Genomic DNA, 92,918 nt, shown 5'->3' with positions numbered 1-92,918 from the left:
TTGAGAAAGCAGATGCCATAGATTTATCAGAACTTTTTCCTACATTTTTGTCAACGGACAAATTGTCACAGTTTGGTGAAGCATATCGACACGAAGGACGCCTATAAATTAAGGGTAGGATTTTGAATCTACAACCTTCAGGTTATTAGTTACACTATCTGGATTATCATGAGATTGAACAAGCGTACCATTGGCAGCCTTTTGGTGAAAGAAAAATACTATTTCGTCTGGGATGAAACTCTCCCCGGTTATGGTTTGCGGGTTCTGCCTTTCGGACGCAAGACATTCTTTATTCGGTGTCTTGCTGGCGGCGGGTGCATGCGTATCGAGTGAATTGGCGAGATTGCTGAAGGGAACACCTTCTTAGTTTCTTGTATTGATTGATATGGTTCCGATTGGATACGTTACGTATAGGGAAATCATTTCCCCGTAACAGGCTCAACCAGAATAGAACTCGCTTCCAATGGTCGGTTTGAATTTCAGCCTTAAACTGCACGGCCCTCAATGGAGCCATCGTCAGGAACAGGCCAAGCGCCAGATCGGAGATGAGCGAGAGGCTGAGAGTGATGTACTTTTCGAAGGTACACGCGATACCGCCGCGTCAGGAACGCCGCGATCGGTCCGCCAGTCATGTTGCTGACGCTCTACGCGCCGCTTTGATGAACACACAACCGCGCTTTGCCATTCAATCCGGCGGAAGACGTGTTCGCGGTAATCTCTGGGTCGCCAGCAAGCAGACTCCCACCGCGCTGTCGGATCACCGCATCTGTCAAATACCGCCAGACGAGCGGGAAAACCGATAGCCTAATCGTAAACTATTGAAGAAAAATATTTAGTAATTTGAAATGAGATGTATCGCGGTCGTCATCATCTTTCCCGCTGCGGTTTCGTGAACTGTGGCCATCACGTCAGCGCTCAATGGATAAAGCAATATCTCACATAACGCGAGAGCATTGATGCACCGCGTAAAACGCTTATGTGCTGAACGTGCTTCATCAAACTACTGTCTTACTTTACCAAACAATTCTATCAGTTCAGCGAACTTTTGCGCTGGCTCGCTGGACTGCTTTAGGGCGCTCGCAAAATGACGATGGAACATTTTTTACCAACTGGTGTTGGTAGTGGCAAGAGTCGTCATTCTGATTTTGGTGAGACTGTTGGGACAGCTGTTTGATGCTAATCCCAATTCTCAGTAATATACTTGGAGGAATTGAAGATGAGCTACGCTCGCTTTGCGGCAATGATCCTGACCTCAACGGTCATCATGTACGGCCTCATGTATCTTAACACCTACGAAATGGGTCATGTGTACTTCAGCGAAACACGGTTTTGGATGGCCCTTTACATGGGCGCAATGATGGCCGTCATCATGCTCGCTTTTATGTTGGGCATGTATAAGAAAACCAAAATCAATATCGCCATATTTGTCGGCGCGGTCGTGCTCTTCGCAGGCTCGCTCTATCTGCTGCGCAGTCAGGATACGATTGCCGACACCGCATATATGAAGGGTATGATTCCGCATCACTCAATTGCTATCCTTACGAGCGAGCGTGCGAATATCGAAGATGTGCGCGTGCGCGAATTAGCCGATGATATTATTCTCGCCCAGCGGCGCGAGATCGATGAAATGAAATGGTTAATTGATGATATCGACAAAAATGGCCGGGCAACGACTGACGCCGAAGCCGCCAACCGTCCGGTTCCTGATTTTGAAGCCAGCCTAAATTCGACGTCTCAATGATAAGGAGAGTTTCTGACTATGACAGATCATACAGCGCATGCACATCACGGCCATAGCTCCGGTCCGTGGATTACTTCACCGCAAACCACGTTACATGGTCTGACGGGCTGCATTATTGGCAAAGTTGCTGACTTAGTAGATGAGGTGTATGCAGGCAGGCAGCATCAGGCGCAGCCAGTTCTGGCTAGGCATTGCGGTCACTGCCCTTGTAGGCCTTCTCGTCGCTTGGCCTGTCAATCGGTGGCTGCTATACCGTAACCTGAAAAAATGTCATTGAGGGTAAACTCATGAAATCCAAATATGCTGAACTCTATCGCATGGTAATGCCAGATCATCTTTGTCCCTACGGACTCAAATCCAAACACTTGCTTGAAAGTGAAGGTTTTAAAGTCGAAGATCATCATTTGGAAACCCGCACTGAAACCGATGACTTCAAAGAAAAGCATGGCGTTGAAACGACACCGCAGACTTTTATCGGCGGTGAGCGAGTCGGAGGTTACGACGATCTGCGCGTATATCTTGGCAAGGACAAACCGAAAGAAGAGCGCAGCAATACAAGCTATCAGCCAGTACTAACATTGTTTGCGACGACATTGCTGATGGCAATAGGCGCGGCGTTTGTTGCGACGGGCGAATGGTTCAGCCTGCGGTTGATTGAATGGTTTATCGCTTTTTCGATGTGCGGCCTCGCTTATTTGAAGCTGCGCGATGTCGAGAACTTTTCGATTATGTTCCTGAATTACGACCTTTTGGCACGACGCTGGGTGCCTTATGCCTATGTTTATCCGTTCGGAGAGGCTTTTGCGGGGATCCTGATGATCCCCGGCGGTGCATTGGGATTGATTGCGGCGCCGGTTGCGCTATTCATCGGCACAGTTGGCGCTATCAGTGTTTTCAAAGCCGTTTACATCGATAAACGCGAACTCAAATGCGCCTGCGTCGGTGGCGACAGTAGCGTGCCACTTGGATTTATCTCGCTTACCGAGAACCTCTTCATGATTAGTATGGGAATCTGGATGCTCGTCAAGACTTCGATGTAAAGCATACATCAGGGCAATCAGAAAATCGGCCAACGGCCATAGATTGCTTAGCCAGGCACCTTTGTGCGCGGCTGACAATTCTGAAACCGGAATTTACTGGCCAAGCGCTTACTCGCGTGGCTGATTTGGGGAGTGAGTCGGACGTCTCCAACGCGGACTCAGGTTTTTTCGACTGCTTTTTCGAACACCCATTAATGATGTGTCGGTCATATCTTCGAGATGTGCAGCGCCCGATCCCCCGACCCCGTTATTTCAGGGCTCGCAGTGCAGGGTGGTTGATCGACAGTACGAAAGCAACAATGAACTACAATCTCTGACTTGAGAGATAAAACTAAAACCGTGTTTTCTTCATTACAATTGAATTTCATACATGTGATTGTTATATAAGTCGAAAGTGTATAGCCGAAAGGTGGATTTTGGCAAGAAAGCAACAAAAAATGAACTGGTGCAGAAAAAGCGTGAGCCTTTTCATGGCAATTGCCATTGCGCTTAATGTTTTTGCGATTATACCGACTGCCGAAAGTCATCAAGCGATTGAGAGCGCTACTCATTTCATGGTTTCAGCGGCAGATGATTTGTCCAAAAGCCACGAAACCGACCGGCATAATCATATTGAAAAATGCGGCATGACTTCTTGTGCCATCAGTTTACCTGCAAATTTTCAGGTAACACCGACAGCATTCGGAACAAAAACTTCGTTTGATGCCTTTGCTGTGCAAGTGGCATCCTTGGCCTCTGCACCACCCGAGCAACCCCCAAAAAATTAGTTCCTATCTACAGGCCATTTCCCAAGGCTATCCCTGATTGCTGCGATTGTGGATATGCGCCTTTTTCAAACTTCGAATATTTACATTTGAATCTGCCTCCCGGCCGGGCTGCATCTCGCTCAGCTAAAAGCGGAGGCCGGAATAGGAACTGATAATATGAAGATTAAGCGTACATTTTTGTCCGGCGTTGCCGGTGTCACCCTGACGGCGGTTTTAGCCGTCACTTCTGCAGTTGCTTTCGCGTCGGGCAGCCACGATGGCGGCCACGGCGGGAAATCGGAGATTGGTATCCCCGGCAACGCAGCGGACGTCAGTCGAACCATCGAGATCAAGATGGGAGATAATTTTTACGAGCCGGAAGAGATTTCCATCAAGAAAGGTGAAACGGTTCGCTTCAAGGTCATCAATACCGGAGAATTCGTTCATGAATTCAATATCGGGACAGCCGCCATGCATGCCGCACATCAGGAAGAAATGATGATGATGATGGAGCATGGCGTGTTGGAAGCCGACAAGATCAACCGGGATATGATGAAAATGGATATGGGAAATGGTAAGACCATGGAACATAACGATCCGAACAGTGTGTTGCTGGAGCCGAAGGAAACGGCGGAAGTTATCTGGAAATTTTCGGATGATGCCGAACTGGAATTCGCCTGCAATGTTCCCGGTCATTATGCCTCCGGCATGATGGGTGAAGTGCATTTTGAGTAGATGCGTTGCGCAGCCCTTTGCGGCTGCGCATTCCAATTTTTTACAAAATTAAGGAACAGCAGAATGAGAAAATTAATGATGCAGGCCCTGCGGATCAGCGTATTTGCGGCTGCGGGCGTTATTATTCTACCGGGGTTGAGCTTGGCCGGTACCTATGACCTGACAGTCGACAGGGTTACCATTGATACTGGGGACTTCCAAAAGGAAGGCATCGGTTACAACGGAAAATCTCCCGGCCCGGTCCTCCGGTTCAAGGAAGGGGAAGATGTCACGATCAATGTAACAAATAACCTTGATGAATCCACTTCTATCCACTGGCATGGAATTATCCTTCCCTTCCAGATGGATGGGGTACCGAAAATCAGTTATCCTGGAATAGCACCCGGCGAGACCTTTATCTATAATTTCAAGATCGAGCAATCCGGAACCTACTGGTTTCACAGCCACTCGGGCTTTCAGGAGCCGGACGGGGCCTATGGCGCGATTGTAATCGAACCGGAAAAACGGGACCCGTTTCGCTTCGATAAAGATTACGTCGTTCAGTTCACTGATACCCACCCTCATTCCGGTAAGCGGATTTTGCGAAACCTGAAAATGTCAGCGGACTATTACAATCGCCAGCAACAAACGATCGGTGATTTCTTTGCGGACGTCAGCAAGAATGGGCTCGCTGCAACCGTTAATGACAGGATGGCCTGGGGCGATATGCGGATGATGAAGACAGACATTGAGGATGTGCAGGGTTTTACACCGCTTATCAATGGCAAAGGACCTGATCAAAACTGGACCGGGTTGTTCGAGCCGAAAGAGCGTGTTCGCCTACGTTTCATTAATTCCTCTGCCATGACCTATTTTGATGTCCGCATACCGGGCTTGAAGATGACGGTGGTTGCGGCGGACGGGAACAATGTGCAGCCTGTTACGGTCGATGAACTTCGTTTGGGCGTTGCCGAGACGTATGACGTTATCGTCCGGCCAATGGACGATAAGGCCTACACGATTTTCGGCGCAAGCATGGGCAGAACGGCTTATGCAAGGGCTACTCTCGCTCCGCGCGACGGCATGGTTGCAGAAATCCCGGATATGGCAGAAAGCCCCCTTCTCACGATGGCCGATATGGGAATGGATCATGGCAACATGGCCGGTATGGATCACTCGAATATGAAGGGGATGGATGAATCATCAATGAAAAATATGGACCATTCCAACATGAAGGGAATGGATCATTCGAATATGAAGGGGATGGACCACTCGAACATGAAGGGCATGGAACAAGACAAGGATAGCTTCTATGCAAATGGCAGCGGGCTTGTCCCAACTGCGGCAAATGGCGGCAAGTTCCTTTCCTACGCGGATTTGAAGGCACAGAAACCACTCTATGAGGACCGGGAAGCCACGCGGGAAATCGAGCTGCGCCTGACCGGGAATATGGAGCGTTATATCTGGTCGATCAACGGTGTTAAATATGAGGATGCAGATCCGATTGTCCTTCAGTATGGAGAGCGTGTCCGGTTCAAGTTCGTCAATGAAACCATGATGACCCACCCCATGCATCTGCACGGTATGTGGAGTATTCTGGATGTCAATGCGGGCAAATGGGACCCGGCCAAGCACACAATCAGCGTTGCGCCCGGAACGACCGTCTATTCCGAAACAGAGGTTGATGCGGCCGGCCAATGGGCGTTCCATTGTCATTTGTCCTACCATATGGACGCCGGCATGTTCCGGAAGGTTGTTGTTGAAGGCGGCCCCAAATCCGCGAGTATCGGCCAAGATGAAAATGGAGAGCTGCAATGACTGAATTAAAGAAATCTCTCTTAACAGTATCCTTCATCTTATCTGTTTTGACACCTGCAATCGGCCATTCGGCAGAAACGTCGAACGTCTACTATGGTGTTCAAATGGAGGAGCTTGAATATCGTTTCGGTGCTGATGGGAACGATACTTTTGTCTATGACGGAGATGCCTTTATAGGTACGGATGAATTGAAACTTCGCTGGCAAGGGGATGGAGAACTGGATTTGGATGTCAACCGCTTCGAGTCTCTGTCCAACCAGCTTGTTCTGCAAACCCCGGTGTCTGACTTTTGGGACATTAAGGGCGGCGTTAGATATACCAGCCCGCAGGGGCCCGATCGTTGGTATGCGGTTGTAGGATTTAGCGGTCTCGCGCCGCAGTGGATCGAAGTCGATACGGATCTGTATTTAAGTGATGAAGGCAATGTTTCTGCATCGCTGGACCTGGAATATGAAACTTTGTTCACCAACTACCTGATCTTGACATCCTCTTTCAATATCGACGGTGCGTTTTCCAGTGATCGCGAGATTGGCGTCGGTTCCGGCATTAATGGTATCGAAGCAGGCCTTCGGCTCAGTTACGATGTTTGGGATCGTGTGCTTTCTCCCTATGTTGGTGTTGTCTATGAGCGAAAGTTTGGCCAGACCGCCAACTTTCTAACGAATGAGGGGGAAGAACCTGATGCCTGGAATTTCGTTATCGGCACCAAATTGATGTTCTAGACCCGCGGTCAAATACACAACAACAAGTTCATCTGGAGGGAATCTTTGGTTCTCTCCAGATACACATATCTTCATTCTGGAAACATCATGCATAAATTATATATTCGCTCAATTATTCTGGTCTTTATTTTGGCGCTCGGGTCAAACGCCCTTGCCGATGATACGAGCGCCAATTTTCAATCCGCCGAGATAGAAAATGCCGTGCTGACGCTTTCAGATGATGGGGCTTACGGTGATCTGCGGCTCCGTATTGTCAATAACTGTTCCGACAAACTGACGATACTGGGCGTCATGGGTGCGGGGAATGGACAGTCGTTCATCATGGCGAGGCTCGACGATATAAATTACGCAAACCTCGGATCAATTACACTACTGAGCGAAGAAAGTCTCGATCTGACAACCTCACATATGTTTATACGGCTTTCTGATTTCGAGGAACCCTTGAAGGTTAGTCAAAACATCGATTTGAGACTTATTCTCTCAAACGGAGAATTACCGTTTTCAGCTCATGTAAAACGCTAGCGTCAAGTGTGTAAAAATAAATCTGCGCGAAAAATACAAACTCGGAAGGCAGAACCATGGAAACCCAACATGATGACAAACGCACAGCGCAATATAAGGAAAACAGTCTGAGTCTCATTGGTGCCGTCTCTATGAGGGCCCTCGGGAATAGCCGATTACATGCAGTCGCCCTCCGTTAGCTCTATCGCTTCTCGCGCAGCTTCAAATGAGTGTCCTAGAAGGTTTTTACCGCGATTGCCTGTTCAACCCTTTGCGTCTATCCATCTGCTTCCAATCAACAAAAAACGTTATGAGAATTTCTGTCTAAGTCATTGTTATTGTTGGTTGAAAGGTTAGGGTTTGAACATGCGTCCTTCAGGTTGTGAGGCAATTAGTTGCTAATTTATAGGTCTAGTTAAAAGGTGGTCTAATCGGTGGTCTGTATTTTTTATTTTTTAAAAAATATAATAAAATCAATATATTAAATAAAAATATGGTGCCCGCACCCGGACTTGAACCGGGAAGCCCTTACGGGCGGCAGATTTTAAGTCTACTGTGTTTACCAATTTCACCATGCGGGCGGCGCAAAGCAACCTAAACAAAGCAGCGTTGTGAAACAAGGAGATAATGGCGCGCGGGGCGATTTTTTGCGCGGCATTAATGCCCGGCGTCAGGTGGTCTCGATCGCCGTCGCGCCGAGCGCCGTAATGGCCGTCATCAGCTCGTCAAATGCCCGGTTGAGCGCTGTCTCATCGGTCGAGCGGAGCACCAGGTTGGTCCCCACCTCCCCCTGCCGGAAATAGGGATAGGAGCCCATGGACACGTCGGGATAGCGGGACTGCAGCTCGCCCAGTGCATCGGCGACCTTTCCTTCGGGCAAACCGGCGCCGATGGTCCGGCTCTGCATTTTCGCACCGCCATGGAGTGTCGGGGCAATTTCCTCGAACATTGCCTGCATGATGGTCGGCACCCCGGCCATCACATAGACATTTTCAAGCCGGAAGCCCGGCGCCTTGCTGACCGGGTTGTCGATCAGGCTGGCACCGTCGGGAATGCGGGCCATCCGCTTGCGGGCGGTGTTGAACTCGATCCCGCTGGTCTCGTAATGGCGGGTGAGAATGGCCATTGCCTCGGGATGATAGTCAATGCCGACCCCGAAGGCCGCCGCCATGGAATCGGCGGTAATATCGTCATGTGTCGGACCGATGCCGCCGGTGGTGAAGATATAGTCGAATTTCGCCCGGAGCGCATTGACGGCGGCAACGATCTCCGCTTCGATATCCGGGACCACCCGCACTTCGCGGAGCTGCACGCCGATCTCGTTCAGCCGTCCCGCCATCCAGGCCATGTTCTTGTCCTGCGTCCGCCCGGACAGGATTTCATCGCCGATCAGAAGAATGGCGGCGGTCACGGTTTTTGATGGGCTACTTGTCGGCTCGGACATGGGGTGCACCTGTTAATTCTGGACTCGGGCTTGCCGTCATCATAGCAAACGGATTACAAAGGGCATCTGCTATTTTCAGTCCCCATCAATATTATTCGACGATCAGACATGAAATTTCCCTCCCCCCTCATCAGGGGACGCCTGATGAAACGCTATAAACGCTTCCTCGCCGATGTCGAGCTGGAAAGCGGCGAGTTCATTACTGCCCATGTCGCCAATCCCGGCTCGATGATGGGGCTGAAGGACGCCGGCATGACGGTGTGGCTCTCGCCCGCCAACAACCCAAAGCGGAAACTGCAATATAGCTGGGAACTGGTCGCGGCGGACGGAGCCCTTGTCGGGATCAATACCGCGCATCCCAACGGCATTGTCGCCGAGGCGATAGAGAATGGCAAGGTCGCGGCGCTTGCCGGTTATGACACCCTCACCCGGGAGGTGAAATACGGCGCAAACTCACGTATCGATATGCTGCTGAGTGGCGGCGGGAAGCCCGACTGTTATGTCGAGGTCAAGAATGTCACCCTGATGCGCGACGGCAGCGTAGCGGAATTTCCGGATTCCGTGACCGCGCGGGGCACCAAGCATTTGCAGGAACTTCAGAACATGGTCGCGGAGGGCAATCGCGCCGTGATGTTCTATCTGGTGCAGAGAACCGACTGCACGGCCTTTCGGCTGGCGGCGGATATCGACCCCGCCTACGCCGCCGCCTTCCGCCTCGCCGAGGACGCGGGCGTTGAAATTCTCTGCTATGACTGCCATATATCGACCAGCGAAATACGGCTGGGTTCACCCATTCCGATTAATCCCTAGCTTTTTTTTCGAAGGCAGATAGGGTATTATTCCAGAAAACTGAAGAGCGTTTTGATGAGATATGAGACAAGTATAGCCGCGCCGAACCGCAATACCGGCGTCATAAAACTTCATGGACCGGAAGGTTTTGAAGGCATGAGGGTGGCCGGGCGGCTGGCGGCGGAAACGCTGGATATGATCGCGGAACATGTGGTGCCGGGCGTCACGACCGACGAATTGAACACGCTCTGTGCGGATTTTATCGCCGAGCGTGGCGGTATTTCGGCGCCGCTCAACTATCGCGGCTTTCCCAAATCCATCTGTACTTCCATCAACCATGTGGTCTGCCACGGCATTCCGGGCCCGAAGAAGCTGAAGGACGGCGATATCGTCAATATCGACGTGACGCCGACCGTCAATGGCTGGCACGGGGACAGTAGCCGCATGTTTGTGGCGGGCAAGCCGAGCGTGAAGGCCGCGCGCCTGATCGACATCACCTATGAATCGCTGATGCGTGGGATCGAGGTGGTGAAACCCGGCGCAACGACCGGCGATATCGGCTATGCCATCCAGAACTTCGCCGAAGGCAAGCGCTGTTCCGTTGTCCGCGATTTCTGCGGCCATGGCCTCGGGCAGGTGTTCCATGACGTGCCGAACATTGTCCATTACGGCACGCCCGGCGAAGGGGTGGAACTGAAGGCGGGCATGATCTTCACGATCGAGCCGATGATCAATCTCGGCACCTGGCAGGTAAAGGTGCTGGAGGATGGCTGGACCGCGGTAACCAAGGACCGCTCCCTCTCCGCCCAGTTCGAGCATTCCCTTGGCGTGACCGACACGGGATATGAGATATTTACCCTGTCCCCCAGGGGGCTGGACAAACCGCCGTATGACGTCTGAGGCAAAAAAACCGACGAAGAAGCCTGTGCTGCATGAACTGGAGGCACCGGATTTCGGTTTTGAAGACAGCCCACCCAAAACGACTGCGAAAAACGATCACCGCCTCGGCCACCGTGAAAGAATGCGCGAGCGGGTCCTGAACGCCGGTGCGCGCAGCCTTGCGGATTACCAGATACTCGAGATGCTTCTCTTTGCCGCCTCCCCGCGCGGCGATACGAAACCGCTCGCGAAGAACCTGCTTGCCACCTTTGGAAGCCTGGCCAGGGTTCTGAAGGCGGAGCCGGAAGCGCTCCGCAAGGTGCCGAAGGTTGGAGAGGCGGCGATCGCCACGATAAAGGTGGCGGAAACCCTCGGCGAAAAACTGCTCCGCTCGGAGGTTGAGAAGAAGAATGTGCTCGGCTCCTGGCAGGCTCTCCTCGAATATTGCCAGGGCACGATGAGTGATCGGGGGATCGAGCATTTCCGTATCCTGTTCCTGAACAACAAGAATCACCTGATCTCTGATGAGGTGCAGCAGACCGGTACCGTCAACCACACGGCCGTCTATCCGCGCGAAGTGGTGAAGCGCGCGCTGGAGCTTGGGGCGACGGCAATTATCCTCGTGCATAACCATCCCTCAGGTGATGTGACGCCATCCAAGGCCGATATCGATATGACCCATGAAATCATGTCCGCAGCCAGTGCGCTTGGCATCAAGATTCATGATCATCTTATCGTCGGCAATGGGGACAGCGCCAGTTTCCGGTCTCTGGGACTGATGTAAAGTCCCGGCGCCTGTCGGAAGTGGTTGAGCTTTTCCGTTATCTCTGCTAGTCACCCCTTCTTCCGATAACTGTTTCAGAAAGTAAGACCCGCCATGATTCCCCGCTATGCCCGAGAAGAAATGACCGCCATCTGGGAGCCGGAAAGCAAGTTCCGCATCTGGTTCGAGATCGAGGCCCATGCCTGCGATGCACAAGCCAAGCTGGGCGTCATTCCGGAAGCGGCGGCCAAGGCGGTCTGGGAACGCGGGCAGTTCGATATCGACCGGATTGATGAGATCGAGCGGGAAACCAAGCATGACGTGATCGCCTTCCTGACCAACCTTGCCGAATATGTCGGCGATGAGGCCCGCTTCGTGCATCAGGGCATGACGTCATCGGATGTGCTGGATACCTGCCTCTCCGTTCAACTCACCAAGGCATGCGATATCCTGATCGCCGATATGGATAAGCTGCTGGAGGTTCTCAAAGCCAAGGCCTATGCCCATAAGGACGATGTCTGCGTCGGTCGCTCCCACGGTATCCATGCGGAACCGGTGACCTTCGGCCTCAAGATGGCGCAGGCTTATGCGGAGTTTGACCGGGGCCGCGAACGGCTCCTGAATGCGCGCAAGGATATCGCGACATGTGCGATTTCGGGCGCTGTCGGCACCTTCGCCAATATCGATCCCTTCGTTGAGGAGCATGTGGCGAAATCTCTCGGCCTCACGCCGGAGCCTGCCTCCACCCAAGTGATCCCCCGCGACCGCCATGCCATGTTTTTCGCGACCCTTGGCGTAATCGCGAGTTCCATTGAGCGCCTCGCCGTTGAAATCCGGCATTTGCAGCGCACGGAAGTCCTGGAAGCGGAGGAATATTTCTCCCCGGGTCAGAAAGGCTCCTCCGCCATGCCTCACAAGCGCAATCCGGTGCTGACCGAGAATCTGACCGGCCTTGCAAGGCTTGTCCGCATGGCGACGATCCCGGCGATGGAGAATGTCGCCCTCTGGCATGAGCGGGACATCTCCCATTCCTCCGTCGAGCGCGGCATCGGCCCGGATGCGACCATCACCCTTGATTTTGCGCTCGTCCGCCTGACTGGCGTGATCGAAAAGCTGGTGGTTTATCCGGAAAACATGATCAACAACATGAACAAGCTGGGCGGCCTGATCCATTCGCAGCGTGTCCTGCTGGCGCTCACCCAGGCCGGGGTCAGCCGTGAAGATTCCTACCGCCTTGTGCAGCGGAATGCGATGCGCGTCTGGCGGGAAGGCGCCGATTTCCTGGAGCTCCTGAAAGCCGATGAGGATGTGACAAAAGCCTTGTCAGACAAGGAGATCGAGAGTGTCTTTGATCTTGAATATCATACAAAGCATGTCGATACGATCTTCAAGCGGGTCTTTGGCGAAGGTTAAAAGCGGCTGGTTCCGGGTCAGGCGGATATCGCCTGAACCCTGTCGGCAGAGCGTTGCCTCTGCCGTGCGGTCACGCCCGGAAAGAAATGATGGCGCTCTCTCCGGGCGGTTGGGTCAGTTTCCTGCGGCGATCTGTTCGCGCGCGGAGGCCAGCAGTTCTTCCATCTGGCGGCGGATACGGTGATCGGACATTTCGACATTCGCGGCATCGAGATCGCCGCGCACTTTGCGGAAGACGTCTTCATCGCCCTTCTCTTCCATGTCCGAAATGATGACTTCCTTCGCATAGGCCTCTGCGTCAGCGCCGGTCTTGCCGAGGAGTTCCGCGACCCAGATGCCTAGCAGTTTATTCCGGCGCACCATGACCTTGAATTCCATTTCCTGATCATGTGCGAATTTGCCTTCCTGACCTCTTTTCCGATCGTCGAATCCTGCCATTTTCGTTTCCCGTCCCTAAACCTTGTTTCAAAACACTAAATTACACTATGGTATGGCGTTATACCCAAGATGGTGTGCGTCGCCTAGCCCTGCAAGTGAATTTCTATGGAATTTACAACTTTTCCCTGTCAGGAATTGTTGTGTTTACGGGAATTCTGGATTATGTTCCGCTTGCTTTTGGCGGCGACGCTTTGGCGACGGAACCAGGTGGCTCTCAGCGAATTCCTGAAGGGGGCGGCCTTAACGATTTTTTCCATGGCGCATGACCGCCTTTTCAATAAGTTGGAGTTTATCCATGACCCGACGTAGACGTGTCTACGAAGGCAAGGCAAAAGTTCTCTTTGAAGGCCCGGAACCGGGCACGCTGGTGCAGTATTTCAAGGATGACGCCACCGCATTCAATGGCGAGAAGAAAGCAACGGTGACGGGCAAGGGTGTCCTGAACAACCGTATTTCCGAGCATCTGATGACAAAGCTGGCCGAAATCGGGATCCAGAACCATTTTATCCGCCGCCTGAACATGCGTGAACAGCTGATCAAGGAGGTTGAGATTATTCCGGTCGAGGTGATCATCCGCAATATTGCCGCGGGATCGATCTGCAAGCGCCTCGGGATTGCTGAGGGCACGCCTCTGCCCCGGCCGATTATCGAATATTGCTTCAAGTCCGACGAACTGAACGATCCGCTCGTCTCCGAAGAGCATATCACCGCCTTTGGCTGGGCCAACCCGCTGGAGCTGGACGACATCATGAGTCAGTCACTGCGGGTGAACGACTTCCTGCTTGGTCTGTTCGCCGGGATTGGCATCCGGCTGGTGGATTTCAAGCTGGAGTTCGGCCGCTTCTATGAGGGGGATGAGATGCAGATCATCCTCGCCGATGAAATCAGCCCCGATAACTGCCGCCTGTGGGATGCCGTGACGAACAAGAAGCTGGACAAGGACCGCTTCCGCCGTGACCTCGGCGGTGTCGAGGATGCCTATCAGGAAGTCGCGCGGCGATTGGGAATTATTCCCGAGGGTGGCCCCGGTGACCTGCAAGGGACAACTGCAATCCAGTAAAGGCGCGATAAAAGCGCCTTTTTTAATCAGATGAGGGTTAAATGAAAGCACGTGTCTATGTTTCCTTGAAGAACGGTGTTCTGGATCCGCAGGGAAAGGCGATTTCCCATTCCCTGCAGGGTCTCGGGTTTGACAAGGTTCTCGATGTCCGCCAGGGCAAGACGATCGATCTCGACCTCGCCGATATGGATCGCGAGAGCGCCGAGGCGGAAGTCGAGAAGATGTGCCAGCAGCTTCTCGCCAATACGGTGATTGAAAATTATTCCATCGAATTGCTTGATTGACCGAACAGGGAGTTTTCGACGATGAAGGCCGCCGTTATCGTATTTCCCGGATCAAACTGTGACCGCGACCTGAAAGTCGCCCTCGCCCAGTCCATGGGGCGGGAGCCGGAGATGGTCTGGCATGGAAACAGCGAATTGCCCGATACCGACCTGATCGCCATTCCAGGCGGATTTTCCTATGGGGACTATCTCCGCTCGGGCGCCATGGCTGCCAATTCCCCGATCATGCGCGAGGTTGTGAAGCGGGCCGAGCGCGGAACCCCCGTTCTTGCCATCTGCAACGGATTTCAGGTCGCTACGGAGACCGGCATGCTGCCCGGCGCGCTCTTGCGCAATGCGGGGCAGAAATTCGTCTGCCGCGACGTCGACCTGCAAGTTGCCGCCCAAAACGAGCGTTTCGTCGGCGGGTTCGAGCAGGGCGAGGTTGTCCGCTTCCCCGTCGCCCATCACGACGGCAATTTCTACGCGGATGAGGACAAGCTGAACGAACTGGAATCTGAAGGCCAGATCGCCTTTCGCTATGTCACGCCCGAGGGGGAGCCGACGGCGGAGGCCAATCCCAACGGCTCGCTCAACAATATCGCCGGGATCTATAACAAGGCGGGCAATGTTCTCGGCCTGATGCCGCATCCGGAGCGGCTGATCTCCAAGGAGCTGGGCGGCACCGACGGCAAACGATTTTTTGATCACCTCGTAAATTCCATCGGTTAAAAGAAGACATGACTGAAATTACCAAAGAAATAGTGGCGGAACACGGCCTGACCGAGGGCGAGTATGACGAGGTCCTGAAAATTCTGGGCCGCACGCCGAACCTGACGGAACTGGGCATTTTCTCGGTGATGTGGAGCGAGCATTGCTCTTATAAATCCTCCAAGAAATGGCTGAAGACCCTGCCGACCGAGGCGCCCTGGGTGATCTGTGGGCCCGGCGAGAATGCGGGCGTCATCGATATCGGCGACGGCCAGGCTGCCATCTTCAAGATGGAAAGCCATAACCATCCGTCCTTTATCGAGCCCTATCAGGGCGCGGCGACCGGCGTTGGCGGCATCATGCGCGATGTCTTCACCATGGGCGCGCGTCCCATCGCCAACATGAATGCGCTGCGTTTCGGCCGTCCCGATCATCCCAAGACCGGACATCTGGTTTCCGGCGTTGTCGCCGGGATTGCCGGGTATGGCAACTGCATGGGCGTGCCGACGGTAGGCGGCGAAACCAATTTCCATAGCTCCTACGACGGAAATATCCTCGTCAATGCGATGACGGTTGGTCTCGCCGAGACGGATAACATCTTTTATTCCGCCGCGGCCGGTGTCGGCAACCCAGTGGTCTATGTCGGATCGAAAACCGGGCGGGACGGCATTCATGGCGCGACCATGGCCTCCGCCGAATTCGATGACGATAGCGAGGAAAAACGCCCGACCGTTCAGGTCGGTGATCCGTTCACGGAAAAACTCCTGCTCGAAGCCTGCCTCGAGTTGATGGCGACCGATGCGATTGTTGCCATTCAGGACATGGGCGCGGCCGGCCTCACCTCTTCTTCGTTTGAAATGGCGGACAAGGGCGGCGTCGGGATCGAGCTGAACCTCGATCATGTGCCGATGCGCGAGGAAGGCATGACGCCGTATGAAATCATGCTCTCGGAAAGTCAGGAACGCATGCTGATGGTCCTGAAACCGGGCCGCGAAGAGGAAGCGCGCCGGATATTCGAGAAATGGGAGCTGGATTTCTCCGTCATTGGCAAGGTGACCGATACGGGCCGGATGATTCTCACCATGAATGGTGAGGTGGCTGCCGATCTGCCCGTGGCCCCGCTTGCCGATGCGGCGCCGGAATATGACCGGCCGTGGACGAAAACGGAACCCCCGGCCGTGATCCGGGGCGAGGATGTTGCCGCGCCGAACGATCTTGGCGAGGTACTCCTGACGCTCATGGGCTCCTCCGAGATCGCCAGCCGCCGCTGGATCTGGGAACAGTATGACCATATGGTCATGGGCGACACGATCCAGCGTCCGGGCGGCGATGCTGCCGTCGTCCGCGTCCATGGGACGCAGAAGGCCCTCGCGATTACAACGGATTGCACGCCGCGCTATTGCTACGCCGATCCCGAGACGGGCGGTGCGCAGGCCGTCGCCGAAGCCTGGCGCAATATCACCGCGACGGGCGGTCAGCCGCTCGCCATCACCGATTGCATGAATTTTGGCAACCCGCAGCGCCCTGAGATCATGGGGCAGTTCGTCGGCTGCATTGACGGCATGCGCGCGGCCTGCACGGCCCTCGATTTTCCGGTGATTTCCGGCAATGTCTCCCTCTATAACGAAACCAACGGCACCGGCATCTATCCGACCCCGGCCATCGGCGGCGTCGGGCTGCTCACGGACTATGCGAAGATGACCACCCTCGCCTTCAAGGAGGCGGAGGATGTGGTGGTTCTCATTGGCGATCTGACCGGGGAGATGGGACAATCGCTGTATCTCGCCGAGATCGAGGGACGCGAGGAAGGTGCCCCGCCCGCCGTTGACCTTGAAAAAGAGCGTAAACATGGCGATTATGTCCGGGAAATGATCGAAAAAGGACTTGTGACCGCTGCCCATGACATTTCCGATGGCGGCCTTGGCGTTGCCCTTGCCGAAATGGCGATTGCGGGCAATATCGGCGCCGAGATAACGCTCGAGACGCCGCTGCCGCTCCATGCGGCGCTGTTTGCGGAGGACCAGGCCTGTTATGTACTGACCGTGAAGCCCGATGATGTCGAGATGCTGCGCGGCTTTGCGCTTGCCGAAGATATTCCCCTACACATTATTGGAACGATCGGTCATACTGATTTGAAAATTGACGGTGCGCTTACCATATCCGTGAGTAGGCTAAAGGAAGTTCATGCGAAGTGGCTGCCCGCCCTTATGTCCCGTCCGGGCAGCGAATAGGAGTTTTTTCCATGGCAATGGATGCGAGTGAAATTGAACGGCTGATAAAGGAAGGCATTCCCGATGCAAAGGTGGAAATCACCGATCTGCGCGGGGATGGCGATCATTATGCGGCCATGGTCGTTTCAGCGAGCTTTGCCGGCCTGCCCCGGGTCCGTCAGCACCAGATGGTTTATGAGGCGCTTCAGGGCAATATGGGCGAGGCGCTGCATGCGCTTGCCCTGCAAACCTCCGTGCCCGAGAGCCAGTAAACAGACTTATAGTTAGGAAGGATCGAAACATGCTTGATCAAGTGACGAAAGACCGAATCTCCCAGGAAGTTTCCGGCAATGATGTCGTGCTTTTCATGAAAGGCTCGGCTGTCTTCCCGCAATGCGGCTTCTCCGCGACGGCGGTGCAGATTCTCTCTCACCTCGATATCAAGTTCAAGGGCGTCGACGTCCTGAGCGATCCCGCCATTCGCGAGGGTATCAAGGAATACAGCCAGTGGCCGACAATTCCGCAGCTCTACGTGAAGGGCGAGTTTGTTGGCGGCTGCGATATCATGCGTGAAATGTTCGAAACCGGTGAACTCCAGGATATTTTCGAAGCAAAACAGGTCGCCCGCGCCTCTGCGTAAATGCCGTTGCCGGTAAGATCAGCGGCGGGCCTGCGGTAACATGATGGAACGGGTGATCCTGAAAACGATCGGCCTGCTGCCTGAATCCTTTTTTAGCCTCTGCTACGGCTTTAAACCGGTGGTCATCGACGGCCAGCGGCTCGACAGCAAGGCCCGTCTTCTCTGCGATATTGACCGCAAGAATGCGACGCCCGTCCGGGATACGCCCCTGGAGACAACCCGCGCCAATCTCGAGCGGCTCTCCAGCGCGCTGTCCGGGCCAAGGCCGAAGTTGAGCCGTATCGAAGACATTGACATCCCGACGGAAAACGGCCACCTGCCCGCGCGATTATACAAGCCGACGACCGATCCCTCTCTTCCCGTTCTGGTTTTCTATCATGGCGGCGGTTATATCCGCGGCTCCCTCGACAGTCATGACGGCCTCTGTGCGCGGCTTGCGAAATATGGCGGCTTTGCCGTTCTGTCCGTAGGCTACAGGCTTGCCCCCGAAGCGCGCTTTCCGGCGGCGGTTGAGGATGCGATCACCGCCTTCAACTGGGCGGTCCGTCATGGCGCGGAATACGGTCTTGATCCGCAAAGAGTAGCCGTCGGGGGCGATAGTTCGGGCGGATGCCTTGCGGCGGCGGTGGCTCAGCAGATGAGCGCTACGGGCGAGACCGCCCCGGTCTTTCAGATGCTGCTCTATCCGACGCTCGATGCCCATCTCTCCGCCGCCAGCTATAAGCTGTTCGAGGATGGCTTTTTCCTGACCTATGACCGTATCCGCGATTATCGGGATATGTATCTGAATACCGCGGCGGAGCGGGATGATGTCCGTGCCTCCCCCATTCTGAATACCGATCTTGCCGGGCTTCCCCCGGCGCTGATCGTCACGGCGGGTTTCGATCCGTTGCGCGATGAGGCGGAAAGCTATGGCAAGGCGCTGCAGGCCGCCGGGGTCAATGTCGGGATCGTCCGTTTTCCCTCCATGGTGCATGGCTTTATGTCGATGACGGCGATCCTGCCGCAGGCGACGCGGGCTGTCCGCCAGGCGGCGGAAGCCCTCGGTCATGTATTCCGCGGTGAGGACGCTTAAGCGGCGTCTTCCTCACCACCGATTTTCTGGGCCAGCGCCGCGGCGAGATAATCGTCGAGGTCGCCATCCAGCACCCCTTGCGCGTTCCCCTTCTCCACCCCCGTGCGGAGGTCCTTGACCATCTGGTAGGGATGCAGCACATAGGAGCGGATCTGGTGTCCCCAGCCGATATCGGTCTGGCCGTCGCGGGTTTCCTGGGCTTCCGCCTCGCGCTTTTGCATCTCCAGTTCATAGAGCCGTGATTTCAGCATCTTCATGGCTGCCGCCTTGTTCTTGTGCTGAGAGCGGTCATTCTGGCACTGGACAACAACATTCGTTGGAATGTGAGTGATACGAACGGCTGATTCCGTCCGGTTCACATGCTGCCCGCCCGCACCGGATGCCCGGTAAACATCGATGCGCAGGTCCTTGTCGTCAATCTCGATATCGATGTCGTCATCGATCACCGGATACACCCCGACGGAGCTGAAGCTGGTATGACGGCGCGCGTTGGAATCGAAGGGCGATATCCGCACGAGGCGATGAACGCCGCTCTCGGTCTTCAGCCAGCCATAGGCATTCTCGCCGGAAACCTCGATGGTGACGGATTTGAGGCCCGCTTCTTCACCGGCGCTTTCCTCGAGCACCTTGACCTTGTGGCCATGCTGGTCGGCCCAGCGCATATACATCCGGAGCAGCATCTGCGTCCAGTCCTGGGATTCGGTGCCGCCCGCGCCGGAATGGATTTCCACATAGCAGTCGTTGGCATCCACCTCGCCGGACAACATGCTCTCCAGCCGCCGCCGGTTGACATCAGCCAGCAGCGTTTTCAGCCCGTTTTCCGCTTCGGTGACGGTTTCCTCGTCCTCTTCCTCTTCGGCAAGGGCGATCAGCTCGACATTGTCCTCAAGCTCCTGCTCGATCCGCTTGTAGCCGTTCAGCGCATTCTCAAGCGTTGTGCGCTCGCGCATCAGGTTTTGGGCCTTGCTCGCGTCGTTCCAGAGATCGGGGTCCTCAACGAGGGAGTTCAGTTCCTCAAGACGGCGGGTTGCGTTTTCCCAGTCAAAGATACCTCCTCAGCAAGGCCATGCCCTGCTTGATCTCATCGACTAATGACTGGTGTTCTGCACGCATTCTTCACTCCAACGGTAACGGAAAATTTCAGGCGGAAGGTAATCCGAATTTGCGGATCAGTAAAGCCCACCCGTGCCCGAGCGGACAGCCTTTTCCGGAACCGTGCCCGTGGACACCGGAGAGAAGCCGGAATCGGAGCCATCGAGGACGCCGCTGCTGGTCAACCGGCTGCTGCTGGTCTTGAAGGCTTCAAGAATAACGTTCTTGTCGCCCTGCTGCGCCAGTTCCCCGGTTTCTCCGTTTATCCGGACAAGGCGGATGCCCTCGGGCACGCGGAACGGGGTGGCGGGCTTGTCTTTCAGGGCCGCGGCCATGAAGTCGCGAAATATCGGCGCGGCGACGGAGGAGCCGGTTTCCTTCTTGCCAAGGCTTTGCGGCGTATCGAAACCGACATAGACACCGACCACAAGGTCCGGCGAGAAGCCCATGAACCAGGTATCCTGACTTTCATTCGTGGTGCCGGTCTTGCCGCCGAGCGGCTTGCCGATCACGCTGATGGAGCGGCCCGTTCCCCGGTCGATCACCCCTTCCAGCATCGAGGTGACCTGATAGGCGGTGGTGGCGGGCAGGATCTGCTCGCGCAGATCGGGCAGTTCCGGTTCGTCCTGGTCATTCCACACCTCGACATTGCAGCCCTCGCAGGGCCGTTTGTCATGACGGTAGATTGTTATGCCGCGACGGTCCTGGATGCGGTCGATCATGGTCGGGGTAATCTTCTTGCCGCCATTGACAAGCTCGCCATAGGCCGTCGTCAGTTTCAGCAAGGTCGTCTCCCCGGCGCCAAGCGCCATGGACAGCGACGGCATCAGGTTGTCGGTGATGCCAAAACGCCGCGCATAATCGACAACCTCCTCCATACCGATGGCGCGGGCCAGCCGTACCGTCATCAGGTTACGAGATTTCTCGATCCCGAGACGCAGGGTGCTTGGCCCGTAAAAGCGGTTCGAATAGTTGGACGGTTTCCAGCGGTCCCCGTTCGGCTGAGTCAGCACAAAGGGGCCGTCCATGATTTTGTCGGCGGGGGTAAAGCCGTTATCGAGCGCCGCCGCATAGACGAAAGGCTTGAAGGCCGAGCCCGGCTGACGATAGGCTTGTACGGCGCGGTTGAACTGGGACGATTCCGAACTCCAGCCACCAACAATGGCATGGACACGGCCGGTATGCGGGTCCATCGCAACCAGACCGCCGGAGACTTCCGGGATTTGTTCCAGACTGAACAGCCTGTCCTTTGGCTCGCTCTCCGCTTTAGGTGTAACAGGGATGATGTCTCCTACCTTCAGGACATCGGACGGCTTCTCGATGGCCGGGCCTTTTTTGTCGACTTCGACATATTTACGGGCCCAGGTCATGTCTTCGAGCAGGATTTCGCCCGTCGTGGTATCGGAGAAACCAATGGAGGCGCCCTCGCCGTCAAGCTCCAGTACGACGGCCAGATGCCAGTCTTCCAGACCTTTCGGGCGTGGGAACTTGATCAGCCGGACAGCCCAGTCCTCGCCGACCTCGATGGTGGAGAGCGGGCCGCGCCAGCCGTGACGGCGGTCATAGGTGCGAAGCCCCTCGCGCAGAATGCGCTCCCCCGTCTGCTGGAGGGAGGTATCCATGGTAGTCCGTACGGAGAGGCCACCGTCATAGAGCGCCTTCTCGCCATAGATGTCATAGAGTTCCCGGCGAACCTGTTCGACGAACCATTCGGCCTGGATCACCTGCGCATCGCCACCCTTGCGTGCCAGCAGCGGCATGGCAATCGCCTCATCCGCCTGTTCCGGCGTAATATACTGATCTTCCAGCATGCGGCCGATCACATAGTTCCGCCGGGTGACCGCGCGTTCGGGATTGCGGAACGGATTGTAATTGTTGGGGGCCTTCGGCAACGCGCCAAGATAGGCGGCTTCGGCAATGGTCAACTGATCGAGCGGCTTGTCGAAATAGTAGAGTGCCGCTGCGGCGACGCCATAGGCCCGATGGCCGAGATAAATCTCGTTCAGATACAGCTCCAGTACCTGATCCTTGGAAAGTGCGCGGTTGATGCGCAGCGCGAGAATGGCCTCCTTCGCCTTGCGTTCATAGGAGACCTCATTCGTCAGCAGCATATTCTTCGCCACCTGCTGGGTGATGGTCGAGGCGCCGACCAGCCGTCGCCCTTGCCCGAGGTTCTTGACATTTGTCGTCATCGCCCGCGCGATACCGAGGAAATCTACCCCCGGATGCTCGTAATAATTCTGGTCCTCCGCCGCAATAAAGGCCTGCTTGACGAATTCGGGAATGGTTTCGATCGGCACAAACAGGCGGCGCTGATGCGCATATTCCGCAATCAGGCTGCCATCGGCGGCATGGACGCGGGTCATGACCGGCGGCTCATACTGGGTGAGTTGGTCATACTCAGGCAGGCCCTTGCCGAAATGATAGAGCCCGTAACCGATCGCTCCCGCGCCGATAACGCCGAAAAAAATCAGCAGGCTGAAACAGAGAAACAGAAATTTTGCGAAACGCGACATGGGTTAACTAATCTCAAAATACATAATCATTTTGTAAATATAGAACAGATTTGGTTTTTTTCAGGCAGAAATAACCGTTTTCCCGAAAATCTGTCGTTTAATCGATTTTATCTTACGGATCGATTGTTTCAAAATACTTATCGACCGCGTTGGCAATGGCCTGGGCGAGCCGCTGCTGACCCGTATTCGATTTCAGGATTCGTTCATCCTCGCGGTTGGAGAGATATCCGAGCTCCACCAGAACCGACGGGACATCGGGCGCCTTCAGGACCCGGAAGCCCGCGAAGCGATGCGAGCGGCCCCGTGTCTTCATGCCGGACTTGGCAATTTCCGGGGTCACCATCTCGGCGAACCGGACCGAGAAATTCATGGTTTCGCGCTGCGCCAGATCGATCAGGATGCCCTGCACCGTATCGTCCTGGACGCTGAGATCGACCCCGGCGATGAGATCGGACTTGTTCTCGCTTTTGGCGAGTTCCGCCGCCTCGTCATCCGAGGCGTTCTCCGACAGGGTATAGACCGCAGCGCCCCGGAAATTGGGGCGGCCGATGGAGTCCGCGTGAATCGAGATAAAAAGATCCGCCTTTGCCTGCCGTCCGAATGTTACCCGCTCGCGCAGGCTCAGGAAGGTGTCGTCATCACGGGTCAGGATGGGATTGTATTTGCTGTTTTTTGAGAGAACCTCGTGAATTTTCTTGGCGACCGCAAGAGTGATCTTTTTCTCATAGACCCCGCTTTTGCCGATGGCGCCGGGATCGATGCCGCCATGGCCCGCGTCGATGACGATGGTGTATTTCCGGCTGGGCGCCGGTGGTTCAGGGGCGACCAGTGCAATGCTCCTCTCGGAGAGGTTGCTGCGCCGTTCCGCGAGTTCCTTCTGGAAAGTCGCCTCGTCGGTTTTCTGGATATCGATGAAGAAACGATACGGCTTGCCCGACGCGGGTGGCAGAACCACGGTGCGCAAAATCCTGACCGGCCCGTCGACATCGAGCACGACGCGCGACGTATCCTTCTTGAAAAGACCGAATCGATAGTTCTGGACAATCCCCTTCTGGCGGCCCGCGGTCTCGTCCGCGCGCCAGTCAAGCTCGGGCAGATCGATGACGATGCGATAGGGATCGGCGAGGAGGAAGACGTCATATTTCGGCTCGGCGCTCATTTCCATGACAAAGCGCGTCTTGTCTTCATGCAGGCCCAGACGGACGGAGGAGACATCAATCGCCGGCGCCGCAACGGCCAGTCCGGCGAGAGTATTTCCTGCGATGATCAGGAGGGCCGTCAAGGCGAAGCGGAAAAAGCGATTAAACATATCCATATCCGGGCTACAAACTCTTTTGCGCAAGGGCGCTGCCCCGCCCCGCACGGTGATCGAACTGACCTAAATTAGCGACTCCCGACGCCGTAATCAATGCATGCGGTTTCTTTATTGAGATTAAATTCATCTGCTGGTCATTATTCACTTGGTTTGTCAGACATTATGGCGCTATTATGACAGGGTGAGTTCCTGTGGTCAGTTCCATACTCATATATATGAGACAGGGCGGCGCCGCTTTCGACAGCTTTTGCAGGCATTGAGTATTTTCAATCCCCGGAGCGTCTGGATGCAGCGCTTAAGACAATGCAGTGAAAAAAGTTGAAACAGAAATCGTATCTGACCTTCAATGTCGAAGGCGGATTCCGGCAGCAGAAATTCAAACCGATTTTACGCCGGTTTGAGAAGTGTTTTATCAATTAAAACGAGAAGCGCCGACCGATTTCCACAGAAATAGGTTGATATCCTTTTACTCATAGGAAGGATAGCCAGCCACGGAGCTAATAGTATGGCTACGCGTATGCTAATCGACGCGTCTCATGAAGAAGAGACACGCGTCGTTATCGTTAAAGGTACCCGTCTGGAAGAATTCGATTACGAGACGGCAACCAGAAAACAACTCAAAGGCAACATTTATCTTGCGAAAGTAACCCGGGTCGAACCGTCTCTTCAGGCGGCCTTTGTGGAATATGGCGGTAATCGTCATGGCTTTCTCCCCTTCAATGAAATTCATCCCGACTATTACCAGGTGCCGATCTCGGACCGGGAAGTCCTGATCGAGCAGGAAGCCGCCGCCGAGCGCGAAGCGAGCGACCTGGAAGAGGCGGAGATCGATGAAAAGACGGTAGCGGAAGCGAAGGCCTCGTCCGAAAAGAGTGATGATGAGCCCGAGGTCATGACAGACTCTAAAATCTCATCTGAGGAGGATGAGGACGACGGGGTTATTGATGATGCGGACGACACCATCGGCGGCCTGGAGGTTGTCCACAGTGGTGAAGACGACATCGTCGAAAATCTCGGTGGCGAAGATGATGTTGACGACCGTCGCGCCTCTCCGCCCCGGCGTAACTATAAAATCCAGGAAGTCATCAAGCGGCGGCAGATCCTGCTGGTGCAGGTGGTCAAGGAGGAGCGCGGCAACAAGGGCGCGGCGCTGACAACCTATATCTCGCTGCCGGGCCGCTACAGCGTGCTGATGCCGAACACCGGCCGCGGTGGTGGAATCAGCCGCAAGATCAGCAATCCGGCCGACCGCAAGCGCCTCAAGAAGATCGCGAACGAGCTGGAGGTGCCGGAAGGTATCGGCGTGATCATCCGCACGGCGGGTCTCAGCCGCACCAAGGTCGAAATCAAGCGCGACTATGAATTCCTGATGCGGCTTTGGGACGATATCCGCGAGCTGACGCTCAAATCCATCGCTCCCTACTGCGTCTATGAAGAGGCGAACCTCATCAAGCGCTGCATCCGCGATCTCTATAACAAGGAGGTGAGCGAGGTTCTGGTCGAGGGCGACAACGGCTACAAGGTGGCGAAGGACTTCATGCGCAAGCTGATGCCGAGCCATGCGAAGAAGGTACAGCCCTACAAGGACAAGATCCCCCTCTTCCACCGCTTCCAGGTCGAGCAGCAGTTCGCCTCGATGTATAATCCGGAAGTTCAGCTTAAATCCGGCGGCTATATCGTGATCAACCCGACCGAGGCGCTCGTCTCCATCGACGTCAACTCCGGCAAGGCGACGCGGGAGCGGAATGTCGAGGATACGGCGACCAAAACCAATCTTGAGGCGGCGGAGGAAATCGCCCGCCAGCTTCGCCTGCGCGATCTGGCCGGGCTGATCGTCATCGACTTCATCGATATGGATGACAACCGCAACAACCGCGCGGTGGAACGGCGGATGAAGGATTGCCTGAAATCCGACCGGGCGCGCATCCAGGTCGGGCGGATCAGTCCGTTCGGTCTGATGGAAATGTCGCGTCAGCGCCTGCGGCCGAGCTTCCTGGAGACCAGCACCAATATCTGCCATACCTGTGGCGGATCAGGCTTTGTCCGCTCCATTGAATCAACCGCGCTGCTGATTATCCGCACGCTGGAAGAGGAAGGCGTGCGCGAGCGCGTCGCCAAGGTCACCGTGAAGGTGCATACGGATGTGGCGATCTATCTGCTCAACCAGAAACGTGCGGTCATTCAGGAACTGGAAAATCTCTATGGCATGAGCATCCTGATCCTCGCCGATCCGGCCATCAACCTCAATGATCACGAGATCGAGCGGGAAAAAGGAAAGCCCGGCGACCTGACGCCGATTACGCGGGATGTGACCTCCGCCTATATACCCGATGTGGAGGAAGAGGACGACAATAAGTCCGTCGCACAGGATGACGAGGACGAGGATGGCAATACGACCAAGCGCCGTCGGCGGCGGCGGCGGCGGAAACCGCGCGATGAAAGCGCGAGGCAGCAGGACGCCGGGTCCGAGGATCAGCCCCAGGAAACCCGCTCTTCCGACGGGGAAGATGACAAGGACGGCGACGAGCAGCCCAAACGGCGTCGGCGCGGCAAGCGCGGTGGGCGTCGGCGCTCCCGCAATGCGGCGCAGGACGATCAGCAGCAGTCGAATGATAACGAGTCCGGCGAAAACGAGAGTGGTGAGAAAACCGATGCCGTCGTGATCCCGATTACGGTGACCGGCGATGATGCCGATACGCCGACGGCGGTCGCCGAAAAGGTCGATGTCGTCGAAAAGGTCGCGGAGAAGAAGCCGCGCCGGTCCCGCCGCAAGCCGAAGGCGGAAGAGGCCGAGAAGACGGACGCGGCCGAAGCGGATGCCCCTGCGGAGGCGGAAGCGGAAGAAAAGCCGAAGCGCCGCCGCCGGTCCCCGAAAAAGGCCGAAGAGGTCGCGGAAACCCCTGCCCCGGCAGAAACCGCCGAGGAGACAAAGACGGAAGCCCCAACTGCTCCAACAGCAGAGGAAGTGCCTGCCACAGCAGAGCCGCAGACGGCTGAAACGGTCGAGGTGGCGGACAAGCCTGTCTCGGTGACCGTGGTGACGGACGATGCCGAGGAAGTCGTGGTGGAAAAGAAGCCGAAGCGCAGCGGCTGGTGGCGGCGCGGCTGATCCTCTTTACGGATTAAACGAAAAGGGAGCTTAACGGCTCCCTTTTTTTAGGCTCGGCCAGCTTTTCAGCTGCTCGATCGCGGCTTCGATGGTGGCGGTCGACCCGGCGAAGGAAAAGCGGACATAACCATTGCCCCGGTGCGGATCGAAATCAAGGCCGGGGGTCGCGGCGACGCCCGTCTCCGCCAGCATCCGGGTGCAGAAATCGACCGCATCATTGGTGAAATCGCGCACATCCGCATAGAGATAAAAGGCGCCGTCCGCCGACGCCAGCCGGTCGAGGCCGATCTTCGGAAGTTCACTCAGCAGAAGTTCGCGGTTGCGCGCATAGACCTTCACATTCGCGTCCATCTCCGCCATATCATCGAAGGCGGCAATGGCCGCATACTGGCTGAGGGCGGGCGGCGAGATAAAGAGATTCTGGGCGATTTTCTCGATCAGACCGATCATCTTTTCCGGCACCACCATCCAGCCGAGCCGCCATCCGGTCATGCAGAAGAATTTCGAGAAGGAGTTGATGACAATCGCATCATCCGTCAGTTTCAGGGCCGTCGTCGCCGGTTCATTATAGCAGATGCCGTGATAGATCTCGTCCGAGATGAACTGCATCCCGCGATCCCGGCAATAATCGATCAGCGCCGCCAATTCACCCCGCTTGATCATGGTGCCGGTCGGGTTTGACGGGCTGGCGACCAGCAGGCCGTCCAGCGGCCCGTCCAGTGTTGCCAGAAGCTCCGGCGTCGGCTGGAAATTTGTCTCGGCATGACAGGGCAAGCCCACCGCGTCAAGATCGAGGGAAGAGAGGATGTTGCGGTATGCCGGATAGCCCGGTTCGGCGAGGACGATGCGCGCGCCCTTTTTAAACGCGGCGAGGAAGGTCAGCAGGAAGCCGCCCGACGAGCCGGTAGTGACGACAACCCGCGACGGCGAGACCTCCACCCCGTAGAAATCGTGGTAATGCCGGGCGATGGCCGCGCGGAGCGGCGGAATGCCGAGCGCGTCCGTATAGCCGATCTGCTGGGTGTCGAGCGCCGCCTTTGCCGCCGCAATCACCTTCTTCGGCGCCGGTGTGCCGGGCTGGCCGACTTCCATGTGAAAGACCGGATCGCCCGCCTGCTCCCGCTGGTTCGCGGCCTTCAGGACTTCCATGGCGATAAAGGGGCTGATCTCGCGGCCCGATGGATTGGTCATGATATTCCTCCGGCAGGCGGTCAGTTTTCGATCAGGGAGAGGCCGTAGCCGCGCGGATCATGGCGGGAAACGCAGTTGGGCACCTTGCCGGCCCGGCAGTAAATCGCATTGACGGACGCGAGGCGGTCGACCTCGACCATCACGGGGAAATCACCGCTCAGGTTATTGACGGTCTCCGCCTCCATGGAGGATTCATAGAGCAATGGCAGGTTCTGTCCCATGGTGAACAGCCTTGGCGCATCCATCGCCGGATCGAGATTGTTTCCCTTGGCGAAGATATTGAGCGCCGTCGTCACCGAGGCAACGGTCGCCGCCGCACCGCCGGTGGCCGCGCTCGCATAGTAGAAATCCTTGTTCGGGATATTGACGACCAGCATCGGGGAGGTCAGGAACTCCCGCTGCTGCGGCGGCAGGTTGCCCGCCATCACCATGCCGGTGATCTCGCCCATCTGGCCGGAGCCGAACGGAAAGCCGAGCCCGACAACGCAGGCGACGGCGTTGCCCTGATTATCGGCGGTAACGAAAGAGGTCGCGCCGTGGCTGATAAAGGGTGAGATATTGCTTGTCTCTGCGAATACGCTTGCCGTGGCGGCGGCGATCTCGGCCTGCGGGATGGCGACATCGACGCCAAGGATGCCCTTGCCGTCATAAAGCGCGCTCCAGAGCTTGCGGTACAGATCGCCGGAGGCGGTGGTGGAGACGCCCACCATATTGTTATCGACGCGGAAGCTGGTGGCATCCTGCCAGACGGGTTTGTAATTGATCATGTCGGACAAGACGATCTTGCCACCCGCGTTGTTGGCATCCTCGATGAAGGTGCGGGCCCAGGTGCCGCTGTAGAAGACGGCGCCACCCTCGGAACGAAGGGTCGAGAGCAGGCTGGCGAGCCGGATCTGGCGGATTTTTGTCCCCTCCGCCACAAACTCACCTTGTTTATCCTTGAAAATGCTCTGGATGTTATAGTCGAGGATCAGCTGATCCTCGTTCAGGACCATCGCCATATGCTGCGCGCGCGACAGCGGTTCGCCGAAATTGGCGATCTGTTCGGCAGGCGTCAGCAGCGAGGACCATGGCAGGCGGCCATAGCGGGCCTGAAGAGCGGCCATGCCGCGCATATTGCCCGGAACGGCGATGGCACCGCCCACTGCAGGAGCTTTGTTGAAAAATTGCAGATTCTCGAGTTTATTGGTTTCGTTGTCATAGACGATGCATTCCCCTCCCCCGCCGAGGGAGGCGGCGACCGGATAAGTCACCGCGAGGGTGAAGTAGAGAGCCGTTGCGGCATCCGCCGCCGTGCCGCCCGACGAGAGAACATCCTCCGCCACCAGGGTTGCGCGCGGCTCGTCCGAGGCGGCACCGCCCAGCGAGCCTTCCACATTGCCGACTTCGCCGAGCGGAACACTGGGCCCGCCGCAGGCCGTGAGGGTGAGCGGAAGAACGGCGCAAAGCGATATCAGTCGAACCATCCATTGACGGGAGCGCAACGAGTTCCTAGTTTTATGTATTGAAAAAAGGATGTTTTTCTTGATCAAACGCATATTAACGCCGGTTTCCATATCTCTGGTCCTGTTACTGTCCCTGCAAGGGGTATTTGCCAAACAGACGGCCCCTTCGTTCATTCGTGACGCCGAAATTGAACATACCCTTCGCGCTTACGCAAGGCCTCTGTTCAAGGCGGCGGGGCTCAATAGCGGCGATGTGGAGATTTATATCATCAATAGCAACGATCTGAACGCTTTTGTCGCCAACGGGCAGAGAATGTTTGTGTTCCGCGGTTTGCTGGAACGGGTGGAGACGCCGGGGCAGCTGAAAGGTGTGATCGCCCATGAAACGGGCCATATCGCCGGGGGTCATCTTGCACGAACCCATGATGCCATCGCCAATGCGAATATCAAGAGCATCGTCGGCATGCTGCTGGGCGTTGTCGCGGCGGCCGCGGGCGGAGGCGGGGCCGGTGCAGCGGTGGCCATCGGATCGCAGGATGCGGCGACCAAATCCTTCCTGCAATACAGCCGAACGCAGGAATCCTCTGCCGATCAGGCGGCCATCACCTATCTCGACCGCACGGGCCAGTCCGGCCGCGGCATGGCCGAGTTTCTGGAAATTATCGGCAAGGGCGAGTATCAACCGCAAAGCACCATTGCCTCCTACTACCGGAGCCATCCGGTCAGCAGTGAACGTGTCTCCGCGCTCAGCCAGAGGATTGCCAAATCGCCCTACAAGGACGTTCCGGAGTCAGAGGAAGATGTGATTGCGCTCAAGCGGATGCAGGCGAAGCTGTTCGGCTTTACCCGCCCGCTCCCCAAAACGCTCGCCAAATATCCGCTGAGCGATACCAGCCTTGAGGCGCGCTATGCCCGGGCGATCGGCTATTTCCGCTATCCCGACCTCGACAAGGCGCTTGGCGAGATTGACAGCCTGATCGCGGAACATCCGACGGACCCCTATTTCCATGAATTGAAGGGACAGGCGCTTTATGAGAATGGCAATATCTTTGAGGCCCTGCCCTCCCTTGAGACGGCGGTGGGTCTTGCCCCGTCGGAGCCGTTGTTGCTGACCTTCTACGGCACGATCCTGAATGCGACCGGTGATCCGCTCAATTCGGAAAAGGCGATCGCCATCCTGAATGACAGCCTGGGTTATGATCCGAACAACGGGACTACCTGGGATCAGCTCGCCATCGCCTACAGCCGGACGGGCGATACGGGCATGCTGTCGCTGGCAAGTGCGGAACGCTCCCTCCTGGAAGGGGACTTCCAGAAGGCGATTTTCCATGCGGAGCGGGCGCAGGACTTTTTCAAAGTCGGCAGCCCGTCCTATCTCCGGCTGGAGGATATCATCACGCTGGCCAGCCGGGCGGGCAAGCAGAACTAGCGCCCGGCCGGACCGGGTTATTTTTGGCTTTTCAGCAGGTCGCGGATTTCCTCAAGCAAGACTTCCTCGCGCGGTGGTGCGGGGGGCGCTGCGGGCTTTTCATCTTCCTTCTTAACAAGACGGTTGATCTGCTTGATCAGAAGGAACACGGCAAAGGCGACGATAAGGAAGCTGATCACCGTATTGATGAAGGCGCCATAGTTCAGCGTGACGGCGCCGGCCTCTTTCGCGGCGGCCAGCGTGTCGTAGGTGCCGCCAGAAAGAGTAATGAAAAAGTCCGTGAAATCGACACCGCCCAGCAACAGGCCGATCGGCGGCATGATGACGTCATCCACCAGAGATTTGACAATAGTGCCGAATGCCGCACCAATGATGATACCGACGGCCATGTCGACAACATTGCCGCGCATGGCAAAATCCTTGAATTCCTTAAACATCCTCTACCCCTCAACTATTTTTTTACACGAAGATGCGCCTCTTTGCATTCTGTTGACGGGCCAAAGCGCAGAGAACCCGCATTTTAACTATAAATAGCTTCTGAAAATTGCACAATGCGCATTCTTCTGCGCCTTAAGGACCGGTTCACAGAATTGTTTGTTTAATTTTTCAGGCCCCTGACGCATAATCCCCTAAATCAATCTACTGAAAGAATAAAATGGCCAAGACCCGAAAGCTCAGCACCCTCAGCATCGTTTCCCTCTGTGTCCTTGTCGGGCTGATCGTCTTCGGCGTCTCGCAATATCTGGTGAGCAAACCGCAGATGACCGAGGAAGCCTTCGGGGAGCGGGTGCGCGCCTATCTCCTCTCCAATCCCGAGGTATTGCACGAGGTCATTGCCGAGCTGAAAAAGCAGGAGGAAATCGCCACCGCCGAACAGCAGAAAGAGCTTATGACAACGCTCGCGGCGGATATCCAGAATGACGGATACAGCTATGTGGCGGGCAATCCGGAGGGCGATGTCACCATTGTCGAATTTTTCGATTACCGCTGCGGCTATTGCAAGAGAAGCTTTCCCGATCTGATGAAAACGGTTGAGGAAGATGGCAATATCCGTCTGGTTTTAAAGGAATTTCCCATTCTGGGACCGGAATCCATCCTGGCGGCCCAGGCGGCAATTGCGGCCATGGAGCAGGACAAATATATGGAACTTCATACCGCGCTGATGAACACCCGCGGCGGAATTTCCATTGACCGCATCCGGACACTGGCGACGGATGTCGGGATCGATGTCGAGAAGCTGGAAGCGGACATGCAGAAGGCCGAAGTCCGTGAAATCGTCGAGAAAAACTACCGGCTTGCCAAGCAGCTCGGAATCGACGGCACCCCGGCTTTCATTATCAATGAGGAATTCGTCCCCGGCCTGATCTCGGGCGAGGAGATGAAGCAGATCGTCGCCGACGTGCGCGACAAGGCAAAAGCCCCCGCCGACAGCGAATCCTGAGCGGCCCGCGCGGCGCTAGATGACGCCGCGGCGGATCTGGTCCAGCTCGATCGATTCGAACAGCGCCTGGAAATTCCCCTCGCCGAAGCCTTCATTGCCCTTTCGCTGGATAATCTCGAAGAAGATCGGGCCGATGACATTCTGCGTAAAAATCTGCAGCAGAAGCCCCTGCCCCTCCGTCGGCGCGCCGTCGATCAGGATTTGCAGCTCCTTAAGCCGCGCGACATCCTCCCCATGCTCCTTCACCCGCTCGTCCACCTGTTCGAAATAGGTGTCCGGCGTGCTCTGGAACAGGGTTCCCGTCTTGCGCATCGCCTTGACCGTCCCGTAAATATCGTTTGTGCCGAGCGCGATATGCTGGATCCCCTCGCCATGATAGGCGTTGAGATATTCCTGGATTTGTGACTTGTCGTCGGAACTTTCATTGATGGGGATGCGGATCTTGCCGCAGGGGCTGGTCATGGCCTTGCTTTTCAGGCCGGTCAGCTTGCCCTCGATATCGAAATAGCGGATTTCCTGAAAATTGAACAGCCGCTCGTAAAATTCCGCCCATTCCGCCATGCGGCCGCGATGCACATTATGGGTCAGATGGTCGATATAGGTAAGGCCGGTGCCTTCGGGATGCCGCTCCTCCCCCTCGATGGGCAGGAAATCCACATCATAGATCGAACCCTTGTCGCCATAGCGATCCACCAGATAGATCAGCGAATCCCCGATCCCCTTGATCGCCGGGATGTTGAGTTCCATCGGCCCCGCATCGGACGGCACGACCCAGGCGCCGAGCTCCTCCGCCCGTTTGATGGCCTTTGCCGCATCCTTCACCCGGAAGGCCATGGCGCAGGCACAGGGGCCGTGAATGCGGGCGAAAGACTGGGCGAAGCTGTTCGGCTCCGCATTGACGATGAAATTCACATCGCCCTGCCGGTACAGCGTCACATCCTTGGAGCGGTGCTTCGCCACCGGGCGAAATCCCATGGAGGTGAAAAGCGCGCCCAGTGCTTCCGGGTCCGGCGCGGCATATTCGACAAATTCGAAGCCGTCGGTCGCCATCGGGTTATCCCATAAATCCGCCATCTTTCTCCCTCCTGAAAAAAGTAGTTTCATTTGAAACTTTATCCGATAAAATGGAGCCAGTCATGAATAAAGTCAAGGCCGCATCCGTGAATGAATTAAAACACATCCTGTACCTGCCGCGCTTCCTGCCCTATCGCCTGACCAAGCTGTCGGGAACGGTCAGTCGTGATCTCGCCGCGCAATATTCGGCGGCGTTCGATCTGACGATCCCGGAATGGCGGATTGTTGCGTTGCTTGGTTCCCATCCCGGGCTTACCGCGCGGGAAATTGCGCCGCTCGCCTCCCTCGACAAGGTGAGCATCAGCCGCGCGGTGGAGCGTCTGGTCAAGGCAGAGCGGGTTGAGAAGCGCACGCTGGATGGGGACCGGCGCTCGGCCGCGCTTTACCTCACCGAGGCGGGCAAGACCTGCCTTGGCGAGATTATCCCGATTGCGCAGCATTATGAGGATCAGTTGCTGGAAAGCTTCACACCGGAGGAGATCGAGCAGCTCGATGGTTTTCTCAATCGGCTGGATGCGAAAGCGGAGGCGTTGAAGGAGGGCGACTAGGGCGTCTGTCTCTCGAACATCTCCAGCCGGCCGAAGCCCGGCACCTTGAGTGCAACATCATCGAGATCGAATCCGAGGGTAAAGCCCAGCAGATGCAGCTCAAACCCTTCCACCGGGCTGACAGCGAAACCGCCGAGCCCGAGCAGGGAAAACTGCATGCCGCGCCCGCTCACGGCGCTGCCCAGCATATTGCTGCCGGAGATGAAATCCTTGCCGATGGCCGTCGGTGGCAGGTCGAGTTCGAGGTCCGGGATTTCACGGCCGATATGGGCGATGAAGCTGTTGGAGTTGGGACCCGGCCAGACCTTGTATTCATATTTGTGCGGATACTCCTCGATCACCTTCTCGATCCGGTTGATCAGGGTTTCCGCGCCCGGCCCTTCATATTGCGCAAGGATTTCGGGCTTGTTGCCGAACCAGTGGTTATCCGGCGCGCCGCGGCTGCTGACCAGCGCATTGCCGCCGTTCCGCGCGCGCCAGCCGATGACCTCATAGCGTTCGTAATTCGCGGCGTTCTCCCGCTTCATGGAAATCCAGGTATGGATGGCGAAATTGCCGCGCCAGCCCCAGGTGCGCGCGCCGAAGACCTGGATGATGGCCGCCGGATGGGTATCGGGCGACGGCGAGAGGCCGGTTGCATCCCGCCGCGCGGAGGACCAGCTCTGCCCCTCCGCCGCCATGCCGATCGCCACCGACAGCAATTGCGGCAGCGCAAACAGCACCACCGCACATAAAATTACCAGAAAACCTCTCCGAACCGCCGCCATGCCACCCCTATATCCCGCACTGCACAATGCCAGAGTATAAGGGTAAGGTTGATTTCCACAAAATCAATCCTGCGTGTGCATATTTTCCGATTAGAGACGCAAACAAGAGATAGAACACATAGATCGACTAATTTTCACAACTGCTTTAAACTTGGGGAAGACTTCTGTATAAGGGGGCAGTTTGGCGGGCGGCGGTGCCGCGGGCGTTTTGGGGAGTGTTGCGGGGACATGTATGGGTAAGTCAGTTATCATCATCAACGGGCCTAATCTGAATATGCTCGGCCGCCGCGAGCCGGAAATCTACGGAAGCACCACGCTTGCCGATATCGAGGCGCTCACCCGCGCCCATGGCGAGACGCTGGGGATGGAGATTGATTTTCTCCAGAGCAATAACGAGGGTGAGCTGGTCAGTGCCATTCAGGGCGCGGCGGAGCGTCACGGCGGCATTATCCTGAACGCCGCTGCCTATACCCATACCTCCATCGCGTTGCAGGATGCGATCAAGGCGTCCGGGGTGCCGACCATCGAGGTGCACCTCTCGAACGTTTTTTCACGTGAAGAATTCCGCCATCACAGCTATATATCCGCTGTTGCTGCTGGCGTTATCTGCGGATTTGGGGCAAAAGGCTATGTGCTGGCCCTTGATGCGCTTGCCGACATTATTGATTAAGTAACCGAGACCTGGACATTATGAATAAACTCAACATTGACAAGAAGGCGATCCGCGAACTGGCCGAGATCATGAACGAGACCGGCCTGGGCGAGATCGAGATTGAAACCGGTGACCATCGCCTGCGCGTCTCGCGCGGCTCCTCGGCGAGTGCCGGGCCTGACCTGGTGCAGGCGGTTGTTCCCGCCGCGGCCCCTGCCCCGGTACCCGCCGCCGCCCCTGCCGTCGCAGCGGATGCGAGCAGCCATCCGGGCGCGGTCAAATCACCGATGGTCGGCACGGCCTATCTGTCGCCGGAACCCGGCGCGGCGCCGTTCGTGAGGGTCGGCGATGTGGTCAACGAAGGGCAGACGCTGGTCATTGTCGAGGCCATGAAAACCATGAACCCGATTGCGGCGCCGAGAGCCGGCAAGGTGGTCGAGGTGCTGGTCGCGAATGAAGAACCGGTCGAATACGGCCAGCCGCTCGTCATTGTTGAATAAACGATAGCAGGTTCGATGTTTGAAAAAATCCTGATTGCCAACCGCGGTGAAATCGCGCTCCGTATCCATCGCGCCTGCCGTGAGATGGGCATCAAGACGGTTGCCGTCCATTCCTCCGCCGATGCGAATGCCATGCATGTACGCCTCGCCGATGAGAGTGTCTGTATCGGTCCGCCAAGTTCGGCCCTGAGCTACCTCAATATCCCGTCCATCATCGCGGCGGCGGAGGTGACCAATGCCGACGCCATCCATCCGGGCTACGGGTTTCTCTCGGAAAATGCGAAGTTCGTCGATATCGTCACGGCGCATGGCATCAAGTTCATCGGTCCGTCCGCCGATCATATCCGCATGATGGGCGACAAGATCACGGCCAAGGAAACCATGCGCAAGCTGGGCGTGCCCTGCGTGCCGGGATCAGAGGGGGAAGTGCATACCCTCGCCGAGGCCGAGACCGAAGCCGAGAAAATGGGCTATCCCGTGATCATCAAGGCCTCCGCCGGCGGCGGCGGCCGCGGCATGAAGGTGGCGACGAGCAAGGCGGCGCTGTCCGAGGCCTTTTCCTCGGCCCGCTCTGAAGCCAAGCTCGCCTTCGGTGATGATGCGGTCTATATGGAGAAATACCTGAGCGGCCCGCGCCATATCGAGGTGCAGATCCTCGCCGACGGCAAGGGCAATGTGGTCCATCTGGGCGAGCGTGACTGCTCGCTTCAGCGGCGGCACCAGAAGGCGGTCGAGGAAAGCCCCTCACCCGCCATCACGCCCGAGTTGCGGGCGCAGATCGGCAAGACGGTGACCGATGCCATTCGCGACATGAAATATGAAGGTGTCGGCACCATCGAGTTCCTGTTTGAGAACGGTGAGTTCTATTTCATCGAGATGAACACCCGCCTGCAGGTGGAACATCCGGTGACCGAGATGATTACCGGGATTGACCTCGTTCAGGCCCAGATCAATGTGGCGGCGGGCTATCCGCTGGAGCTCACGCAGGAGGATGTCAAATTCTCCGGTCATTCCATTGAATGCCGGGTGACGGCGGAAGATCCGGTGACCTTTGCGGCAAGCCCCGGTCCGGTGACGGAGTTTCACGCGCCGGGAGGCCTCGGGGTGCGTGTCGATAGTGCGCTCTATACCGGCTATAACATCCCGCCCTATTACGACAGCCTGATCGCCAAGCTGATTGTGCATGCGAAAAGCCGCGAGGAATGCCTGCTGCGTCTCAACCGGGCGCTTGAGGAGTTCGTGGTAAGCGGAATCAAGACGACGCTGCCGCTGCATCAGGAGATCATCCATAATCAGGAGTTCCGCGACGGCCATTTTGACATCCACTGGCTGGAAAAATTCATTGCCTCGCGGTAACGCGTCCTTCTGACATGGCCTCCATAACGGCTGAAACGATTCTTGCCGCCTATCGCATCGGGATATTCCCGATGGCGGACAGCGCCGATGATCCGTCGCTATTCTGGGTCGATCCGGAGATGCGGGGCATCTTTCCGCTGGAAAAGTTCCATGTGCCGAAGCGCCTGGCCAAGACCATTCGCAAGGATCCGTTCGAGGTGACGGTCGACCGCGATTTTCGCGGCGTCATGCGGGCCTGTGCCGCGCCGCGCCGCGACGGCGGGGAGACCTGGATCAATCCCGAAATTCTGGAACGTTATGGTGAGCTCCATGAACTCGGCTACGCCCACAGCGTCGAATGCTGGCAGAATGGGGAACTGGTCGGCGGCCTCTATGGCCTTGCCTTCGACAGCGTGTTCTGTGGGGAAAGCATGTTCACCCGGGTCACGGACGCCAGCAAGGTTGCGCTTGTCTATCTGGTGGCGCGGCTGATCCATGGCGGATATACGCTGCTCGATGCGCAGTTCCTGAACCCGCATCTTGAAACCTTCGGCGCCGAGGAGATCAGCCGGGCGGAATATCAGGTGCGGCTGCAGCGCGGATTACAGTCTCTCGGGGATTTCTATTCCTTGCCGGAGGGGCTTTCCGGCTCGGACATCTTGCAGTCGATCACCCAGACATCATAGACCGGATGTTCCAGCGCATTGATGCCGGGGCTGGAGGCGAACATCCAGCCATTGAACAGGCGCGGCCCTTCGGTGCCGTCATGGATTTCGGTGATTTCCAGAAAGGTGGAAGTTTCAGGCGTTTCCTCCGGCGGGCGTTTCAGGCATTTACGCGGCCGGATGGCGATGCTGCCGAAAATAACCGTCTCGCCAATGGGAACGGAGAGATCCTGCGTTCGTGCGGTAACCTTGTCGAGGGCCCGGAGCACGACAATCTCGCCTTCCGGCCGTTCTTCTTCCTGCTTGAGCTGGGACTGGGTCTGCGCGAGTGAATGCGCAGATGGCAGGGCGAGCAGTGCCGCCATAAAAGCGACGGCCGTACCATGCCGGAGAAAGCGGGAGGAAAAAATCAAGATGACGGCCGTCCGTTACTTGCTGTCGCTACTGCTACCGCTGCCGCTGCTTTTGCTGCCCCCGCCGCTGCTGAAGACGGCCTGGGCGATCAGGTCCTGAATATTCACCGCGCCCTGGGTATAGGAGATGGTGCCGCCATTCGCGAGCATGTCATCCGATCCGCCTGGGGTCAGCTGCAGGTAGTTGTTACCGAGCAGGCTGCTCGACGTGATCTTTGCGGAACTGTCTTCCGGCAGCTCAACAGTTTCGTCAAGGCTGATTTTCAGGACGGCCCGGTATGTCTTCGGGTCCAGCTCCTGCGCCGTGACGGCACCGATCTTGATGCCGCTCATCCGCACATCACTGCCGACACTCAACCCGTCCACATTATCGAAGGAGGCCGACAGCGTGAACCCGCCGCTGCCCGTGCTGATATCTGCGGTGCGATAGGCAAAGACAAGGAAAATAGCCGCGAAGGCCAGAACCACGGCGCCAATGACAGTTTCGACGATATTGCTACTCATAGTCTCTCCTCCGGCTGGGCCCGGTCAGGGGTCCCGGAAAATCTTACCTTACGGTTTCCATGCTTCGTAATCCGGTGCGGCGGGCTTGCGGTCCGCCCCTTTCGCGATGGAGCCGTCCGGATGATAGGCAAACTGGGTTCCGGTCAGGTTCGGCATATGCTCCTCCTGCCAGTCGGCGGTCGGCAGGTCCTGCGCATCGGGCAGATTATCCGTCGTATAATGCAGCCAGATATGCCAGGCCGGCGGCACTTTCGAGGCTTCAGGCGTGCCCTTGTAGAGCACCCAGCGGCGTTCCCGCCCCGTCGGACCCGTCGGCTTGCCCTTTTCCCGATAGTAACGGTTGCCGAACTGGTCCTCGCCGACCTGCTCGCCATGCCACCATGTGTACAGCCTTGTACCAATCGTCGCCATTTGAATCATCTCACTGAATAAGATCACATATATTTGCCCGGAATATGGCATTGTGAGGCCCGTTCGTCCAGTCTAACTTTGCAGATTCCCCGCCTTTGCGGGCCCCTCTCTGCGGCCCTTGATTCTGCTTTGCGCGCTCCTGTTCAATCCCGTTGTTGCTTTTGTGCAACCTGATCGGGTTTTTTTGTTAACCATAATTTTTTGCAATTGTCATGAAACCGCAATATTCAGCGACATCTCGCTATTGGTAAAATTTTAGCTACTAGATATGGTATTTTTGCTGTTGACTTCAAGAATTCACGTCGACATGATCCTAGTCGCCGAGGGGGGATTTCCTACTATATATGGTAGGTACCGGACATGAGACAGCCGTTGCTGACCCTGCGTTTTCCGGAGATAAACCGCAAATTTCCCGCTCGACGATAACGGCAATGAACTGGTGATTGGAAGGTACAAGATGCGTATTGAGCGACGGTTTACAAATAAGGATTCTTCCCCTTACGCGAGCGTAAAATTCAGGCAGACCACCAGTGAAATCAAAAATCCCGACGGCTCGATCGTCTTCAAGCTTGAAAATATCGATGTGCCCGCCGACTGGTCGCAGGTTGCCTGCGACATCATCGCGCAGAAATATTTCCGCAAAGCCGGCGTCCCTGCCCGCCTGAGGCCCGTTTCCGAAAAGGACGTGCCGGAATGGCTCTGGCGTCAGGAGCCGGACAGGAAGGCGCTTGAGGCGCTACCGGAAGAGGAACGCTTTATCGGCGAGACATCTTCCACCGAAGTTTTCGACCGTCTCGCCGGAACCTGGACCTACTGGGGCTGGAAAGGCGGCTATTTCGACGGCGAGGACGACGCCCGCGCCTATTTCGATGAAATGCGCTATATGCTGGCCCGCCAGATGGGCGCCCCCAACTCCCCGCAGTGGTTCAACACCGGCCTGCACTGGGCCTATGGCATCGACGGTCCGGCGCAGGGCCATTCCTATGTCGATTTCAAGACCGGCAAGCTCAAGAAATCCGTAAACTCCTACGAGCATCCGCAGCCCCATGCCTGCTTCATCCAGTCCGTCGACGATGATCTGGTCAATGAAGGTGGCATCATGGATCTCTGGGTACGCGAGGCGCGGCTCTTTAAATATGGCTCCGGCACCGGCACCAATTTCTCAAGCCTGCGCAGCGAGGGCGAGAGCCTGTCCGGCGGCGGCAAGTCGTCGGGCCTGATGAGTTTCCTCAAGATCGGCGACCGGGCGGCGGGCGCGATCAAGTCCGGCGGCACGACGCGGCGGGCGGCGAAGATGGTGACGCTCGATATCGATCATCCGGATATCGAGGAGTATATCGGCTGGAAAGCCGTTGAGGAGCAGAAGGTTGCCGCGCTCGTTGCCGGATCGAAGCTCTGTAATATCCACCTGAACAACGTTATCAAGGCCTGTCATGACATCAAGGGGGACGAGGCCTTTATCCCGGCCGAGAACCCGGCGCTTCGCAAGGCGATCATCGGCGCCCGCAAGGCCATGGTGCCGGAGAATTATATCCAGCGGGTCATCCAGTTCGCGAAACAGGGCTATATGGAAGTCGAATTCCCGACCTATGACACCGACTGGGATTCGAATGCCTATCTCACGGTTTCGGGGCAGAACTCGAATAACTCGGTCCGCATCACCGACGCCTTTATCGAGGCGGTGCTGAAGGATGGCAACTGGGATTTGATCCGCCGCACCGACGGCAAGATCGCGAAGTCCGTGAAGGCCCGCGATCTCTGGGAACAGATCGGCGAGAGCGCCTGGCAGTCCGCCGATCCGGGCCTGCAGTATGATACCACCATCAATGACTGGCACACCTGCCCCGAGGATGGCCGGATCAACGCGTCCAACCCCTGCTCGGAATATATGTTTCTGGACAATACGGCTTGCAATCTCGCGTCGCTCAACCTGATGACCTTCCGCCGCGCCGACAAGAGCTTCGATATCGAAGCGTTCGAGCATGCGGTGCGAATCTGGACGGTGACACTCGAAATTTCCGTGCTGATGGCGCAGTTCCCGTCCGAGGAAATCGCCAAGCTGAGTTACAAATTCCGCACCCTCGGCCTCGGTTTCGCCAATATCGGCGGCCTGCTGATGGCGCAGGGCCTGTCCTATGATTCGAAGGAAGGCCGGGCGCTCTGCGGTGCGATTACCGCCGTCATGACCGGCGTCGCCTACAAGACCAGCGCCGAAATGGCCGGTGAACTCGGCGCCTTCCCGGGCTACAAGAAGAACGCGAACCATATGCTCCGGGTGATCCGCAATCACCGCAATGCCGCCTATGGGCTGAGCGAGGGGTATGAAGGCCTCAATGTCACGCCGGTCGCCCTCGATGCGATCAACTGCCCGGAAGAGGGTCTGGCGGAGGCGGCCAAGGCGGCCTGGGACGGAGCGCTTGATCTTGGCAAGAAGCACGGCTTCCGGAATGCGCAAACGACCGTGATCGCGCCGACCGGCACGATCGGACTGGTCATGGATTGCGACACCACCGGGATCGAGCCGGATTTCGCCATCGTCAAGTTCAAGAAACTGGCAGGCGGCGGCTATTTCAAGATCATCAACCGCACGGTGCCGGAGGCGCTCAACCATCTCGGCTACAGCCGCAGCGAAACCAAGACGATCATCGACTATGCGGTCGGTCATGGCACGCTTGAGGATGCGCCGGGCATCAACCACGATTCCTTGCGCGCAAAAGGCTTTACCGATGAAATCCTGGCGAAGATCGAGGGCGGTCTCGCGACCAGCTTCGATATCAAGTTCGCCTTCAACAAATTCTCCATCGGCGAGGCCTTCTGCACGGACGTGCTGGGCCTGAAGGCGGAGGATCTGAACAACTATAACTTCGATATGCTTGGTGCCCTCGGCTTCACCAAGAAGGAAATCGAGGCGGCGAACAATTACTGCTGCGGCGCCATGACCCTGGAAGGCGCACCGATCCTGAAGGAGGAGCATCTTCCGGTCTTCGATTGCGCCAACCCCTGCGGCCGGATCGGCAAGCGGCTGCTTTCGGTCGAGAGCCATATCCTGATGATGGCAGCGGCGCAGCCGTTTATCTCCGGCGCAATCTCGAAAACCATCAATATGGCCAACAGCGCCACGGTCGAGGATTGCAAGGACGCCTATTTGCTCTCCTGGAAGCTCGGGCTGAAGGCCAACGCGCTCTATCGCGATGGCTCCAAGCTCAGCCAGCCCCTCTCCGCCCTCTCCTTCGATGAGGACGATCTTGAGGATATGAACGATGAAATCCGCACGTCCCCGACGGCGGCCAGCAACGTCGTCGCCGAGCGGATTGTCGAGCGCATCGTCTCCGAGCGCAAGAAGCTGCCGACACGGCGCAAGGGCTACACCCAGAAGGCGGTTGTCGGTGGGCACAAGGTTTACCTCCGCACCGGCGAATACGATGACGGGGGCGTCGGCGAAATCTTCATTGATATGCATAAGGAAGGCGCCGCCTTCCGCAGCCTGATGAACAACTTCGCCATCGCCATTTCCATCGGCCTGCAATATGGCGTGCCGCTTGAGGAATTTGTCGAGGCCTATACCTTCACCCGGTTCGAACCCTCCGGTATCGTCGAGGGGAATGACGCCATCAAGATGTCGACCTCGATCCTCGACTATCTCTTCCGGGAGCTGGCGATTTCCTATCTCGGCCGGAATGACCTCGCCCATGTCGCCGTCGATGACCTGCGCAACGACAGCATGGGCACCGGCGACGATCAGGCAAAAATCACCGAAGATGAATATTCCGAGAGAGCGTCCGCCCTCGATAATGTCATCAATCTCGCCTCCACCGGGTATGTCCGGGCGAATAATTTCGAGGTATTGCAGGGCGGGTTGTCCGCCATGTCCCTCAATCTGGCGCAAGGCGGAGCAAGCGTTGCCGCCGCGAGCGTCGGGGCGGCTGGTGCCGTTGCCGCGGCCAGTGTCACGACGGGCGGCGGCTCAGACAAGCTCAGCCGGTCGATGGAAGCACGCATGAAAGGCTATGAGGGGGACAGTTGCGGTGAATGCGGTAATTTCACCCTCGTCCGCAATGGCACCTGCATGAAATGCGATACATGTGGCGGCACAAGTGGTTGTTCGTAAATTGTAGGATTTTAGTTGCTTGACCGGTTTCCTTAATCTGTCAGATCAAGAGTTCCGTTGTGTAATCAGTAGAGTAAAAGAGTAGTGTATGCAGTAGCGTAGAGCGTAAATTTACGTTGAGTTAGAGAAGGCAGGGTTTCAGTTCTCCAAGATTGCTTTACCTGTTAGTCTGACCTCAAAGAAAAGAGCATGTTTCCGGAAACATGCTCTTTTTTATTTCAGGCCCATGTGGTGGCAAAGCCCTTGCGCTTCAGGTTTTTCGAAATGGAACGCGATTTGCGTTTTGTCTCGATATCCGGCTGTGGCTTGCCGAAATACCACCCCTGCCCGTAATTGACGCCGAGGACATTGAGAACATGGAGCTGTTCCTTCGTCTCGACCATTTCGGCGATGGTACCGATATCAAGTTCCTGACAGAGGCGCGAGAGTGCCTTGAGGATGGCGGCATCACGCTTGTTCGTCAGCACTTCCTTGATATAGGTGCCGTCGATCTTGATGTAATCGACGGTCATGGCGCGGATATACTGGAAGGATGCCGAGCCTGATCCCATGTCATCCAGGGCGATCTCCATGCCGTTTGAGCGCAGGGTCTGGATGACATTTTCCGCCCGTTCCAGATCCTTGATCCGGCTGGTCTCGGTCACCTCAAGGCCGATATTCGCGCGAATTTCGTCATTGTCCTGATAGAGCGCCAGCAGATTGTCGATAAAGCTGTCGGATTCGAGCGAATAGCCCGAGATATTGAAGGCGAGCCGCGGCAGGACATCGCCGCGCTTCTGATATTCCAGCAGCTTGTCTTTCGTCTTCTGCGCGACGCCAAGATCGAGGTCCTGGATGATCCCCGTCTCTTCGGCGAAGGTAACGGTCTCATAGGGGCTTTCCCCGTCCTTGAAGCGCGAGAGAACCTCGTAATGATGAATTTCCTTGTCGGAAATCCGGACGATCGGCTGATACACCAGCTTGAACTTGTAATTCTGGAACACCGATTTCAGCGCCAGCATGCGGTTCATGGTTGTCTCAAGACGGTTGTCCATCCCTTCGGCCAGCGACTTGATATTGAAATCCTTGGTGTCGCTCTCGACGAAGCGGTTGATGACATACATCAGTGCCTGCGTCGCATCGCTGGTGGAAAGCTGCCCCTTCACAAGATCGATCGTGTTGCGCTGTACCGTGAGAGTGGCCTTCGGATCGGCCTCCTGTGTCAGCGTTGTGATCTGGTCTTCGAGGCTTTTTTCGTCCATCGAGCTGCTGTGCATGACGCCGTATTTGTCGTCATAGAGCCGGCCCGCGGAATCACCGCCGAGCGAATAGCGCCGCAGGAGAACGCCGATCCGGTCAAGAAACAGCGACATTTTCTCTTCATCCAGATGTTCCTGCAGCGTGGTCATGCCGTTCAGATGCAGCAGTGTCAGCTCGGCTTTCTGGCCCGAGGCGGCACTCGCCGCCAGATATTTGTCCGCGAGTTTCAGGAAGTCCTTGCGGTCGAGCAGGCCGGTGTCGCTGTCGCGATACTCCGCGTTGGAGCGAGCCGCGGCGACACTGGAAACATTCAGCGCAATATAGATATGCTCCTGATGCTTGGGCAGCTTGCAGGCACCGAGGATAGCCGTCACATTGGTCTTTGCCATTTTTGCGCCGACCGGGGTGATGCGATCCCCGAGCTTCATGGTTTCAAGAATTTTTGCAATGACGGCCTGGTCCTGCTGGGCCACGACGTCGGAAAAGGCGACGCCCTTGAGGTCCGCCATTTCATAACCGGTGATTCCCTTTGCCGCGCCCGAGGCAAAGACGACAATCCCGTTTTCGTCCAGTTCGATGAGCAAATCCGCAGCGGCAAAGGAAAAGGCGACAAAGCGTTCCTTTTCAGTGCGAAGCGTGTCTATTTTATTATCCTGTGTCACCATGCAGCCTTTTGGTTAATTCTGCTGCAGGTTACCCCGTCATTTATTAACAAATCTGAAAAATGGTGAAAAAAAAGCAATAAAAAAACCCGCGTTTCGGCGGGTTTTTCAAAATCATTGTGGTTAAGATCGCCTATTCCTCGTTTTTGGGCTTTGGCAGGACGGTCCGGATATGCAACTCCCGCAGGTTTTTCGGCGGCACTTCCGCCGGGGCCTGCATCATCAGGTCCTGTGCCTGCTGGTTCATCGGGAACAGGATGACCTCGCGGATATTCGGCTCGTCCGCCAGCAGCATGACGATGCGGTCGACACCCGGGGCAATACCACCATGGGGCGGTGCGCCATAGCGGAAGGCATTCAGCATGCCGCCGAAACGGTCTTCCACCACCTCGGCCTCATATCCCGCAATCTCGAACGCCTTCATCATGATATCGGGGCGATGGTTCCGGATGGCGCCGGACGACAGCTCGATCCCGTTGCAGACGATATCGTACTGATAGCCCTTGATCTCCAGCGGATCCATGGTCTCCAGCGCCTCAAGCCCGCCCTGCGGCATCGAGAAGGGGTTGTGGCTGAAATCGATCTTCTTTTCCGTCTCGTCATATTCAAACATCGGGAAATCGATGACCCAGCAGAAGCGGAAAACGCCTTTCTCCGAGGCATCAAGCTCATCGCCGATGCGAACGCGGGCCTTGCCGGCGATCTCCGCCGCGCCCGCCGCCTTGTCACAGGCGAAGAAGACGGCATCCCCCTCGCCCACACCGGTAATCTCGCGGATCTTGGCAATGCGCTCCTCATCGAGGTTTTTCGCGATCGGGCCCTTGGCCTCGCCATCCTTGAAGATGATATAGCCGAGGCCCCCGGCCCCTTCTTTCCGTGCCCAGTCATTCATCTTGTCATAGAAGCTGCGCGGGCGGTCCGCGGCGCCCGGCGCCGGAATGGCGCGAACGACGGAGCCCTTTTCGATATTCTTCGCGAACAGTCCGAAGCCGGAGCCGGTAAAGGGTTCGGTCGCATCGCTGATGACAATGGGATTGCGCAAATCTGGCTTGTCGGTGCCGTATTTCAGCATGGCTTCGTCAAAGGGGATGCGCTCGAACGGGGTGACGACCTTGCGGTCCCCCGCGAACTCCTTGAACACATTTGTCAGCACCGGCTCGACGGCCGCAAAGACATCTTCCTGCGTCACGAACGCCATCTCGATATCAAGCTGGTAGAACTCTCCAGGGCTGCGGTCAGCGCGGGCATCCTCGTCACGAAAACAGGGCGCGATCTGGAAATAACGGTCGAAGCCGGACATCATGATCAGCTGCTTGAACTGCTGCGGCGCCTGCGGCAGGGCATAGAATTTGCCCGGATGCATCCGGCTCGGCACCAGGAAGTCGCGCGCGCCTTCGGGCGAGGATGCCGTCAGGATCGGAGTCTGGAATTCCTGGAACCCCTGCCCCCGCATCTCGTCACGTAACGCAGAGATAATGTCCGAGCGAAGCACGATGTTCCGGTGCAGCCGTTCGCGCCGAAGATCGAGATACCGATGGCGCAGGCGGATGTCTTCCGGGTACTCCTGCTCGCCGAAGACCGGCATGGGCAGCTCTTCCGCCGCGGACTGCAGGGCGAATTCCTCGATATCCACCTCGATCTTGCCGGTCGGCAGGTTCGGGTTGATGGTCTCATCGCTGCGGGCAACAACCTTTCCCGTGATGGTGATGACGCTCTCTGAACGCAGGCTCTCCACCGCCTCGAAATTCGCGACATCATGCTCGATCACACATTGGGTAATGCCATAGTGGTCGCGCAGATCGACGAACAGCAGGTTGCCGTGGTCGCGCTTGCGGTGAACCCAGCCCGACAGGCGGACGGTTTTGCCAACATCACTCTCGCGCAGTTCGGCACAAGTATGGGTTCGGTAGCTATGCATGGATACTCTCTTAAGTCTTCGGGACCCGCCACGGGTCGGATTTGATAACGAGCGCCTGTATTACATGGTTTTTTGCCCGCCGCCAACCTTCCTTTATCGAGAATTATGGTCTATCCTGCAATGAATTGAGCTTTGCAACGTAACAAGTAACGTTTGGGTGCCTCCGGACGTGTTTTTGTTTGGAAAGGGCACTGGCAGTTAATGCAGATAATAAAAACAACGACCGCACTTCAGGAACTGGTCGACCGCTTCGCGGAACATCCCTATATCACCATCGATACCGAGTTTTTGCGGGAAAGCACCTTCTGGCCGATCCTGTGCCTTGTCCAGGTGGCGACAGAGGATGAGTCGGCGATTGTCGATCCGATGGCGGAAGGGATTGACCTCAAACCCCTGTTCGATCTTTTGCAGAATGAGACGGTGCTGAAGGTCTTTCATGCGGGCCGGCAGGACCTTGAGATTTTCCATCATCTGAATGGCGAGGTGCCGAAACCGATTTTCGACACCCAGGTTGCGGCGATGGTCTGCGGCTTCGGCGAATCCGTGGGCTATGACACGCTGGTCTCCAAGATCACCGGCAAGGGAATCGATAAATCCTCCCGCTTTACCGACTGGTCGCGCCGCCCCCTCTCCGATCGACAGCTCACCTATGCGGAGGCGGATGTCACCCATCTTCGGGAAGTCTATAAATTCCTCGCGGGCAAGCTCAAGGAGCGTGACCGCGAGGACTGGGTGATGTCGGAAATGGAAATCCTCCGGGCGCCGGAAACCTATTTCATTCCGCCGCAGGAGGCGTGGCAGCGCATCAAGGCGCGCAACAGCAATCCGAAATTCCTCGGCATCCTGCAGGCCGTTGCCGCCTGGCGGGAGGAACAGGCCCACAAGCAGGATATTCCGCGCAACCGCGTGGTCCGGGATGAGGCGCTGCTGGAAATTTCCTCCAATCCGCCGAAGAATGCGGAGGCCTTGTCCCATGTCCGCGGGATCGGCAAGAAATTCGCCGATGGCCATATGGGACGGGGATTGCTGGAAGCGGTCGATGCCGGGGTCAACCTGCCCGCCGATCAGCGCCCGACAGCGACGAAGAAAGCCCCGCCACAAAAGGGAACTGGCCCACTGATGGAACTGTTACGGGTTCTTCTTAAACTGAGATGTGAGGAGAATGAGGTCGCGCAGAAGCTGGTTTGCAATATGGCCGAGCTTGAACGGATTGCCGCTGAAGATGAGGCGGATGTGCCGGCGCTTAAAGGCTGGCGCCGCCGGGTATTCGGCGAGGATGCGCTGAAGCTGAAGAACGGGGAAATCGCCCTCTCTTCCGAAAACGGGAAGATCAGGATAATTTCCCTGTAACCACCTCTATTTGCGATTCAAGATCCAGCTCCGCCGCCAGATTTTCCATCTGGTTGACCACATGATGGCCGACCAGCGGCGACAGCGAGGTCGGGATTTTCAAGGTGATCGTCGAATTGGAGATTTCAAGGCGGGTTTGCGACAGAATGCCGATCGTCCCGCCGCTGATGGTATGGGAGAGACGCAGCGCCAGACCGATGATGAGCGCGTTCTTCGCTTCCTGATCGCTCAGGAGTCGCAGACAGTCATCCGGCGCCGGGCCTGAAAAATCTCCTTTATAACGGGCATAGACCGAGAGCGCGACCATGGCCCGCCCGCGATGGCCGATACCGTTGAAGGGCGCGCGGAAAATCCGCCGGAAGGCCTGCGCCGCGCGATAGTCGGAGTTGGCCCACCAGGCGATATCCGACAGCGTCGCCGCCGCCAGGGTGAGCCGCTTGCTCTTGCGGTCGGCGGGGCGCACCAGTTCCTTCAGCCAGTCGAAGATTTCCTCGCCATGCTCGGCGAAGCGGCCCTCGCTCGCAGCCATGTCGCGGCAGGCGTCCAGAAGCGGATCGCGCTTGCGAACGGATTTCTTCAGCTCGGAAAACAGCATCCCCTCACGCAGGCCATTGCCGGAGAAGACAAAGCCCGATGGCGTCACCTTGTCGATCAGCTCCTGCATGATGATCGCCGCGGTATGCATTGTATTGGCGCGGGATTTCGGGATGCCGTTGGCGTTGTACAATTCCTCCGGTGACATCGCGAGAATCTCATCCAGCAGCGCCGCCATCTCTTCCGCGCTCAGGCGATAGTTATGGATGATGGTAAGTGGATGGTTTGTCTTGATAATATGGTATTTGGCCAGCACGCGCCAAGCACCGCCGACGGCGTAGAAATCCTTGGCGGTCAGTTCCTCCAGCCACTCGGCCTTGGCGATTTTCTTGTTGATGAACTTGCGGAGCTTTTTCTCCGGCATGTTCATGTAGGAAAGGCGGAGGGCGCCAAGGGGCAGCGTCGCCGTTTCATGGATGCGGAAATCCGATATTTCCACCAGTTCCAGACTACCACCGCCGAGGTCCCCGGCGAGGCCGTTGGCGTGGGGAATGCCGGAGAGTACGCCGAGGCCGGAATAGCGCGCCTCCTGACGGCCACTCAGCACCTGGACATTGAGGTCGCATTGCTGTTCAATCTCGGAGACGAATTCCGATCCGTTGTCGGCCTCACGCACGGCGGCGGTGGCGGCGACCATCACCCGCTCGATCCCCATGTGATGGACCAGCGCGGCATAGCGGCGCAGCGCAGCAAGGGCATCGGCCATGGCCTTCTCGCCCAGCAGCCCCGTTGTACCGAGCTCCCTACCCAGGCCGCATAAAACCTTTTCATTGAATTTGGGAAGCGGCACCCGCTGGGGGCCGTCAAAAACGACCAGACGGACCGAGTTTGACCCAATATCGATGACGGCAGTAGACTTGTCGGACACCTTGACGACAGGGTCCAGTTCTCTATCCCGTTCTTCCATCAAATTCTGATACCTGGACTTCGAAAACCAAAAAAATCTAGCTTGGCGGAACAAGCTTCGGTACAGGTTCCTTTACAAGCAAAGCCTTGCCGCGTCCAGACAAAGACGGATTGGTCATGAAATAATTATGGGCCGAGAAGGGTTTGCCCTCACCCGAAATACGCTCATATTCGCCGTTTTCCAGCAATTTCCAGCTTTGCTGTGTGTCTTTCAGGCAGACGACCATAATCTGATCGAGCACCTGGCGATGAATGGTTTCGTTGGTGACGGGGATAAGTGTCTCCACCCGACGGTCGAAGCTGCGCTGCATCCAGTCGGCGGAGGAAATGAACACCTTGGCCTCGTCCGAGGGCATCTTGTTCCCTGCCCCGAAACAGACGATGCGCGAATGCTCGAGGAAGCGGCCGACGATGCTGGTGACCTGGATATTCTCCGACATGCCCTTGATTCCGGGCCGGAGGCAGCAGATGCCGCGGATCACCAGCCGGATATCGACTCCGGCGTTGCTGGCGCGATAGAGGGCGTCGATAATGGTCGGATCGACAAGGGAGTTGAGCTTCGCCCAGATGGCCGCCGGTTTCCCGGCCTTGGCAAACTCGATTTCCGCCTCGATCATCTCGATCAGGGAATTGCGCAGGCTGTAGGGCGAGAGGACAAGCTTCTGCAGGCCCTTCGGCTTGGCATATCCGGTCACGTAATTGAACATCAGTGCGACATCCGTCGCGAGTTCCGTATCGGTCGTGAACATTGAGAGGTCGGAATAGATCGTCGCGTTCACCGGATGATAGTTGCCCGTGCCGAAATGCATATAGGTCTTGAGGTTCGCGCCTTCCCGCCGGACGACAACCGACACCTTGGCGTGGGTCTTGAGATCGATAAAGCCGTAGATCACCTGCGCCCCTGCCCGTTCCAGATCGCGCGCCCATTTGATATTCGCGGCCTCGTCAAAGCGGGCTTTCAGCTCGATCAGCGCAGTGACGGACTTGCCCGCCTCCGCCGCCTCGATCAGGGCGTTAACGACCGGGGAATTGGTCGATGTCCGATACAGCGTGTGCTTGATCGCCACCACATTCGGATCGGCCGCCGCCTGCCGCAGGAACTGGACCACGACGTCGAAGCTCTCATAAGGATGATGGACGATGAAATCCTTGTTGCTGATGGCAGCGAAGATATCCCCGCCGGTATCGCGCACCCGCTCGGGGTAGCGCGGCGTGTAGGGCTTGAAACAAAGGTCGGGCCGGTCGGCGGTGATCAGCTGTGACGTATCGGAAAGCCCCAGCAGGCCGTCGACGACAATGATAGCGCGGCCGTTCAGGTCAAGTTCAGTGCTGAGATAGTCGATAAAGGCCTGCGGCATTTCCCTGTCGACCTTGAGGCGGATCACGCTGCCCCGGCGTCGTCGTTTCAGCGCCGTTTCGAACAGCCGGACGAGATCTTCCGCCTCTTCCTCAACCTCGATATCGCTGTCGCGCACGATGCGGAACATGCCCTTGCTGGCCACTTTGTAGCCCGGAAAGAGATGATGCAGGAACAGCATCACGATATTTTCAAGGCTGATAAAGCGTATTTTTGGTCCCGGCAGCCGCACGAAGCGATCCAGCGCCTGCGGCAGCAGCAGCAGCGCCTTCAGGTTGCGTTCGGATTCTTTACGCACGAGTTCCAGGAACAGGCCGAAGCCGAGATTCTGGATAAAGGGGAATGGATGGGCGGGATCGAGCGCCATGGGCGTCAGGACCGGATAGATCTGGCGCCTGAAATATTCCTCCAGCCAGGCATGCTCCTGCTTGGTGAGTTCCTTCGGTGAAAGGACATTGACCCCACGGTGGCGGAGCTCCTGCGTCAGGCGGTTCCATTGCTGGTTCTGCTCCCCGATCAGGAGGGCGGCCTTGTGATCGACCTGCTCAAGCTGTTGCGTCGGGGTCAGGCCGTCATCGCTGAGGGTCTTGATGTTGGCCTTGATCTGCCCCCACAGACCGGCAACGCGCACCATATAGAATTCATCGAGGTTGGCGGCGGAAATCGACAGGAAGCGGAGCCGTTCGAACAGCGGGTGCGCCGTATTCGCGGATTCTTCCAAAACCCGCCAGTTAAAGGACAGCCACGACAGTTCGCGGTTGATGAGGCGCTCCGGGCTTTCCAGAAGGCTCAGCCTGTTTTCCTCTGTTTCCTTGTCCGCGCTCTTGATTTTTGTCGACATCTACACCCTGCCCTATCCAGAAATCCTACCTGTTCCGACAATATATAGGGCCTACATCATCGAATTATGACAAAGGCTGTCATAAATTATATCCCTGAAACCTTAGCCAAAGCTGAACGGCGGCGATTATTCCACCCGTGTCCAGACCTGTGTCTTGCAAAAGATCATTACACATCCGTCCACTTCCAGCTCATCCGGCTTGGTCAGGGTCAGGGTGGAGGAATAGGTCTTGCCATCCTTGGGATTATAGATCGTGCCGTCATCCCATTCATTCTTTTTCTCTTGTATAAACCCCTTAAGAATCTCAAGACCCTCGATCGGCTGTCCGCGCAAGCTAACATTCTCATTCTTGATGTCCGTCTTGGCGATCTTCTTTTCGGTCAGCGGCTCTTTCAGCCAGATGATCTTGCCGCAGAATTTGTTCCCGCAAGGCTCTATTTTTACGTGGCTTTCTCCGTCCACGGTTGACCAGACGCCGGTCACATCCTGGGCTGCGGCGGGCAAGGAGAACAGGAGCGCCAGGGCGAGCACGGGAAAGAGCAGGAAGTGTCGTATCATATAGTCTCCGGTCGATTTAACATCCCTACAATGTACCCGGAAAGGCGCCGCCATCCAACAGGATATTCTGACCGGTGATGAAGCCGGCCTTGTCGCTGCAGAGGAAGGCACAGGCCGCGCCGAATTCCTCGGCGGTGCCGAAGCGTCCGGCGGGATTGCCCGCGGCGCGTTCTTTTCGGATATCCTCGATCGACTTGCCGCTTGATTTGGAGACGGCGGCGAAGTTCCCGCGCAGCCGGTCTGTATCGAACGGTCCTGGCAGCAGGGCATTGATCGTGACATTGTCGATGACGGTCTTGCGGGCAATTCCGGCAACGAAGCCCGTCAGCCCCGCCCGCGCGCCGTTGGAGAGACCAAGAATGTCAATCGGCGCCTTCACCGCACTGGAGGTGATATTGACGACGCGGCCGAATTTCCGCTCCCGCATGCCATCGACCGTGGCCTTGATCAGCTCAATTGGCGTCAGCATATTGGCGTTCAGCGCCTTGTGCCAGTCATCCAGCGTCCAGTCATGATAGTCGCCGGGCGGCGGACCACCGGCATTGTTGACCAGGATATCCGGCTCCGGACAGGCCTCAAGCACCTCGGTCCGGCCTTCCGGCGTGGTGATGTCCCCGGCAATGGCGATCACCTCGACCGGGCTCTGGTCGCGGATATAGCTCGCGGTTTCCTCCAGCGTGCTTTTGGTGCGGGCGGTGATGACGAGATTGACCCCCTCCGCCGCCAGCGCTTCGGCGCAGCCGCGGCCAAGTCCCTTGCTGGAGGCGCAGACAATCGCCCATTTTCCTGATATTCCGAGATCCATTTTCTATTCCTGTTCTTCCCTGAAAACCTCGCGCAGGAGCGAGACCGTTATTTTTCTTTTTTTGGCGAGAGCGCTGTTGTCGAGGAGCGTGACGAAGCGCCGCGCCTCGGCGAAGGACCGCTCCAGCCGCCGGACGATATAGTGAATGACTTCCGGCGTGACGGCAAGTTGCCTGTCGGAAAAAAGTTTGATCACCAGCGCCGAAAACAGAGCATCGTCCGGCTCGGCAATGCGGGCGACGGGGATCGTGCCAAGGCGGGACTGAAGATCGCGCAAGGAGAGGTTCCAGCCACCGGGCGGTGTCCGGGAGGTGAGCAGCAGGCTGCCGCCCCGCTCCTGTATGAGGTTGTAAAGATGCAGCAATGCCTCTTCATCGATCCCCGGGCCGACATCCTCGATCACGAGGGGTGTCCCGGCATGGCGGCTGAGCGCCTCGATATCCAGCGTTGCAAGGTCCTCTGCACTCAGGGCCTCGGCGCCGCTCTGTGTCTGCCAGACGTTTGCGAGATGTGACTTGCCGCAGCCTTTCGGGCCGACCAGCAGCAGCACCCGTGTCGGCCAGTCCGGCCATTTGTCAATCCAGGCGACCGCATCTTCATTCGCCTCGGTGACCAGAAAGTCATCCCGGCCCGTCGCCGCGCGAAAGGAGAAATTCATCGGTATCTGAGAGGGTTGCATCGAATTTCTCAACTATCGCCTTGATCCGGATGATGGGCGTCATAGAGCGGGCTCTGGAGATACTGGTCGATGGCGAAACGGCTGAGCACGCCGATAACAGCGGCCATCGGCACTGCGATGAGAACCCCGACGAAGCCGAACAGGCTGCCGCCCGCCAGCAGGCCGAACATGACCCACACCGGATGCAGCCCGACCTTGCCGCCGACCAGATTGGGCACCAGCACATAGCCTTCCAGTATCTGTCCGATGATGAAAATGCCGACGACCAGGCCGATCATGATATAGTCGGGCCAGAACTGGATCAGCGCCACCCCGACCGAGGCAATAAAGCCGATGATCGCGCCGACGAAGGGAATGAAGGAGATCAGCCCGGTGATAATCCCGATCAGGAAGCCGAATTCCAGCCCCGTCAGCATCAGCGCGATACTGTAATAGACGGCGAGGATCAGGCAGACCAGTGCCTGCCCGCGCACGAACCCGGCCAGCACATCATCTATCCGTTTCGCCAGCATGCGGATCTGTGCCGCATGTTTCTTGGGCAGCCAGCTATCGATCCGTTCGACGATATGATCCCAGTCCCTGAGAAGGTAAAAGGCGACTACCGGGGAGATGACGAGCAGGGTAATAATATTGACGAAAGCAAGCCCGCCATCGATGATATTTTCGGAAAACGTCGCCAGTTTCTTCACCATTTCGCTTACGTACTGTCCGACGGTATCGTTGAATTCCTGATTCTGCCGCCAGGCGGGAAGATCGACAAAGCGGTCAATGAAGGGCATCAGAAAGTCACGGACATTTTCGTAATATTCCGGCAAATGGTTCAGCAGGCCCATGACCTGGTCGATCAGGATCGGGATGACCAGGACGAAGGCAATATTCACCAGCACGAGGAATAGCCCGATGATGAGCGCGGTCGCCGCCGTGCGGCTCATTCCCTTCTCTTCCAGCCGGTCGGCCACGGGGTCGAGGAAATAGGCGACCCCCATGCCGAGCACGAAGGGCAGCAGGATATCGCTGAGCAGGACCAGGAACAGGACAAAGGCGACAAGCGCAATTACCCAGAACTTCAATTGTTGTTTCAGTGTCATAGGTTACTCCGGTTCCCTTCAGGCATTTTGCCGCGCCCATTGCAGAATATAGGCGATGCCCGACAGGACAGTGGTGGCGGCGACAATAAAGACAAACAGCTCGATCCCCTCGGTAAAGCCGATTTCAAATCCCATATCGCCAAGAACGAGGGACGCGAGGGCAATCTGGCAAAAAGTGTTAAGCTTGCTGAGCTTCGACGGGACAATGGTGACGCTGAGATCCATCAGCGACGTCAGGATAATGCCGCCGACAATCAGCACATCCCGGCTGACCACCAGAATGACGAGCCAGCTCGGCAATCCGTTCTGGATACCGAGCGTGATATAGATTGACACCAGCAAAAGTTTGTCCGCCAGCGGATCGAGATAGGTCCCGAGTGGGGTGACGAGGTCGAACTGCTTGGCGATCAGCCCGTCCAGGGCATCGCTGATGCCGGCAATCACGAAGACGATGAAGGCCGCATACATCTGGTTTGCCAGAATCAGCCAGACAATCGCGGGCACCATTATCATGCGGATCAACGTGATACTGTTGGGGATATTCAACGCACTTTCCAAACTGAGATAAATTATTAAGAATCAATATATTACCGCATTTACTTCGGATTGAGTGTCCAGTATCCGCCCTGATCCGCAAGGGTCAGGTCCTGCTGGGCCAGCGCCGCAGCCAACCGATCCATGTTGCCGACAAAGGTGACATACCAGAAGGCCTTTTCAACGGTGAGGTCCTTAACCTCGGTCTTGCTGACGGCCGACAGCCCCTGCACCTTTTCCTGAATGGCGAGCCAGTCGGCGAGACTGGAGATATCCGTCGTCACGGCCAGCGTATTTTCGACACTGAAATCCAGCACATTCTGGCGTTTCCAGTCTTCCTGCATCCGCGCGAGAAGATCAAATATGACGCTCTGCATCAGGGCTTCGCTGTCCTCGCTGCCCTTATAGGTCTGCACCGCGGGCGGGGTTTCCTGATCGGGCCGGATGCGCGTCACATCGAGGAGCAGCGTGCCGTCCGCATCGGTACGGGAGCGTGCCGTCACCACTTCGACCGCCGAGGCGCCGTAGATTTCCTGAATGGCAGAGAGTGCCGCCGGATCGAGATTGAGGGCCTCCCTCACATTGATTGCCTTGATATCCGTGAGGTCGCCCGCCGGGACGAGGACAGGCTGTATCATCGGTTGCGCCCAGTCATCGCGCAGACTATCCGGCTCCTGCGGGCGCAGGCCGTAATCGACGATATCCACCCAGACCGTGCGCCAAGGGTTGGGAAATTCCCAGAGATAGGCGCGCTCACCCTCCTGATAGACCGGCAGAATCAGGATCGGATCGGCGACAGATTCGCTGAACGGCAGCATATTGTTGCGGAGCAGCTTGCGCACATCGTCGCGCTTGAACTCGAATGTCAGGTCGGCGAGATAGCGCTGCGCCGAGGTCCGCTCGTTCGCCACCTGGAACGAGGCGACCAGTGGCGTGATCATGGATTCGTCCAGTTTCGGCAGGCTGCTGTGATACGGCATCGGCACCAGACGGCGGAACAGCGCATTTACCGCCCGTTCCTGCCCTTTTCTGACGGCAACCGTACGCGCCGCGGCGGCCGAGGACGCGGTTTCGTCCACCGAAATATCCCGCACGACATAGAAATTATCCGCGGCCCCGGCGGGCGCGACTGTCCCGGCAAGAGCGATCGCCAGCACAAGGGTGGCGAAAAGGCGCGAAAAGATTGGTTTTGGCTGTGTATCCGTCATTGCAAACCACTGGAAAAAAAGTATGTTGGCCCGATCATAGTCATAAACTCGGGTGCAGCATAACTTATGAAGACCGATAGCTCCAAAAAAAGTTACAGCTATAAAGAGGCAGGCGTTGATATTGTGGCCGGAAACTCACTGGTCGAGGCCATCAAACCCCTCGCCGCTGCCACCCGGAGATCCGGCGCAGACGCGGATTTGGGCGGTTTCGGCGCTATCTTCGATCCGAAGGCCGCCGGGTTCAAGGACCCCCTGCTCGTCTCCGCCACCGATGGCGTCGGCACCAAGCTGAAAATCGCCATCGATATGAACCGTCATGACACGGTCGGCATCGATCTGGTGGCCATGTGCGTCAATGACCTTGTGGTTCAGGGCGCCGAGCCCTTGTTTTTCCTGGATTATTTCGCAACCGGCGGTCTCGATGTCGCGGCGGCGCGGGATATCGTTGCGGGGATCGCCGAGGGCTGCAAACAGGCGGGCTGCGCGCTGATCGGCGGGGAAACAGCGGAGATGCCCGGCATGTATGCCAAGGGCGATTATGACCTTGCCGGATTTACCGTGGGCGCGGTGGAGCGGGATCAGCTGCTGAAGGCCGATAGCCTGAAGGCGGGCAATGTCCTCCTCGGTCTTACCTCTTCCGGTCTGCATTCCAACGGCTTTTCCCTCGTGCGCAGGCTGGTCGCGGATTTCAATCTCGACTATGCCGATCCGGCGCCGTTCGATTCGTCCCGCAGTTTGGGCGATGCGCTGATCGCACCGACGCGGATTTACGTCAAAAGCTGCCTTGAGGCGATCCGCGCCGGGCATATCCTCGCCCTCTCCCATATTACCGGGGGTGGCCTGTTCGAAAACATCCCGCGGGTTCTGCCGAAGAATCTCACGGCAAAAATCGATGCCAGGGCCTGGCCGCTACCGCCGCTTTTCAGATGGCTGGCGGAGACGGGCAATATCGCGCCGCGCGAACTGGCGACGACCTTTAACTGCGGCCTCGGCATGGTCGTCGTGGTCGATGTGAAGAATGTGGCAGCGGCGACGGCGATGCTTGAGGCCGCCGGCGAGACGGTCTACCCCTTGGGGGAGCTTGCCGCGCGCGAGGACGGCGAGGAACAGGTGGTCATTTCGGAGCTGGAAGAAACGTGGCAAAGCTGAAAGTAGCGGTCTTTATCTCGTCCCGCGGGACGAACATGCAATCGCTCGTGCGGGCCTGCCAGACGCCCGACTTCCCGGCGGAGATCGCCTGTGTGCTGTCCAATAACCTCGAGGCGGCGGGCCTTAAATTCGCCGCCGACAACAGCATCCCGACCCGCACCATCGACCATCGCGATTTTGAGACGCGCGAGGCGTTCGAGGCGGAGATCACGGCCTACCTTGAGGATTTGCAGATCGATCTGATCTGCCTTGCCGGGTTCATGCGGTTGCTGACGGAGGAATTTGTCAATCGCTGGCGGGACCGCATCCTCAATATCCACCCGTCCCTGCTGCCCGCCTTCAAGGGGCTGCATGTGCATGAGCGGGCGATCGAATCCGGCGCGCGCTTTACCGGCTGTACCGTGCATTTCGTCCGCCCGGAGATGGATAACGGGCCGATTATCGCGCAGGCCGTCGTGCCCATCCTCGAAAAGGACACGCCGGACGAGCTGGCAGCCCGCATCCTCGAGCAGGAACACCGCATCTACCCCCTCGCCCTCAAGCTGGTGGCGGAAGGACGGGTGAAAATCCACGGCCCCCGTGCTATGATCGAGCGGGCCCAGGAACAAACGCTCTCACTGTTGAATCCGAAGGTTGAAAATTTTTGAAATGCTTGTATTAATTGATTTCAAATCAACTTAAAGAACTTGTTTGGGATATGGATGAGGGATGGTTATGAAAATTCGATCTTACGTACATTATGTCCTCATGGCTGTTCTTTTTGCCCTGGCCGCTTGTAGCAACGTGATGGATCACAAGACCGATACTGTGAACATCGGTGCAATCTACAATCTGACAGGCGCACTGGGCTCGCTCGGTGTCCCTTCTTCGGAAGGGGCCGCCCTTGCGGTCGATGCGCTAAACGAGCGCGGCGGTATTCTGGGACGAGACGTCAATCTGGTACTCGTCGATGGTGAAACCAACCTTGATGTTATTCCGAAAAGAATGCAGCACCTGATCGAGACTACGGAAAACATGCCGGTAATTATTGGCGTCACCGGAACAGATTCGGCCCTGGCAGCTGCGCGCGTCGCCGCTGCGAATAAACGGGTTTTCATTACCTCGGGTGCCACCTCCACCTTGCTGCCAGCGGATGTGCCGACATATCTGTTTCTTGCCTGCTATGGCGATAACGTGCAGGCCGCCGTGGCCGCCGACTGGGCGATTTCGGACCTGAATGCCCGGACTGTGGCGGTCCTTTATAAAACCGATATGACCTATACCAAGCTGATCCGGAAGTATTTTGAAGAGGTCTTCAAGGAAAAGGGCGGTAAAGTCATTTTCAGCCAAGGCTATACTGCGGACAGCCTGAAGGACGTGATCGCACAACTACCCGCCGCCGATCTTGTCTATTTTGCGGCTGCGCCCGATGAAGTGGTCAAGGGAATCACGGCGATGCGCGCGACAGGTTACGCAGGTCCCATTGCCAGCGGGGACGGGTTTGATATTGATGAAGACTGGAAAAAGCTCCCGACGGAAGACAATTCCTTCTTCACGACCCATGCCGATGTAAGCGCCGCCAATACCAGCGCTGAAATGATTGCGTTTCGCAAGGCCTTTGCTGCCAAATATCCTGATCAGGAACCGAGTGCCTTCTCCGCGTTAGCATATGATGCGGTCATGCTTATGGCAGAGGCAACCGAGAAAGCAGGCTCGCTTGGCGCGGATGCAATTCAGAAAGCCCTGTCCACATTGCAGGATTACAAGGGCCTCACCGGCACTATTTCCTATCAGAACGGCAGCCGCATTCCGGTGAAATCCGTGGCATTGTTCAGGGTGAAGAACGGAGAGGAAGCATTCGTTCAGGAAATCTTGCCCGATTCCGTTCCTGCCCCCTGACCCGTTCCGGCTATCACTGTCGTTCTATTCGCGGACAGCTATATCCTTGCTGTCCTCGACGCCCATGAACACGGCAAGGATGCGTGTCGGTATATGCCCCGCGCCTATATTGCTGAAAAAGATTGAACCTACTATCATAGCGGCATGGCGAAGAAAGAGATAAACACTCAAAACGAGCGGCGCAATGTCGATACTTTCAAGCTCGCGGTGCATCGCACGGAACTGGCCAACCGCCGCACCCTGATGTCCTATATCAGGACGGCGATCGGACTGACCGCCGCCGCCATCGGCCTGATCCATTTCATTGATGAGCCCTGGCTGAGCCATGTCGGCTGGGGGCTGTTGCCGCTGGCGGTGATATGCCTGCTGGTCGGGCTCGATGATTACCACCGCGTCAGAAAATCGATCGATGCCGAAAAGCGCGACGGCGGCCTTTAATTTCCTGATTTAACGCATAAAAAAAGCCGGAGGCGGTGTCGCGCTCCGGCTTTTCTGAATGGGTTCTGATTAGCGTGAGTAGAACTCGACGATCAGGTTCGGCTCCATGACGACCGGATAGGGCACGTCAGAGAGTTTCGGGATCGCGTTGAAGGTGCCCTTCATCGCCTTGTGGTCAACCTCGATATATTCCGGCACGTCGCGTTCGGCGCTTTCGGAAGCTTCCAGAACGAGGGCCATCTGCTTGGATTTCTGGCGTACCTCGACAACGTCGCCCGGTTTCACCTGATAGGAGGCAATATTCACCTTGCTGCCGTTCACGGTCACATGGCCGTGGTTGACGAACTGGCGCGCGGCGAAAACGGTTGGCACGAACTTCATGCGGTAGACAACTGCGTCCAGACGCCGTTCCAGCAGGCCGATGAGGTTTTCCGATGTGTCGCCCTTCAGGCGGACAGCTTCCTCATACAGGCGGCGGAAGCCCTTCTCGGTGATGCTGCCGTAATAGCCTTTGAGTTTCTGCTTGGCGCGGAGATGGATGCCGAAGTCGGAGATTTTTCCGCGGCGGCCCTGGCCATGCTGGCCCGGTCCGTATTCGCGGCGGTTCACCGGGCTTTTCGGGCGGCCCCAGAGATTCTCGCCCATACGGCGATCGATTTTGTATTTCGCTTGAATGCGTTTGCTCATTTACTTGATCCAGTTTTCGATTTCAGGAAAAAGGCATGCCGACGAGGCTTGCACAAGCCGCGCATAATAGGTTTCGCGGGCCGGTTGTCAATCCTTTTCCGGCGCTTTTTTGCCGTTTAGCCGCTCAAGAAAGCCGAGAATCTCGTAACTCACCCGTTCCGGGGCTTCATGCGTGACCCAATGGGTGATTCCGGGCAGCCGGACAATGGTGAGATCATCGATGAAATTCTCCAGCCCGTCGAGATTTTCCGGGACCAGCATTTTATCCCCCTCTCCCCAGACAACGAGGGTCGGCACCTGCACCCGGAATGCCTCGGGATCGAGGCCGAAACTTTGTCCCTTGGTCTGCTCCGTCGCCGGAACCAATGGGGACGCGCGGTAGTAATTCAGCATCGCCGTCATCGCGCCGGGCTGCGTCCAGGCGGTCTTGTAGGCAAACTCGTCCGTCTCCGTCATCTCGCCGGTCGGGATGAGGTCACTGAACGTCCAGTCCCAAAGCTGCTTGCAGTCCTCTGCCAGCAGTTCCGTCTCGACATCCGGGATCTGGAAGCGGGCGATATACTGGCTGTGCGCGATCTGCGCGTCGTGATGACGGAGCAGTTCGGCAAAAAGAAAGGGATGCGGCCCGTTGAGGATGACAAGGCCCTTCACCCGCTCCGGATTGGCGATGGCGACGGCCCAGGCGATGGCCGCGCCCCAGTCATGGGCAACGAGATAGAATTTTTCGGTCCCGAAATGATCCGCCAGGGCCAGAACGTCGCCGATCAGATGCTTGATGCCATAGGCCCGGATGCCGTCCGGCTTGTCGGAGAGGTTATAGCCGCGCATGTCCGGCGCCACCGCGTGATATGTCTCGCCAATCCTCGGAATCTGGTCTTTCCAGCAGTACCAGAATTCCGGAAAGCCATGCAGCATGAGCACCAGCTCGTCATTCTCCGCCCCGCATTCCGCATAATGCAGCGTGATGTCGCCGAGTTCCGCCCGGTCATGCTTTATCGCCGTCATCCCTGTTTTCCTTTACCTTCATGGTCAGGCCCTTGATGATGCCCTGAAAGGCGCGCACATCGGATTCCATCAGCCCGAGCCGCTGGAACATATTGCGCATATTCTGCAGGATGACCTGTTTTCGCTGCATGATCGGATCGAAATACCCCCGCGCATTGAGGTCCGTCTCGATCCGCGCGAAAAGATAGGCAAGCTCCGCCTTGTTGGCGGGGCGTTCCTCGTTAAGGATGCGGACGGGCGGTGTCTCGTCGCCCGCCTGAAACCATTCATAGGCGACCAGCAGCACGGCCTGTGCGAGATTGATGGAGGAAAAATCGGGATTGAGCGGGACCGAGATGATGCTGTCCGCAAGGGTCACATCCTCCTTCGAGAGGCCGACGCTTTCCTTGCCGAACAGGATGCCGGTTGCGGTGCCGGTGGCCGTATGATCGCGAAGCTCCGCCGCTGCGGCCCGGGGTGTTGCGATCTTCTTGATCACGTCGCGCGGCCGGGCGGTGGTGGCATAGACATGGTTGAGATCGGCGATGGCGTCCGCCGTGGTCGCATAGACGCGGGTGTTATCGAGCACGATATCCGCGCGCGAGGCCATGGCGACGGCGCGATCGTTGGGCCAGCCGTCGCGGGGCGCCACAAGGCGGAGGTCGATGAGGCCGAAATTCAGCATCGCCCGGGCCGCCGCGCCGATATTCTCGCCCATCTGCGGTTCGACCAGGATGATGGCGGGCATGGCGGCGTCCGTCATCGGCCGCTTACTTGCGGCCCGCCGGGGCGCCAGCGCGATAGAGCTTGTAGGTGATGCTGTCGATCAGCGCCGCGAAAGACGCATCGACGATATTGGGCGATACGCCGACGGTGAACCAGCGCTTGTTGGTCTTGTCCGTGCTCTCGATCAGGACGCGGGTCACCGCCTCGGTGCCGGAAGTGAGGATACGCACCTTGAAGTCCACGAGGCGCAGATCGTCGATATAGTCAGAAAACTTGCCAAGATCCTTGCGAAGCGCGCTATCGAGTGCGTTGACCGGGCCGTTCCCCTCGCCGACGGACAAAAACCGCTCCCCGTCGATGATCAGCTTGACCACCGCATCGGAGACGGTGAGCAATTCGCCCTTGGCATTATGGCGGCGTTCGACGGAGACGCGGAAGCTCTCGACATCGAAATATTTCGGCACCTGGCCGAGGCGACGCCGGGCCATCAGTTCGAAACTGGCGAGTGCGCCATCGTAGGAAAAGCCTTCGAACTCTCGTTCCTTCACCTCTTCCAGCATCCGGTCGACCTTCGGGTCCTTCGGATCGATATCGAGACCAAAATCCCGGAGCTGGGCGAGGATGTTCGACCGGCCCGCCTGATCGGAAACCAGCAGATGCCGTCTGTTACCGACCAGTTCCGGCGGCACATGTTCGTAGGTTTTCGGATCCTTCTCCACCGCCGAGACATGCAGCCCGCCCTTATGAGCGAAGGCGGCGGAGCCGACATAGGCCTGATGCCGGTTGGGGGAGCGATTGAGGATATCATCCAGCAATCTGGATATGGCGGTGACATTCTTCAGCCCTTCCTCCGTGATGCCCGTATCGATCGTCGATTTGAACGGCTCCTTCAGCATCAGCGACGGGATGAGGGAGATGATATTGGCATTACCACAGCGCTCCCCAAGGCCATTGAGGGTGCCCTGCACCTGCCGCACGCCGGCCTTCACCGCCATCAGCGTATTGGCGACGGCATTTTCCGTATCGTTATGGGTATGGATGCCGAGATGGCTGCCGGGGATATGCTCGATCACCTCGGTGACGATGCGTTCCACCTCGTCCGGCAGCGTACCGCCATTGGTATCGCAGAGCACCATCCAGCGGGCGCCCGCGCCATAGGCGGCCTTGAGGCAGGCAATCGCGAATTCCGGGTTCGATTTATAGCCATCGAAGAAATGTTCCGCGTCATACATCGCCTCCCGTCCCTGCCGGACGATCTCGGCGATGCTGTCGGCGATCAGCTCCAGATTTTCCTCCATGGTGATGCCGAGGGCGACATCGACATGGAAATCCCAGCTCTTGCCGACGATGCAGACGGCGGGCGTCTTGGCATCGAGAATGGCACTCAGCCCCGGATCGTTGGAAACACTGCGCCCCGGACGGCGGGTCATGCCGAAGGCGGTAAAGGTTGCGTGTTGCAGCTCGGGCGGATTGGCGAAAAAGGCCGTGTCGCCGGGATTGGCCCCGGGCCAGCCGCCCTCCACATAGTCGATCCCGAGATCGTCAAGCGCCTTCGCAATGGTCGTCTTATCCTCGACACTGAAATCCACGCCCTGCGTCTGCGCCCCATCGCGCAGCGTTGTGTCAAAAAGATAAAGTCTTTCCCGTTCCATTACATTCTCTTCCATGTGGTGCCGCCCGGTCCGTCTTCGAGGATAATGTTTGCAGCTTTTAACTCATCACGAATTTCATCGGCCCGCTTGTAGTTCTTTTGCTTTTTTGCTTCATCGCGTTCCGCAATTAGTTCTTCAATTTTCTCATTCCAGAACGTAAAATCACCAACCGCTTTAGATCCGCTTTTTTCAGTAAATTCTCTGGGAACACTCACCACAATATCGCCGCGACCCTGAAACCATTCTTTAGGAGTCATACTTAATAAACCCATAAGCTGGCCGCTAGCGATTAGTTGTCCTTTTAGTCGAGATTGCTCAGCTTTATTTTTTTCTCGCCGCAACTGCTTGCCTAAATTCTGTATCTTGAGAAAAGCAGCATAAGTATCGAGATCATCAGACAGTGCCGACACAACTTCGGGGTTTGGCTCAAGTGGCCCAGTTTTAACGTCGTCAAAATCTTTGAGAACAATATAGAGCTTGTTCATTTCAGTTTTGGCTTGCTCTAACCCGTAGTCAGTCCAATTCAAGGGCTTTCGATAAGGGGTTTTGAGCATATACAGACGAATAGCTTCACCTGGCGCTTCTTCCAGCACACCTCTAACAGTGCGGAAATTACCAAGCGATTTTGACATTTTTTTGCCATCGACCATAAGAAAGCCGTTATGCACCCAGTATTTGGCGAACGGCGCGCCGTCATGGGCGCAGCAGCTTTGCGCGACCTCGTTTTCGTGATGCGGGAAGATCAGATCACGCCCACCCCCATGGATATCAAAGGTAATGCCGAGGGTCGCCTCGCTCATGACCGAGCATTCGATATGCCAGCCGGGACGACCACGCCCGAAGGGGCTGTCCCATCCCGGCATCTCGCCGGTGGACGGCTTCCAGAGGACAAAATCGGCAGGATCCTTTTTATGTGGGGCAATCTCTACGCGGGCACCCTCAATCATTTCTTCGCGGTTGCGGCCCGACAGCTTGCCGTAATCGGCCATGCTGGTGACATCGAAGAGAACATGACCCTCCGCCTCATAGGCGTGGCCCTTTTCGATGAGTTTGGAGATCATCTTGATCATGCCGTCGATATGTTCGGTCGCGCGGGGTTCAAGGTCCGGCGGCAGCGCATTCAGCGCCGCCATATCGTCATGATAGGCCTGGGTCGTGCGGCTGGTCAGCGCGTCGATGCTTTCGCCGTTCTTTGCCGCCGCGTCGATGATCTTGTCCTCGACATCGGTGATGTTGCGGACATAGGTCACCTCATAGCCCAAATGCCGGAGCAGCCTTGCGAGCACATCGAAGATCACCACCGGGCGCGCATTGCCGATATGCGCACGATCATACACCGTCGGCCCGCAGACATACATCCCGACCTTGCCCGGCTCCATGGGCACGAACTCTTCCTTCTTGCGATGGGCGGTATTGTAGAGATGCAGGGTCACAATTCTTCCTTAAACTCAGTCGGTGGCGGCGTTCAGGCGCGCGAGTATATTTTCCCGGCCGATCAGGGGCAACAGATTGTTCATTTCCGGCCCGTGCGGCTGTCCGGTCAGCGCGAGACGGAGCGGCATGAAGAGCGCCTTGCCCTTGGCGCCGGTCTTCTCCTTCACCGCCGTTGTCCAGGCTTTCCAGGTCTCGGCCGTGATCTCGCCCGCGGGCAGTTCCGCCGCCGCAGCATGCAGGAAATCCGCATCCTCGATCACCGGGGTCATCGGTCCCTTGATTGCCCGCCACCAGAGTTCCGCGTCCCGCAAAGTCGAGAGGTTGCCGCGCACGGCGTTCCAGAACGCCTCGTTCGCGCCATGCAGGGAAATCCGCTCCTGCACCTTGCTCCAGCTTGTCTCATGAAGGAGCTTGGCGTTGAGATTGGCGAGTTCCGCCGGATCGAACTTGGCGGCGGCGCGGCTGAAGTGGGTGATATCGAAACCGTCGATGACCGATTGCAGATCATGGCAAATCTCGACATTGTCGGAGGTGCCGAGCCGCGCGAGCAGGCTGTTGAGCGCCATGGCCTCGATCCCGTTCTCGCGCATCTCGCGGAGGCTCTGGCTCCCTTCGCGCTTGGAGAGCGGTCCGCCATCGGGGCCCATCAGCAGCGGGATATGGCCGAAGGTCGGGATATCCGATCCCAATGCCGTGAAAATCTGGATATGCAGCGCCGTGTTGCTGACATGATCCTCCCCGCGGAGGACATGGGTAATGCCGAAATCGATATCATCGACGACGGAGGGCATGTGATAGAGCGGTCGTCCGTCCGAGCGGATCAGGACGGGATCGGACATGCTGGCGCCATCGACCTCGACGGTGCCGCGCACCAGATCCTCCCAGCGAATGACCTCCTGATCCAGCTTGAAGCGCCAGTGCGGTTTTCTGCCCTCGGCCTCGAAGGCAGCAACCTCGTCTTTCGTAAGCTTGAGGGCCGACCGGTCATAAATGGGCGGCTGTTTGCGGGCGAGCTGGCGCTTTCGTTTGTAATCGAGTTCTTCTCCGGTCTCATAACAGGGATAGAGCCGTCCCGCCTGTCTCAGGGTCTCGAACGCATTCGTATAGGCGGCGGTGCGGTCCGACTGTTTCTTGAGGTCCGACCATTCCAGCCCGAGCCATTTCAGATCCTCCTGGATGGCGTCCGCATATTCCTCGGTCGAGCGTTCAAGATCGGTGTCATCGAGGCGCAGGATCATCTCGCCACCGTCCTTTTTGGCGGACAGCCAGTTGATCAGGGCGAGCCGGGCATTGCCGACATGCAGATATCCGGTCGGACTCGGGGCAAATCTGTAAACAGAGGTCATCTTTTGTCCCTGAATCCATTGGTGATCGGGTAGCGCCGGTCGCGGCCGAAGCTCATGGTCGAAATCTTGACGCCGGGCGGTGACTGGCGGCGTTTGTATTCGGCGATATAGAGCAGGTTCTGGATGCGGGCGATGGTATGGGCGTCAAAGCCCGCCGCCACCAGCTCGGCGAGGGATTTCTCCTCCTCCACCAGCCCGTGAAGAATACCGTCGAGGATTTCATAAGGCGGCAGGCTGTCCTCGTCCTTCTGATCCTCCCGAAGCTCCGCCGACGGCGGCTTGGTGATCACCCGCTCGGGCATGACCGGGCCGTCGGGGCCGCGGAACATCGGCGAATAATGCGTGTTCCGCCATTCGGAGAGCTTGAAGCAGGTCACCTTGTAGACATCCTTCAGAACCGAATAGCCGCCGCACATATCGCCATAGAGCGTCGCATAGCCAACGGACATTTCCGACTTGTTGCCGGTGGTCAGCACCATCGGTCCCAGCTTGTTGGAAATCGCCATCAGCGTCATGCCGCGCAGGCGCGACTGGATATTCTCCTCGGTGATATCCGCCTCGGTTCCTGCGAAGACATCGGCCAGCATCGTCTCCATGGCCTCGACCCCCGGTGCGATGGAGATGGTATCAAGCCGGGTGCCGAGCATCCTGGCGCAGCCCGCCGCGTCATCGAGGCTTTCCTGCGATGTGTATTTCGAGGGCATCATCACGCAATGCACCCGCTCCGGTCCCAGCGCATCGACGGCGACGGCGGCACTCAAGGCACTGTCGATCCCGCCCGAGAGGCCGAGGACGACGCCCGGAAAGCGGTTCTTCTCCACATAGTCCTTCAGGCCGAGGACCATGGCGTGATAGATCCGCTCCATCGGCGTGCCGGGATCGACCAGCTCGCTCGTCTCGCAGACCCAGCCATCGCCCTCCCGCCGCCAGTCGGTGATCAGCAGGCTTTCCTTCCAGCTTGTCATCTGCACCGGCAGCGAACGGTCCGCGTTCAGCACGAAGGACGCGCCGTCGAAGACAAGCTCGTCCTGCCCGCCGATCTGGTTGACATAGACCAGCGGCAGGCCGGTTTCCGTCACCCGCTCGACTGCGTGGTTGAGCCGTTCGTCCGATTTCATATGATCATAGGGACTGCCGTTCGGCACGATCAGGATTTCCGCACCTGTCTCGGCTAGGCATTCGGCAACCTCGGGGAACCACATATCCTCGCAGATCATGACCCCGAGCCGGACGCCCTTGAACGGAATGGGCCCGGGCAGCGGTCCGGCCTTGAAAATGCGGTATTCATCGAAGACGCCGTAGTTCGGCAGCTTGTTCTTGAAGCGGCGGGCGGCGATCTTCCCCCCCTCCAGCAGGCAGACCGCGTTATAGAGTTTCCCTTCCTCGACCATCGGCGCGCTCATCAGCATGGCGGGCCCGCCGTCGAGGGTCAGCTCCGCCAAGTCCTCCATCGCCTTCTGGGTGGCACGCTGAAAAGCAGGTTTACGGACCAGATCCTCGGGCGGATAGCCGCTCAGGAACAGTTCCGGATAAACGACGATATCCGCCCCGAACGCCTCCGCCTCCTCGCGGAAGGCACGGGCGAGTGCGACATTGGCGTCAAGGCTGCCGAGTGTTGGGTTGGCCTGGGCCAGCGCAATTTTCAATTGGTCTGTCATGAAGAATTTCTAACCCGCCTTGACGCGCGCCGCAATCGCCAGATCGGCTTTTGGACTGAAATCTTTCAAAAATTTCGAAAATCAGGGGTTATTCGACCCCAGCGACGGACCGCAATCCTGAAGGCCGGTGGCGTCCGGGTCCTCTTCGGCGGGTTCATTCTCGCCCTCCTCGCCTTCGCTATAGGCAGGCGGCTCGTCATTGATCCATTCTTCGGTTTCCGGGTTGAGGGTGGCGACGGCGGCACCGGCGCGGACCGGCATGGCGACAAAGGCCCCCTGCTCATCCATCGGCATGGCCGGGGATTTATACATCCGATAGATGGCAAAGAGGCCAATGGCAATATGCCCGATCGCCAGCCAGCCGAAGAAAACATAGCTTCCCATCAGGGACATCAGCGGACCGACGATGATCGGGCCGAAAATCGCGCCGCAGCCGTTGACGAGGATCAGACCGCTACTCGCCGCCACCATTTTATCGACCTCGATATGATCGTTCGTATGGGCAATACAGAGCGAATAAAGCGGCACCGAAAATCCGCCGAACAGCCCGACGCTCAGCAGGAACAGCAGGAAGCTCCCGGTCTCCCCGGCGTAGAGCGCGAGAATGGCCGCCGCCCCGCTCAGCATGGTCGTCACCATCAGGATCATGCGTCGGTCAAACCGGTCCGACAGCCGCCCGACCGGCCATTGCAGGATCACCCCGCCCATGATCATCACACTGATGAAGCTCGAAATCTGGGCGACGGACAGGCCGATATTATCGCCATACACTGCCGCCAGGCCGTAGAACGCGCCGCCGGTCACCCCTTGCGCAAACATGCCGACGATGCCCAGCGGGGAAATCTTGTAGAGTTCCTTGAGCTTGAGCCGGGCGCTCGCCGTGAAATTCGGTGCCGCATTCGCGGTCAGCGCCATCGGGATCAGCGCGACGGAAATCAGCACGGAGATAAAGATAAAGAGCGTATATCCGCCCGGATCGGCGAGGTTGAGGAACAGCTGTCCGCCCGCCATGCCGCCCATCATGATGATCATATAGACAGAGAGAAGCTGTCCGCGCGTCTTGTTCGTCGCCGCGTCATTGAGCCAGCTTTCACAGACGATATAGAGACCGGCGAAGGCGAAGCCTGTCAGCAGCCGCATGAAACCCCAGACGATGGGATCGACGAAGACGACATAGATCAGCGCCGCCGAGGAGGCGAGCGAGGCCAGTGCCGCGAACACGCGCACATGGCCAACATTCGCCAGAATCATCGGTGTGATGATGGAGCCGACCAGGAATCCGAGATAGTATCCGGACATGACAAAACCGGTGACCGCCGCGGGAAATCCTTCCAGCGTCGCCCGGATGCCGACAAGGCTGATCTGCAGGCCGTTGCCGACCATCAGCAGGCCCAGGCCCAGCAACAGGGGCCATGAATTTCTCACCGCAGCATACATCGCACTTCGTCCGCTACAAAAGGAATCGCGTAAAGCCCGCTTTGATCACATTTGGCGCTTTGTGCCAATCAGAAAGCGACATTTTCTGTCCTGATAAGGAAGGTCAGGGTTTTTCTTTGCGCAGCAGGAACTCGCGACCGAGTTTGACGGCCGGTGTGCCGTCGTAAGAGATGATATCCGCCGTTGCATAGGTCTCCGGCCAGATCTCCGGCAGGAAGGACCCCGTGCCGATCACATCGATGGGGGCCTTCATGTTGCCCATGGTCCGGCATTTCTCCGGCGAGAAGCCCGAGGAGGCGACAATCTTCACCTTGTCGAAACCTGCTTCATCCAGCTGTTCGCGCATCAAATAGATGGCCGCCGCCGAGACTCCGGTCCCGACCAGCCATTTCAGCTCCTGTTCGGAGCGGTACTGGCGGATGCCGCGCGGCATGTGCCGTTCCAGCACCGCATAGGAGGTGGCGGGATCCAGCCCCTCGATAAAGCGGCCGCCATGGGTATCGATGCGGACGGACACGCGCCCCGCTGCCGCCATGTCGGGAAAACGGCGGCAGGTGGCCAGCGCGTCGGTAATTTCCTTGCCGTAGTAATCGACAAGGACGGTGAGCGGATCGTCCGGAAAGCTCTCATGGAACATTTCCGCTGCCCGCACGGTGCTGCCCGCATAGCCGATCAGGGCGTGGGGCATGGTGCCCATGCCAAATTCGTTACCGAAATAATGCGCGGTCGCGTTATTGGCATTGCCGATGAAGCCAAGCGCTCCCAGTTCCCGGACCACGGCGCGGCTGCCGACGGAGGCGGCATAGGCCATCAGTTCCGCCATCTCCGACCCGGCGCAATGACGGGCGTCCATAGCCAGGAAATATGTCTCCGGCATGTGGGAGCACATGGCATAGGCGTTATAGGCCGCGACACAGGCGGAGCCCAGCTTCTGCAGGTAAAGCGTCTCCAGATCGACAAGGTTGTGGAAACTGCCGGTGATATAGACAAGTGGCTCGCCGGCGCCGACCCAGTCCCCTTCCTCGAAGCAGGGCTCGATCTGGAAGCTGTGGCCGCGCATTTGCGCCATGCCGTTCAGCCAGTCCAGCATCAGGCGCGGACAGAAGATGACCGGGCGCCGCATGAAGACGGCATAAGTGACCGTCTTATCGCCAAAATGCCCGATAACGCGCTTGGTCTTGTTAAAATACTGGTCCGTATGGTCGGCGATGGCGCGATCCACCGTCTCCCGCTTGTCAACTGGCGTCTGGCTGGTCATGTCCCTGTCAGGTTACGAGGCTGCTGCGATAGCGGCGCCGTTGCCCCTTTCCTTCTTGATCATTTCGGAAATCAGGAACGCCAGCTCCAGCGCCTGATTGGCATTGAGGCGCGGATCGCAGGCCGTGTGATAGCGGTCGCTGAGGCCCTCCTCGGTGACTTCGAACGCGCCGCCGATGCATTCGGTGACATTCTGCCCCGTCATCTCGAAATGGACGCCACCGGCATAGGTGCCTTCCGCCTGGTGCACATCGAAGAACTGGCGCACTTCTTCCAGAATGCGATCGACCGGGCGGGTTTTGTAACCGGTCGCCGATTTGATCGTATTGCCATGCATTGGATCGCAGGACCAGACAACCTTCCGTCCCTCGCGCTCAACTTTGCGGATCAGCTCGGGCAGATGTTTCTCCACATTGTCCGCGCCAAAGCGGCAGATGACCGTCATCCGGCCCGCCTCATTCTTCGGGTTGAGCGTATCAATCAGCCTGAGCAAACCATCTGCGGTCTGCGTCGGACCGGCCTTGACGCCGATCGGGTTGGCAACGCCGCTCAGGAATTCCACATGCGCTTCGTCAGGATCGCGGGTGCGGTCGCCGATCCACAGCATATGGGCCGAGGTATCGTAGTAATCGCCCGATGTACTGTCGACGCGGGTCAGGCTCTGCTCATACGGCAACAGCAGCGCCTCATGTGAGGTGTAAAAATCCGTCCGCCCCATTTCGGGGGTGTTATTAGAGGTCACGCCGCAGGCCTCCATGAAGGCAAGCGCGTCATGAATGCGGTCGGCCATCTCACGGTAGCGTTCCCCCTGATCGCCGCTGGCGACGAAGCCCATGTTCCAGCTATGGACCTGATGCAGATCGGCATAACCGCCTTGCGCGAAGGCGCGCAGCAGGTTGAGGGTCGAGGCCGCCTGTGAATAGCCTTTCAGCATCCGCGCCGGATCGGGTATGCGGGCGTCCTCGTTGAAGTCGAAGCCGTTGATGATATCGCCACGGTAGCTCGGCAGTTCAACGCCGTCCTGGGTTTCCGTATCGCTGGAACGTGGTTTCGCGAACTGACCGGCGAGACGGCCCACCTTGACCACCGGGCAGTTGGCACCGAAGGTGAGGACCACCGCCATCTGCAACAGCACCTTGAAGGTATCGCGGATATTGTCCGGATGGAATTCCGCGAAACTCTCGGCGCAGTCACCGCCCTGCAGCAGGAAGGCTCGGCCTTCCGCCACATCGGCGAGTTTTTTCTTAAGGCTTCTCGCCTCACCTGCAAATACGAGGGGCGGAAAGGATTTCAGTTCACTTTCCACCGCGCCAAGCGCGTCGAGATCCGGATAGGTTGGCAGCTGGCGGGCATTTTTTTGTCTCCAGCTGTCAGGGGTCCAGGATTTGGTCATCTCGATATTCCTCAAATTTAGTTTCGCTTCATTAACGCTATTATCTACAGCCTTTTGCCGTTTTCGCAATCCATAACCGGCCATTTAGCGGATAAATGACCAAAAAACAGGCTTAAATCATATGTATACGGTATAAATCCGGGCAAATCACGCCGCGACGAACTTCTCCCGCATGGTGACGATTTCCTCGGCGAGCGAGGGATGAACACCGACCGTCGCGTCAAACTGTGTCTTGGTCGCCTTACATTTGAGGGCGATGCCGACGGACTGGATAATTTCCGCCGCGTCACCGCCGACAATATGCACGCCGACGACAATATCTGTCTTCTGATCAACGATCAGCTTGACGAACGCCTTTTCTGTTCCGCCGGTCAAGGTCATTTTCATTGGACGGAATTCCGACTTATAGATATCCACCTCACCGAATTTCTCCCGCGCCTCAGCCTCTGTCAGACCGACGGTGCCGACCTGCGGCTGTGAAAAGACGGCGGAAGGGACATTTTCGTGATCCGCCGCGCTCGGACGGTTACCGAACACAGTCTCGGCGAAAGCCATGCCCTCATGAATGGCAACCGGGGTCAACGAAAGGCGGTCGGTAACATCGCCAACCGCATAGATATTATCGACGTTGGTCTGCGAGCCTGGTGAAACCTTCACGGCGCCATTTTCCTTGAGCTCGACACCGACATTTTCAAGTCCGAGGTTATCCGTGTTGGGTTTGCGCCCCGTCGCATACATGATCGCGTCGGTCTCAATCACATCACCATCTTCCAGCGTGACTTTCAGGCCGCTGTCAGTCTTCTCGATTTTTGCCGGATTTGAATGGGTGCGTAGATTGATGCCCTTTTTCTGGATCTCATCGGCCAGGAAATTCTGCACATCAGAATCGAAACCGCGCAATATTTGCGTGCTACGGTAAAGCTGCGTCACTTCGGCGCCAAGGCCGTTGAAAATTCCAGCGAACTCGACGGCGATATAGCCGCCACCAACGACAATTATCCGTTTGGGAAATTCTTCGAGATGCAACGCCTCATTCGATGAAATGGCATGTTCGATGCCGGGAACGTCGGGCATGACCGGCCATCCGCCGGTGGCGATCAGGATGTATTTTGCGGTCACCGTTTTATCACCGACGCGGACCGTGTTCTTGTCGACAATGGTCGCCCGTGCCTCGAAGAGCGTCACGTTGTTGTTATCGAGGATGCCGTGATAGATACGGTTCAGCCGGTCAATTTCCTTATCCTTGTTTTGGATCAGCGTTTCCCAGGAATGACTTGTCTCGCCAACGGTCCAGCCATAGGCGGCGGCATCCTCGAAATCCTCCGAGAAATGACTGGCGTAGACCAGCAGCTTTTTCGGCACGCAGCCACGGATGACGCAGGTGCCGCCGACGCGGAATTCCTCGGCGATGGCGACTTTCGCGCCCAGGCTTGAAGAAATGCGGGACGCACGGACACCCCCGGAGCCGGCGCCAATGACAAACAGATCGTAATCAAATTCCACTTTACTACTTCCTATATCAGACGCCGGTCACGGCATCGGGTTTGCGCGGCCCCGTTTTATGTAATGGCGATCAGCTGTCGATGCCGCCGATACACATGTATTTGATCTCCAGATAGTCTTCAATACCGTATTTCGAGCCTTCGCGGCCGATGCCGGATTGCTTGACACCGCCAAAGGGCGCCATTTCGGTCGAGATAATGCCGGTGTTGATGCCGACAATGCCATATTCCAGCCCCTCGCCGACGCGCCAGATGCGACCGATATCGCGAGCGCAGAGATAGGCGGCGAGACCAAATTCCGTATCATTCGCCATTCGGATGACATCGGCCTCATCGGTGAATTTGAATACCGCTGCCACGGGACCGAAGGTTTCCTCCTTCGCGACCTTCATTTCCTGTGTCATGCCGGTGAGGACCGTGGGTTCAAAAAATGTCTGGCCGAGGGAGTGACGCTGACCGCCAACTTCCAGCTTCGCGCCCTTCCCGAGCGCATCCTTGATATGATCCTCGACCTTCTCGATTGCTGCCTCGTTAATCAGCGGGCCTTGCGCGACGCCGTCTTCCAGGCCGTTACCGACTTTCAGGTCCCTTGCCTTTTCCGTCAGCTTCTTGATAAAGGCATCATGGATGCCATCCTGCACATAGATGCGGTTGGCGCAGACGCAGGTCTGGCCGGCATTGCGATATTTAGACGCCATCGCCGCTTCTACCGCCTCATCAAGATTGGCGTCATCGAAGACGATGAACGGCGCATTACCGCCAAGTTCCATGGAGGTTTTCTTGACTGTGCCCGCGCATTGTTCCATCAGCAGCTTGCCGACCCGGGTCGAGCCGGTGAAGGTCAGTTTGGCCACAGTGGGGTTGGAGGTCATCTCGCCGCCAATATCCTTTGCTTCCCCGGTCACGACACTGAGGATACCCGCCGGGATACCCGCCCGTTCTGCCAGCACCGCCATGGCGAAGGCGGAATAGGGTGTGAGTTCCGCGGGCTTGATCACCATCGGACACCCCGCCGCGAGCGCCGGGGCCGCCTTTCGCGTGATCATGGCAATCGGGAAGTTCCAGGGTGTAATCGCCACCGTGACGCCGATCGGCTGCTTGATGACGACGATGCGCTTGTCGCTCTGATGTTCGGGGATGGTGTCGCCATAGATGCGCTTGCCCTCTTCGGCGAACCATTCGATGAAGGACGCGGCGTAGGCCACCTCCCCTTTTGCCTCGGCCAGCGGCTTGCCCATCTCGACAGTCATGATCTTGGCGAGGTCGTCTGTTGCCTCCAGCATCAGATCATGCCATTTGCGCAGGATATTCGCCCGCTCCTTCGCGGTCTTGCCGGCCCAGCCGGGCATGGCGTCCTTCGCCGCCTCGATCGCGCGGCGGGTCTCGGCGGCGCCCATCTCCGGCACCGTGCCGATCACCTCTCCGGTTGCCGGGTTGGTCACCTCGATTTTTCCGCCGCCATCCGCGTCGCACCAGCTGCCGGCCACAAGTCCCTGCATTCTCAGCAGATCGGGGTCCTTCAGATTGAGGGGGTTGGTGTTTTTGTCCAGCATAACGGCTCCTTTGGTTGGCCTTCCCTTGGGTGTCGCCCGGATTTCCGGGCCTTTGAGAGAAAGCGGAGTTTATGCCTGTTTATGTATGAGTCAATGTTCCATCCTCAAGCTTTTTTGCACGCATCATAAGAGTCAGGTTGAAACTCGTCTCAAGGCCCCGTATCTTCGACGCCATTAGTCCTTGTAATATCATCAGAATACGTCGGAAGCGTGCGGGGGATTTGTGGCAGCCGGATCGAAAAAAGTCATATATGCGGCGCTTATCGGCAATTCGCTCATCGCGGTGTCGAAATTCACGGCGGCCTTTTTTACTGGCAGTTCGGCGATGCTGAGCGAGGGCGTGCATTCGCTGGTCGATACGGGAAACCAGATCCTGATGCTGCACGGCCTCAAGAAGGCGGCGAAGAAGCCGGACAGGCAGCATCCCTTCGGCTACGGGATGGAGCTGTATTTCTGGGCCTTTGTCGTCGCCATCCTGATCTTCGCGCTTGGCGCCGGCATTTCCCTCTATGAGGGGATCAAGCATATTCGCCATCCCGAGGTGATCACCGATCCGACCTGGAACTATGTCGTGCTCGGCCTCGCCATTATTTTCGAGGGCTGGGCCTGGACTGTTGCCTATCTCGAATTTAACCGCATCCGCGGCAAACGCAGCCTGTGGCAGGAAGTCCGGCACAGCAAGGACCCGACGATCTTCACCATCCTGTTCGAGGATACAGCGGCCATGCTCGGCCTGGTTACCGCGCTTGTCGGTATCTTTCTCGCCCAGCATCTCGGGATACCGGAACTGGATGGCGTCGCCTCGGTTGTGATTGCAGCGATCCTCGCCGCCGTTGCGGTCCTGCTCGCCATCGAATGCAAGGGCCTGCTGATCGGCGAGAGTGCGGGTAAGCAGGTCGTCGAGGGGATCGAGCAGATCATCGGCAATGACAGTCGCATTGTCAGCCTGAACGAATTGCTGACCATGCATTTGGGGCCGACGGATATTCTGGTGAATGTGAGTCTCGATTTTTCCGATGCCCTCGATTCTATCGAGGTCGAAGCCGCGATCAGTGATTTCGAGACCCGGATCAAGCAGCAGTTCCCCAATGTAAAACGCGTCTTCATCGAGGCCCAGAATTTCACGGCCCATCGCAAGGCGCTCACCCCCTGAATGAGTACAAACCTGATTTATATGCGCAAAGTCGAAGAACAGAAACGCTCGGACAATTTCCGGAAAGTCGTGCGGGAGAGCGTGACCTCCGCGGATGACTTCAAGACCGACACCGTCCGCGCACTCTATCGCTGGTGGGCGGAGTTTCAACCCGATCTTCCGCTCCGGGCTGATTTCGATATTTCCCGCCACTGGAAGCTGGCGCCCTCCCTCTATCTGGTCGAGGTACTGGGACCGGGACGTTATCGTAACCGCCTGAACGGCGAGACGGTGGTGGATATCGTCGGCACGTCCCTGCGTGGTCATGAGATCACACCGCAGGATCCATTGCCGGAAATCCGGCTGCTCTCCGACTATCTCGATACGCTGGTCGCCGGGCGGACGGCGCGGCGCTGCTCGGGCGTTGCCGATGTCTTCGGCAAAAAGTATCTGTCATTTGAGACAGTCGACTGCCCGCTCGTCGATGAGGCGGGCGATATCCGCTTCATCATCGGCGCCATGTCCCTTTTGAGATAAAACAGCCTTATCTCAAGGCACGGGAAGTAGAAAACATCGGCTTTACTTGGTCCTTGTAATAAAAAATAGGCTTGATTTCCGCGTTGCAAGGTTTCAGAATTGGATAAATCTGTTTGAAACTGTTGATCTGGCAATGCGTATTTACGGGCCCTTATCACAGACAGTCCGGGCCCGGGTATCGCGCGTTGCCGCAGGAAGACAAGCTGGGCTCTCTTCAACAATGTAAATTTCAGTTGCAAGGGAACGTTTACGCCGCAGAAGCGTTATACTATCAGCTTGGTCTCCGGCCGGACATAACGGGAGTTGATATGATCGCTTTATCTCAAATCCTCAAACGCCTCATCAGGCAGGGCAAGCTCACGGTGATTGATCCGGATGGCCGGGAAATCCTCTTCGACAGCGGCACTCCCGGCCCGGTCGTCAAAATGCGCCTGCATACGAAAGCCGTGACCCGCAAGCTTGCCCTCTTCCCCAAGCTGTATCTCGGCGAAGCCTATATGGACGGGGAGCTCACGCTGGAGGACGGCAATATCTACGATCTGCTGGACCTCTTCACCCGCAATATCGGCTGGGGAAAGCGCAACCTGTTCGTTGATCTCGGCGATTTCGTCTATCGCTTCTACTGGTTTTTCAACCAGTTCAACCCGAAAAGCCGCTCGCTCAAGAATGTCGCCCATCATTATGACCTGAGCGATGACTTCTATGACCTGTTCCTTGATGAGAACCGGCAATATTCCTGCGCCTATTACAAGACGCCGAATGACAGCCTGGAACAGGCGCAGGTGCAGAAGATGGCGCATATCGCCGCCAAGCTCGCCCTGAAACCGGGGCAGAAAGTGCTGGATATCGGCTGCGGCTGGGGCGGCATGGCCCGCTTCCTCGCCGAGAATGCGGATGTGAAGGTCACCGGCGTCACCCTCTCGAAGAACCAGCTTGGCTATGCCAGCGAGAAGGCCAAACAGATGGGCCTCGTGAACAAGGTCGACTACCGCCTCACCGATTATCGCGATGTCACCGAGACATTCGACCGGATCGTCTCCGTCGGCATGTTCGAGCATGTGGGCGTGCCCCATTACAAGCAGTATTTCAAGAAGGTGAAATCGATCCTGAGCGATGACGGTGTCGCCTTGATCCATACCATCGGCACCGCCGACCGCCCCTCGCCGACCAATCCGTGGATACAGAAATACATCTTCCCCGGCGGCTATATCCCGCCGCTCTCGGAGGTCACCCCGGCGATCGAGAAGGCCGGGCTTTACGTCACGGATATCGAGATCCTGCGTGTGCATTATGCGGAAACATTGCGCGACTGGCGCAAGCGGTTCATGGCGAAGCTGGAGACCGTGCGCGAAATCTATGATGACCGGTTCTGCCGGATGTGGGAATTCTATCTCGCCGCCAGCGAAGTCTCCTTCCGCAACAGCGGCCTTGTCGTGTTCCAGATCCAGCTTGCGAAGCGCCTCACCGACCTGCCGCTCACCCGCGACTATATCAGCGAGATTGAGGAAAACGAACTCAACCCCGCCCGCGTCGCGGCGGAATGAGGCCCCAAAACCATTGAAATTCAGGGATTTTTACCCATATCAGGAGGGTTCTGGTGAGGCATAAATAACATATCGGAAATTTCCTGATTTAAGGAAATCCTGATTTTTTATGTTTCTAAAATACAAATTGGTGTATTTATCACCGGAGAGCGTTTGATTACGAGGAAGACATGACAAAGACAGCGAATGTTGAGCTTACCGAGAAACAACGCGAATCCATCTTCAAAGAGCTCAGCCATTTTAACCTTTTCAAGGACAGCGCGCATGTCCCGGTGAAAGGGATCACTGACTGGCCTCCGGCCAAGGAAGCGAACGAAGACAAGCCGAAGCGGGCCAGGAAAAAAGCCTGATAGGCTGCTGTAAGCGGCTATTTGCGTTGGGGGGTGCATTATTCGGATGCCTTGGGTTTACGACAAACTTGTAGCGGATAGGAGAGCCTAGTTCCGCATCAACGGATGTCTCAACGCCCACTCCCACCTGTTGATAGGTAGACTTTTTCCCCACTCATTTGCGAATGTGTATACAACTTATTAAGATTTTAAACATGGACAAAAAAATCTTCTAATTGTAGGATTTCTAGTGTCTTTAAGCACAGATTGAGGAAAAATATGAATACTTGGATATCGAATGTATTTGGGGTTCTTCTTAATATTCTTCATATTGTTGTGATTGTTGGTTTGTTTATATTTTGGCAACAGGCTTCTCAAACCCAAGTAGACCAGACGAAGTTAGCTCTTATTGTTTTGTCGGTATTTTTGGGTTACATAATTGTGATAGGAGTTCTGACAACATTTATTTCCATAAATGAACGATTAGGAAAAATTGTCGAATTGCTGAAAGAGCAAAACTCCCCCACCAAATTATTTTCCGAAAAAGACTAGCCCCCTACTCCACCGTGACGGATTTGGCGAGGTTGCGGGGCTGATCGACGTCGGTGCCTTTCAGGACGGCGACGTGATAGGCGAGGATCTGCACCGGGATCGCATAGAGGATCGGAGCGACGAACGGATCCACCGTCGGCAGCTCGATCGAGCCCAGGGCCCGCCCGCCAAGCTGCTTGATCCCTTCCGCATCGGAGAGGAAAATCACCCGTGCATTCCGGGCCATCACCTCCTGCATGTTGGAGGCCGTTTTCTCAAAATAGGGATCAGACGGGGCCACCACGATGACCGGCACCAGCTCGTCAATGAGCGCAATGGGCCCATGCTTGAGCTCCCCCGCCGCATAGCCCTCCGCATGGATATAGGAGATTTCCTTCAGCTTCAGCGCCCCTTCGAGGGCGATGGGATACCCTGTGCCGCGACCGATATAAAGCACGTCGCGCGCCTCGAATATTTCCTCGGCAAGTGTCTTGATATTCTCGTCCCCATCGAGGATTTCCGCCGCCCGCGCCGGAACCTCCGCGAGCGCCTTGCAGAGCCGCGCCTCTTCCTCATGGTCGATGGTGCCGCGCTTGACGCCCGCATCGATGGCAATACAGGCGAGCGTCACCAGCTGGCAGGTAAAGGCTTTCGTTGAGGCGACGCCGATTTCCGGTCCGGCCTGGGTATGGAAGACGAAATCCGATTCCCGGCCCATGGAGCTTTCCTCCACATTGACAATGGAGGCGATATGCTGGCCGTTCGCCTTTGCATATTTGAGCGCCGCGAGCGTATCCGCCGTCTCGCCGGACTGCGAGATAAAGAGCGCCAGCCCGCCTTTTTTAAGCGGCATCTGCCGGTAGCGGAATTCCGAGGCGATATCGACCTCAACATTGAGATCGGCGATCCCCTCGAACCAGTATTTGGCGATCATGCCCGCGTAGTAGGACGTGCCGCAGGCGACGATGGTCATTTTCGGCAGATCGTTCCAGTCAAACGGCAGGTCGGGCAGCGTGATGGTGCGGCTTTTGGGGTTGAAGAAGGCGTTCAGCGTCTCGCCCATGACCGCGGGCTGCTCGGCGATTTCCTTCATCATGAAATGGCGGTGGTTGCCCTTGCCGATCATCGCGCCGGAGAGCTGCGTCTGCTTGATCGGTCGTTCGACCTTAGCGCCGGTCTTGTCATAAAACGTGGCGCCGTCGCGGGTGAGCACGGCCCAGTCGTCTTCCTCCAGATAGGAGATGCGTAACGTCAGCGGCGCGAGCGCGAGCGCGTCGGAGCCCAGGAACATCTCGCCGTCGCCCCAGCCGACCGCGAGCGGCGCACCGCGGCGGGCGCCTATCATCAGGTTGTTATGGTTCTTGAAAATCACCGCGAGGGAGAAAGCGCCATGCAGTTTTTTAAGCGCGGCGGCCATCGCCTCTTCCGGCGTTTTGCCCTCGTCGATATAGCTGGTGATCAGCTGCGCCGCGATTTCCGTATCGGTCTCGGATTCGAACACATAGCCCTTGGCCGTCAGCTCGTCGGCAAGCTCGCGGTAATTCTCGATAATCCCGTTATGAACGAGCGCGATCTGCTTCGTCATATGTGGATGGGCATTGACTTCGTTCGGCACGCCATGGGTGGCCCAGCGCGTGTGGCCGATCCCGGCGAGGCCCTGAAGGCCATTGCCCTTAAGCACCTTTTCAAGATTTTCGAGCTTGCCTTCGGCGCGGCGGCGGTCGATCCCGTCCGCGGTCAGCGTCGCGATCCCGGCGCTGTCATAGCCGCGATATTCCAGACGCTTCAATCCGCCAATCAGTGACGGCACAACGTCTTTCTTGCCGAGAACCCCGATAATTCCACACATATTTTGCGTACCTTATAATAAAAACAATAGTTTGGCGTTATTTTTTGACTTTTTTCTTCAAGTCACGAAAGCGCTTCGCCCAGCCGGATTTCTGCTTTTCCTCTGCCCGTTCGATCCCGAGGGCGTCGGCCTCGACATTTTTCGAGATGGTGCTGCCCGCGCCGACAATCGCGCCATCGCCGATCTTGACCGGTGCGACCAGCGCGGTGTTGGAGCCGATAAAGGCCCCGGCCCCGATGTCGGTCTTGAACTTGTCATAGCCGTCATAGTTACAGGTAATGGTGCCCGCGCCGATATTGGCCTCGGCCCCGACGCGCGCATCGCCGATGTAGGAGAGATGGCTGACTTTCGCGCCGGTCTCCAGCGTTGATTTCTTGATCTCGACGAAATTGCCGATCTTGACCCTGTCCGCCACTTCCGCGCCGGGGCGCAGCCTTGCGAAGGGGCCGATTTGTGCCTTCTCGCCAATGGTCGTGCCTTCCAGATGGCTGTAGGCCTTGATGCGGACATTGTCACCTACCGTCACCTTGGGACCGAAGAAGACGCCGGGCTCGACCACCACATCCCGCCCCAATTTCGTATCATGGCTGAACCAGACGGTCTCCGGGTCGATCAGCGTCGCCCCCGCTGTCATTGCCGCCAAGCGCCAGCGTCTTTGCGCGATGGCTTCGGCCTCGGCAAGCTGGACGCGGTTGTTGACGCCGAGAAGCTCCTCCTCCTCGCCCTTCACATAGGCGCAGGTAAGACCTTTTTGAATCGCGATCTCGACAATATCGGTGAGGTAATATTCGCCCTTGGCATTCTTGTTGTCGACCGCCGTGATGAGGGCTTCTAGATGTTCACCATTGATGGCCATGACCCCCGAATTACAGAGCCGAACGGCGCGTTCCTCGGCGCTCGCATCGGCGAATTCGACGATGGCAGTTAAATTCCCGTCTTTATCGGTGACCAAACGACCGTATTCCAGCGGATCATCCGGCTCGAACCCCAGCACGACAACGGCGCATTTGTCGCTCGCGCGGCGTTTCTCGATCATTTTTTCAAGGGTTTCCGCCTCGATCAGCGGGGTGTCGCCATAGAGAATGAGCACATCGCCGCCAAACCCTTTAAGCGCGTCAAGCGCGGCGGCGACCGCATGGCCGGTGCCGAGCGCCTCTTTCTGGATGGCAATCTCGGCGGGCGCGACCTCTTCCTGCACGCTGTCCATGGCGGGCGACGTCACCACCACGACTTTTGACGGATCAAGCGCCCCCACGGTGCCCAGAAGATGGGAAATCATGGGCCGTCCGCCGATTTCATGCATGACTTTCGGCTTGGCCGATTTCATGCGGGTTCCGGCTCCGGCGGCGAGGACAACAGCGGCGATAGAGGTCATTTTACGATACGGCCTTTAAATATACTCACGATTTCGGCTTTAATAACACTTAACCATAGACTAAAAACAAATAAAAAAATGTTACCGGATTTTTCAAAAATGCAGAATTTTAGCCTAATTTTCGATCTCGACGGCACTCTGGTGGACAGCGCACCGGACCTCTTCTCGGCGCTCAACTTCTGCCTGAGCCATGCGGGACGGGAGACGATCGACCTCGATCATGTCCGCCATATGGTTGGTCAGGGCGCGCGGGCGCTGCTCGAAAAAGGGCTGATAGCGACCGGCGGAATGCTGGAACGGAACGAATTCGAGGCGCTCGCCCAGGAATTCTTCCTCTTCTATGAAGATCACCTGAGCGATGCGAGCCTGCCCTATCCGGGCGTGATGAAGGCGCTAGAGGCGTTCCGGGCGGAAGATGTGCCGCTTGCCGTCTGTACGAACAAGCCGGTCGGCTTTGCGCGCAAGCTCCTCGATGAGCTGGAGATGAGCCAGTATTTCAAGGCCGTGACCGGCGGCGACAGCTTCAAGATGCGCAAGCCCGCCGCGGGACATATCACGGGAACGCTGTCGGAGATGGAACATCGCGGCGATGCGGCCTTCATGATCGGTGATTCCGCCACCGACATCAATGCCGCCCATAACGCCGGGATCCCCTGCATCGCGGTCAGCTATGGCTATACGGAAACCCCGGTTCACGACCTCGGCCCCGACCATATCATCGATCACTTCGATGAACTGGTTCCGCTGATCCGGCGCCTGACGGAGACCCCGTCCTAGTTGCCCCCCTGATACCGCATTTCCCTGAGGTCGATAATAGCTTCTTCTTTCGGGACAAGGACTGTATTGAAAACCATGCGCCACACTCCCTGAGTGAAAATTTTCAAATAGTATGTCTGTCCTTCCACGACATCCAATGTCAGCGGTTCATCCACTGCGATAACGTCTGTCCGAAATTCATGCAACCCCGGATCAGTTTGAAAGGTGATATATCCGCCTCGATTTAATATTCCGACCTGTTGTCCGTTATCCAAGAATGGTGAGGTTACACCGGATCCCCGGAATTGATCCAATCGATACACATAAACGAGCGCCTTGCCGGGTTCGGGCTTCAGGTCCGGCGTGACGGAGCTTTGCTCGGAAAAGGTGGGACCGGTCGCCGTGCAGCCAGCGAGAATGAGGACGGCAAAAACGGAAAGAATAAAACGCATAAAAACACCTGACAGGATTGAGATAGAGGGTCACTTACTATCGCAATGCGGTGGTATGCGCAATCTGTAATTTATTGAGTTACCTTAATCTTCGCCCTTGAAGATCGGCAGTTCGGCGATTTTCTTGCCCGACGGGATCTCGCGGGAGAAGATCCAGTCGGCGATGTCCTTCCAGACGACGGGGCCCTGCAGATCGCGCATCAGCATGTGCCAGCCGTCCTCATAGAAGACGATATCCGTGCCGCCCGGCAGGCGAGCCGCGATTTCCTCGACCGGTTCCTTCGGCACCAACTGGTCATTCGCGCCATAGAGCAACAGCACGGGCGGGGTAATCTCCTCCGCCACGTCATAGGCCGCATCCATGATCGAGACAAGACCATAGAGGGAATCGATGCGGGTTTCCTTGATGAACAGCGGATCGGCGCCAAGATTCTGCAGCATCGAGATATTATCGGAGGCCTGAATGCCCATGCCCCTGCCCGTCAGCGTCGTATCGGGAAAGGTATGCGCCGCCGTCCAGAGCACGGCCTTGTAGAAAAGATTGAGCGATTTCCAGCCCCAGACCGCGGGGGCCGAGAGGATCACGCCATCGACGTCCGGAAAACCGTCCGTAGTGACGGCGGTCATCACCACGGCGCCGCCCATGCTCTCGCCGATGAGATAGACGGGCTTGCCGGGATATTTCTCCCGCACCTCGCGGACCATGGCGGCGAGATCCTTGACAAGCAGGTCCTGCCCCGGCCAGATGCCGAAATTCGGTGCCTCTCCGAAGCCCCGCTGGTCATAGGCGATGGTGGTCAGGCCCTGCCCCATCCACCAACTGCCCGGAAAGGCGTAGGTGTTGCTATAGTCGTTGAAGCCATGCACGGCGATCAGCACCGCCCGCGTCTCCTCCGCCTCCCATGTCTTGACGGGGAGCCGTATGCCGTCGGCGGTGTCGAGATAGCGATCGTTCAGCACCGGCTCGCCATTTTCCGCTCCCGCCTGCTGCACCACCGGCGAGCAGGACGCGGCGAGAACAAGGGCCGCAAGACTTAGGAACAAGGGACGCAAATGGGACATCATCGACTTTCTTCCAGCAGGGCCGCGACGCGGGCGCGCAAATGCGGCACGATCTCGGCCTCGAACCAATCATTCTTCTTCATCCAGCCCTGCACCCGCCAGCTCGGATGGGGTAGCGGCAGGATATCGGGCGCATATTGCAAATAGGTGGCAACGGTTTCCGTCAGGGTCTTTTTCCGCCGCTTTCCGAGATAATATTTATGGGCATATTGGCCAACCGCAAGGATAAGCCGCACATTGGGCAGCATCGGGATCAGCGTCGGATGCCAGGTGGCGGCGCATTCGGGCCTCGGCGGGGCATCGCCGCCCTTGTCCAGCTTGCCCGGATAACAGAAACCCTGCGGGACAATCGCGAATTTTTCAGGGTTGTAGAAGGTTTCCTTGTCGACATCGAGCCAATCCCGGAGCCGGTCTCCCGATGGATCGTCCCAGGGAATGCCGCTCGCATGGACTTTCGTGCCCGGCGCCTGACCCGCGATAAGGACCGGCGCGCGATGATCGGCGACAAGCACCGGCCGCGGCCCGAGGGGGAGATGCGCCTCGCAAATCCGGCAGGCGCGGATATCGGTTAGAAGATTGGCCAGCGGTTCGGGATTTTCCGTCATCGGGCGGCTCCCTCGCCTCTAGTGGCAGCGGCGGATGATATCGTTGAGGCGGGGTGCGTCTCTGAGGCCGGGGCGGTGCAGAAGGACGCCGTCCGGCGCCGCTTCCGCCCATCTTTTTTCTATTTTTTCCGTTATGGCAGAGCCCTTTACAAGGCAGACATCCCGTTTCACCTTAACGATAATATCGTCTTTCCCTTGCGGATAGCAGGCCGGACTGGCGAGGCCGACATCATAGTCCAGCATGCCCAGCCAGCAGGCAGCCCGCTCTCCTTCAAGGATCAGGAAAGGATCACTCACCTTTGAAATTACCCTCCCGCTTGTCGAAAAAGGCCGAGATGGCCTCCTCATGGTCTTTCGTGTAATGGGACAGCGCCTGGAACGCCGCTGACATTTCGAGAAGACTGTCGAGGCGCATATGCTCCCCTTCGCGCATCAGCTTTTTTGCCATGCGCAGCGAATGCGGCGGGTTGACGGCAATCCGCTTTGCAAGATCCATGGCGCTGTTCATCAGGTCCGCATCATCGACAATGCGCGAGACCAGCCCCCAGTCGAGCGCGGTTTCGGCATCGATCATCTCGCCGGTAAAGGTCATTTCCGCGGCGCGGCTGCGGCTGATAACCCGCGGCAGGAACCAGGCCCCGCCGTCGCCCGGAATAATCCCGAGGCGGACGAAACTCTCGGCGAAACGGGCGGAGCTGGCGGCGATGCGGATATCGCACATGCAGGCCAGATCGAACCCGGCACCGACCGCCGGACCGTTGACGGCGGCAATCGTCGGTACGTCGAGGTTATAGAAGGACAGCGGAATCTTCTGAATACCGTGGCGGTAGCCGTCCCTGATCTGGGCGGGAGAGCCGGCGAACAGCCCCTCCTTGTCGCGCATATGCTTGACATTTCCCCCGGCGGAGAAGGCTTTCCCCGCGCCGGTCAGGATAACGCAGCGTACCGACTTGTCCTTGCTGATCCGATCCGCCGCATTCAGGAACGCGTCGAACATTTTATCATCGGAGAGGGCATTGCGCTCCTCCGGCCGATTGATCGTGAGGGTTACAATGCCCTCATCTTGTTTGTACAATAATGCTTCAGTCATGCCGGACAAGCTACCCAATTGCCCGCAAAATAGGAAGCGGGAAAATGACCTGACCGGAAGATGATGCCTGAAAACTTGACATCACTTCGGAATAAGGGGATCGTTTTACAGAACCGGGAGTATATTTGCCAAAAAAAACAAGAAAAAGTTCAGGATACCCCGATGACAGTACTTACCAATTCGCCGCTTCCCGTCTCCTCCTATCGCGGCATTTTCCTGTTTTGCACGGCCGTCGCGCTGTTTGCGGTGATGGATTCGTTTGCCAAGCTGGCCGGGCAGACCTTCAATCCGCTTCAGGTTGTCTGGGCACGCTGCTTTTTCCATATCCTGCTGCTGGTGATTTTTCTGGGTCCCTCGAACGGGCTTGATCTGATCCGGACGAATAACCTGAAAATGCAGATCCTCCGCTCGATGCTGCTGCTCGGCGCGACAATCTGCATCTTCACGGCGGTGAAATATATCCCGCTCGCGGATGCGGGCGCGATTGCGGCGACCTCGCCACTCTTCGTCATTGTCCTCTCGGTGCTGCTGCTGAAGGAGAAAATCAGCGTCCGCCGCTGGGCCGCCGTTGCCTGCGGTTTTGCAGGCGCCATGATCGTGCTCCGGCCCGGGCTCTCCATGGTGCATCCGGCGATGTTTCTGGTCGTGCTGATGTCGCTTTTTTATGCGCTCTATCAGCTCACAACCCGCCATCTTGCCGGGGTTGACAGCTCCTCGACGACAGCCTTCTATTCCGTGCTGGTCGGCACAATCGTCATGAGCTGCGTTGCGCCCTTTATCTGGGTCACGCCGGACCTGATGGGCTGGCTGCTGTTGGCGCTTGTCGGGTTGCTTGGCGGGGTCAGCCATTTCATCATGATTGTCGCCTTTAAATACACCGTTGCCTCGACGGTCGCGCCATTCAATTATACGCAGTTGATCTGGATGGCGATCATCGGCTATTTCGCCTTTGGCAACCTGCCGGACGGGTTCACCATTCTCGGCGCCGCCATCATCGTCGGCAGCGGCCTCTACATCATCCATCGGGAGCGGGTGACCAAGGAGGCCTAGACGGGTCTAGGGGGCGACAAGCGGCACTTTCAGCAGCATCCCGAATTCCACCGCGAAATTGACGGAGACGCGGGCATGGACCTTGCCCTGCCGATCATAGAAACGTCCCTTGTTGCCGATGGGAAAGACGCCCTCATGCCAGATGTTCGGGTGGATATAGAGGCCCTTCGTCCCATCGCAGTAGAAGGAGACAAAATCCTCCGGCTGCACATCATCGCCCGGCAGCGCCAGCGGCACCATGAAGGGCGTGCCGTCCAGCGAATAGAAGAGCTGTCCGCCGTCGGGGTGATAGTTGGCATGCCAGAGCAGCACCTGATCCTGTTCCTTTGTGGCGACCTTGCTGTCGGCCTCCTCCGGGTTGCGGGACCAGCCGAGGATATAGGTGTCTTTCACCGCGTTGTTGCGGCCCCAGAGTACATCGCCTTCCCACCAGAATTCGAAAATGCCTTCCGCCGTGCCGCCCTGATTGCCGGTCCCCTCGTCGACTTTACGCGAGCCGGAGGTCGGCCAGGTGACAATCTCGATCGGGAATTTCTCGTAATCCTCGACCAGGCAGCCATATCCTTCCAGCGTCTCGTCGGTGGCGACAATGACCGGCATGTCGAGAAGCGGCAAATCCTCCGGGATATCCGGGTTCAGGAAATCCGGCGCGTCGGCCGTGGCAGATGTAAGCATGGCTTTCCCCCTGTTTTTCCGGAATTAAGCCACAATCGGGCTCAAAAGAAAAGCGCGGAGGCCGCTTTTTGCGCGGCGGAACCGTTCAGCTGACATTCGCGCGCTCGACCACGGCATGCAGGAGAACGTTGCAGCCGGCCGCGAGATCCTCGGGCGTTGCCTCTTCCGCCTCGTTATGGCTGATCCCGTCCTCGCAGGGCACGAAGATCATGCCCGTCGGCGCCACACGGGAGATATAGCAGGCGTCATGCCCGGCACCGGAAATGATGTCCATATGACTGAAACCAGAGGTTTCCGCACCGCTCCGGACCGCGTTCACGCAGTCCGCATCGAACTCGATCGGCGGCGAATACCAGATTTCCTCGAACGCCATCTCAAGCCCGCCCTCGGTCACGATATTCTCGGCGAAGCTGCGCAGTTCCGCGTCCATCTTGCTCAAAATCTCGTTCTTCGGGTGGCGGAAATCGACGGTGAAGAAGACCTGCCCCGGAATGGTGTTGCGGGAATTCGGGCTCGACTGGATCATGCCGACGGTGGCGCAGGCGAAGGGCTGATTGTCAAGGCCGATGCGGTTCACCTCCGCAATGATTTTCGACGCGGCGACCAATGCATCTTTCCGCCGGGCCATCGGGGTCGGCCCGGCATGGGCCTCCTGCCCCGTGATGGTGATCTCGTACCAGCGCTGCCCCTGCGCGCCCATGACGACGCCGATGGTCTTCTCCTCATGCTCGAGGATCGGGCCCTGCTCGATATGCGCTTCGAAAAAGGCCTTTATCTCGCGGCCGCCGACCTCCTCCGTCCCCGCATAGCCGATGCGCTCCAGCTCCTCGCCCATGGTCTTGCCGTCGATATCGGCGCGCGACAGCCCGTATTCGAGATCGAAGGCGCCCGCGAACACGCCGGAGGCGACCATGGCCGGGGCGAAACGCGATCCTTCCTCATTCGTCCAGACGGCAACCTCGATCGGATGCTCGGTCGTCACATCGAAGTCATTGAGGGTGCGCAGAACCTCCAGCCCGGCGAGAACGCCATAGACCCCGTCATATTTCCCGCCCGTCGGCTGGGTATCGAGATGCGAGCCCATCATCACCGGCGGCAGGTCATCGCGGGCGCCTTTGCGGCGGGCGAAGATATTGCCCATCTTGTCCACCTTGAGGGTGCAACCGGCCTCGCGGCACCAGGAGGAGAAGAGATCGCGCCCTTCCCGATCGAGATCGGTGAGCGCAAGGCGGCAGCAACCCCCCTTCTCCGTCGCGCCGATCTTCGCCATCTCCATCAGGCTCTCCCAAAGGCGATCGCCCTTCACCGTCATATTCTGCATATCTGTCACCTCCCAGCTTCAAGGAGGATGATTACAGGCGTATAAAGCCTTGTCTAGCCCTTCTCACAGCCGTGCTTATATATGATTGCTTAAAAATCTAATGGTAATATTAGTTTGTTTAAGTATTTAAAGTAAGTTTTGCTATTTCGAGCTAACAGAAGCATATGCTTTGAATTTTCCGTAAAGAATGAATGCATAGTTTGCAGCAAATTTATCATTTTCAACTGCATGCCAAATGAAAACCCTCACACCATCACCTTTTTCTATTATCTGAGCATATTGCATGATGTCTTTAAAAGCCTCAAATGCCGCTTCGTCTGAAACTTGGTAGACATCAATCGTCGCGTTTTCGTCGATATAATTTCCAATTTCTATTAGATGAATGCCTCTGACCCATGATTGTATTAATTCTTCAAGTTTACCTTTTGGAATAAGTACACCCGTACGAGAACCTTTATCATAATTCTCTTTGAATGAAGGGAGTACCTCGGGAGAATGCTTGCTTGGCATTTTTTTTAATTGTCTAAGTAGGGCGAATTTTTTATTTAGCCTATGCATCGAATCTTTGGCAGATTGCCCTAACTTCGGATCTATTGATCTGAATATCTTATCTATAATTGGCTTTTCGCCCTTATTTTCAGGGTCTAAGCAAAGCGCGATAAGCCCTAATAGTTTCCCCTCCGTTGCAGATTTTTGTCTATTGCATTCAATACAACAAGGCGCTTTCCATTTTCTCACAGGCGGAGTATCCGCTGGATACCAGCTTCTCGCTATCACGTGATCGACAGTGATTTCACTTTTCGGAAATTTTTTAAGACAGTAAGTGCACTTTTGTTTGTTCACCTGATTCATCGTGCCACAATCATAGCACGAAATATAATTTAAATCTATTCTCCCTAACTCCCCGTGATTTCCTCCTGCAGGAGATCGAGTTCGAGCCAGCGGGTCTCGGCGTCGTCTTTTTCGGTTTGTGTGCGGGTAAGCTCGGCGGCTTTCTTGTTGAAGTCGTCCGCATTTTTCGCGAACAGGTCCGGATCGGCGAGCGCGGCTTCAAGCGCCGCGATTTTCTGCTCCAGCTCTTCGATCACGGCGGGCAGCCGGTCATAATCACGCTGATCCTTGTAGCTGAGCTTTTTGCGGGGGCCACTGCGCTTCTCGGCTACTTCTTTTGGCTTTGCGGCCTTGGCCGGAACTTTTGAGGCGTCTTTCTTCTGGCGCATATAGTCGCTGTAGCCGCCGACGAATTCCTCGATGCGGCCGCCCTCTCCGAGCACGATGGTAGAGGTCACGAGCTGGTCCAGGAATTCACGGTCATGGCTGACGACCAGCAGCGTGCCGTCATAGCCCGAGAGCATCTCCTGCAACAGATCGAGGGTTTCCATATCGAGATCGTTGGTCGGCTCGTCGAGGATCAGAAGGTTGCTTTCCTTCGCGAGCAGCTTGGCGAGCAGCAGCCGGTTCTTCTCGCCGCCCGACAGCGCCTTGACGGGGCTTTTCGCCTGCCTGTCCTCGAACAGGAAATCTCTTAAGTAAGCCACCACATGGCGGACCTCGCCGCGCACCAGAAGCTGCCCGCTGCCGGGATCGGCGAGCGTGTCCCAGAGGCTCGTCTCCGGATCGAGGGCCTCCCGGTTCTGATCGAAAATCGCCGGAGTGAGATTGGTGCCGAGCGTGACCGTGCCTGATGTCGGTTCCAGCTTGCCCATGAGGATATTGAGCAGCGTCGTTTTCCCCGCGCCGTTCGGGCCGATGATGCCGACCCGGTCGCCTCTTTGTATTTTGGTGGAGAAATTCCAGATAACCTCATGATCCCGGCCGTTTTCATCCGTATAGGTCATCGAGATATTCTCAGCCTCGACCACCGTTTTCCCGCTTTTCGCGCCGCTCTTGACCGAGAGCTTGGCGCTGCCCACGGGCGCCTGCCGCTCCGCCCGTTCGGCCCGGAGGCGATGCAGGGCGCGAATGCGGCCTTCGTTCCGCGCGCGGCGGGCGGTGATGCCCTTGCGGGACCAGCCGGTCTCCTCGGCAATTTTCTTGTCCAGCTTCTTCGTCTCCACCTCCTCGCGGCGAAGGATTTCCTCCGACCATTCCTCGAAGGCGGCGAAGCCCTTGCCATGGGTACGGAGCACGCCGCGGTCGAGCCAGAACAGCCGGTTGGTCAGGTTTTTCAGGAACTGCCGGTCATGGCTGATGATGAGAAGCGCGCCCTTGAAGGCTTTCAGCTCTTCTTCCAGCCAGAGAATGGTGGTGATATCGAGATGGTTGGTCGGCTCGTCCAGCAACAGCACATCGGGAT

The 92,918-nt window shown here is 57.2% G+C and carries 87 protein-coding genes and 1 tRNA gene (1 of these 88 running past the window's edge); 41 read left to right on the top strand and 47 right to left on the bottom strand.

Going from position 1 to position 92,918, the window contains the following annotated elements; translation table 11 throughout:
- The first annotated feature begins 566 nt into the window (after positions 1 to 566).
- The 8 genes from AAC599_RS17695 to AAC599_RS17660 all read left to right on the top strand — a co-directional run bounded on the left by AAC599_RS17695 (position 567) and on the right by AAC599_RS17660 (position 7,303).
- Entirely contained in the window at positions 567 to 803 is a 237-nt protein-coding gene (locus AAC599_RS17695) for a hypothetical protein (RefSeq protein WP_340151734.1), read from the top strand.
- Between the two features lie 413 nt (positions 804 to 1,216).
- Positions 1,217 to 1,741, top strand: a complete 525-nt coding sequence (locus AAC599_RS17690) for a DUF305 domain-containing protein (RefSeq protein WP_340151733.1) — start codon at positions 1,217 to 1,219, stop codon at positions 1,739 to 1,741.
- A 287-nt stretch (positions 1,742 to 2,028) separates the two neighbouring features.
- The gene (locus tag AAC599_RS17685) at positions 2,029 to 2,781 is read left to right on the top strand and encodes a glutaredoxin (RefSeq protein ID WP_340151732.1); all 753 of its coding nucleotides are present in this window, start codon (positions 2,029 to 2,031) and stop codon (positions 2,779 to 2,781) included.
- A gap of 470 nt (positions 2,782 to 3,251) precedes the next feature.
- Positions 3,252 to 3,548, top strand: coding sequence for a hypothetical protein (locus tag AAC599_RS17680; RefSeq protein WP_340151731.1), 297 nt, complete (start codon positions 3,252 to 3,254; stop codon positions 3,546 to 3,548).
- Between the two features lie 156 nt (positions 3,549 to 3,704).
- Positions 3,705 to 4,262: a cupredoxin domain-containing protein gene (locus AAC599_RS17675; RefSeq protein WP_340151730.1), complete on the top strand. Its 558-nt coding sequence runs from the start codon at positions 3,705 to 3,707 to the stop codon at positions 4,260 to 4,262.
- 63 nt (positions 4,263 to 4,325) lie between these two features.
- Positions 4,326 to 6,059, top strand: coding sequence for a copper resistance system multicopper oxidase (locus AAC599_RS17670; RefSeq protein ID WP_340151729.1), 1,734 nt, complete (start codon positions 4,326 to 4,328; stop codon positions 6,057 to 6,059).
- Complete coding sequence (locus AAC599_RS17665; protein ID WP_340151728.1) at positions 6,056 to 6,781, top strand: copper resistance protein B; 726 nt, start codon at positions 6,056 to 6,058, stop codon at positions 6,779 to 6,781. Before AAC599_RS17670 ends, AAC599_RS17665 begins: the two co-directional genes overlap by 4 nt.
- An 87-nt stretch (positions 6,782 to 6,868) precedes the next feature.
- Positions 6,869 to 7,303, top strand: a complete 435-nt coding sequence (locus tag AAC599_RS17660) for a hypothetical protein (protein WP_340151727.1) — start codon at positions 6,869 to 6,871, stop codon at positions 7,301 to 7,303.
- A 473-nt stretch (positions 7,304 to 7,776) separates the two neighbouring features.
- On the opposite strand, the gene AAC599_RS17655 is transcribed toward AAC599_RS17660, so the two are convergent.
- Together AAC599_RS17655 and AAC599_RS17650 are read right to left on the bottom strand one after the other, a co-directional pair.
- Positions 7,777 to 7,863: transfer RNA gene (locus tag AAC599_RS17655), tRNA-Leu, on the bottom strand.
- An 89-nt stretch (positions 7,864 to 7,952) separates the two neighbouring features.
- On the bottom strand, positions 7,953 to 8,726 hold the full coding sequence (locus AAC599_RS17650; protein WP_340151726.1) for a competence/damage-inducible protein A: 774 nt from the start codon (positions 8,724 to 8,726) through the stop codon (positions 7,953 to 7,955).
- 108 nt (positions 8,727 to 8,834) lie between these two features.
- Between AAC599_RS17650 and sfsA the strand changes: the two genes are divergently transcribed.
- The 4 genes from sfsA (at position 8,835) to purB (ending at position 12,570) form a co-directional block, all read left to right on the top strand.
- Positions 8,835 to 9,536, top strand: coding sequence for a DNA/RNA nuclease SfsA (sfsA, locus tag AAC599_RS17645; protein ID WP_340151725.1), 702 nt, complete (start codon positions 8,835 to 8,837; stop codon positions 9,534 to 9,536).
- Between the two features lie 54 nt (positions 9,537 to 9,590).
- Positions 9,591 to 10,415 (top strand): type I methionyl aminopeptidase, encoded by an 825-nt coding sequence (gene map / locus AAC599_RS17640; protein WP_340151724.1) that lies wholly within the window; start codon positions 9,591 to 9,593, stop codon positions 10,413 to 10,415.
- The gene (gene radC, locus AAC599_RS17635) at positions 10,405 to 11,178 is read left to right on the top strand and encodes a DNA repair protein RadC (RefSeq protein WP_340151723.1); all 774 of its coding nucleotides are present in this window, start codon (positions 10,405 to 10,407) and stop codon (positions 11,176 to 11,178) included. The genes map and radC overlap by 11 nt, the downstream gene beginning before the upstream one ends.
- Positions 11,179 to 11,271: 93 nt before the next feature.
- The gene (gene purB, locus AAC599_RS17630; RefSeq protein ID WP_340151722.1) at positions 11,272 to 12,570 is read left to right on the top strand and encodes an adenylosuccinate lyase; all 1,299 of its coding nucleotides are present in this window, start codon (positions 11,272 to 11,274) and stop codon (positions 12,568 to 12,570) included.
- Between the two features lie 114 nt (positions 12,571 to 12,684).
- On the opposite strand, the gene AAC599_RS17625 is transcribed toward purB, so the two are convergent.
- Complete coding sequence (locus AAC599_RS17625; RefSeq protein ID WP_340151721.1) at positions 12,685 to 13,008, bottom strand: DUF1476 domain-containing protein; 324 nt, start codon at positions 13,006 to 13,008, stop codon at positions 12,685 to 12,687.
- Between the two features lie 162 nt (positions 13,009 to 13,170).
- Here AAC599_RS17625 and AAC599_RS17620 point away from each other — a divergent pair, with 162 nt between their 5' ends.
- Genes AAC599_RS17620 through AAC599_RS17585 form a run of 8 tightly spaced genes read left to right on the top strand, consistent with a single transcriptional unit; the run spans position 13,171 to position 18,967 of the window.
- Positions 13,171 to 13,317 (top strand): hypothetical protein, encoded by a 147-nt coding sequence (locus AAC599_RS17620; protein WP_340151720.1) that lies wholly within the window; start codon positions 13,171 to 13,173, stop codon positions 13,315 to 13,317.
- A complete protein-coding gene (gene purC / locus AAC599_RS17615; protein WP_340151719.1) occupies positions 13,304 to 14,068 on the top strand; it encodes a phosphoribosylaminoimidazolesuccinocarboxamide synthase in 765 nt (254 codons plus the stop codon). Before AAC599_RS17620 ends, purC begins: the two co-directional genes overlap by 14 nt.
- A gap of 41 nt (positions 14,069 to 14,109) precedes the next feature.
- Positions 14,110 to 14,352 carry a phosphoribosylformylglycinamidine synthase subunit PurS gene (gene purS, locus AAC599_RS17610; RefSeq protein WP_293959710.1) on the top strand — a complete coding sequence of 81 codons (243 nt, stop codon included), beginning with the start codon at positions 14,110 to 14,112 and terminating at the stop codon, positions 14,350 to 14,352.
- A 21-nt stretch (positions 14,353 to 14,373) separates the two neighbouring features.
- Positions 14,374 to 15,063, top strand: a complete 690-nt coding sequence (purQ, locus tag AAC599_RS17605) for a phosphoribosylformylglycinamidine synthase subunit PurQ (RefSeq protein ID WP_340151718.1) — start codon at positions 14,374 to 14,376, stop codon at positions 15,061 to 15,063.
- An 8-nt stretch (positions 15,064 to 15,071) separates the two neighbouring features.
- Positions 15,072 to 17,273 carry a phosphoribosylformylglycinamidine synthase subunit PurL gene (gene purL / locus AAC599_RS17600; RefSeq protein WP_340151717.1) on the top strand — a complete coding sequence of 734 codons (2,202 nt, stop codon included), beginning with the start codon at positions 15,072 to 15,074 and terminating at the stop codon, positions 17,271 to 17,273.
- A gap of 11 nt (positions 17,274 to 17,284) precedes the next feature.
- Positions 17,285 to 17,524, top strand: coding sequence for a BolA family transcriptional regulator (locus tag AAC599_RS17595; protein WP_293959716.1), 240 nt, complete (start codon positions 17,285 to 17,287; stop codon positions 17,522 to 17,524).
- 29 nt (positions 17,525 to 17,553) lie between these two features.
- Positions 17,554 to 17,892 (top strand): Grx4 family monothiol glutaredoxin, encoded by a 339-nt coding sequence (gene grxD, locus AAC599_RS17590; RefSeq protein WP_293959718.1) that lies wholly within the window; start codon positions 17,554 to 17,556, stop codon positions 17,890 to 17,892.
- A gap of 40 nt (positions 17,893 to 17,932) precedes the next feature.
- Complete coding sequence (locus AAC599_RS17585; RefSeq protein ID WP_340151716.1) at positions 17,933 to 18,967, top strand: alpha/beta hydrolase; 1,035 nt, start codon at positions 17,933 to 17,935, stop codon at positions 18,965 to 18,967.
- Here AAC599_RS17585 and prfB read toward each other — a convergent pair.
- The 3 genes from prfB to AAC599_RS17570 all read right to left on the bottom strand — a co-directional run bounded on the left by prfB (position 18,964) and on the right by AAC599_RS17570 (position 23,884).
- A protein-coding gene (gene prfB, locus AAC599_RS17580; RefSeq protein WP_340151715.1) for a peptide chain release factor 2 occupies positions 18,964 to 20,080 on the bottom strand; the annotation gives its coding sequence in 2 pieces (ribosomal slippage) (positions 18,964 to 20,010 and positions 20,012 to 20,080; 1,116 coding nt in all). The genes AAC599_RS17585 and prfB overlap by 4 nt on opposite strands.
- 56 nt (positions 20,081 to 20,136) lie before the next feature.
- Positions 20,137 to 22,575, bottom strand: coding sequence for a penicillin-binding protein 1A (locus tag AAC599_RS17575; protein ID WP_340151714.1), 2,439 nt, complete (start codon positions 22,573 to 22,575; stop codon positions 20,137 to 20,139).
- A gap of 112 nt (positions 22,576 to 22,687) precedes the next feature.
- Entirely contained in the window at positions 22,688 to 23,884 is a 1,197-nt protein-coding gene (locus tag AAC599_RS17570; RefSeq protein ID WP_340151713.1) for an N-acetylmuramoyl-L-alanine amidase, read from the bottom strand.
- 511 nt (positions 23,885 to 24,395) lie between these two features.
- Here AAC599_RS17570 and AAC599_RS17565 point away from each other — a divergent pair.
- A complete protein-coding gene (locus tag AAC599_RS17565; protein WP_340151712.1) occupies positions 24,396 to 26,999 on the top strand; it encodes an Rne/Rng family ribonuclease in 2,604 nt (867 codons plus the stop codon).
- A 30-nt stretch (positions 27,000 to 27,029) separates the two neighbouring features.
- On the opposite strand, the gene AAC599_RS17560 is transcribed toward AAC599_RS17565, so the two are convergent.
- The gene (locus tag AAC599_RS17560) at positions 27,030 to 28,190 is read right to left on the bottom strand and encodes an aminotransferase class I/II-fold pyridoxal phosphate-dependent enzyme (protein ID WP_340151711.1); all 1,161 of its coding nucleotides are present in this window, start codon (positions 28,188 to 28,190) and stop codon (positions 27,030 to 27,032) included.
- Between the two features lie 20 nt (positions 28,191 to 28,210).
- A complete protein-coding gene (locus tag AAC599_RS17555; RefSeq protein WP_340151710.1) occupies positions 28,211 to 29,656 on the bottom strand; it encodes a gamma-glutamyltransferase in 1,446 nt (481 codons plus the stop codon).
- Between the two features lie 58 nt (positions 29,657 to 29,714).
- On the opposite strand from AAC599_RS17555, the gene AAC599_RS17550 reads away from it, so the two are divergent.
- Complete coding sequence (locus tag AAC599_RS17550; protein WP_340151709.1) at positions 29,715 to 31,064, top strand: M48 family metalloprotease; 1,350 nt, start codon at positions 29,715 to 29,717, stop codon at positions 31,062 to 31,064.
- Between the two features lie 17 nt (positions 31,065 to 31,081).
- On the opposite strand, the gene mscL is transcribed toward AAC599_RS17550, so the two are convergent.
- Complete coding sequence (gene mscL / locus AAC599_RS17545; RefSeq protein WP_340151708.1) at positions 31,082 to 31,501, bottom strand: large-conductance mechanosensitive channel protein MscL; 420 nt, start codon at positions 31,499 to 31,501, stop codon at positions 31,082 to 31,084.
- A 218-nt stretch (positions 31,502 to 31,719) separates the two neighbouring features.
- Here mscL and AAC599_RS17540 point away from each other — a divergent pair, with 218 nt between their 5' ends.
- The gene (locus tag AAC599_RS17540) at positions 31,720 to 32,505 is read left to right on the top strand and encodes a DsbA family protein (protein WP_340151707.1); all 786 of its coding nucleotides are present in this window, start codon (positions 31,720 to 31,722) and stop codon (positions 32,503 to 32,505) included.
- Positions 32,506 to 32,520: 15 nt separating this feature from the next.
- On the opposite strand, the gene hppD is transcribed toward AAC599_RS17540, so the two are convergent.
- Positions 32,521 to 33,579, bottom strand: a complete 1,059-nt coding sequence (hppD, locus tag AAC599_RS17535) for a 4-hydroxyphenylpyruvate dioxygenase (RefSeq protein WP_340151706.1) — start codon at positions 33,577 to 33,579, stop codon at positions 32,521 to 32,523.
- 62 nt (positions 33,580 to 33,641) lie between these two features.
- Between hppD and AAC599_RS17530 the strand changes: the two genes are divergently transcribed.
- Positions 33,642 to 34,127 carry a MarR family transcriptional regulator gene (locus AAC599_RS17530; RefSeq protein ID WP_340151705.1) on the top strand — a complete coding sequence of 162 codons (486 nt, stop codon included), beginning with the start codon at positions 33,642 to 33,644 and terminating at the stop codon, positions 34,125 to 34,127.
- Here AAC599_RS17530 and AAC599_RS17525 read toward each other — a convergent pair.
- Complete coding sequence (locus AAC599_RS17525; protein WP_340151704.1) at positions 34,124 to 34,894, bottom strand: DUF3750 domain-containing protein; 771 nt, start codon at positions 34,892 to 34,894, stop codon at positions 34,124 to 34,126. The two genes, AAC599_RS17530 and AAC599_RS17525, sit on opposite strands and share 4 nt — an antisense overlap.
- Before the next feature lie 232 nt (positions 34,895 to 35,126).
- On the opposite strand from AAC599_RS17525, the gene aroQ reads away from it, so the two are divergent.
- From aroQ to aat, 4 genes are read left to right on the top strand one after another with little or no spacing between them, the layout of a single operon-like run.
- The gene (aroQ, locus tag AAC599_RS17520) at positions 35,127 to 35,564 is read left to right on the top strand and encodes a type II 3-dehydroquinate dehydratase (RefSeq protein ID WP_340151703.1); all 438 of its coding nucleotides are present in this window, start codon (positions 35,127 to 35,129) and stop codon (positions 35,562 to 35,564) included.
- Between the two features lie 20 nt (positions 35,565 to 35,584).
- Complete coding sequence (gene accB, locus AAC599_RS17515) at positions 35,585 to 36,046, top strand: acetyl-CoA carboxylase biotin carboxyl carrier protein (RefSeq protein WP_340151702.1); 462 nt, start codon at positions 35,585 to 35,587, stop codon at positions 36,044 to 36,046.
- 15 nt (positions 36,047 to 36,061) lie between these two features.
- Positions 36,062 to 37,402: an acetyl-CoA carboxylase biotin carboxylase subunit gene (accC, locus tag AAC599_RS17510; protein WP_340151701.1), complete on the top strand. Its 1,341-nt coding sequence runs from the start codon at positions 36,062 to 36,064 to the stop codon at positions 37,400 to 37,402.
- A gap of 14 nt (positions 37,403 to 37,416) precedes the next feature.
- The gene (aat, locus tag AAC599_RS17505) at positions 37,417 to 38,067 is read left to right on the top strand and encodes a leucyl/phenylalanyl-tRNA--protein transferase (RefSeq protein WP_340151700.1); all 651 of its coding nucleotides are present in this window, start codon (positions 37,417 to 37,419) and stop codon (positions 38,065 to 38,067) included.
- Here aat and AAC599_RS17500 read toward each other — a convergent pair.
- Genes AAC599_RS17500 through AAC599_RS17490 form a run of 3 tightly spaced genes read right to left on the bottom strand, consistent with a single transcriptional unit; the run spans position 38,004 to position 39,374 of the window.
- The gene (locus AAC599_RS17500) at positions 38,004 to 38,459 is read right to left on the bottom strand and encodes a DUF2155 domain-containing protein (RefSeq protein WP_340151699.1); all 456 of its coding nucleotides are present in this window, start codon (positions 38,457 to 38,459) and stop codon (positions 38,004 to 38,006) included. The genes aat and AAC599_RS17500 overlap by 64 nt on opposite strands.
- A gap of 15 nt (positions 38,460 to 38,474) precedes the next feature.
- Complete coding sequence (gene mlaD / locus AAC599_RS17495; protein ID WP_340151698.1) at positions 38,475 to 38,963, bottom strand: outer membrane lipid asymmetry maintenance protein MlaD; 489 nt, start codon at positions 38,961 to 38,963, stop codon at positions 38,475 to 38,477.
- Between the two features lie 48 nt (positions 38,964 to 39,011).
- Positions 39,012 to 39,374: an NADH:ubiquinone oxidoreductase subunit NDUFA12 gene (locus AAC599_RS17490; RefSeq protein WP_340151697.1), complete on the bottom strand. Its 363-nt coding sequence runs from the start codon at positions 39,372 to 39,374 to the stop codon at positions 39,012 to 39,014.
- 457 nt (positions 39,375 to 39,831) lie between these two features.
- Between AAC599_RS17490 and AAC599_RS17485 the strand changes: the two genes are divergently transcribed.
- A complete protein-coding gene (locus tag AAC599_RS17485; RefSeq protein WP_340151696.1) occupies positions 39,832 to 43,482 on the top strand; it encodes a vitamin B12-dependent ribonucleotide reductase in 3,651 nt (1,216 codons plus the stop codon).
- A 218-nt stretch (positions 43,483 to 43,700) separates the two neighbouring features.
- Here the strand turns inward: AAC599_RS17485 and AAC599_RS17480 are convergent, their stop codons facing one another.
- Together AAC599_RS17480 and aspS are read right to left on the bottom strand one after the other, a co-directional pair.
- Positions 43,701 to 45,383, bottom strand: coding sequence for an EAL domain-containing protein (locus AAC599_RS17480; RefSeq protein ID WP_340151695.1), 1,683 nt, complete (start codon positions 45,381 to 45,383; stop codon positions 43,701 to 43,703).
- Between the two features lie 133 nt (positions 45,384 to 45,516).
- Positions 45,517 to 47,301 (bottom strand): aspartate--tRNA ligase, encoded by a 1,785-nt coding sequence (gene aspS / locus AAC599_RS17475; RefSeq protein ID WP_340151694.1) that lies wholly within the window; start codon positions 47,299 to 47,301, stop codon positions 45,517 to 45,519.
- A gap of 201 nt (positions 47,302 to 47,502) precedes the next feature.
- Between aspS and rnd the strand changes: the two genes are divergently transcribed.
- Positions 47,503 to 48,651, top strand: a complete 1,149-nt coding sequence (gene rnd / locus AAC599_RS17470; protein ID WP_340151693.1) for a ribonuclease D — start codon at positions 47,503 to 47,505, stop codon at positions 48,649 to 48,651.
- Here the strand turns inward: rnd and AAC599_RS17465 are convergent.
- The 8 genes from AAC599_RS17465 to AAC599_RS17430 form a co-directional block, all read right to left on the bottom strand.
- Positions 48,632 to 50,152, bottom strand: a complete 1,521-nt coding sequence (locus AAC599_RS17465) for a Ppx/GppA family phosphatase (RefSeq protein ID WP_340151692.1) — start codon at positions 50,150 to 50,152, stop codon at positions 48,632 to 48,634. The genes rnd and AAC599_RS17465 overlap by 20 nt on opposite strands.
- Positions 50,153 to 50,189: 37 nt before the next feature.
- Positions 50,190 to 52,349 (bottom strand): RNA degradosome polyphosphate kinase, encoded by a 2,160-nt coding sequence (locus tag AAC599_RS17460; RefSeq protein WP_340151691.1) that lies wholly within the window; start codon positions 52,347 to 52,349, stop codon positions 50,190 to 50,192.
- Positions 52,350 to 52,475: 126 nt separating this feature from the next.
- Positions 52,476 to 52,907: a DUF2147 domain-containing protein gene (locus AAC599_RS17455; RefSeq protein WP_340151690.1), complete on the bottom strand. Its 432-nt coding sequence runs from the start codon at positions 52,905 to 52,907 to the stop codon at positions 52,476 to 52,478.
- A 25-nt stretch (positions 52,908 to 52,932) separates the two neighbouring features.
- Positions 52,933 to 53,712 (bottom strand): SDR family oxidoreductase, encoded by a 780-nt coding sequence (locus AAC599_RS17450; RefSeq protein WP_340151689.1) that lies wholly within the window; start codon positions 53,710 to 53,712, stop codon positions 52,933 to 52,935.
- Between the two features lie 3 nt (positions 53,713 to 53,715).
- Positions 53,716 to 54,390 carry a DnaA/Hda family protein gene (locus AAC599_RS17445; protein ID WP_340151688.1) on the bottom strand — a complete coding sequence of 225 codons (675 nt, stop codon included), beginning with the start codon at positions 54,388 to 54,390 and terminating at the stop codon, positions 53,716 to 53,718.
- 8 nt (positions 54,391 to 54,398) lie between these two features.
- Positions 54,399 to 55,478 carry an AI-2E family transporter gene (locus tag AAC599_RS17440; RefSeq protein WP_340151687.1) on the bottom strand — a complete coding sequence of 360 codons (1,080 nt, stop codon included), beginning with the start codon at positions 55,476 to 55,478 and terminating at the stop codon, positions 54,399 to 54,401.
- Positions 55,479 to 55,496: 18 nt separating this feature from the next.
- Entirely contained in the window at positions 55,497 to 56,024 is a 528-nt protein-coding gene (locus AAC599_RS17435; protein WP_340151686.1) for a CDP-alcohol phosphatidyltransferase family protein, read from the bottom strand.
- A 50-nt stretch (positions 56,025 to 56,074) separates the two neighbouring features.
- Entirely contained in the window at positions 56,075 to 57,220 is a 1,146-nt protein-coding gene (locus AAC599_RS17430; RefSeq protein ID WP_340151685.1) for a DUF2066 domain-containing protein, read from the bottom strand.
- 66 nt (positions 57,221 to 57,286) lie between these two features.
- Between AAC599_RS17430 and purM the strand changes: the two genes are divergently transcribed.
- From purM to AAC599_RS17410, 4 genes are all read left to right on the top strand, one after another.
- Positions 57,287 to 58,369 carry a phosphoribosylformylglycinamidine cyclo-ligase gene (gene purM, locus AAC599_RS17425; protein ID WP_340151684.1) on the top strand — a complete coding sequence of 361 codons (1,083 nt, stop codon included), beginning with the start codon at positions 57,287 to 57,289 and terminating at the stop codon, positions 58,367 to 58,369.
- Entirely contained in the window at positions 58,357 to 59,016 is a 660-nt protein-coding gene (gene purN, locus AAC599_RS17420; protein WP_340151683.1) for a phosphoribosylglycinamide formyltransferase, read from the top strand. The genes purM and purN overlap by 13 nt, the downstream gene beginning before the upstream one ends.
- A 67-nt stretch (positions 59,017 to 59,083) precedes the next feature.
- Positions 59,084 to 60,247, top strand: a complete 1,164-nt coding sequence (locus AAC599_RS17415; RefSeq protein WP_340151682.1) for an ABC transporter substrate-binding protein — start codon at positions 59,084 to 59,086, stop codon at positions 60,245 to 60,247.
- A gap of 144 nt (positions 60,248 to 60,391) precedes the next feature.
- Entirely contained in the window at positions 60,392 to 60,685 is a 294-nt protein-coding gene (locus AAC599_RS17410; RefSeq protein ID WP_340151681.1) for a DUF202 domain-containing protein, read from the top strand.
- A gap of 69 nt (positions 60,686 to 60,754) precedes the next feature.
- On the opposite strand, the gene rpsD is transcribed toward AAC599_RS17410, so the two are convergent.
- The 12 genes from rpsD to gabD form a co-directional block, all read right to left on the bottom strand.
- Positions 60,755 to 61,372 carry a 30S ribosomal protein S4 gene (gene rpsD / locus AAC599_RS17405; RefSeq protein WP_340151680.1) on the bottom strand — a complete coding sequence of 206 codons (618 nt, stop codon included), beginning with the start codon at positions 61,370 to 61,372 and terminating at the stop codon, positions 60,755 to 60,757.
- An 87-nt stretch (positions 61,373 to 61,459) separates the two neighbouring features.
- Positions 61,460 to 62,377 (bottom strand): alpha/beta hydrolase, encoded by a 918-nt coding sequence (locus AAC599_RS17400; RefSeq protein ID WP_340151679.1) that lies wholly within the window; start codon positions 62,375 to 62,377, stop codon positions 61,460 to 61,462.
- Positions 62,358 to 63,119 carry an RNA methyltransferase gene (locus AAC599_RS17395; protein ID WP_340151678.1) on the bottom strand — a complete coding sequence of 254 codons (762 nt, stop codon included), beginning with the start codon at positions 63,117 to 63,119 and terminating at the stop codon, positions 62,358 to 62,360. Before AAC599_RS17395 ends, AAC599_RS17400 begins: the two co-directional genes overlap by 20 nt.
- Positions 63,120 to 63,126: 7 nt before the next feature.
- Positions 63,127 to 64,749, bottom strand: a complete 1,623-nt coding sequence (cimA, locus tag AAC599_RS17390; RefSeq protein ID WP_340151677.1) for a citramalate synthase — start codon at positions 64,747 to 64,749, stop codon at positions 63,127 to 63,129.
- Positions 64,734 to 66,167 (bottom strand): cysteine--tRNA ligase, encoded by a 1,434-nt coding sequence (gene cysS, locus AAC599_RS17385; protein WP_340151676.1) that lies wholly within the window; start codon positions 66,165 to 66,167, stop codon positions 64,734 to 64,736. The genes cimA and cysS overlap by 16 nt, the downstream gene beginning before the upstream one ends.
- 15 nt (positions 66,168 to 66,182) lie before the next feature.
- On the bottom strand, positions 66,183 to 67,514 hold the full coding sequence (gene gltX / locus AAC599_RS17380) for a glutamate--tRNA ligase (RefSeq protein ID WP_340151675.1): 1,332 nt from the start codon (positions 67,512 to 67,514) through the stop codon (positions 66,183 to 66,185).
- The gene (locus AAC599_RS17375; RefSeq protein ID WP_340151674.1) at positions 67,511 to 69,172 is read right to left on the bottom strand and encodes an NAD+ synthase; all 1,662 of its coding nucleotides are present in this window, start codon (positions 69,170 to 69,172) and stop codon (positions 67,511 to 67,513) included. The genes gltX and AAC599_RS17375 overlap by 4 nt, the downstream gene beginning before the upstream one ends.
- Before the next feature lie 81 nt (positions 69,173 to 69,253).
- Complete coding sequence (locus tag AAC599_RS17370; protein ID WP_340151673.1) at positions 69,254 to 70,609, bottom strand: MFS transporter; 1,356 nt, start codon at positions 70,607 to 70,609, stop codon at positions 69,254 to 69,256.
- A gap of 103 nt (positions 70,610 to 70,712) precedes the next feature.
- Positions 70,713 to 71,867 (bottom strand): hypothetical protein, encoded by a 1,155-nt coding sequence (locus tag AAC599_RS17365; RefSeq protein ID WP_340151672.1) that lies wholly within the window; start codon positions 71,865 to 71,867, stop codon positions 70,713 to 70,715.
- Positions 71,868 to 71,879: 12 nt separating this feature from the next.
- A complete protein-coding gene (locus AAC599_RS17360; RefSeq protein WP_340151671.1) occupies positions 71,880 to 73,259 on the bottom strand; it encodes a 3-deoxy-7-phosphoheptulonate synthase class II in 1,380 nt (459 codons plus the stop codon).
- Between the two features lie 147 nt (positions 73,260 to 73,406).
- A complete protein-coding gene (gene gor / locus AAC599_RS17355) occupies positions 73,407 to 74,762 on the bottom strand; it encodes a glutathione-disulfide reductase (RefSeq protein WP_340151670.1) in 1,356 nt (451 codons plus the stop codon).
- Between the two features lie 70 nt (positions 74,763 to 74,832).
- Entirely contained in the window at positions 74,833 to 76,314 is a 1,482-nt protein-coding gene (gabD, locus tag AAC599_RS17350) for an NADP-dependent succinate-semialdehyde dehydrogenase (RefSeq protein WP_340151669.1), read from the bottom strand.
- A gap of 223 nt (positions 76,315 to 76,537) precedes the next feature.
- Between gabD and AAC599_RS17345 the strand changes: the two genes are divergently transcribed.
- The 5 genes from AAC599_RS17345 (at position 76,538) to AAC599_RS17325 (ending at position 80,408) form a co-directional block, all read left to right on the top strand.
- The gene (locus AAC599_RS17345) at positions 76,538 to 77,467 is read left to right on the top strand and encodes a cation diffusion facilitator family transporter (RefSeq protein WP_340151668.1); all 930 of its coding nucleotides are present in this window, start codon (positions 76,538 to 76,540) and stop codon (positions 77,465 to 77,467) included.
- Positions 77,468 to 77,983 carry a PAS domain-containing protein gene (locus AAC599_RS17340; RefSeq protein ID WP_340151667.1) on the top strand — a complete coding sequence of 172 codons (516 nt, stop codon included), beginning with the start codon at positions 77,468 to 77,470 and terminating at the stop codon, positions 77,981 to 77,983.
- Positions 77,984 to 78,291: 308 nt separating this feature from the next.
- On the top strand, positions 78,292 to 79,527 hold the full coding sequence (locus AAC599_RS17335; protein WP_340151666.1) for a cyclopropane-fatty-acyl-phospholipid synthase family protein: 1,236 nt from the start codon (positions 78,292 to 78,294) through the stop codon (positions 79,525 to 79,527).
- A 170-nt stretch (positions 79,528 to 79,697) separates the two neighbouring features.
- On the top strand, positions 79,698 to 79,877 hold the full coding sequence (locus tag AAC599_RS17330) for a hypothetical protein (RefSeq protein WP_340151665.1): 180 nt from the start codon (positions 79,698 to 79,700) through the stop codon (positions 79,875 to 79,877).
- Between the two features lie 258 nt (positions 79,878 to 80,135).
- Entirely contained in the window at positions 80,136 to 80,408 is a 273-nt protein-coding gene (locus AAC599_RS17325) for a hypothetical protein (RefSeq protein WP_340151664.1), read from the top strand.
- A 4-nt stretch (positions 80,409 to 80,412) separates the two neighbouring features.
- On the opposite strand, the gene glmS is transcribed toward AAC599_RS17325, so the two are convergent.
- Both glmS and glmU read right to left on the bottom strand, forming a co-directional pair.
- A complete protein-coding gene (glmS, locus tag AAC599_RS17320; protein ID WP_340151663.1) occupies positions 80,413 to 82,236 on the bottom strand; it encodes a glutamine--fructose-6-phosphate transaminase (isomerizing) in 1,824 nt (607 codons plus the stop codon).
- Between the two features lie 37 nt (positions 82,237 to 82,273).
- On the bottom strand, positions 82,274 to 83,611 hold the full coding sequence (glmU, locus tag AAC599_RS17315) for a bifunctional UDP-N-acetylglucosamine diphosphorylase/glucosamine-1-phosphate N-acetyltransferase GlmU (protein ID WP_340151662.1): 1,338 nt from the start codon (positions 83,609 to 83,611) through the stop codon (positions 82,274 to 82,276).
- 99 nt (positions 83,612 to 83,710) lie between these two features.
- Between glmU and AAC599_RS17310 the strand changes: the two genes are divergently transcribed.
- Positions 83,711 to 84,388 carry an HAD family hydrolase gene (locus tag AAC599_RS17310; protein WP_340151661.1) on the top strand — a complete coding sequence of 226 codons (678 nt, stop codon included), beginning with the start codon at positions 83,711 to 83,713 and terminating at the stop codon, positions 84,386 to 84,388.
- Here AAC599_RS17310 and AAC599_RS17305 read toward each other — a convergent pair.
- From AAC599_RS17305 to AAC599_RS17285, 5 genes are all read right to left on the bottom strand, one after another.
- The gene (locus AAC599_RS17305) at positions 84,385 to 84,819 is read right to left on the bottom strand and encodes a DUF2846 domain-containing protein (protein WP_340151660.1); all 435 of its coding nucleotides are present in this window, start codon (positions 84,817 to 84,819) and stop codon (positions 84,385 to 84,387) included. The genes AAC599_RS17310 and AAC599_RS17305 overlap by 4 nt on opposite strands.
- 84 nt (positions 84,820 to 84,903) lie before the next feature.
- On the bottom strand, positions 84,904 to 85,884 hold the full coding sequence (locus AAC599_RS17300) for a lysophospholipase (RefSeq protein ID WP_340151659.1): 981 nt from the start codon (positions 85,882 to 85,884) through the stop codon (positions 84,904 to 84,906).
- Positions 85,881 to 86,486: a uracil-DNA glycosylase family protein gene (locus AAC599_RS17295; protein ID WP_340151658.1), complete on the bottom strand. Its 606-nt coding sequence runs from the start codon at positions 86,484 to 86,486 to the stop codon at positions 85,881 to 85,883. The genes AAC599_RS17300 and AAC599_RS17295 overlap by 4 nt, the downstream gene beginning before the upstream one ends.
- An 18-nt stretch (positions 86,487 to 86,504) precedes the next feature.
- Complete coding sequence (locus tag AAC599_RS17290) at positions 86,505 to 86,783, bottom strand: hypothetical protein (protein ID WP_340151657.1); 279 nt, start codon at positions 86,781 to 86,783, stop codon at positions 86,505 to 86,507.
- Entirely contained in the window at positions 86,776 to 87,576 is an 801-nt protein-coding gene (locus tag AAC599_RS17285; protein WP_340151656.1) for a crotonase/enoyl-CoA hydratase family protein, read from the bottom strand. The genes AAC599_RS17290 and AAC599_RS17285 overlap by 8 nt, the downstream gene beginning before the upstream one ends.
- 162 nt (positions 87,577 to 87,738) lie before the next feature.
- Between AAC599_RS17285 and AAC599_RS17280 the strand changes: the two genes are divergently transcribed.
- A complete protein-coding gene (locus tag AAC599_RS17280) occupies positions 87,739 to 88,626 on the top strand; it encodes a DMT family transporter (protein ID WP_340151655.1) in 888 nt (295 codons plus the stop codon).
- A 6-nt stretch (positions 88,627 to 88,632) separates the two neighbouring features.
- On the opposite strand, the gene AAC599_RS17275 is transcribed toward AAC599_RS17280, so the two are convergent.
- The 4 genes from AAC599_RS17275 to AAC599_RS17260 form a co-directional block, all read right to left on the bottom strand.
- Positions 88,633 to 89,301 (bottom strand): ureidoglycolate lyase, encoded by a 669-nt coding sequence (locus AAC599_RS17275; RefSeq protein WP_340151654.1) that lies wholly within the window; start codon positions 89,299 to 89,301, stop codon positions 88,633 to 88,635.
- Between the two features lie 85 nt (positions 89,302 to 89,386).
- Positions 89,387 to 90,622 (bottom strand): Zn-dependent hydrolase, encoded by a 1,236-nt coding sequence (locus AAC599_RS17270; RefSeq protein WP_340151653.1) that lies wholly within the window; start codon positions 90,620 to 90,622, stop codon positions 89,387 to 89,389.
- 141 nt (positions 90,623 to 90,763) lie between these two features.
- On the bottom strand, positions 90,764 to 91,465 hold the full coding sequence (locus AAC599_RS17265) for an HNH endonuclease signature motif containing protein (protein ID WP_340151652.1): 702 nt from the start codon (positions 91,463 to 91,465) through the stop codon (positions 90,764 to 90,766).
- Between the two features lie 53 nt (positions 91,466 to 91,518).
- On the bottom strand, positions 91,519 to 92,918 hold the 3' portion of the coding sequence (locus AAC599_RS17260; protein WP_340151651.1) for an ATP-binding cassette domain-containing protein. The gene runs 421 nt beyond the window's last position; 1,400 of the gene's 1,821 nt are visible here — the last part of the coding sequence; its start codon lies off the right edge, out of view — the gene reads right to left on this strand; it ends in the stop codon at positions 91,519 to 91,521.

The organism is uncultured Sneathiella sp. (genome assembly GCF_963976355.1).
In the GTDB taxonomy this organism is placed as follows: domain Bacteria; phylum Pseudomonadota; class Alphaproteobacteria; order Sneathiellales; family Sneathiellaceae; genus Sneathiella.
This window is presented reverse-complemented; position numbering and strand designations above follow the sequence as displayed.

Coding starts and splice junctions, on each gene's coding strand:
- rnd (WP_340151693.1), top strand. CDS start 47,503: ATGCAGATAATAAAAACAACGACCGCACTTCAGGAACTGGTCGACCGC.
- AAC599_RS17450 (WP_340151689.1), bottom strand. CDS start 53,712: ATGGATCTCGGAATATCAGGAAAATGGGCGATTGTCTGCGCCTCCAGC.
- AAC599_RS17560 (WP_340151711.1), bottom strand. CDS start 28,190: ATGACCAATCCATCGGGCCGCGAGATCAGCCCCTTTATCGCCATGGAA.
- AAC599_RS17330 (WP_340151665.1), top strand. CDS start 79,698: ATGACAAAGACAGCGAATGTTGAGCTTACCGAGAAACAACGCGAATCC.
- mscL (WP_340151708.1), bottom strand. CDS start 31,501: ATGTTTAAGGAATTCAAGGATTTTGCCATGCGCGGCAATGTTGTCGAC.
- AAC599_RS17445 (WP_340151688.1), bottom strand. CDS start 54,390: ATGCAACCCTCTCAGATACCGATGAATTTCTCCTTTCGCGCGGCGACG.
- AAC599_RS17690 (WP_340151733.1), top strand. CDS start 1,217: ATGAGCTACGCTCGCTTTGCGGCAATGATCCTGACCTCAACGGTCATC.
- AAC599_RS17440 (WP_340151687.1), bottom strand. CDS start 55,478: ATGACACTGAAACAACAATTGAAGTTCTGGGTAATTGCGCTTGTCGCC.
- AAC599_RS17530 (WP_340151705.1), top strand. CDS start 33,642: ATGAATAAAGTCAAGGCCGCATCCGTGAATGAATTAAAACACATCCTG.
- AAC599_RS17430 (WP_340151685.1), bottom strand. CDS start 57,220: ATGACGGATACACAGCCAAAACCAATCTTTTCGCGCCTTTTCGCCACC.
- AAC599_RS17285 (WP_340151656.1), bottom strand. CDS start 87,576: ATGACTGAAGCATTATTGTACAAACAAGATGAGGGCATTGTAACCCTC.
- AAC599_RS17670 (WP_340151729.1), top strand. CDS start 4,326: ATGAGAAAATTAATGATGCAGGCCCTGCGGATCAGCGTATTTGCGGCT.
- AAC599_RS17340 (WP_340151667.1), top strand. CDS start 77,468: ATGAGTACAAACCTGATTTATATGCGCAAAGTCGAAGAACAGAAACGC.
- AAC599_RS17460 (WP_340151691.1), bottom strand. CDS start 52,349: ATGTCGACAAAAATCAAGAGCGCGGACAAGGAAACAGAGGAAAACAGG.
- AAC599_RS17540 (WP_340151707.1), top strand. CDS start 31,720: ATGGCCAAGACCCGAAAGCTCAGCACCCTCAGCATCGTTTCCCTCTGT.
- AAC599_RS17275 (WP_340151654.1), bottom strand. CDS start 89,301: ATGCTTACATCTGCCACGGCCGACGCGCCGGATTTCCTGAACCCGGAT.
- AAC599_RS17675 (WP_340151730.1), top strand. CDS start 3,705: ATGAAGATTAAGCGTACATTTTTGTCCGGCGTTGCCGGTGTCACCCTG.
- AAC599_RS17295 (WP_340151658.1), bottom strand. CDS start 86,486: ATGACGGAAAATCCCGAACCGCTGGCCAATCTTCTAACCGATATCCGC.
- AAC599_RS17310 (WP_340151661.1), top strand. CDS start 83,711: ATGCAGAATTTTAGCCTAATTTTCGATCTCGACGGCACTCTGGTGGAC.
- AAC599_RS17565 (WP_340151712.1), top strand. CDS start 24,396: ATGGCTACGCGTATGCTAATCGACGCGTCTCATGAAGAAGAGACACGC.
- glmU (WP_340151662.1), bottom strand. CDS start 83,611: ATGACCTCTATCGCCGCTGTTGTCCTCGCCGCCGGAGCCGGAACCCGC.
- AAC599_RS17570 (WP_340151713.1), bottom strand. CDS start 23,884: ATGTTTAATCGCTTTTTCCGCTTCGCCTTGACGGCCCTCCTGATCATC.
- purB (WP_340151722.1), top strand. CDS start 11,272: ATGATTCCCCGCTATGCCCGAGAAGAAATGACCGCCATCTGGGAGCCG.
- rpsD (WP_340151680.1), bottom strand. CDS start 61,372: ATGAGCAAACGCATTCAAGCGAAATACAAAATCGATCGCCGTATGGGC.
- accB (WP_340151702.1), top strand. CDS start 35,585: ATGAATAAACTCAACATTGACAAGAAGGCGATCCGCGAACTGGCCGAG.
- purQ (WP_340151718.1), top strand. CDS start 14,374: ATGAAGGCCGCCGTTATCGTATTTCCCGGATCAAACTGTGACCGCGAC.
- radC (WP_340151723.1), top strand. CDS start 10,405: ATGACGTCTGAGGCAAAAAAACCGACGAAGAAGCCTGTGCTGCATGAA.
- aroQ (WP_340151703.1), top strand. CDS start 35,127: ATGGGTAAGTCAGTTATCATCATCAACGGGCCTAATCTGAATATGCTC.
- AAC599_RS17490 (WP_340151697.1), bottom strand. CDS start 39,374: ATGGCGACGATTGGTACAAGGCTGTACACATGGTGGCATGGCGAGCAG.
- AAC599_RS17300 (WP_340151659.1), bottom strand. CDS start 85,884: ATGATGTCCCATTTGCGTCCCTTGTTCCTAAGTCTTGCGGCCCTTGTT.
- AAC599_RS17680 (WP_340151731.1), top strand. CDS start 3,252: ATGGCAATTGCCATTGCGCTTAATGTTTTTGCGATTATACCGACTGCC.
- AAC599_RS17595 (WP_293959716.1), top strand. CDS start 17,285: ATGGCAATGGATGCGAGTGAAATTGAACGGCTGATAAAGGAAGGCATT.
- purM (WP_340151684.1), top strand. CDS start 57,287: ATGAAGACCGATAGCTCCAAAAAAAGTTACAGCTATAAAGAGGCAGGC.
- hppD (WP_340151706.1), bottom strand. CDS start 33,579: ATGGCGGATTTATGGGATAACCCGATGGCGACCGACGGCTTCGAATTT.
- AAC599_RS17400 (WP_340151679.1), bottom strand. CDS start 62,377: ATGACGGCGATAAAGCATGACCGGGCGGAACTCGGCGACATCACGCTG.
- AAC599_RS17365 (WP_340151672.1), bottom strand. CDS start 71,867: ATGACCAGCCAGACGCCAGTTGACAAGCGGGAGACGGTGGATCGCGCC.
- purS (WP_293959710.1), top strand. CDS start 14,110: ATGAAAGCACGTGTCTATGTTTCCTTGAAGAACGGTGTTCTGGATCCG.
- sfsA (WP_340151725.1), top strand. CDS start 8,835: ATGAAATTTCCCTCCCCCCTCATCAGGGGACGCCTGATGAAACGCTAT.
- AAC599_RS17410 (WP_340151681.1), top strand. CDS start 60,392: ATGGCGAAGAAAGAGATAAACACTCAAAACGAGCGGCGCAATGTCGAT.
- AAC599_RS17370 (WP_340151673.1), bottom strand. CDS start 70,609: ATGTATGCTGCGGTGAGAAATTCATGGCCCCTGTTGCTGGGCCTGGGC.
- AAC599_RS17455 (WP_340151690.1), bottom strand. CDS start 52,907: ATGATACGACACTTCCTGCTCTTTCCCGTGCTCGCCCTGGCGCTCCTG.
- purL (WP_340151717.1), top strand. CDS start 15,072: ATGACTGAAATTACCAAAGAAATAGTGGCGGAACACGGCCTGACCGAG.
- AAC599_RS17685 (WP_340151732.1), top strand. CDS start 2,029: ATGAAATCCAAATATGCTGAACTCTATCGCATGGTAATGCCAGATCAT.
- map (WP_340151724.1), top strand. CDS start 9,591: ATGAGATATGAGACAAGTATAGCCGCGCCGAACCGCAATACCGGCGTC.
- AAC599_RS17395 (WP_340151678.1), bottom strand. CDS start 63,119: ATGACGGACGCCGCCATGCCCGCCATCATCCTGGTCGAACCGCAGATG.
- AAC599_RS17415 (WP_340151682.1), top strand. CDS start 59,084: ATGAAAATTCGATCTTACGTACATTATGTCCTCATGGCTGTTCTTTTT.
- aspS (WP_340151694.1), bottom strand. CDS start 47,301: ATGCATAGCTACCGAACCCATACTTGTGCCGAACTGCGCGAGAGTGAT.
- AAC599_RS17660 (WP_340151727.1), top strand. CDS start 6,869: ATGCATAAATTATATATTCGCTCAATTATTCTGGTCTTTATTTTGGCG.
- aat (WP_340151700.1), top strand. CDS start 37,417: ATGGCCTCCATAACGGCTGAAACGATTCTTGCCGCCTATCGCATCGGG.
- AAC599_RS17625 (WP_340151721.1), bottom strand. CDS start 13,008: ATGGCAGGATTCGACGATCGGAAAAGAGGTCAGGAAGGCAAATTCGCA.
- cimA (WP_340151677.1), bottom strand. CDS start 64,749: ATGGAAGAGAATGTAATGGAACGGGAAAGACTTTATCTTTTTGACACA.
- AAC599_RS17280 (WP_340151655.1), top strand. CDS start 87,739: ATGACAGTACTTACCAATTCGCCGCTTCCCGTCTCCTCCTATCGCGGC.
- AAC599_RS17335 (WP_340151666.1), top strand. CDS start 78,292: ATGATCGCTTTATCTCAAATCCTCAAACGCCTCATCAGGCAGGGCAAG.
- AAC599_RS17555 (WP_340151710.1), bottom strand. CDS start 29,656: ATGGTTCGACTGATATCGCTTTGCGCCGTTCTTCCGCTCACCCTCACG.
- AAC599_RS17485 (WP_340151696.1), top strand. CDS start 39,832: ATGCGTATTGAGCGACGGTTTACAAATAAGGATTCTTCCCCTTACGCG.
- AAC599_RS17575 (WP_340151714.1), bottom strand. CDS start 22,575: ATGTCGCGTTTCGCAAAATTTCTGTTTCTCTGTTTCAGCCTGCTGATT.
- mlaD (WP_340151698.1), bottom strand. CDS start 38,963: ATGAGTAGCAATATCGTCGAAACTGTCATTGGCGCCGTGGTTCTGGCC.
- grxD (WP_293959718.1), top strand. CDS start 17,554: ATGCTTGATCAAGTGACGAAAGACCGAATCTCCCAGGAAGTTTCCGGC.
- AAC599_RS17465 (WP_340151692.1), bottom strand. CDS start 50,152: ATGGAAGAACGGGATAGAGAACTGGACCCTGTCGTCAAGGTGTCCGAC.
- AAC599_RS17585 (WP_340151716.1), top strand. CDS start 17,933: ATGATGGAACGGGTGATCCTGAAAACGATCGGCCTGCTGCCTGAATCC.
- AAC599_RS17650 (WP_340151726.1), bottom strand. CDS start 8,726: ATGTCCGAGCCGACAAGTAGCCCATCAAAAACCGTGACCGCCGCCATT.
- accC (WP_340151701.1), top strand. CDS start 36,062: ATGTTTGAAAAAATCCTGATTGCCAACCGCGGTGAAATCGCGCTCCGT.
- AAC599_RS17305 (WP_340151660.1), bottom strand. CDS start 84,819: ATGCGTTTTATTCTTTCCGTTTTTGCCGTCCTCATTCTCGCTGGCTGC.
- AAC599_RS17665 (WP_340151728.1), top strand. CDS start 6,056: ATGACTGAATTAAAGAAATCTCTCTTAACAGTATCCTTCATCTTATCT.
- AAC599_RS17375 (WP_340151674.1), bottom strand. CDS start 69,172: ATGACAGACCAATTGAAAATTGCGCTGGCCCAGGCCAACCCAACACTC.
- AAC599_RS17270 (WP_340151653.1), bottom strand. CDS start 90,622: ATGCAGAATATGACGGTGAAGGGCGATCGCCTTTGGGAGAGCCTGATG.
- glmS (WP_340151663.1), bottom strand. CDS start 82,236: ATGTGTGGAATTATCGGGGTTCTCGGCAAGAAAGACGTTGTGCCGTCA.
- gabD (WP_340151669.1), bottom strand. CDS start 76,314: ATGCTGGACAAAAACACCAACCCCCTCAATCTGAAGGACCCCGATCTG.
- gltX (WP_340151675.1), bottom strand. CDS start 67,514: ATGACCTCTGTTTACAGATTTGCCCCGAGTCCGACCGGATATCTGCAT.
- AAC599_RS17620 (WP_340151720.1), top strand. CDS start 13,171: ATGTTCCGCTTGCTTTTGGCGGCGACGCTTTGGCGACGGAACCAGGTG.
- AAC599_RS17525 (WP_340151704.1), bottom strand. CDS start 34,894: ATGGCGGCGGTTCGGAGAGGTTTTCTGGTAATTTTATGTGCGGTGGTG.
- AAC599_RS17325 (WP_340151664.1), top strand. CDS start 80,136: ATGAATACTTGGATATCGAATGTATTTGGGGTTCTTCTTAATATTCTT.
- purC (WP_340151719.1), top strand. CDS start 13,304: ATGACCCGACGTAGACGTGTCTACGAAGGCAAGGCAAAAGTTCTCTTT.
- AAC599_RS17360 (WP_340151671.1), bottom strand. CDS start 73,259: ATGACCAAATCCTGGACCCCTGACAGCTGGAGACAAAAAAATGCCCGC.
- AAC599_RS17695 (WP_340151734.1), top strand. CDS start 567: ATGTACTTTTCGAAGGTACACGCGATACCGCCGCGTCAGGAACGCCGC.